Below are 115,343 nucleotides of genomic sequence, written 5' to 3'. Positions count from 1 at the left end.
CGCTCAGCCACCTCGGTCGACCCCGGCTCGCGCAGGACCTTAACCGCAAACCCGCGTTCGCTCAGGAATTTCTGGCTGAGAGTGAGGTGAGTCGATTTGCCGGAGCCATCGATCCCCTCGAATGTGATCAGTTTGCCGGTCGTTTTTTGCGTCATATCGTCAACCTGGGCGCCGTGGAAAAAAGAACCGGCGACCTTGGGTCGCCGGTTAAAGTAGAGGACTCAGTGAAGAAGTGGAAACTTATTTTTTCTTCTTCACGACTCTTTTTTTGCTGGTCGCCTGCTTGGTCTTGGTGGCAGCGGCAGGCTTGCGGGCGGCAGCACGCATCGGCTTTTCAGCCTTGCCGGACTGCTTCCAGCCATACTTGGCGATAAACTCCTCGGTCAGACGGCGAGCTTCCTCGTCCGTGTACTGGACCGGCGGAGATTTCTTGAAGTACGACGACGGCTCAATCAACGCACCCGAAAGGCCGTTATCCAGCGCCAGCTTGCAGCAACGGACCGCATCGATCACGACACCGGCGGAGTTCGGCGAATCCCAGACTTCCAGCTTCATCTCAACATTGAGCGGGACATTGCCGAAAGTCGTCCCTTCCATCCGGATATAGGCCCACTTACGGTCAGAGAGCCACTCGACATAGTCCGACGGTCCAATATGGATATTGGCCGGCGCCATTTCGTACGGCAACTGGCTGGTGACCGAATTGGTCTTGGAGATCTTCTTCGACTCGAGACGCGAACGCTCCAGCATGTTCAAGAAGTCGGTGTTACCGCCGACATTGAGCTGGCTGGTCCGTTCCAGACGGACACCGCGCTCGTAGAAGAGGCGGGTCATGATCCGGTGGACGATCGTCGCGCCAACCTGTGACTTGATATCGTCGCCGATGACCGGGAGACCTTTCTCACGGAAACGCTTCTGCCAATACGGCTCACGGGCGATAAAGACCGGAATGCAGTTCACCAGGCCACAGCCAGCCTCGAGGATCTGCTCGACATACCACTTGGTCGCTTCTTCCGAACCAACCGGCAGGTAGTTGATCACAACATCGGTCTTGGTGTCGCGAAGCAGCTTCACGATATCAACCGTGTCGCCAGGGGCCTTCTCAATGATCTGAGAAAGATAGTGCCCGAGACCGTCATGGGTCATGCCGCGCTGGACTTTGACACCGGTCTTCGGCACATTCGAAAACTTGTACGTGCAGTTCGGTTTGGTGAAAACTGCATCGGCCAGATCCTTGCCGACTTTGTTTTTGTCGATGTCGATCGCGGCGACGAATTCGATATCACGAATATGATAGCCGCCAAGATTGACATGCATCAGGCCGGGGACCTGATCGTCATCTTTCGCCTTCTTGTAGAACTCGACGCCCTGCACCAGCGAGGATGCACAGTTACCGACGCCGATGATCGCTACTCTCACTTTACCCATTGTATAGATTTCCCTTCCTGGAAATGTGAATAGACAGGTTATTATACCGGGCAATTTATCCCGCTATCGTCCCCAGTCAAACGGAAATGAAATCTTGACAATAAATATATAGTTATGGTATATAGAAGATGACTAAACGGTCATAATTATAGGGTGTGTCCATGCCGGTTAATTGATGAAAACCAGATCGCGCAATTAGCCAGACAGAAGGTAGTTAGCGAGACTTTCCGAAGGCTCCCGCCTGAAAAGAAGGAACTGATCTACCAGACGGCGATCCGCTTGTTCGGGCGGTATGGCTACGATGGTCTCCCCATCGACCGGCTTTGCACCGAGGCGGGGATCTCCAAAGGCTCGTTCTTCCAATACTTTCCGTCGAAAACGCATCTGCTCGAATTCGTCATCCTGGTCTTCGATGATTTCTTCGGCAAGTGGATCGGCGAGGTCCGCAAGCAAGAGAAAGCGGTGCTGGCGCGTGACCGTTTGTTGCATTTATTTCATGCGGTGGTGATGAATGCGAAACTTTTTCCCGCGGAAAAGATATTCTACCTGTTCGCCACTCACGCCGTGGCGCATGCGAGAGTCGAAATTGAGGGAGTTGATATTGAACGCCACGTCCACGAGTATGTGCAGGAGATCATCGAACGCGGGGAGGAGACGGGGGAGATACGCCGTGATGTTAAACCGGAACTGACCGGCTATCTGGTGGCGATCATTTTCGGCGCGATGGTCGGCCGCGAATACGCCGGCAAACGAATCTCCGCCCGCCCATCGGGTGAGTATCTGATCTCAGTGCTGTTTGACGGGATCAAGGCTTAGCGACCAACTCGCTCTGCATTGGGGCCGACAGGTGCGGTCCACTTTTTGGAAATTCAGATTGCGCCTGTCCTGTGTTTCGCCGTAATTGCAGCATCACGTACGGGAGTCTGATTCAGGGAGAGAACATCCAATGTTATTACCAGCCAAACAACGCATTGCGACGCTTGTATTGTTAGTATCGTTTGGTCTGACCGCCTGCGCAGTCAGTGCAGACGACACGGCCGGGGAATCCGGGACTAAGAAAGCGATGCGTCCTATGAGCACAGATCGTCCGGACAAAACGGAGTCACCGTTTACGGTGGATGCCGGCCATCTGCAGATAGAGTCTGATCTGGCCACCTTCTCCTGGACAGATATTGGCAACTGCCATCAGCGCGAGGGGGTGGTGCTCGGGATGAACTGCAAGATCGGACTGACTGACCGAATTGACCTGCAAGTTGTGATCCCAACATTTACGGGAGAGTCGGACTGGATCGACGGTGATACGACCTATGGAGGGAGATCGAAATTCCCGAGCCTTAGAGCATTCGGTTCAGTGATGATCCGCTGCAAGGTGAATATCCGCGACAACGACTCATCTGGGCCGGCCATTGCGCTGATGCCCTACTGTGAATTTGGGATCAAAGATCAGAACAGAAGTGACTATGCCGCAGGGATCATCCTGCCGATGGCTGTCTCACTCACCGAAACCTACTCCCTATCCAGCATGGTCGTGGTCGATGAGACCAAGGTGGCCGACCAAAAGACTCAGGCTATGCAACTGTCCGCCAGTCTGGGACACGATCTTTCTGCAAGCTGGGGCGGGTATGTGGAGCTTTTCTCGGAGTTCAGGCAAGGTATCAAACCAAGTGTCACTTTTGATACCGGACTCACACTCGGCGTGTCGTCGAATATGCAGTTTGATTTCGGCATCAATCTGGGGTTGACTGAAACAGCCGCTGACTACAACCCGTTCCTGGGGCTGAGTATTCGGATTTGATTCCTGCGCCCAACCGGGGGGGTATCTTATCTCAGTGCTGTTCGACGGGATAAACGTGTGAGGGGGGATTCAGGCTAACGGGGCTCACCACATTCTGTGCTTATTCATGAACGCATCATGCCGCGCAGGCGGGCATCCAGCATCATTGAATCATCTGCCAGATAAAATCAGAAATAGACGTACGGTTTCAGGTCTGTCCGACCGCTCATTCTTTCCCTGAGGTCTTCGCAAAAGGTTTCGGCATTGCTATCAAGCACTCCGTGTTCAAGCTCCCTGACCAGCAGAATCCCCGGAATCAAGGTCATTTCTTGCCGGACCATGTACCGTCGTGGCGGAGGTAGGTTGCTTGAGAATCGGTAAGCTTTAACTGAACTATGCGCGAAAACCTCCATAGCCTCGCACTGCTTGTCCATGGTTTCGCTTCCCAATAGTAAACCGCCCAACAAGATCATGCCGGCAAGGACAAACGAGAGTGCTGCGATGATCGTACCGGCGACCATAACGGTCGGTCTCAAGAATCGGAAGTTTGTAAGCATCTCTTTGTGCTTTGCCAAAATGTAGATCAAGACGGCAGGGGCCAGCAGTGTCTGGAGCAGGCAGAGGTCATTTGCCCATTGCACAGAAAACCGGATCACAGGGAACTGCCAGTTGAGGAGGATAAGAAGCTCACCCACGAGAATGAAGAGAAGTGTCCGTCCCGGTCGTTTCACGAGTCTCTCGATTTGCCCAAAATCGCTTTCAAGCCATTATATTCAAACAACCATATCCAAACGACAGATAATGCATAAAAGCATCATGCCGCGCAGGCGGGCATCCAGACAGTTTGCTTACATCCCCTTGAGCAGGCTGTCTGCGAGTTTACCCAGATAGCGAATAGGCTCATCTGAAGCTCGAAACAAAGTTCTGAGCGAATCTTGGGACAGCCCGACCATCTGAGTGAGCTTGACGATAGTGCTCTCACGACTCAGCCAAGTACAACTCACGCTGTCCCTTCTGGAAAGCAGATTGTCGTTCATGTCACTCCTTGTACTGGTTTGCCAGACCATCATCTGACTTAAACTTCCAGAACTATCCGGAACAAGTTTGATGAATGACCGTTGGCATGGCATATCATTCATCATAGCACACTCTTCAAGAGTAGCTACGAAGAACTCAGGTTGGAACTCAGGCCATACAAAGGTCAAGTGGTAGGTTGTCACCCCCCAGCCTCCAGCTCCATATCCGGTGGTCAATTCAGCCAGAACTCCATCACCAAATTTAAGTAGCCTGCCATTTCCTACGCTTCCCAGTGAATAGCAGCCGATCTCCTTGGGTTCAAGAGTCGAAACATCGTAACAACAGATCAGGGTTCTTGTGGTTCTATTGCCGAATCCGCGGTCGTCAAATGGGAAGGCGACCAAGGCAATGCGAAATCTGTCTAAAGAAAGCGTATCAAGCACCTTCAGTTTGTAGACCGAAGGGTTGATGTACGAGGTATCCATTGGGTTGATGTGGTCATGGAGAATCATCTGGTTGAGCTTTGACGATGTGAGACTGTCGATCATGGCCTGCGAATTGGCTGATGGGCTTGTAGCCAAAAAACCGAAAAGCGTTAGCAGAATGACTCGCATAATACGCACTCCCCAAAACTCTCTGGATTCCCGCCTGCGCGGAATGATGCGCTTGACAAAATCAAAGGCGGGAGTGGTAAATCCAGAACCCGCCTTGAGATTCAAAAACCCTACGTCCCCATCTCCCAGCTCGCCAGATATTTCTTCTGCTCCGGCGTCAGCCGATCGATCGATACTCCCATCGACTTCAGCTTCAGGCTCGCGATCAGATTATCCAGCTTCTCCGGGACCGCATAAACCCGCTTCTGCAGCTTGGCATGGTTCTGCACCACATATTCCGCCGCAATCGCCTGGTTGGCAAACGACATATCCATCACCATCGCCGGGTGCCCTTCGGCTGCCGCCAGATTGATCAGGCGGCCATCGGCGAGGATATAAACGCAGCGCTTGCCGATCACAAACTCCTCGACATGCGGGCGAACCATCCGGTGCGATTTCGCCGCTTTGGCGATCGCCTTCAGGTCGATCTCAACATTGAAATGGCCGGAATTGCAGATGATCGCACGGTCCTTCATCTTGAGCACATGCTCCAGCCGGATGACATTGATATCACCGGTCACCGTAATAAACAGATCACCCATCGAGGCAGCCTTGGCCATCGGCATCACCATGAAGCCATCCATCGCAGCTTCGATCCCCTTGACGGCATCGATCTCGGTGACGATCACATTCGCCCCAAGTCCCTTGGCGCGACTGGCGACACCCCGCCCGCACCATCCGTAACCGGCGATCACGACCGTTGAGCCGGCGATCAGCATATTAGTGGCACGAATGACGCCATCCAGGGTCGACTGCCCGGTGCCGTATCGATTGTCGAACAGATGTTTTGTTTTCGATTCATTCACCGCGATCACGGGGAAGAGGAGCGCGTTGTTCTGCTCCATCGCCTTGAGGCGGATGACGCCAGTGGTGGTCTCTTCCGTCCCCGCCCAGACCTTCGATGCGAGCGCTTTCTTTTCGGTATGAAGGACCGACACCAGATCGGCGCCGTCATCCATCGTGATATGCGGCTCGATCTCAAGCGCCTGATGAATATGCTTGTAGTAAGTTTTGTGATCTTCGCCGTTGATGGCGAAAGTCGCGATACCGTACTCCGCCACTAAAGCCGCAGCGGTATCATCCTGTGTGGAGAGCGGGTTCGAGGCACACAGCGTCAGATTGGCGCCGCCCGCTTTGAGCGTCCGCATCAGGTTGGCCGTCTCGGTCGTCACATGCAGACAGGCCGCAATATTGACTCCCTTGAGCGGTTTCTCTTTGGCGAAACGCTCGCGGATCAACTCAAGCACCGGCATCGAGCGGTCGGCCCACTCGATCTTTTGCTTCCCCTGAGTTGCTAACTTGATATTCTTGATATCCGATTTGATCATGGCTTAGGCATCCTTGGCGAGGGTTTTAGCGACATCGGTGCGCTCCCAGGTGAACTCTTTTTCATCGCGGCCAAAATGCCCGTAGGCCGCGGTTTTGCGGTAGATCGGTCGAAGCAGGTCGAGCGATTCGATAATGCCGCGCGGCGTCAGATCAAAATGCTTCCGCACCAGTTGCACCAATCGTTTCTCCGGTACTTTGGCGGTACCATCAGTGAAGATCATCAGTGAAACCGGCTGCGCCACGCCGATAGCGTACGCGAGCTGAATATTGCACTTGTCGGCCAAACCTGACGCGACAATGTTTTTCGCGATATACCGCGCCATGTAACATGCCGAACGGTCGACCTTTGTCGGGTCTTTGCCGGAGAATGCGCCGCCGCCATGCGCCGCCATGCCGCCGTAGGTATCCACAATGATCTTACGGCCGGTCATGCCGGTATCCGACTGCGGACCGCCGATCACGAACTTGCCGGTCGGGTTGACATAGTACTTGGTTTTGTTATCGAGCATGTTTTTCGGGATCACCGGCAGGACGACCTTTTCGATCATCTCATCCACCGCCTTCTTGGTGATCTTTTTGCCACTCTTGTCCAGAATGGAAACATCATGCTGCGAAGAGATCACGACGGTGTCGACGCGGGCAGGTTTGCCATCGACATACTCGATCGTCACCTGCGATTTGCCATCGGGACCCAGATAGGGGAGAACCTTCTTTTTACGGACATCCGCCAAACGCTTGGTCAGCTTATGTGCCAGCATGATCGGCATCGGCATCAGTTCTTTCGTTTCGTGGCAGGCATATCCCGCCATCAGACCCTGATCGCCGGCGCCGCCGGTATCAACACCCTGGGCGATATCGGGAGACTGCGAGCCGATCGCATTGAGAATGGCGCAGGTATTGTACGTGAATCCGTGGGATGGCTCGGTGTAGCCGATCTCACGTACCACTTCGCGCACCAGGCGATGAATATCGATATACGTCTTGGTGGTTATTTCGCCGCCGACAATGACCAATCCGACTGAGACAAAGGTCTCACAGGCGACGCGCCCTTTGGTGTCGGATCGAAGGACCTCATCCAGGACGCCATCCGAGATCTGGTCGGCTAGTTTGTCGGGATGTCCTTCCGTGACCGACTCAGACGTGAAGAGGAAATTTCCTCCTGCCATGATTACATACTCCTTATGGTGCTTCGTATACTCACTGCTCAGGTGAAGGCCGTTTCCGACGAATCACCTACATTGACGACCGAACTGACGCCATTCAGCGTCGCATTGCTCCCCACCAGCGAATCATGCAGGATCAGGTTGCGCACAATCGCTTTCGGGCCGATGATCGTATTTTTGATCACCGAATTTTCCACCACCGCATCATCCGAGATCGCAACGTACGGCCCGATCACCGAGGCTGTCACCCTGGCCGAGTCGGCGATAAAGACCGGCGGGATGATCGCACATCCATCTCGACTGACCGTGTTGTGCATCGACTTCAGGAAATGCTGGTTGGTCTCAAGGACCGTTTCCTTTTTGCCGCAGTCGTACCAGCCGGTGACCTCATAGGGGAGAAACTTCGTACCGCCTTTGATCATCCGCTCTAGGGCATCGGTGAATTGCACTTCCCCTTGCGTGGTCAGGCCGGAATCCGAGTTCTCCTTCAGGGCTTTGCGCAGGGTCTGTGATTCGTGGAAATAGTACAGCCCTATCACCGCGAGATTAGTATTGGGATGTTCCGGTTTTTCTTCGAGATGGCTGACCACGCCGTTAGCAACCTCGGCGATCCCGAACCGATGCGGGTCGGCCACCTGCCTCAGACCCAGCACATAGTCACCGGCGGCGATGAACTTCTTTAGGTCGGTTTCGACGATCGTATCTCCCAGGACCACCAACATAGGGCCATCGGCGAGTTGCTGGACCGCCAGATTAATGGCATGTCCGAGACCAAGCAAGCGTTCCTGCCAGACAAAGCGGGCTTTGAATGAGTAATTCGCCTGGATATATGCTTCGATCTCGGCTCCCAGGTAACCAACGACAAAAGCAACCTCTTCAGGTTGCAAGCGTGCGATCGGTTCCAGGACATGGTCGAGGATCGGCCGTCCGGCAACCGGCAGCAAAACCTTTGGGGTGGAGTGCGTGTGCGGACGTAATCTGCTACCGACTCCTGCTACCGGGACAATAACTTTCATCTATCAATCTCCCTGAAATCTGAGGCCAAAGTAGGGTATGGGTAACGGCAAGTAAAGCGCAAAGTGGCGTGGCCGCCGACTGGGTCAACCAGCTTTAACGACTCGAGATGACCGAACCTGGCAGGATATAGATCGGTTCGCCGGTGTCCCGCATCGGGACAAAGTGGGCGCTGTCGGCGGATTTTTCATAGATACCGATCGCCACCTGGCTGGGTGATTCCGGGAATGCGAATCGCCGATAGGCTGGCGCCAATTCGCCCGGTTTCCAGTTCTTGCTCGAAATGGTGGGACGGAAATCTAACGACAATTGCCGAAATCTCCCCGGCGAAACCGGGGCGGTTGTATCAGGGACCGCGATCCGCAAGGCGACCGTATATTCAGCCGTCAGGTTTTCCCGTGGTATGAAATAGAACTCTGCATGATACCAGCCATTTGGCTGGCGGCTGAGCTGGCTCGCCATCAGGTCGATTGGCGGTTCGGCAAAACTGGCCATCGGCTGCCCCGGTCCGCGAAACTTGAACCCAAGGGTTGCCAGGAAACATTTGTCGATCAATGGTAGCTGCTGCGGACCGACCACCTTCATGGCCGCCTCAGCGGCCCGACGGTCCAATATCCGTGGAACCAGAAACTCCTGCGCGAAATCTTGATGAATGGAATCATCCAGCAGGAAATAGCGGAGGATGCGGAGCTGGTCAGTTACAGAAACCGGAACGGCAGTCGGATCGAAACCGGGTGAAACGATCGAATCAGTAATCGCCTTTTCCCAGGTCGAAAACATGGCATTTCGATACTGCAGTCGTTCATCGAGCGGACGGGCGAATGCCGCCAGAATATAGAGTTTCCCTGCCTCACGATACCTGACAACACCAGAGTCGACCAGTTGGTCGGCCCGGTAGCGGAATTTGACCCCGAGTCTTTCGATCAACTGCTGCCACTGTGGATTGTCCAACAGTTCCGGGAATGAGGTGTATAGCTCGCCGAAATTGGTCGTGATCTCGTCGTATGTAGCAAGTTGGCCGGACTCCAACTGATCAAGCATCAGGCAGGCCCGCGCCGGGTATCCTTCCGGATTTGCTTTGGTATTGTAGACCGCTTTGGTAGGATCCTGCCCGCAACCGGCCAGGAGCATAAGCGACGCGATGAGTATGAGGAGTTTGGTCATCCGCATAGTTGCCGTAACATATAGAGTTGTGTTGGTTAGGGCCAGCGATAATTATACCGCGAACCGGGCGGTCCGCCTAGAAAATCTTTGAAAGTGAACCAATCCAGTCGCTATACAGGAAGTAAACCCGCCCGATCAGCAGCGATACACGCCCCATCACCGTGTAGCCAAAGCTCGCCCCGAATGAGATCATGATAAACCAGATCCCAACCCGAGCCGCCCCGCCCAACACACCACGATGTTCCTTCGAGAAATAGAAATAGAGGAGGGTGGTGGTAACGCCGATCACTACGATCGCCGCCAGCACATAGTTCACCTGCCCACCGCTCACCTGGTCCGCAATCGTCCCCCTGATCGCATATAGCACTTTGCCGTGCAGCTCTGCCATGATCGCTATGCCGGCAGTGGTTCCCATAACGAACGCCAGGCCAAACCGCGCCAGCCACGAAAATTTCGGCATCAAACGAGTGAACATCAGGATACCGAGGAACCCTGGGAAGATCAGCCACCACTCGCCCGAGGTCGACATCGGGATCCAGAGCTGCTGATACAAAATGGTATCCATGTATAGTGCGACATAATAGCCAGCCGATAGTCCGGCAAACAGATGCTCTGCGAACCGGTAGACCGGGTTATCCCGATACAGAAACGAAAAGATCGCCAGCGTGAAAAACGCCATGAGCCATATCTGGAATGCTTCCATGAAACTCATGCGCCCTCACCTTTCTTCGCACGGCGCATCATGAAATACCCCAGATTGCCAAAGATGATCATCGCGATCAGAAGAAAGTGAACCAAAGACTGGATCCCCATCCCAATCACCGCCAGCGAAGGCTTGCCCACCAACTGCTCATACTCGGCCGCCCCCTTCATTCCGCCGAGCAGACCGGAAAGCTGACCGGTCCCATAATACGAATATAGCTTGGGCGCCATCACCGAGGTCACTCCGGCAACGATCGTCTTGCCGTATTGAGCATTCACGATCGAGACCCATGTATCAATGATCCCGTTGTCGGCGACAACAAAGATCATCGCGATATCGTCGTAGCTTTTCACCTTTTGCATCAGCGGAAGTTCAGACAGGATGGTCCCCGAGTTGTCGGTCGGGTAGATCATTTCGATCGAGCTTCCCATCCCTTTGAGCACCGAAACGTAGTTGGCGCGATATCCCAGATTCACGAAATCCGTGCCGTACACTTTGCCGTATTGGGTCGCCATTTCGCGCGTTACGCGCTCGGCCAGCGATGGTCCCCCTAACGGAATCGTCGTTACGGTGACGATCTTGCAGTTTTTGCGGAAGAGATGATGCAGTGCCGTACGGGTCATCGGCTCCGTCTCGGCCAGCGCATTCGGCCAGAGATCAAATGTCAGCATCACGACCGATGAGTCCGGGATCGCTTCAACCGTGTCGTATAACTTTTGTGCTTCAGGCGTGGTGCTGATCTTGAACGATACCGGGAAGATCAGCGGGATGATCACCGCCAGCCAGACAAGCGAGTAGACCCATTGACGGGGGATAAGGGTGATGCGCTGCCAGAAACTCAACGCTTATCCTTTCCCCAGGTAAGTCCGCTCGATCCCGAGCAGAATACGGAGCGACATGGAGGCCGCGCCTAATGCCGCGCCAATGATGATCCCGCGCTGCACCGCCATGCTGACACCACCCATGACATAGGTATTGATCGCTTCAGGGAGTGAATCCGAGACCTGTCGCAGCAATGCTTCTCCCATCGGCACGCGCCAGAGCATAACCAGCGAGGCGGTCAGCAAGAGCAAAGTTGCCTCGGTACTGCGAGCGCGGAAAGCGCGATAAGCAGCCGATGCGATATAAAATGCCAGCACCGCAAACATCGTCTGGCTCATCGGCGTGAAGATGTAAATGAACTGGAAATCGTAAATTGAGCCTGCCCCGCGTCCATTCAATCCCACCAAACCGGCTGGCAACCAACTCGACGGGATCAATGCCGGCACCAGCATCGTGAAGACACCGATCACCGTGACCAGGTTGTATCCCCATCCGGCCTTACGTCGCATCACACTTTGCAGATTCAGTCGTGTGATGGAGATCGCACCCAGCAGGAAAGTGAACCCGCCGATGATCGAACTCCAGATCAGCAGATCTTCCGAGGCTCTGCCGATCAGGGTATGCTCGGTATCGAAGAAGAACGCGACCAGCATGATCATGCCGGCCACAAACGCTATAAGGATAGGGACTATTGTCTTCATTTCACTTCAAACAACGGAAGGACTTTGTCGGCCTGATCGAAAAAGACCATTGCGACGCCGATAATAATCGCGGCGATGATCAGCACTTTCATCAGGTCCTGGCCTTTGAGACCGCCCAGCAGGATCGGCTCGTGCGACAGGTAGGCCGAGGCTGCATACAGCTCTTCGCCCATCAACGTATAGTCGCAGGCGGCAATAAAGAACGGGATCTGCTCCGGCTGCGCCGTCCCGGCGATCTGGATCGACCCGGCGGCATTGCCGGTCTCCGCCAGAAGCAGCGATTCGGCGAAAAATGCTCCCATGAAGATATTTGCAGCCGGTCTATCGCGCATCATCATCCCGTTGACCGTCGCGGCAAACGCCATCTGATCACCGGCGACATATCGAACGGTATCTTTGTTGTATGCTTCCTGGCGTCCCGCCTGAATGTACGCTTGCTCGACTACTTCCTGGCCGGCCGCCAGCACCAACGGGTATCTGACCGGCACGATTAGCGGCGTCTCATACTGTGCGGTAACCGCAGCCACACGCCCCAAAATCGAGACTCCGGCAATCGTTTCAATCTCATCCAACTCCTGCAGCCCCGGAATGAATAACACCGGTTTCCCCATCTCAGTCGCGCGACCGACCGCCTCTTCTACCGCATCCAGTCCGGCGATCTTCCGGATAAAGAGCGGCTTGCCGGCCTTCGCCCAACGCGTGTAGAGCAAGATGATGACAGAGAATATCAGTACCACGACCAGCGCATTGATCCGCTCGGTCCGGAAGGATGAACCTGACGCAGCTTCTTCCTGGGCCAATACCGCAGTAGCCGTCAATGAAAGGGAGAAAAGTATAAAGATGATCCGAATCAGCGGTCGAAAGGTCACTCTTCGAACTCCGTATGTCTGCAGGTCAAATGCAAATTGGTGTACCTTCCTATAGACTCATCAACCATTATTTCTGTTCACTCAGATTTGAGGAATCAACAGCCCCGAGACCGCTGTTTGCAACTGACCCGGTTGGTTACCGGGTCTCATTTGTGCTGGAAATCTCAACGTCGACCTGGCATGCAGGCTCGACGTTACTTGCTCAACGCCTTCTTCAGGCTCTCGATCGCTTCTACCGGCGTCGGGTCGGTATCGTTCACCACCGCCAGATAGTAAGAGGCAAAGTCACCCAACTGGATCATACTGAACATCCGCTCCAGAGGAGTATCGCCGATCGAGCGAATTTCCAGTACATCCACGCCCTGCTTTTCGATCAACCCCTTCACGATATCCATCCGCTTCTGCACCTTGGGATGATCTCCCTGGTCGCGAATAAGCAGGACTTGCAGATTTTCGGTATGCGGGCCGATCGGGTCGGACCAGGCTACCAATTCGTTATGGTTGAATTCCGGGAAAACGTTATGGAAAGTCATGTTTTTGCCGTTTTCGCAGAACTGACCTTTCCAGCGGATCCCCACCACATCCATCAGGGTCGGACCGGTGTAGACGATCGCCATCTTGGCGAGCAGATGTTCGGCGATATTTTTCGCCATATTGGTTTCGGTCGGAGAATCTTCGATATACCGTTCGCGGAAGGTCTGCATCAGGCGGATCGCCCCGGCGATCTCTTTCGACAACCCCTTCACCATTCCCAATTTCTCGAACAGCATCAGGACCGGCACAAACGAAAAACCAAGCGCGGCCCGCGGCTGCATGCCGCCCGGGATCGTCATCAACGGGATCTCGTTGATCTTGGCGACTTCTTCCAGCATTCCGCCGGTTGTGATCGCCACGATCTGGGCTTTGCGATTCAGCGCATCATCCAGCGCTTCGAGCGTTTCTTCGGTATTGCCACTATAGGAAGAAGCGATCACCAGGGTTTCGTCATCGACGAACTCCGGCAGCTTATAATGACGGTTCACAAAGAAGGGGATCACCAGGCGGTCGGCCAGAAGCGTGCGGACCAGGTCACCGCCGATCGCGGAGCCTCCCATACCGATCACCACCACATTTCGGATTCCGGCGAAATCATTCGCCCGGATATTCCAGCCATCCGCCAGTTTCAGGGCATCGGCCATCTGCTCGGGGAAGTCGAATATCCGGTTGTACATATTCGACGGATCGACCGAGCGTATCGTATCTACATCATCAAGCAATGCCAAATCGCTCTTCCTGTATGCTAAACGTTCACTACTTTTCGAGTGCTTCCCGGAAAGATTCCAGGCGACGTGTGACGGCGGCGGCGGACGGACAGTTCATGACCGACTCCACCAGGTGGCGAGCCACCGCAGTGTCGATCTTACCGACCAACCGGCACAAATCATATATCTTGGCCGGGTTCATGGAGAGCTGCTCCACACCCAAACCGATGAAAAGCGGCAAGGCCAATTGGTCTCCCGCGATTTCGCCGCATATAGATACTGGTTTCCGGTGCTTTTTACAAGCCTCAACCGTCATTTTAATCAGTTGCAGCACAGAGGGGTGGTACGAATTGTACAGGTTGGCGACCCGGGCGTTGGCTCGGTCAGCGGACATCGTATATTGTGTCAAGTCGTTGGTACCAATAGATATAAAATCTACCTTGCGAGCCAGAAGGTCGGCGGTCAACGCCGCTGAAGGAACCTCCACCATTATACCAACCGGTATCTCGGGGTCAAACGGCACCCGCGCCCGCTTTAATTCGAGCATTACCTGCTGGATCAGCTTGCGTGCCCGTTCATATTCGGACAGGTCGGAGATCATCGGGAGCATCACTTTGAGATTTTTGCGCGCCGAGGCTCGCAACATCGCCCGGATCTGCGCCTTGAAGATGTCCGGCATCTCCAGCATGGAACGGATCCCGCGCCACCCGAGCGCCGGATTGTCCTCATGCCCGAATTCGCCATCCTCCTTCATCTTGTCCGAGCCGATATCGTAGGTCCGAAGGATCACTTTGCAGTGTGCGAATGTCTCTGCGATCTGCGCATAGACCTGATACTGCGTCTCTTCGTCCGGGTAATCCCCTTCGCGAAGATACAGGAACTCCGTGCGATAGAGCCCGACACAGATCTTCTTTTCGGCGAGAATCGCGTCAATCGGTCCCGGCAATTCCAGATTTGCCGCGATATGCATCGTGCGGCCATCCGCCGTTTTCGGCGGGATCGTCTCCAACTTCTTGATCTGGGTGATCAGTGCCGGACCCTGACGTTTCCGTAAACGCGTCGCCTCGGCGAAATCCTCTTCGTTCGGATTGATCACCACTATTCCGGTGGAGCCGTCGATGATAATCGGTGCGTCATTCGGGACCAGGTCGGAAATATCCTCGACAATCACCATCGGGATCATCAACGACCGGGCGATCAGTGCCATATGTGAGGTCCGCCCACCTTCGGCGGCGGCGAATCCGGCAGCTTTGCGGTCGCGGAATGTCAGCACCTGCCCTGGCGTAAAGACCTGTGAAACCAGAATGGTGTTGGCGGGAAATTCGATATCTTCATCGCTGGCGCCGGTCCCTAATTTGGAGAGGATCTTCCGCGCGACCGCATCGATCTCCATCGACATCTGGCGCATGTACGGATCATTCGCCTGGCGCAACGGGTGAGTTATCTTCTCGACCAACTGCTTGTAGACAAACCCGGCGCTCCGGCGTTTTGCGACGATCTCTTCTTTGACCTGCTGGATAAAATCGTAATCGGATGCGATCATCATCTGCGCATCGAAGATCTTGGCGATCGGTCCGGATGCTTTTTTGCTGGCGGCATCGCGGAGTTTCCGCACTTCGGCCATGGTGGCGGCGACCGCTTTATCGAGTGAGTCGATCTCCGCCTGACATCGACCGGCAGGGATGATCATCTCGGGAATGCGAATATCATCGGCAAGGATCACACGGGCATGGCCGATGGCGATCCCGGGGGAGGCCGGCACACCCTTAATTAGTTTTCGATTACTCTTCATAGGTCAATCACTTGCGGCTATAGTCTGATATAAGATAGGCAGGTAGGGAAATGATAGGCAAGCGGAATAACTGGGGGGAAGGTCGAGGGGGGAAACGACACACAGCACATCATCGCGAGCCTTGCCCGGCAAAGTAATGCCATCCTTGCGCGGCAGATGTCCCCGTCTGCCCGTCCTTCACTCATCAACATTGCCGAACTTTATTGAAACGTCATCGCGAGCCTTGCCCAGGCAGAACTCGGTCTTCACCACCGCAGAACTTTGAGAGTCCTGCCACGCCTCATTCCGCGCAGGCGGGAATCCATCTTCTCTTGGTCATCGCGAACCCTCACCCGCCTCATCCCAGCGCACGCTGGGATTCCAGACTTTTTCGTGGAGTCCAGCCCAGGTTCAGTCTCGGGGCATGCTTTCGCTGGAATGAGGCAGTAGTTGGAACTGATTGCTTCGTCGCTTCGCTTCTCGCAATGACTTTTTAACAGGGGTCGGGCAGACGAGGACGACTGCCGCGCAAGAAGTCTGGATGCCCTTCAGCGCGGCATGATACGGTGAGGCAATCGCGGATTGGGCGGTAATTGAATGGAGGGGGTTGCTTCGTCGACCGGAGGTGAACGGGCGGTTCAATGTCTAGTGAGTGGCCGGTCTCCTCGCAATGACGTGGTTAGCCTACTCTGATTCGCCGAAGCGGGACTCGATCACCGCAAGGATATCCGTCATCGCCTGCTCTTCATCCGGTCCATCCAACTCGATCAACAGATCCGACCCCATCTCAGCAGCCAGCATCATCACGCCAAGGATCGACTTACCGTTGACCCGCAGACCGTTCTTGGTGAAATGGACTTCGGACTGGAATTTGGAGGCAGTCGTCACCAGCAGTGCCGAGGGACGAGCGTGCAAGCCGAGCTTATTTACTATCTTTGCAGTTTGTGAGATCATACGGTTAGCTCAGATAACATGAACCTCTTACCGGAGAGTTCCTGTACCACCCCTTTTAATTCCAGCGCCAGCATATATTCAAGTACCTCGGAGATCGTCAGATTGGCCGTGCGGGAGAGAATATCGATCTGCACCGGCCCCTCGGCCAACAGCGCGATCATCTTCCGTTCCATATCGGTAAGGTCCAGCAATGACTGAAACCGCCTGGCAGAGACCTTTCCGGCAAGACGGGGAGATCGTCAAACAGATCCTGTATCCCGGTTAGCAATCGCGCCCCTTTTTTGATCAGACTATTGGTCCCCAATGAGGTCAGCGCATCCGGAAAACCCGGGACCGCAAACAGCTCGCGCCCCTGTTCGATTGCATGGTCCGCCGTGATCAGCGCGCCGGATTTGGCGCCCGCCTCGATCACGATGATCGCTTCGGACAGCCCGGAGATGATCCGATTCCGCTCGGGGAAAAATGCCTTGTCCGGACTGGTTCCCGGAAGATACTCCGAGTAGACCGCCCCTTGTTTGGCGATTCGCTCGGCCAACTTTTTGTTGGTCGGCGGATAAACGATATCCAGCGAGGTTCCCCAGACGGCGATCGTTTTTCCACCGGCATCCAGCGCACCAGAATGAGCGGCGGAATCGATCCCTTCGGCCATCCCGGAGACAACAGTGATTCCGGCTCGTGCCAGATCAGCGGCCAATTTGGCGGTGAAGAGTTTGCCGCGCTCCGATGGATGCCGTGTGCCGACTATGCCAACCAGTTTGTCATCTTCGTGGATCGGATCTCCCATGCGGAAGAGGATCGGGGGAGGATCGGGGATGCGCGACAATGCGACCGGGTATCCCAGGATATCAGGGAAGAGAACATCCCACCCAAGCTGAAAAATCCGCGCGGCTGTTGCGCGCGCAGTATTCGGATCGGCCTGCTGCTTGATAGCTGTCGCCAATCCATGCGAAAGGAACGGTACCGCCTCCAGATCATGCACCGAGGCGGCCAGCGCCGCCGAGGGTGACCCGAATTTCTGGATCAGTCGATTATAGCGACCTTTGCCGATACCCGGAACCTGCAGCAGGGTCAGCGAATCAGTCAGCCGTTCTGTTAATTCGTTCTTCGTCAAGTTTCCGCTCGATGGCTAATAAAAAATCGTCGGCCCCTTCACGGGAAACCGCCGACAGGAAAAGATAATCCTTCGGTAGCTTTTTGGAAAATGCTTTTACTTTGGCGGCGGTGGTCGTGTCGGTTTTGGTTATCACCGTCATCGACGGTCTCCCCGGCAATTCCGGATCAAAAGTCGCCAGTTCGTTCTCGAGCAACTCCCGTGTCTTGATAATATCTTCTTCGTTAATGTCAATCACATAGACCAGCAGGCGTGTCCGCTGGATATGCTTGAGAAACTGGATACCGAGTCCCTTCCCCTCGGAGGCACCCTCGATCAGCCCCGGGATATCCGCCATCACAAATGATTTGAACTCGCGGATCTTGACGATCCCCAAATTCGGCACCAGCGTGGTGAATGGATAATCCGCGATCTTCGGTCGTGCGGCAGAGAAGGCCGCCAGAATGGTCGACTTGCCTGCATTCGGCAAACCAACCAGGCCAACATCGGCCAGCAGTTTGAGCTCAAGCGCCAGCTTCCGGTGCTCGCCGGGCGCACCATCCTGCGCTTTGCGCGGTGCCTGATTAACCGCCGATTTGTAGTAGGCATTCCCATGTCCCCCTTTACCCCCTTTGGCGAGGACGACCTGCATTTCCGGGGTATCGAGGTCGGCGATCGTTTCGCCGGTATCGACATCCTTTATAATGGTGCCGACCGGGATGCGCAGAAGAATCGGGTCGCCGGACTTGCCGGTCTTGAGGCCACCGCCGCCGAATCGCCCCTTATCGGCTTTGTAAACCTTGCGATACCGGAAGTCCAGAAGGGTGGTCAAGTTGCTGTCGGCGACTGCGATAACATCGCCCCCCCAACCGCCATCGCCACCGTCCGGGCCACCTTTGGGAATATATTTCTCCTGCCGGAAGGCGATACAGCCATGCCCGCCATCTCCGGCAAACACTTCTATTTCAACATAATCGATGAACATTCGGGGGAATATCCCCCCAATCGGCCACCTTGTCAACCGCTCAATCTAGGCCGGTCTGATCGGTTGACTCCGGGGACTAAACCGCACATATTGGCCGGTCATGAAGACCGAGCAGCAGAATCCTGCACCAACTATCAATCAGCGCAAGCGACAGTGGTACGAAGAAACCTCACTGGTTCTTGGTAAGGTCTGTCACCGCATGGGGCTGACCCCCAATTTTCTGACCGGAGTGTCACTCGTGTGCGCTGCCGTCTCCGGGATCTTTTTCTGGAAAGACAGCATGGGGTGGGGGGTATTCTGGATGCTGATGGCATCGTTTGCCGATATGCTTGATGGCTCCACCGCACGGGCCGGCAACACCGGGACTGTCTTTGGCGGCATTCTTGACCATGTCTCCGATCGCTACGGCGAGTTTTTTATCCTGGCCGGTATCACCATGTCCGGCGCGGTACACCCGGGGTGGGGTCTGTTTGCGCTCTTTGGCATGTTGATCGCCAGCTACACCCGCGCCGCGGCTGAGTCTATCGGCAAACTGCAGAATTGCGCGGTCGGTATTATGGGGAGACTCGAAAAATTCATCCTGATCATTTTTGGCGCCATCATGGAGATATATTTCCCGACCGGGACCTGGCCCCGCGGCGGATGGCTTGAATTTGCGCTCATCATTGTCGGCGCAACCTCCACCATCACTTCGGTGCAGCGTCTGGTCTATGCCCGCAAAATGCTGGGCGATCGCCAGGAAGTCTAACCCCGACTCTCGGACATCTATTCAAAGAAAGTCTATATGATCACCGCAATCGGCAATCCTGTGTATGACTATATCAAAACTCCGCGTGTGGATACCAAAACCCGCATTCTTTCCGGATGCTCCACCAACGCCGCGCTGGTGCTGGCGAAACTCGGCAAAGAAGTGAAACTGATCGGTTCGGTCGGCGATGATCTCAAAGCGCAGTTCATGGCCGATATGCAGAAATATCATATCACGCCGGTGGTGACACCCTCCAAAGAGACCGGCGGCTTTTCGCTGATTTATTATGATGCCTTCGGCAATCGGACGCTCGATCTCCTGGGCAGGGCCGCGAATATCACCGCGATTGAACCATCGCTCTACAAAGATTCCGAGGCGATACTGATCGGGCCGATCCTCAAAGAGGTCTCGCTTGAGATGGTGGCGCAGATTCGGAAGAATTATCCGAAAGGGCTGTTCTTTTTGGATCCGCAGGGGTTGTTGCGGGATATCGATTCCCAACAGCGAATCACCCATGACAAACCGGAAGGGATCGAGGATGCCTTCGCGCTGTTTGATATCGTCAAGCCGAACGAGATGGAAGCAAAAGTACTGACCGGGATAGATTGCCGCGAAAATCCGTATGAGGCGGCCAAGATCCTCAAATCCTGGGGACCGAAGATCGTCATCGTCACGCTTGCGGAACTTGGTTCGGTGATCTACGACGGCAAGCAGTTCATTGATATTCCGCCGTATGAGATCGACCTGATCGATGCTACCGGGGCGGGGGATACCTACATGGCCGGGTTTACGTTCGAATATCTCAAGTCCAAAGGTGACCTGCGACGGGCCGGTTGTTTTGCGTCATCGACTTCGTCGATCATGATAGAGAATGTCGGGCCGGATTTTGCGATGACAGAGAACGAGATTCGACGCCGCCAGGAAACGCTACTGGCGATGGGGTCATTCCGCCCGCGAGTGGCGGTGAATATGGCCTGATCTGACCACGCTTACGTCAGCGGCTCTTGACAGGCCGTAGGCGATTTCGTTTATTTGGGGAGACCATGTAACGGGGAGTTTCTCATGTCAATCAGACAACTCGCGTCGATCGCCGCATTCGCGGTGTCATGTCTTTTGGTATCTGCATCCAGTATTTCTGCACAGGATTCCAAGCCATTCCGAGTGGATAGTTACATCCCGGAGAAGTTTACCGATTTGGAGTGGCGGGTGGCGGGTGAAGGAACTCATAGGTCAAATCACCAACGGCCGGAAACTGATCAGGATTACTACGACAATATTGATTCGGAAAGCGATTTGACGTATTTCAGGACTTCAAGTACGACCAGGTGGCGGCACTTTACCATTCCTCGCGAAGTCAGCTTTTCGGTAACGGGACAATTCAACTTCTCCACAAATTCAGGGTCAGAAATCAGGAAGTACAGTTACTACGCATATCCGGAGATGGAACGTCAGACTGTCGAATCAAAATCGAGAAGTTTCGACTTCCACTTCAGTCCAGGTACAGAAATCAGGCAGTACGTTAGCGGAAATACCTTCGCCTCGTTGGTAGGTTCAGTAACACTGAACTATTCACACGACCCACTCGATGAGAGCGATGCGATGACAATCGATACGTCAACAGACTTTGATCCTTACACTTGGCGAACTCAACATCGAAGGGTTATCAGGAATAGAGTAAGCAATAGTTCCAACAACAATATCGGTGGAGAAGGGGCAATAGGCATCGGCAGAATGTATAGCGGAGCCTTTGCCGCTACGAGTCTTTATATTATAGAAGAACTTCAGAATCAGGGAGTGTTGCGAAGAGAGCCCAGCTACGAAGAGATGACTCGCTTGACTGACACGGTCTATTACTATCGCCAGGCCCACGCAGTTGATGCCAGAATACATCGCCAGCGCGCTCTGGAGGGGATTGCCGACTTTTTGTTGGAGTCGGCACTTATTGACAGTCTGACTCCTAAAGTGGCATTTGCGTTGCAGGACATATGGGATTACTATGGCCAGGGGGCGTCGGGTTCCGTTTCGTTGGACAGAGCGGTGTACGGGTACTATTCTGGGAACGCCTTTGCCTACTCAGGAAGACAATTTGGTTATCGAGTGCGCCTTGGATTTGGTGGTCGATACGTGTACCGCAGCAGTCACAATTCGGAGTCCTACCAGACCTGGGATACAACTTCCTATTGGGGTAACGATACAATGACAGTGACCACTGACATTAGCAGTGGCGTCACTCATCGATACTATTACAACAGGTCTAAAGAAGTCAACCGGTACCTCTTTTTACTATTCGAATGCTCTAATCCCTTATCCCTAAATTGGCAATTTGATGGACAGCTACGAGTCATGTTGGGATTGGACCCATGGAGCGACTCTTACTCTTTGTACAAATACTACCCGCCGGCGAACGGGCCCGCAACTTACGAACTGCTTAGCCATGCCGATCTCAACTCTGTTTCTGTAAGAGCCGCATTTCAATATTCCTATGATTTGAGGACAGGTATTTCGATCGGCGCTGATCTGAGTTACTCCAAGATCGGTTGGGAGAAAGGCCGCGCAACCTCGACGGATGCGATGGTCATTTCTACCGGGAAGTACTCCGATGAGGAAACTGGAGTGCTCTTGTTGGCTGGCATTACGTATAGGGTTTCTATTCCGACGACTCTCCAGTTGAACATCTCGCATAATCGCAATTTCTCTACATCAGATTATTGGGTGGGGTATAGCGAATATCGGGATGACCGGCAGACTGATATACGGATAGGGGTCAATCACCAGATACTATAGGCAACGCGAGCACCAGTGGTGACCAAGCAAGAGATTGCCGGGCCACTTTTTCCTCATTGACCAGATTAGTCCACTATTGTATACTTTTTCCGTCCGGGCGGGAAGGTCTCTGAACCTCCATTTCATCTTCACCTCAACAGACACGAAGGAGGATCGTATGTCTGATAATTCCACTGCTACCGGATGGATGCCGGTCACCCGCCGAAAAATGCTCGGCCACCTCGCACTCGGCGCCGGAGTCGCGCTCTCCGGTCTGGGCTTCTCAAATCTCGCCGCTCAAACCAGAGAACGCGGCAAAGTTCTGCTCGACAAAATGCCGGCCATGCCCAAAGGGCTGGAGCATGCCGTCAATTTCCCGCTGATCGAGGCGCTGCTGGGGCGTCGCGCGCGACGGTTCGCTTTGGGAGACGAGATTCCCGATGGCGTGCTGGCGTACAAATCACAGCATGCGCCGATGCCGCTCTCCGATCTCGAACAGATGTTGGTATTGGCCGCCGCGACCGGCAACAACGGCTGGCACTACCTGCACTATCGTGCCAAGCGATACGCGCCGAAACTTTCGAACTATGCCTCCGCGGCCGGGGGAAGAACCTTTCCATCCGCCGCCGGCTTTCATACCACCGAGTTTTTCTTCACCGATGACAACGGCACCTATTTTCTGCCGACGCGCGATTCCGGCTCTCTGCTCAATACGAATGCAAATGGCGAGTATGATCTGGATGCCTGGCTCGCGGCGCACAAGTCACGTATCGTGAAGCTCGATGACAAGCGCATTAATCTCCCCGCCGAAGAACCGTATCTTGAGCCGCACAATACCTGGTGTGTGAATGTGCCGGGGAGTACGCTGATCATCCCGGTCGCCGATGTCGCGCAGCACTATCTGGCGGGGATCGCCTATCTCGCGCAGAACGGCAAATGTTTGATGGATGATATCAACGGTCGACCGATTCCCGGGATTGAGAAGTTCTCCGAATTGATAGACCTGAAAGCGGCCTATCCGGTGTCGTTTATGGAGCAGTTCTGTTTGGCTGAAACCTGCGCGGAACTGTCGACCTCCTGTTATGCCGGGATGCTGATGCTTCAGGCGCTCGGATTGGGCGGTTGGATGTTTGACGGTATTGATCCGTTCTCACTGTTGGGAGCCTCGGGCAATCCGGCAATCCCGGGACTTGGGTTCCGCTTCGACACCAATCCCAAATGGCCGGTCCCGAATTTCACCGGTCGAGCAGGAGTGTTCGAGGCCTACTGCCCGCCGCATTACCCGAATATGCGGGCGGCGGTCGATGCGCTCGTCCAGCGGAAGTATGGCGCAGGCGGGCCGTTTAATCCCCAGACACCGGGACCTTGGAAAGAGACCAGCAAAGTCCGTGGTGCTGCGGCCGAAATGAATGAGCTGTTCAAGGAATGTGTGGCGCATCAGGCGCAGTATATCTTTGACACGTTTGGTCGCTTCCCCGGGACAGTGCCCTCGGTCTACACGCTGACTTTCCTGCAGGCACACCATCTCGATTTGGATTTCTACGACAAAAACATGCAGGCGGGCGGCTACCTGCAGACCCATGCCGACCATATGAAAATGTGGCATAGTTAGCATGCGCAATGCACCGGCTCTCGGTTCTCACTTGCCGAGAGCCGTTGCTTTCTGTTGATTATCCGAATGACAGAGTTACTCAGCTACGAAGATTTCCTCAAAGTCGATATCCGGGTGGGGCGGATTGTCGAGGTCGCTGATTTTGAGCGGGCCAAGATCCCGGCTTACAAACTGAAGATCGACTTCGGTCCAGAGATCGGCATCAAACAGACCTCTGCGCGTTTCAAGACCGACTATACACCCGATCAACTGCTTGGACGGCAATGTCTGGCAGTGGTCAATTTTCCGCCAAAGAATATCGGCGGGTTCATGTCCGAAGTTTTGATGCTGGGAGTACCGCGTCCCGGCGGCGGGCTGGTGCTGGTCAGCCCGGTTGAGGATGCCGACCCCGGCGGCCGGCTGTACTAAGGCCAGCCTCCCTTCCAAGAAAAAATATAGTCACAACTCCACGTTTTGTCCGTATATTGTGGTGGAGGTGATTCCTATGACCTCAATTGATGCCATTATCAATCGTCAGCTCCTCAAGTGGGAGCTGGAACGTCGGCGGACATCCGAGGAGACCCATCCGCCGCACGCTGAGCCGCACCGTATTATCACGATCAGCCGTCAAACCGGATCACGAGGTTCCTTTCTCGCCACTCTGCTCGCCGAGCGACTCGGTTTTCAGCGACTGCATCGCGAAGTTATCGATGCGATCAGCAAAGAATCCGGTTACTACAAGCGGTTGCTCGAGGCACTCGATGAGCATACGCGCGGGCGACTGCAGATGGCGGTTGATGCTGCCTTTTCCGGCCAGATGGTCGATCACACCGACTACAACGAGTATCTGCACAAGGTAGTGCTGTCGCTGGCTGAGTTGGGTGGAGTGATCCTGATGGGGCGCGGCGGTAATCTGATCCTCGGGCCGCACAAGGGGCTGCATGTCCGGGTCGTCTGTCCGGACTCAACGCGCGTGGAGAATCTCTGTCGCTACAAAGAGATCTCTGCTCGTGAGGCGCATCTGCTAATGGAACGGACCGATCGGGACCGGAGCGCATTCATCCATCGGCTGTTTAACCAGGAGATTGATGACCCCATGCAGTATGACCTCGTGATCAATACCGGGATGCTGAGTCTGGAGAGTGCGGTCTCGATCGTGGAGACGGCGTTTCACGCCAAGATGGTCCTGCTCCGCGCACACGGCTGATAGTCAGCGAGTGGCGCGAATCAGCAGCATCAGCGGAAACATGGTGGGTGATTTCGGCGGATACCAACGGTCCTCTACCTGGCGCCATTCTTCGGTGACCTGGTAGTAGGAATAATCGTATTCCCCCATTTTTGTTATGGTCAATCCCGCATTGATAAGCGAGTTGATGATCTCTGCGGTAGTATGTTGCCACTCGGTGCTTGGATTGGATCGGCGGAACGATCGATCAGCATAATCCGGCTGATCAGCGAGCGTTTCTGATTCGGTCGAGAAGTAATTCAGCGAGGTTTCATACATCGCCAATGAACAGGGGTGATCATCGATCAGAAGAAAAACGCCGCCCGGCTTGACGAACTTCGCAACGACTTTCGCCCATGTCCCAATATCCGCCAACCAGCAGAGTGTTCCATACGACTGATAAACGATATCAAACTGCTCGTTCAAATGAGACGGCAGTTCCAGAATGTCGGACCGGATGAACCGCGCAGAGTCCAGCCCCGCACTTACCTTGAGTTCATTGGCTCGCAGAATCGATTGGTCGGCGATATCAACTCCGGTGACGTTTGCCCCTTTGCGTGCCCACGAGAGTGTATCAAGCCCGAATTGACACATCAGGTGGAGAAGGCTCCGGCCGGTTACATCTCCGAGTTCGTTTTGTTCAAGCTGTTTGAGGGTGGAGGCACCATCGAGGAATTCTTTCACACGGTATGACGGGTGGGCGACATGGACATCGACCAGCTCGTTCCACATCGCGCGGTTGCGTTCGTGTCCCTCGTGTGACATTACTTACGCGCTCCGATCAATCCTATTAATCCGATAAGCAGGAACAATGCGTTGATCCCCCAGACTGCGACCAATTCCGGGACTCGTTCATTGTGTCCGGCCGACTGGAGGATCTTGAACAGCACGAAGTACAACAGCGATATCCCCGCTCCGACCGAAAATGAAACGGCGATCCCCGAGCGCTGCGGATTGGCCGCGAATGGTACGCAGATCAGGATGATGATGACCGAGGTCAGCGGGAACGCATACTTGATCTTCAGATCGATCGACTCAGCCTGGTATGGGCCGCCCGTCCGCTTCTGCAGATCGATATAGTTCTTCAGCTCCTCAAGCCCCATATCCTCCGGCTTCACCAGTCGACTCTGGAAATCTGTCGGCTTATCCTTGATCTCCAGCACAGTCAGCGTGTCGAACTGGTGAAAGGTCTCTGTGGAGAGAGAATCAAAGTCGCGCACCTGCCCCTGGACCAGCAACCAGCGGTGGTCTTCGAAGCGGACCTTCTCCGCCGTGACAATTTGAGTCAGCCGGTGGTTGACGGTGGAATACATCTTGAAATCGCGGCCATCGCCGCGGTCGGTATCGAAAGTGGTGATGGTGTAAAACTTCCCGGGGCTGACCTGGCGGAAGACATTCCGCACTTTGGCCAATGCCGCTTTGGAGCGGCTTTCGATCGTGAATTCTTTCATCTCGATCCGCTGTTGATTGAGCGGCGGGAAAATGTACTCGCTGTAATAGAAGTGGCCGGCCGCCAGGATCATGGTGGCGACCAGATATGGCGCGATGATCCGGTAGAGCGATATTCCGGCCGCCTTCATGGCCAGGATCTCCCGCCGACGCGCCAGGACCGACACCGAGAAAAGCGACGCCAGCAGAATGAACATCGGCAGGAATGACTTCAGCACCCAGCCGCCGAAAAAGAGATAGTACTTGAGGATCGTCACCAGCGGGATCTGGTGGTCGATGAAATCACGAAGTTGCTCCACCATGTTGACCACGATAATCGTCAGGCCGATCGCCACAGTCACCACCAGGAGCGCCAACAGGTAATGGCGGAGGAGATAGAGATCAAGCTTTTTGATCATCCGCGATACACCCGCCGGAAGAATCCGAAGACCGGCTTTTCAGTCACAACGATATAGATCAGGTAGATGCCGATCAGAGTCAGAAGGATATTCGCGCTCCACATCGCCACGAAGGGAGAGACAATGCCTCGGTCGGCCAGATCTTCGCCCCCGATCAGGAAAGCCCAGTAGACGATGAAGAGCAGGATAGAGATGCTTATAGCTACTCCCATGCCGCCTTTGCGCGCCATGATCGCCAGCGGCGCGCCGATCAGCACAAACGCGAGCGAGGCCGACGGGATCGAATATTTTTTGTATATCTCGATCTGGAATTTCGCCACTGCCTTTTCGCGACTCTCGAGTTGCTGGATATTGCGTTCCAGTGTTCTCATTAACACCAGAGCCTCGGTTTGCACTGCCACACGGGCGGTTGAGTCAGTCATCAATGCTTTAGATGGCGCGGTCAAACTGTCGGAGAAGAGATAGGTGAATTTCTCTTTCAGGCTGTTGATCGAGCTGACGCGCAATGGCTCCATCTGCTGGAGGTTGTTTATCACCTGCTGTTTCATGGTGTCGATCGGCATCTCGCGATCGGTACGGTATTCGCTGTCGGTTCGTACCAGTTCCGAGCCCGTTCCGCCTATATTGATCACCTGATTCTCGAAATCGACTTTCCGGTAGTTGGCCGGATTCTCGAGATCCAGCGAATGGAGTTCTCCATTGTAGAGAGTGAACTGGAGATTCCTGCCGTTATCCATTGATTTGAGATAACCATATTCAGCGATGATCAGGCGTGGTTTGGTAGGGTTTTTCGTTTCGGTGATCCGAACCCCTTCGACCCGCGAAGTCGAGTGATCGATATGGTCGAGTTGCACCAGATACCCGGGAACATCAGTGACAAAAACACCCGACCTGAACACCAGGGTAGGGCGCATCGCCGATATATCCCCCCAGAGCATGCGCGCCCGTTTGTTGAGATCCGGAAGGACCGCATCGCTGAACCAGATCATTACGCCGGTCAGGAGCGATGCCGCAATAAGTAAGGGTATCAGGAGCTGGAGCAGGTTTATCCCGGATGATTTGATCGCGGTTACTTCAAAGTCGGAGGTCAGTCTGCCAAACGCCATCAGGGTGGCGACCAACACGGACATCGGGACCGACAGCGCCAGCATCCATGCCAGATTCAACCCGATCAATTCAAGTACCACCCAGATCGACAGATCCTTGTCAATCACCTGATCGACGATTTTGGGGACATATTCGATGATCAGCAGAAAGGTGATAATGAAAAGCGCGAAAAAGAATGGGGCGATATGCTCCTTGAGGATGTAGCGCTGTAATATCTTCATAAGGCTCTGGAAAATATACCAGTTATACCCGCCTGACAACTTTTATATTCCCCGCCCATCGAAGTTATTGGCGGAACCACCGGCATCGACTATTATTGCTGTTGTCAAAACCGGTATCCCGCAACCAGGGGTGAGTCAGATGGACAGCAAGAAAATCCGCGACTATGTCGTCAAAGACCAGATCATCGGCTACTTCGTCGTCCGCAAACGCGAGGTCAAAGAGTACCGCAAAGGGATCTATATCCAGCTTGAATTGGGTGACTCCACCGGGCGGATCATGGGGGTGATCTGGGAGCCCGACCAGTTCAGCCAAACCGACCTGGCCGAAGGAATGGTGGTCAAAGTCGGCGGGCTGGTGGGTGAGTACAACGGGAAATTGCAACTTCAGGTCAATCGGATCCGGCTGGCGTTGGATGACGAGTACCAGATCGACGAGATTCTCCCGCATTCGACTCAGAGCAATGAACAGCGTCTTGCCCGGATCATGGCGCTCACCGACAAGATCCAAAACAGCTATATCCGCCAGCTGGCGGACTCCTTCTGGAAAGATGAGCAGTTTCTCAACGATTACCTGAAGGCCGCTGCCGGAAAACTCTGGCACCATGCCTATGTAGGCGGGCTTTCTGAACATTCGGCCAATGTCGGCGAGCTGGCTTTGCGCGTCGCGGCGGGGTACGATTTCCTCAATAAAGACTATCTGATTTTCGGTGGGCTGTTTCACGATGCCGGCAAGATCCGCTCCTATTCGGCGGATATGAAGATCGACTTCACTGATGAGGGCCGGCTGATCGATCATATCTGTATTTGTGATGCCTGGGTGGCGATGCGGGCGGGGCAGATCGACGGTTTCCCCGAGAAGCTGCTGATAAAACTTCGCCATATGATCCTTTCGCACCAGGGGGAGAGGGATTACGGGTCGCCGGTGGTGCCGATGATGCCGGAATCGCTGGTGCTCTATTATTGTGACGAGATTGACAGCAAGATGGGGGCGATGGACCGGATCCGGCAAAAACAGAAGGGGCCGGGTTGGTCGGAGTTCGTGAAGATGCTTGACCGTTTCCTCTATTTCGAAACGGGCGCCGACGAGAAGGGGTGAGAGGGTTGGGTTAGGGGAGGACAGGTGGGGACAGGACAATTCGGTCTCGAAACGTCGTGGTGTAGTGGAAAAAGAAGTCGGACAAGCGGTTAATTAGTTTTGGGTTGGCGGGGATACCTGTTGCCTTTTTGGAATTCGCGTGTAAATTGGAGCGTCCTTCAGGGACGTTTTTGTTTCTGTATCGGAGAGATGGCCGAGTGGTTGAAGGCGCACGCCTGGAAAGCGTGTATAGGTAACTCCTATCCTGGGTTCGAATCCCAGTCTCTCCGCCAGTTTGGAAATGAAGTCTTTGGCGCCGGCTACACGGGCGCCCCAGCCGTTTTTCTCGGAAATCTCAAGCCATATTGAATTCAGTCGAGCCAGAAGCGGGCTTTTCTATAATCCTATGCAATACTTTATCTTCACCAAAAAAACTACCGGGAGTAAGGAGAGATAAGGAATGTCTATCGAATCTCATATTGAAGAACTCAATGAATTTGCCGCCAAAGAAAATCTAGAATTCGCCAAGATGTGATTATACAATACAAAAAAGGTCTACGATATTGAGCGGTAAAAGAGGTGAAAAGTTATGACAAAAGATCAAACAAAGTATGTAGATGGGTTTGTGCTTATCGTTCCAAAAGAAAAGGTACAAGAGTACACAAAAATGGCAAGCGAGGGCCGAGATATGTGGATGAAGCACGGCGCCCTCGAATATTACGAGTGCATGGGCGATGACCTTAATGCGCAAGAAATGGGCGGTATGAAGACGCTTACGTTTCCCGAGCTGGCCAAGGCAAACGCAGACGAAACCGTCTGGTTCTCATTTATTGTGTTTGAGTCCAAACAGCATCGAGACGAAGTGAACAAAAAAGTAATGGAAGAGATGAGTGAAAAGCATCAGGACGCCCAAGATTTTTCCATGCCGTTTGACATGGCTCGTCTCGCTTATGGCGGTTTTCAGGTCATTGTTGCTAAGTAAAAGAATGAGACAAGGCTTTTGACCCCGCGTGGACAGTTGAACCGATTCAACATAACGTCCTCGTTTTCGTCATGTCCATGTGGTTGTTGCTGCAGTACTCTTGATCAGGGGTAGAGACCTGTGGATACAAAAGTTCAATTCTGCCTTCTAACCTGTTTGCTGGGCATTACGATTCTCCTTTTCGTATCATGCGTGCCCGGTCTTTCTCTCTCTAAGAGCCAATCGTATGTCCCTGTAGATCTTGATGACTGCCTGGCGTACCTTGATACGACGCTGACCCCGACAGTGATAGATACCCTTCGGGCTTGGAAGGAAGAGGACTTGAGCCTGGCGCACCTTGGTCTAGGTTTGTGGCTGCGCAATGATTGGGGACTTTGGCATGGTTCGCGTTTAGCGAAATGGTTTAATGCCCAAGGAATTTTCCATCCAGATGATATGTCCGGCATCATTCTGACATCGTATTGGCGGCACCTTCACGATGTACCGATACAGCTGGATTCGCAGGTTGCTTCTTATGTTGCCTATTGGTATGATCACACGTTTCCCGACACTTTGGCCTGTCTCAAGTGCGGCAGGAAGATCAAAGGATGGTACATGTGCGGCCCAGGTGTAGACACGGATCACCCAGGCACTGTAACTCAGATTCTCTTTTGTTCGAAAAAGCACCCCTCGTTCTTCTCGCGTACTCACGGCCTCTATGCAATAGACGAGGACAGGCATCGTGGTCTGCTTGATACTTTCAACTTGAGATCAAAAGCCTTCTAAACGTTTAGATTGTGACCGATACCTTCACACCCGTTCAAATCACGCCTTGTGCTTTAAGCGAATCGAGGAATTTCTCTACAATGTCTACGAGCTTCTGACCGCGGTCATAGTACGAGGCGTACTGAGCATCGATAACCAAAATGTGGGGCGCCGACTCAAGTCGCGTGCTGTCGAGTCGCGAACGATAGGCGTCGGGAATACTATCGCGATCCTTGCTCGCCAGGTATTCATAGCCGACCTGAGTTTTCGGGTCGTATCCGTCGAGCGAGAGCACCAGTGAGTCCGGCTGATCGATCCGCAAGGTGATCGGCTGGTCCGTTTTCAGCTCAATCTGTCGCGCAGCGAAAAGGCTGGTTATGGCACTTCGAGCATCCTTCTCACCAATAAGACGAGGCGGGGGAGGTGGTCCCATGCAGGTGCAGGATTGCGTTACGATGGCAATTGCGGCCGTGATACCGCCAAATTGAAGGATTATCCGCGAGGGTGGGCACGTCTGAAAGTTACCGTCACGCGGATAGAGCGGGACTTCGTATCGCGTAATCTGCCTGATCTCAAGCATAGACGACCTCCTGTCAAATCACTCCCTGCGCTCGAAGAGAGGCGAGGAAATCGTTGACCACTTGTCGAAGATGCACTTCGGTGCTATTGTCCTGCGTATTCAAGCAGCCAGGCTGAGCATTGATGGTCAGTATATGCTGCGGACCTTCGAGATTCGATTTATCAATTGATTGCCTGACTTGCTCAGTAAACTCGTGCCGATCTTCGGACGTGATGTATTCAAACCCGATTCTCAATTGGTCATTGTAGCCGTCAGCGGTGACTATAGCTACATCGTCCGAGCCAAGCGGAATCGCTAATTGTTGATCAGGAGTGAGCGCAATATTCTGGCTCGCAAATGCCTTCACAATAGTTGCCCGGGCATCGACCTCGCTCAGCATGGGTGGTGCCGGCAATTTGCCTGCGATAGGGATACAGGATTCCAGCAAGGTTGCCAACGCTGCAATAGCGACCGCATTGCGGGCCAAACCTGAATATGATAGCGGTGGGACCTGGTAGCGGCCTGCAAATGGATACTTGGCGAGGTCATACCTGCGCAACGGCCTGATGCTAAGCATTTTCACCATTTCGACTCGCCATGCAGTCCTCTATGAATGATGAGATGGGGAAGGTCTTGTCGTAGAATTTCCGTTTGAACAGATCAACATTCTGCTTCCACAGGCGATTAGCTAATCGGTCAACGATCGGCATGAGCATTCGTTCGTGCTCGCAGATTATGGGCGGAATCTGGTTGATCTTTCCGGTAGCGTGCCAATTAACACAGCCGCAGTAGGTCGCGCATCGTCCATGCAACGCGCAACCGACGCAGGTGTCTGTATCCAACTGATTCTGCTGGATGAACCAATTTCGTTTGGTCTGATCGAAACCGTGCCTGACATCACCGATACTGTTGGGCCACTCAGCCTGATCATCCTGGCCCACGAACTGTACACAGGGATAGATTCTGCCGGACGCGGCGATGGCCACCTGTGAACGTGCAAGGTCGCACAGTTCACCCTTGGAGTACGGTTTCTGGGCCCAGGTCTGAATGCGGGCGTCGAACGGGCTGTAATAGATCTTCTTACCTGCGCGAAGGGAGTCATAGTAAAATTTGGCAAGTTCTTCGTACTGGCGCTTCAGAATTTTGATGTGTTCACTTTGCCAGTCGGCCGAATAGTCCAGGGTCTGAACAACGTAGCGAAAGCCCAGTCCGAACAGATGCCTGACGCCGTCGGCCAGATACTCAGCAGACTGCGGAGTGATGACTGAGACGGCGACCGTATATGGATTGAAATCGAGAATCGACTCAAGATCCCTGGCCACCTGCGCATATGAGCCGCCTGCATTTCCGTACGAGCGGTTGCAGTCATGTTGCTCCGGTGTGCCATCCAGACTGAGGGAGAAGTAGACTTGGTGATCACGGAGGAACTGGATGACCTCCGAGTCGATGAGGGTACCATTGGTGGCCATGCGGAAATCGAATCGTCCGGGAAAGAGTTCCTCACCGAAACGAACAGTTTCCTTCAGCAGGGCGAATTTCGTCAGTGGTTCGCCGCCGAAAAAGGTGACCGTACAGGATGAGTTGCTTTGGGCGGCGATGAATTCGAGCGATCTCTGAGCCGTCTCGGACGACATTGACCTGGCAACCTTTCTCCCGGCATAGCAGTATTTGCAGCGTAGATTACAGTCGTGAGTCAGGCATAACGCCACAGAAGTCAGGTGCATATCGGTTTCGGGTCCACTCATGCGGTTTATACAAATTCCCGGACAAATATATCTATTTTGGTGACCGTGCACAAACAGAACAATTCCGACAGCTTTCCAGCCCCAAGCCTTGATTCAGACTTGACGTACAGGAAAGGAAAGCTGATGTTGTATGTAGCGTACCGTCTGGTTGAAGGCGCGGGAGGCGCCGAACGAGACCAGACCATCTATCCGAACCGAACAATGCCAATCCTGCGATAGAGGCGATACCGTCGGTCAACTCGGCTGTCGGTCGTACCGTCCGTTGCACTGTCACCTCAACCGGGTGAGGAGATATGAAGTTTTCGTACTACTTCGACAAAACGCGTAACCTGATCGTGGTCGAAAAACAGGGGCCGGTCACGGTTGACGAAGATATCGAATCGATCGCCAAGATCCGTGCCGATGCCAACTATCGACCTGGCATGAATTCGATCATCGATCTCACCGGGGCTGTCTATGACTGGGGGATGAAAGATATCGACCGGTTCCGCATGCATGTGCACGAGATGGCCAAAGAGATGGGGCCGACCAAATGGGCGCTGGTCTCCAACAACGGCGTGACACTTTCCAATGCCAAGCTGTATGTCATGCTCCATGAGGTGCGCCCTTCCAACCTCAATCTGCGGCTGTTCACCGCCCGTTTCGACGCTATTAAATGGCTGGAAAGTGGCGACTGAGCCGACTGCATCGGGCTAACGAATCCGATTTCCGCGTGCGTTCTATCCCTTCGGCGCCTGGCCGCGAATTGCGGCACGGACTGTTCGGAGTAGTTCGCCGTACGGCTCCCCTTTTCCGATCATCGCGTATGGTCGCACCGGCAACTCCGCGAGGCGCGGCACCATCTCCTGAATCTCACCGGTCAGAATGATCACCGGCAACGAAGGGCGGATCTTCGTCATTCGAAGGTACGTTTCGATACCCCCCATTCCGGCCATCCGAATATCCAGCACCACCGCCGCGGTGGCGGTTTGTTCGTCCAATAGCTGGACAGCATGCTCCCCTGAGCGTGCGGTCACAGTGGAAAACTCATCGCAGAACAGCTCGTTCAGCGCTTCCAGAACCAAGGGGTCATCATCGACTAGCAAAACAACAGGTGAAATCCGTGAATTCATATCAATACGATCATCAACCAACGTCTCATTTAGGATTAATGTACGGTCCGACGGTATCCCAACCGACTTGACCATTGTCTCCCCTGGAAAGCAGATGCGCAGCGCAATCGGTAACTGCTTTCCCAGTTGCCGCAGTATATGCGACCCGGGTGAAAGCGTCAAGCGCGAAGCCTCGGATTCCATGAGCGAAACACTGGAACTTTCACTCTCAGATGAGATCGTCGCACCCTTATTCAACGCCTTGTGAAATCAGATTGTGTCAGGAATTGTCAGTGAGCAGATGCCTACTATGACCGGTAGTTTGTACTCTAATTTATTCGCTTACTTGAACTTTTGCGGCTAGCTGCTGTTTTGTAAGACATGCGAAACATATCGATTATTCTTGGGTCCACTCGCGAGGGGAGACAGGGGGAGAAGGTAGCCAAGTGGGTTCAGACCGTGGCCGCTTCCCACAACGATGCTTCTTATGATCTGCTCGACCTTCGCGATTGGCCGCTCCCGTTTTATAACCTCGCGGTATCGGCTGATGCAGCCAAGGGGGAGTACGGACTCGCAATGGCAAACCAATGGTCAGCCCGGATCGGGAAGTCCGATGGGTTTGTCATAGTGACACCAGAATACAATCATGGCTATCCGGCGGTGTTGAAAAACTCATTCGACTGGCTCTTCAGGGAATGGAATGACAAGCCGGTTGCTTTTGTCGGCTATTCCAATGGTCCGGTCTCCGGTGCGCGTTCAGTCGAACAACTTCGCCAGGTCGTGATCGCGTTGCAGATGATCCCGATCCGTCATGATCTACTCTTGCCCTTTGTGGGCAAGCAGTTCTCTGAGACTGGAGATATGGTTGATGAAAAATTCAGCCGGAGACTGGATGTCATGTTGACTCATCTCGTTGAATATGTGGAGCTGCTAGCCGCAAAACGGGCCTGATGGTTCGTTCGACGACTTGCAGCTGCGGAAGCAGATTTCCGGAAGGCAACTTGCCTTACGGCAACGGCTTGATTATCGCCTCAATCCTTCCTTCGAGTTGTCCGATAATAAACTATCGACTTATCGGAGGTACCCAACCTATCATGAACAGATCAAAAAACAGTAGAGCATGGTTCGCGGCCATTCTAGTTCTGCTTGTGATCGGCTGCAGCAACGCGGTTAAAACCCGCCACGACTACTATCCGTCGCACAAACTTCAGGAACGATGGACCGAGACGCGCGACTCCAGCGGCACATATATCCGCAACGGCGTCTGCGAACAATTCTATGAGTCAGGCGCTCGCTCGGTGCGGGGCGAATACCTGAATGGCGTCAAGACCGGCACCTGGGTCATCTGGTCTCCCGGCGGACAGATGCAGGAATCGATCGGCTACCTGAAGGGAGTCAGAAGCGGACTCTATACCCGCTATTTTCCGAATGGATATGTCGAGGAAGAGGGGAGTTTCCGACAGGATCTTCCATTCGGCAAATGGTCACGCTGGCACGATAACGGAAAGATCGCCCAACGGTGGAGTTATCGCGGTGGCAAAGAGAGTGGTGAGTGGAGACGTTGGCACCCGAATGGGAAGTTGGAGATCGAAGGGAATTATATTGAGGGGCGCAAAGAAGGGAAGTGGCTCACCTGGTATCCGGACGGAACTAAGCGGGAAGAGGTGCATTACCGGGACGGAATGCCGCATGGCCAGTATATTTCGTGGCATCCGACCGGCAAGCGCCAATTCGAAGGGGAGTATCATTATGGCGTCAAAGAAGGCGTCTGGATAAGTTATTCCGACACCGGGCTGGAGAAAAAGCAGGAGATGTTTCGTAAAGGCGAACTGATGCCCTTGGCGAACAACTGAACGTGTTGCCAGCAGGTAAGATATGACCCGGTCTCAATGGCCGGGTTTCTTTTTTGAGAATTTCCATTGCATAAATCGAGAGGTAAATCGTATCTAATTCATGAAGACGCGAACATATCAAGACTATCCGCTCTGTACAATAGTGGGAGAATGAGCAATGAAAGTTCTACTGATCTTCATCACCGGGCTCCTTACTCTGTTTATCTTTGGATGCAGTGATTCAAATGTCACGGCACCGTCATCAAATCCGCCAGCATCATCTCCAGACCTTCCGGCGAAGGCGAATCAGATGGTTGCGTTATATGGGGCGAGCGATGATGGTACGCTCCCGATCAGTATGGCGGTGACGGCTCGGCAGGAACTTGAGAGTTTCCTGGCTGATACCAGCTACGATGTCTACGCGGTGACCATGCTGTGGGGTTCATTCACGACTCCCGACAATGCACCCGGCATCACTGTCGACTGGAGCGGCTCCATGAAGGTGAACGGGGTCGGCGAGATGGGCGTGATCTCTGCGCTTGATTTCGAGGGCGGGATCGACTCGCTGCTTCCCGGCAACGATCCGATGACGATCGCCTGGCGCTCTTTCACCCAGAGTGATATTGATGGCATGGTGAGTTTTATTGCAATGAAGCGGGGGATATTCTACGTAACGGCGCCTACCTTGAAGGTCCAGACCGCTCCTGTTTCAGTAGAGGTAGTGGTTGATAACCTGACCCACTTCCAGGCATTTTATCCGACCGGGAATCTCTCCGGCATGGCGATCTTTGCGCGCAAGTTGAAAACGCTTCATTGTCCGCATGGTTCGTTCAACGGTCATTGGACTCGGGCCGATGAGACGCATATGAGCGGGACATTCGGCGGGATCTGGCGAGCGGAAGGCGCAAACACTTCGGCTACTCCGGAGATCGGCACGCTTGAGGGAAGTTTCTGGGTTGGCGACGCGCAGAATCTGTTTGCGGGTAACTGGCTCGATGCTTCCGGCACATTGGTTGGCCATCTCAAAGGGACCTGGTCCTACACTGACTATGCCATGTGTCCTGTTTGTGGCACGCGCTATGGTCAGTTCGAAGGGGAGATATTCGATCTTGCCGGGCATGTTGTCGGATCGCTCAAGGGCGGGTTTGGTGAAGTCACAATCGCCACGCCAACCCCTGCGCCATTGGCGCTATCCATGGTGGGCAATTTCAGGTTCCATTGTCCGAGCAGTAATGATACAGATATCGCGGATGATTGAGTTGGGAACTGCTTCCTATTCTGGCCCCTGGATATCCCGGGGGCTTTTTTTTGGTAAGCGGACCGTCTTCTGCACGTTGATCGATTCGTCAGCCGTGGACCAAGCAAGGACTTACAGAGGGATAAAATCGGTATACAACTCCCTGTTATCCGGTTACTTGACGGGGGAATGGTTGTTCATATTTCGTTCAGTCTTCCGCCTTGAGTAACTTTCTGTTATTCCGACAATCTACGTAACAGTTACGAAAAAAAGTTCAGGAGCCAATATGTCTCTTCTTATTGAAGTCATTGAATGGCTGGATCAATCCGGCGACGAGATGATCTACCGACTTCCGCAAGAGGGCTCAGCGGATTTCAAACTGGGAGCACAGTTGATCGTCCGCGACAGCCAGCAGGCGATTTTCTTCAAGGACGGCCATGCTGCGGATATGTTCTCCACCGGTCGGCATACCCTGACGACCATGAATATTCCGATCCTTACCCGATTGCTGGCATTCCCGTTCGGGTTTAATTCGCCGTTTCGGGCGGAAGTTTACTTTGTCAATCTGAAGGTGTTCACGAATCTGAAGTGGGGGACTCGCGACCCTGTTACGTTCCGCGACAACCAGCTCGGCCTGGTTCGTTTGCGCGGACATGGAACTTATACCTTCCGTATCGAGAAGCCATCGCTCTTCCTCAATTCGCTGGTGGGACGTCAGGCGAAATTCACGACTGAAGATATCCACGACTATCTGCGCGATGTCATTATCTCACGCCTCAATGACCTGCTCGGCGAACGTCTGAAAACTATCCTGGATCTTCCGGCGCAATACAGTGAACTGGCCAAGGAATTCGAAACGATCATCAAGATCGAATTTGAGAAGTATGGCTTGGCACTGGTTGATTTTTATATCTCGACCATCACGCCGCCGGACGAAGTAGCCAAGATGATCGACCAGCGATCCGGGATGGGCGCGGTCGGCGACCTTGATAAGTTCATGAAGTATGAGATCGCCAAGGGACTTGGCGCGCAGGGTGGCGCGGCCGCTTCGGGCGCTGGCATGATGATGGGAGCCGGGGTCGGTTTGATGACCCCTGGACTGTTCCAGAAATCCATGTCTCAAGAGCGAACCGAAGCGTACCAGGCATGTCATTCGTGTAAGCGCGAGGTACCATCGGATTCCAGCTTCTGCCCGAATTGCGGTACCCGGTTGAACAGCAAAACGACCTGCAAGTTCTGTTCGTCCGAACTGATGGTCGGCGCGAATTTCTGCGCCAACTGTGGAAAGCCAGTTGATGGTCAGTCCACGCCGAACGGGCAATAACGGTTTCACCATCGAGGTCGGCTGTCCCGGATGCGGAGCCGACCTTGCGCTGGAGAAGGATTTCCGCCTTCTCCTCTGTCAGCATTGTGGTTCTGTCCTCCGGATAAAGTTGCCCGGACTCCCGCCGGCATTCTTCGCTCGCCCCCGAAAAACCAATCAGGAAATTCGTTTTCTCCTGGATCGCTACTGCCGCGAACATGACCTGTCCATGCCCGGCTCGGCGGCTCTGCTTTCGCTTGTCTATTACCCATACTGGAAGATCGATGCCGTGACGCTCAAGGTGCGCACGTCGACTTACGAAGTATCACGTTCGCAGGATGAGGAATATGACAATGGAGAGGTGGAAGAGAAAGAGCTGACCACGGTCAATCTCGCCACGTTTTCTACGTCAGTTCCGGCAACCGAACATTTTGCCGCGATCCCCTTTTCGCTTGGACTCAGAACCGAATATCTCGGATTGGTTCCGTTCGCCCAGGAGAAGGTGGGCACTGATGTCCGCTGTCTGTCAGTGAACGAATCGCTCGCCAATGGAATCGAGCGAGTGATCAAAGGGACAGCCGGACTTGGGCAGTTTGACCGGGCGGACAATCGGAATAACTCGACTCTGCTGTTCCATCCCAAAGGGTCGATCATCTTTTTCCCCTATTATCTGGCGGACAGCTATCTGTCTCAGGGGACACGGCGGTTTGCAATCGATGCTGTCACCGGGCGGGTCGCCGGTACCGAGATGTTGGCGGATTCTCCTCAACCACCTGATGAGACGGCGGCGATCCAATTCGGCGCGATCGGGGTGGAGTTTCATCGGTGTACCAATTGCGGAGTGGATCTTCCAATGGGGCGCTCGTTGGTGAATGCCTGCCACAATTGCGAGCGGATCGAATTTTTGGATACGCACCCGCGCCTCAACACTGACCTATTGGTCGCGAGCGGGAAAACCGATCAATCAGCATTATTCTTCCCCTTCTGGATCATCCAGGCGACCACCGAAAGATCCGACAAGCAGATGCAGTTCGTTGTACCGGCATTCGAAATGCGCAATGCGGAGACAGTCTACCGCCTCAGTTCACGCATGACTACCGCAATTGAGAAAATCCCCTGCGAATTGATGAAAGATATGATCAGGCAGGAGATTCCGGTCAGTCGGTCGATCGAGGATGCAATTACTCTGCTTGAGATACTCTGGTATCGTCGAGCCGCCGAGCGCGATGTTCTCAAGAACAAAGCCTTTGAACCCTGCCAGCCGCAATCAATCCAGCTCGCCTTTCTTCCCTTTAGGGCCGAGCAGTACTTCTATGTCGATACCGTCCTCAATGCCGTGACCTTCGAGAAGGCCGGCGCCCTGGCTCCCGCCTGAGCAGATTAGCCGTTTGCATTCCCGATCGCATTTCTTCATATTTGCTCCAGAAACCATGGAGAGATCGACTGCATGCATATTCAATACCATATCAACGAGAGCATAGAACCGGCCGAAGTAGCGGATCTGTACGCCGATGCCGGCCTGAATCGACCGGTAACTGATCTTCCGCGGATCGCTCGTATGCTCGACAACGCCAACCTGATCGTCACCGCTCGCGATGGAGCTAAGCTGATCGGCATTTCTCGCTCGGTGACGGACTTCTCCTACTGCTGCTATCTGTCTGACCTGGCGGTCGCCCGATCGCACCAGAAACAGGGGATAGGGCAGGAGTTGATCCTCAGGACACAGCAATATCTCGGTGAAGAAGTTATGATCCTGCTGTTGGCGGCACCTCAGGCGCGCGAGTACTACCCGCATATCGGCTTCACCAAAAACGATGATGCCTGGTTTTTGCCGAGAAAGCGATGAGTCAGAAGACTACCCCTTACGATGGCCTTGCCTGGTTCTACGACCGCTACTGGGCCGAGCAGTTCATCAGTCGCGTCTATCCACAGATTGAGAAATGGTTGCTGGTTCAACTCCCTTCGAATGGCCGGTTACTTGATCTTTGCTGCGGGACCGGGCAGCTTGCCGCCAGGCTGACCGAAGCAGGGTATCGCGTGGTCGGGGTTGACAATTCGTCCGAGATGCTGGACTACGCCTATCGAAATGCAAAGCTGGCGATTTTCCAGCAAAGCGACGCAGAGAACTTCACTCTTCCGGAGAAAGTCCACGGCGCCGTGTCGGTGTTTGACAGTCTCAATCATCTGATGACTGAAGAGCGATTGCTGGCTGCCTTTGCATCCGTTTTTGCCTCTCTCGAAAAGGGAGGTCTGTTTTTCTTTGACCTCAATGTCGAGGAGGGGTTTGTCGAACGCTGGAAAGGGTCATGGTCGATCGTTGAATCAGACCATGTGCTGGTCTGTCGATCCAGCTACGACCAGTCGGCCAGACTGGGGAAGATGGAAGCAACCATGTTTCGCTTGATCGATGGAAACTGGCAGCGTCGGGACGAACTCTTTGAACAGACAGCCTTTATACCGGAGTCAGTCACGCAACTGCTTACTTCCGTTGGATTTGTTTTGCAGAAGACGGGCCCCTTGAGCGAATTCGGAATGACCGGTGGCGGGAAGCATATCTGGTTGGCTGAGAAACCAAGGTAGTCGAGAATTATCTTGCTAATTCCCCTGCTATTCTATTATTAGGCCAAGGTTTGCGGGCTATTGACGCGGTCTTTAACCAAACGTGCCTGGTCCGGCAAGTCAGATGGAAACACAACCTTCGCTATTTAGACGAATTAAGACTGCATTGATCGGTCGGGGACGAAATCTCCAGGACCGCTCGATTTACCATGCGTTAGCCCTGTCCGCATTCCTGGCATGGGTCGGACTTGGTGCTGATGGGCTTTCATCGGCTTGCTATGGTCCGGAAGAAGCATTCCTTGCTCTCGGTAGTCATACCTATCTCGGCCTATTAGTCGCGCTCGGGTCGGCGATCACCGTATTTGTTATTTCCGCCAGCTACATGCAGATCATCGAGCTCTTTCCCGGCGGCGGTGGTGGCTATCTCGTCGCCAGCAAAATGCTCAATCCCACCCTTGGGATGGTTTCCGGCTGCGCACTCCTGATCGATTATGTCCTTACGATCGCCCTTTCTGTAGCGGCTGGCTCTGATGCAATGTTCAGTTTCCTTCCGGTCGAATGGCATCCGTATAAACTCTTCTTTACCGTTTTCGGCGTCCTGTTGCTGATCGTGATGAATCTTCGCGGAGTCCGCGAATCAGTAGTGCCGCTTATTCCGATCATGCTCTCCTTTGTGTTGTTGCATGCTGTCGCGATCATTTATGCCTGGGGGAGTCACATCGACCAGCTCCCCGAGGTGGTGAGCAACACCGCTACCGATTTTTCCAAGGCCCAGTCGGAGATTGGCTTGATGGGGATCTTTCTCCTGTTGATGCGCTCGTATTCATTTGGCGCCGGTACGTATACCGGTATTGAGGCTGTCTCCAACGGTTTGCCGATCATCCGTGAACCGAAGGTGATCAACGGTCGACGAACCATGTGGTATATGTCGATCTCACTGGCGGCTATCGTCACCGGCCTGGTGATCGCATATCTCCTGCTCGACCTCAAACCTGCCGAAGGGAAGACCCTGAACGCGGTCCTTTTCGAGCGGATCTCCGAAGGATGGGGGAGTTTTGGACCGGTCTTCGTTTTTTCGATTCTCCTTTCCGAGGCGGCCTTGCTGTTTGTCGCGGCTCAGACCGGTTTCTTAGGCGGCCCACGCGTGCTTGCCAATATGTCCCTCGACCGCTGGTTCCCCACGCGATTCACTGTGCTGTCGGATCGACTGGTTACCCAAAACGGTATTCTGCTAATGGGTGGGCTGGCGATGGTACTGGTGGTTGCCACCGGTGGTTCGGTCAAATTCCTCGTCGTGCTCTATTCGATCACCGTGTTTATCACGTTTGTGCTGTCGCAGTTGGGGATGGTTCGCCACTGGTGGCAGGTGCGACGTGAAAACAAAGCCTGGCTCCGCAAGATCTCGATCAACGGGATCGGCCTGGTCATGTGTACGTTTATTCTGGTCTCGATGGCGATCCTCAAATTCAACGAGGGGGGATGGCTTACCATTTTGGTAACCGGCGTCCTGATCAGTATCGCATTTGCCGTCCGGCGACACTACCGGCGCACCGCCAATCAACTTAAGCGGCTCGATGAGCTGCTAGTGACGGCCATGCAGGTTTCCGAGCAACAAGCGACCACTCCGGTCCCGGAACTCCAGCCGCAGCCGAAGGGAAAAACGGCAGTGCTGTTGGTCAATGGATTCAACGGACTGGGGATCCATACACTCCTGAACGTGATCAGCCTGTTTGAAGGGGCGTTCAAGAACTATATCTTCCTGCAGATCGGTGTTGTGGATGTCGGCAATTTCAAGGGGACGGCCGAGGTTGAGAAGCTCAAGGAGCATATCGAGTCCGAGGGGAAACGCTATGTCGACTATTTGCAGCGGCACGGATTATATGCTGAGAGTCATACCGTGATCGGCGTTGATGTTCTGGAGGAGTTGGATAAGCAGGTCCCGCTGATAACTGACAGATTCCCTCGTTCGGTCTTTTTTGGCGGTCAGTTGGTGTTCCGCAAGGAGACCTTCTTTAATCGCTGGCTGCATAACCAGACGATCTTTTCGGTCCAGAAGCGACTGTATCATCAGGGCTTGCCGGTCGTGATCCTTCCGATCCGGGTCGACGGCTGATCTGGACTGCCTTGCGGTTCGGGCTGTCTCAGTGTATATTCCCCGGACAGCAATATGGACCGAACTACACCTACATCGACCGCCCTGTTCAGTCAGACTCAATGGCAGGAGTTGCTTCTGCCACTTGAGGTCCTGAAAAACTGCACGCAGTGTCCACGCAATTGCCAGGCAGACCGCTCCGGCAGTAAACTGGGGTTCTGCAACAGCGGGATGGAATTTTCGGTCGGTTCGATCTGTGCGCATCGGGGGGAAGAGCCGGTCATCTCCGGCAAAAATGGCATTTGCAACATCTTCTTCACCCGCTGCAATATGCAGTGCGTTTACTGCCAGAACTGGCAGATCAGCCGCCGCAACGCCACGATCGAAGAGACCAAGCTGGAGCTGGTCGACATCATTGCGCAGATCGAGACATTACTAGACTCCGGATGTAAGGCAGTCGGCTTTGTATCCCCGTCTCATTTCATTCCTCAGGTCAGAGTGATCATCAACGCGCTGGCAGCGCGAGGACGAACGCCGGTCTTCGTTTTTAATACCAGTAGTTTTGACAAGGCGGAGACTATCAGATCATTCGAGGAAACGATTCAGGTATATCTTCCCGATCTGAAGTATCTCGACAATCGCCTGGCCGGGGCTTATTCGGATACGCCGAATTATGTCGAACATGCCACCGCTTCGATCAAAGAGATGTACCGCCAGAAGGGGCCGAACATTTATACCGATGATGAGGGGGGGATCACCTTTGGCATGGTGATCCGTCATCTGGTCCTGCCGGGCCAGATCGAAAACAGCAAAGCGGTACTTCAGTGGATCGCGGAAGAACTTTCTCCTGACGTACATGTTTCTCTGATGTCGCAGTATCATCCGATCCCGGCGGTGGCGAATCATCCGCGCCTCGGACGAACGCTGCAACAGGAGGAGTACGAGCAGGTCCTGGACGAATTTGATCGTCTCGGATTTCACCGGGGATGGGTCCAGGAATTGGATAGTCCGATGAACTATCGGCCCGACTTCACCTTTGATCATCCTTTTGAACGTTGAAACGAGTGACCGGGAGACCGGCTGAACGGGAGTAGCAATGGAAAAGCAGATCACAGCAGCACTGAAGAAGATCGAATACGGCGTCTATATAGTCACGATGGGGGACGGCAACAACGGCAATGCATTTACCGCCAGTTGGATCTCGCAGGTCAGCTCCGAGCCGCCTATCATTGCGCTGGCCGTGCATAACAAACATCAGTCTTCGCGGCTGATCGATCAGCATGGCGGTTTTGTTGTCAATCTGATCGCCGAGAATAATAGCGAATTCGCCAAAGCCTACTATGGTCCGGCCGAGTCCGGGTACCAGAAACTGGCCCATGCCGATGTAGATACGTCCCCGGTCACCAAATCTCCGCTTCTCAAAGGGGCGCTGGGTTATCTGGACTGCGCGTTGGTTAATAAGGTGGCGGTCGGCAACCACACTATTTTCCTGGGAGAGGTGAAAGCTGCCGAACTGCATCAGGATAGCCCGATTTTGACCGCTTCAGGAAGTAAGCTCCGCTATCTCGGATAGCCTCAGAACGATCTGTTTGGCTGATAAAATCGACTGCTCCAACAGCCGATATTATCAGTAGCATGTCGTATACATTTCACAATCGCGATGTCGTCCTTGAGTTTTCCGGTAATACCGGTCTGGCGACCGTATTGGCTTCTTCCGGTCCTGACGCGCTGCACCGCGTTCAGGAGATATTCGGCCATATGCGGGAAGAGACGGTCCGTCCGGGATTGACCGGCGAATATCTGGTGCAGTTCAAAGTCGCTCTGAATTATCGCCTCCCCTTATTCCATTCCATAGAGCGGGCAGTTCGACGGATCAGAACTGCGCAGGCGTATGAGCAAGCGCGCTATCTTGACCGCTATATCATCGCTTCTTTGGTTCATTACGGAGGGAAGTCCGACTTCATGATCCGGGCGGAAATATCCGAGGAACTGGAGTCATTGCGCAAGGCGGCCGTGGTAGCCCGTGAGGTGGCTGGAATACTGCAGTTTGTTGATTGGGATATTGCTATCGCCAACTATCTGGAGCTGAATAGCAAGACCGGTCATAAGTCTCGGGTGGTCAGGACCAAACCAACTCGCTCGACCGGAAGCGGCCGTAAGGCGGTTGCTCGGCGCGAAGCTACCGCCAGCAAGCGACTTAGACGATTGGCCAAGCGCCCGGCCTGACGATCCCGTAAACCTCCTGCACGCGACGGGAGATTTTTTCTCTATTTACCGGTACTGTCATTAACTATCTATCGTACACTATCCAACTGGTTGTCGCCCTCGAGCGGCAGTAAGGGACTGGTCCTGGAAGGTTGGATCATACCTTATCGACGGATAGTATCAATTTGGACTGAACCCCGAAGAGGGAGAGACGATATGCTTCGAAGCGCAATAGCTGTGGCATCAGGATATGTGGCGATGCTGGTTTTGATCATGCTCTTCTTTCTGCTCATTGCCATCATATTCCCGGCCGCTTTTCCACAGCCGGATGCTTTTCCCAGCATACCCTGGGTTGTTGTCATCCAATTGTTCGGATTGGCTGCCGCGGTCGTTGGAGCTGGCGTAACGATCGTGATCTGCCGGGGGTCACGGGTAAAGCATATTCATGCGCTCGCCGCAGTAGTGCTGTTCATCGGACTGGTGACACTGGCCACCAATATTGACAAACAGCCGCTCTGGTATTTGATCCTGCAGATATTGGTTGGACTATTCGGGGTCTATGTGGGGGGCACTTCGCCAACAAGCGCTTCCCGGCGGAAGCTTCTCCGACTGAATGACCCGCCTAGCGGGCGGTGACCGCCGACGGCTTATTCGAAAGGGCCGCTCGTACACCTTCGGCGATCTCGACAGCCGTAAACGGCTTGGCGATCACCACAGAGATATGTGCACGCTCCAGGAATTGCGTATCCAGCCCCTTGCCAAATCCGGTCAGCATGGCGATCGGCATATCCTGATTGAATCCGCGGACTTTTTCGGCCAGTGTCAGGCCGCTCATTTTTGGCATGGCTTGATTGAAGATCGCCAGATCGAAGTGCTCCGATGCAGTGCGCAATCTCTCCAGTGCCTGTAGCGGCGAATTACTGCAAGCGACGCAATACCCCTGACGTTCCAGCATCTGCTTGGCAACTTCGGCAACCACCGAATCGTCATCGACGATCAGAATTCGTTCGCTTCCGCGGAGATTCGAAAAGGTCAGCCTGGTCTCCTCCTGGACGGCATCAACAGAGACCGGGAGGTAAATGGTAAAGGTAGATCCGACCAACGGCTGACTGGTGCAGGTGATCGTCCCGCCGTGCGAAACCACAATGCCATGCGAAACTGACAGGCCAAGCCCCGTACCTTCACCGGCATCCTTGGTCGTGAAAAACGGTTCGAAGATCCGTTCCTGGTTTTCCGGCGGGATACCGCATCCGGTATCCGTGACGGCGCAGGCGACATATTCACCTGAGGCAAGATGCGGCGCGGAGGATTCGTGCAGGCTCACCTGGCTCAAGCGGACGGTCAGTTGACCACCGCTGTCCTTCATCGCATGAAATGCATTGGTGCAGAGGTTCATCAGCACCTGATGGATCTGAGTCGGGTCGGCCAGCACTTTGCCGATCGATTGGTTCAACTCCGTCTGGATCTCAATGCTCGGCGGCAACGAGGCCTGGAGTAACTTGGCGGTCTCTTTGATGATATGCTTGAGGTCGATCACGATCTTTTGCTGGTCGGACCGTCGACTGAAACTGAGAATCTGTTTGACCAGGTCCTTGCCGCGATAGGCGGCCTTTTGTACCTGCTCGATATCTTCGCGAACCGGACTGCTGGCCGGGAGGTCCTCCAGCGCCAGATCGGTGTAGCCGCAGAGGGGGGTCAGGATATTATTGAAGTCATGGGCAATTCCGCCGGCCAGCGCACCGATCGATTCCATCTTCTGGGCCTGACGAAGTTGGGCTTCGAGGCGCGCACGTTCAACCTCAGCTTTGCGGTGGATAGTCAGATCGGCCAGCGAAATGATGATCTTCTCCCAATTGGACTCGAATCCCGGGGTCAGTGTAGCTGAGACCAGTAGAGAGAGCTTTTCTCCGGACATGGTCAGCAGTTCCGCATCGGTTTCATGTCGGGCGTCACCAGAATCAAAGCGGCAGAGAAGTTCGCGGGCCAATGAGTATAGCCCCTCACTCCTGACATTTCCGATGATACCCTTGAGCAATTCGCTGGAATTGGCTCTGAAGAGATTCGCCGCGGCCGGATTGACCTCTCGGATTATCACCGAAGCGGCCAGTTTGCGTTCGAAGTCAGGATGCTCGTTGAAGTAAGTGCGCAGATCAAATTGGTCATGGCGGCGCACTTGAAGGAGGCGCTGGCGGGCTTCGGAGAAGTCAGCTTCGATCAAAGGCACCGGGGAGTTCTCAAACAACCTGCGGAAGCGGGTTTCGCGTTCCTGCAGAATAGTCTGCACTTGCTTGATCGCGGCAAGCCGCCTTTTCACCAGCCACTGTACCAGCAGGGCAGTGATAGCAACGTAGAACCATCCCTTGTATGTTTGCAGCGTGGTCAAAGTCTCTGCGTCGGCCACCATACCCGCAAGTATGCGATCGGAGAAGAGGATCCAAAGGTAGCCCGACAGGGCATAGATCCCGGCAATTTTCCATGCAGATAGATTGGGGCGCACACTCGTTAACTTCATTTGATGTTGTGATCGAATTTGGATATGATCGCGGTCCAAGCCCCACAAACCTCCCAGGGCCCTCTGTTCAGAACTCATACAGTCTATCGGAAGAATCCGGGTTTACCTTAGGTTGAATTTGTCCGGATTAGGAGGTGGGCGGAAGGCAAAGAAGTCAGTGATTTTTGGATCGCCTGAGATGACTTGTTTTTGAGTGCGATCGCATGAGTCAGGACAAAGGCGCTCGACAAGAAATGACGCCTGCGCAGACCAAATTAGTCCGATTTGTCCCAGATCGAAAGACTGGCGTAGGGGGACTTGAGCGCATTGCCGTGGCCATCCTCTGTGTTGTCAATGTACCTAACGGCAACAGGTTGACTGGCTGTTGTACGGATTTTGTTTCGTTCCCACTCTGTGAATCAGCCAAGTCGCCGATAATCAGGCATTGAGGCGGTCCCGTCGAACAATCGGTGTGCGTTGCCAGTTATAGCGTTGACAGATATGAAAATTCGGCTACCTTTAGCGCAGAACAACCGTTTACCTCTCTTTTCGGGGAAACCATGACATTACGAATGAACTATCGTGCGGGGAGCAGTCTATCCTTTTTTGTCTTACTGGCCTTCCTGCTGTTGATCGAAGTCGGCGTGGCTGTCCCGCCATCACCTGAAGCGATCGCCAAGTGGAAATCCGAGGGGATATTCGAGCAGAAGATGGCGAATCTGCGGGCTTTCAAGGAAGCCGGCGGCTGTGCGCCATCGACGCCTTCGGTTCTCGAGCGTCTGCATCGGGTCAGACCGGCGGCGACTGATGCTGCTGCGGTTGATACGATCAAGGCAGTCGTGATCCTGGTCGATTTCTCGGACTGGGTCTGGGATGGTCAGTCGATCGCCGCTACACCGGCGGATTTCGATTCACTTCTTTTCTCCAATCGAGAGAACGATCCAATTCACAATCCTTCCGGCTCCATGACCGATTTCTATCTCGAGAACTCGTATGGAACAGTCTATATCGAGGGAGATATTTACGGCTGGTACCGGATGCCCAACACGTACGCGTTTTATGTCGGTGATAACGACGGATTAAGTATGGGGAGTATACTCGCTCGCGATGCCGTCTTGGCAGCGAATATAGATATCGATTTCAGTCAGTATGCCAGCGATGGCAATAATGTCGATGGCGTGGTGATCGTCCATCCCGGGGCAGGTGCGGAAAGCGGCGCTTACGGTATTTGGTCTCACAAGTCGAATATCTCCGGCTCTCCATTCCTCGATGGCGTACAACTTGGGCCGTACACGATCAATCCGGAAGAATCCGGCGGCGGACTGACCCCGATCGGCGTCTTCACTCACGAACATGGCCATGTACTTGGCCTCCCGGATCTCTATGACACGGATTACGATCCGGCGACGTCTGAAGGACTGGGCGGCTGGTCACTGATGGCGGGTGGTAGTTACAATGGCGGTAGCCGTTATCCTTCCTCGCTCGATGCCTGGTGCAAAAGAAAACTCGGCTTTGTGACCGTGGTAAATGTTGGTGCCAATCTTGATTCGGTTGCTTTCCCCGCGGTCGAGTACAACCCGGTGGTTTACCAGATCAAGGATTCCAATATCACCAATGGTCGGGAATATTGGCTGGTAGAGAATCGTCAGCCGTATGGCTTTGATGTCGCCCTGCCGGGGCACGGCCTTTGCATTTTCCATGTCGATGAGAATGTCTCCAGTAACAATAATTACCTTCGCTATATGGTGGCGCTTGAACAAGCCGATGGCCTGAACAGTCTGGCGCTGGGTGGAAGTGGCGGCGATGGCGCTGATCCTTTCCCCGGCAGCACCAACAAACGGGCATTCCATGACCAATCGGTCCCCAACTCACGTGGTAATGTCGGAAACAAGCTGACCGAAGTTGGCGTCTGGGATATCACCGACTCCGACTCGATCATGTACGCCGATCTGGATTACACCTTCTCACGACCGGTGATCACCTATACTGGCGCGGATTCGCTAGTTGTCTCGGACGTGAGCGGCGGCGATGGGGATGGCTTTGTCGAACCGGGCGAAACGATCGAGATCTCATGTCGCTTGAAGAACTCGATGCGGAATGGCTACAACTGGCGGATGGAAGTGTCGACCACCAATCCCGATGTCCAGTTTATAAACAATCACACTCTGCAATCATCGCAGTTGCTTCGTACGGTACCATCCGTCGTGACCGACAATCCGGTGACTTTTACGGTCAACTCCGGGGATCGTTCCGACGATCGCCGATTTCATATTGACGATCACGGTTGATTCGGTGAATGGAAGCGGCGACGAAGCGTATACCAAGCAATTTACTTTCCAGCAGTCGCTCGGTATGCCGAACATCCTGATCGTCGACGATGATGGTGGCGCGACGGCTGAAACAGAGCTGGCCCGGTCGTTTGACGGGTTGCGTCTGCCGCAGGCGGTCCATCACAAGACCTCCGGTTCTCCCTCCGGCGCCACGCTGGCGCAATTCGATTATGTTTTCTGGATGAGCGGTCAGAAGCCGACGGGAGCCCTGACGGCAGCCGATGTTACAGCGATGAAGTCGTATCTCGACGGTGGTGGACGACTGGTGGTGGCCAGCGCCACGGCGGCGGCTCAGTTGCATGTTCTCGATTCCGCCTTCATGCGCGATTATTTCAAGGTGCGCTTCCGGGATTCCGTCACGTATGCCAACTTCTTTTACGGAGTGCCGGGAAATCCGCTTTCTGAAAACACACGCTATGTATTCGCACCGGGGACACCCTCGGCAATGAAGCGCGTTACGCGGATCAACCCGACCGAAGATGGTCTGCTGGCCTTTGAAATGACCAACCTCTTTAACGGCACCCCGTATCTCGGGCATGCCGGTGTGATGTACAGCGGGAGCTACAAGTCGGTTTTCATGACGTTCCCGCTGGAAGCAGTCAGTTATACCGATACCGCCGGGGGATATGCCCACCGAGATACGCTGACTTCACGCTTGCTGCGATTCTTCGATGATTCCACTTTCACGGTCTCTGCGCCCGAAGTGACGAAACTTATCGCCATCGGCGAAACTCAGAACCATGTCCTGAATAACATTCCGACACTGGTCTGGAGCTACTTTGCGGCGGGAGTGAACACGCAGGATTCCGCGGAAATCGAGGTAGGTACTGATACCGACTGGATGTCCGCTGAGTTGTGGGACCCATCGATGCTGATCGGACAGGACACCACGATCCTTTATGGCGGGAGTTCGCTTAATGACGGAGCCACCTGCTATCTCCGGGTACGCACCCATAACGGCTTTGCGTGGTCCGACTGGTATCAGAGTTCAATCCGGCTCAATAGCGGTCCATCCATGCCGACTCTGAACAGCCCCGCCGATGGCAGCGTGCTCACCGGTTCGCCGGTCTTGTTGTCGGTTGGAGCCGTGGTGGACAACGAGAATGACCCGATCACGTATCAATTTGGCATTTTCTACGACAGCGCGCTGACCTCACAAGCGGCACTCGCCAATAGCGGGTCACCAACACTGGATGTCGGTCCGCAGAATTTGGCGGAGAATCTGCACTACTGGTGGCGGACCAGAAGTTACGACGGCTACGAGTATTCTGGATGGTCAGCGGAGCGTTCGTTCTGGCTCGACCAATACCAGTCTAGTCCGAGTGCCGCATCCGGGTTGTCGCCAAACGTACCGACGGGACTTCCGGTTTTCAACCTCAAGCCGACGCTCACCTGGTCGCCGGGGAATGATTTTGATCCGCTCGACACACTCAAGTACACGGTTGAGCTGGATGACAATGCGTCGTTCAGTTCACCATTGTCAGCGGTCGACCTGCTTGCCTCGCCGCATCAGTTCGCGGACTCACTCGCTTTTGGCACACGGTACTACTGGCGAGTGACCGTTCGGGATAGAGGAGGAAATACCTCCACTTCTATCACCGCCTCCTTCTGGACCTGGAAGTTGGGCGATGTAAACCATTCGCACTTAACAGATTTGACCGATCTCTCCACGATCATCAGTTTCCTGACCGGCGGCGGTGGAGTGATCTCTCCGACCATGGTTGGAGATATCACCGGCGATTGTCGTATCGACCTGACCGATCTATCGCTGATGATCGCATACCTGACAATATCGAGTGGAGTGGAGTTCAAGCCCGGCTGCTAACGGCCAATTACAGTTTCATTTTGACCCGGTCAGGTTGACCGGGTCTTTTTTTGGGTGTGGGTTGACACCTGTTTCTGGTTGACAGACTGAGGAAATTGGCTAAATTGTTAAGTGATACACCGATAACCACCTCGACTGAATTGAAGTCGCGGCATCATTGTTCTCACCTGGGGATCTACCCGATCAGGTAATCCATGTCAGAAGAGGATTCAGGTATGACATCGTTACGTGCGCTCACCATCCGATTAACCGCCACACTTTTCGGAATTGCTGCAGTTGCCTTGTTTGCCGGTTCGGCATCCGCCCAACTTTCAAAGGCCGATATCGATCGCCTCAAAGTTCAGGCACAACAGGAAGGCTGGACCTTTACCGTCACCGAAAACGAAGCCACGCAATATTCGATCGATCAGTTGTGCGGATTCAAGGTGCCGGATGTGATGCCTTCGGATGTTCGCTTTGACCCGATGTCGGCAGCGGGAGCGGCGGCTCTTCCAGCCGCATTTGACTGGAGAGTCGAGGCTGGTGGCCTTCCGCCGGTCCGAAATCAAGGGGGATGCGGAAGTTGCTGGGCCTTTGGCACGGTCGGTCCGCTCGAATGTAATATCAAGATCAAAGATGGTTTGGTGGTCAATCTCTCCGAGCAATATCTCGTCTCCTGCAATGCCAACGGCTACGGTTGTGCCGGCGGGTGGTGGGAGCACCGCATGCACTATAACGCGCCAGATCCGTGCAACGGTACCGGCGCGGTTCTGGAGACTGATTTCCCATATGTTGCGTCGGATGTTGCCTGTTCCTGTCCGCATCCGCATGCATATACGATCGACGGATGGGGATATATCGGCACTCCATATACGATGCCGTCTGTTACGCAACTCAAACAGGCACTAATGCAATACGGCCCGGTGTCGGTAGCGGTTAGTGTGAACGATGCATTTCAGGCCTACGGCGGCGGCGTCTTTAACGGCTGCGCCAATGGTTCGATCAATCATGCCGTCACGCTGGTTGGTTGGGATGACAATCAATCCGGTGGTATCTGGATCATCCGCAATTCCTGGGGGTCCAACTGGGGTGAGGGCGGCTATATGCGGATGCCTTACAATTGCTCCTACATTGGATACAACGCTACCTATATCAATTACCGCGGGACTGTCTGGTTCAGCGGAAACCAGACGCTGGCCCCAGCTCCTGCCGATGTGACATTCACTGCTGAGACGATGCTGGATGTAGTTAGCTGGAACTGGACATTTGGCGATGGCGCAACGTCCACAGTGCAGAACCCAACGCATACGTACACGGCGCCTGGGTGCTATGACGTGACGTGCAGCATTCAGACCTCGGGTGGTTCATTCTCGACGACTGAGCATGAGTGCGTGATGATCCATGCCGACACTTTTAGCACAACCACAGCTCAGGCGATCGCCGGACAAACAGTGTCTGTTGATGTTGCCCTGCGGAATTTTGTGCCGATAGCCGAAGCGATTCTTCCGATCTCCTGGTCGGGGACAGCCGGAATTGTCCTTGATTCGGCGACCACGACCGGCCTGCGAAGCGCGCAGTTGACGTTGCAGCAAGTTCACTATGACATGACGCGTGCAACCTATAAGATCACAGCGATCTCGCCTCAACCCGATATCGCCGTGGGGACGGGGTCAGTCCTGCGACTCTGGTTTACCGTACCGTCAAATGCTACAGGCGGATCAAATCCGATCACTGTTTCGGAATATGTTAACGGCACGAAGACCTATTCACCGGTGGTAACGACCACAAATGGCACCTACCAACCGGCTATTACCGGCGGCGCTGTCAGCATCTGCAAAGGTGGCGATGTAAACTCTGATGGAATCGGTCCGGACCTTTCCGACCTCTCCTTCATGATCCTCTATCTGACCACCGGTTCACCGCAATTGCCGTATCGTCCGGCGGCAAACGTGGATGGCGCCGGGGCGGTTGATCTTTCGGATCTTTCCCGACTGATCACCTTCCTGACCGCGTCAGGCGCACCGCTGAGTTGCGGGCAATAGCCGAAATTCAACATACAGGTACCCAACGGCCCGGATTCTCCGGGCCGTTTTTCATTCCAACAAATTGTCAGGCAGCGAGAAGAGTCTGAAACAAGGCCGGGAGATTCATTCCCTGTATAGATTCGAAAGGTCCATTCTTGCACAGGTTGCCCGGAAAATGGAAGGGGGCCCGGCAGCCCCATAATGAATCGCGAAATCACTCCGATATACTTGAATAGTCTATTTTGTCCCCGTTGGGTGGAAAGAAAAGGGAGCGGTGCAAATGAAACTGACATCGGTACGTGCGCGGATCCTCGTGATTCTCGGGGGGAGTTTGGTTGTCCTCTTCACAATTCTGGCTCTCATCAATGGTCACCTGCAAACTAAAGCAATGACGGAGCTCTACGATCAGAATGTTGCGGCGCTCAATTGGTCGCTCAATAATCATATCCAGGAGATCATGATCAACGGCGCCAATGAAAAACTGCAGCCGTTGACGGAAGAATCGGTCACGCGGGGGATCGCCACCGAAATGACCATAGTCAATGCCGAGCGGATGATCGCTCGAAGCTCCATTAAGGATCAAGTCGGGAAAACGTCCTCCGATCCGGCATGGGAGGTCGTCTTCGCTTCACTGGCTGATACCAATTTCACGATCACCAATGATCAGGGCGAAGAGTATAGAGTTTCCTACGAAGCATTTGCCAACCACGAAGCCTGTCAGACCTGTCACGACGGCAAGGCAGATCAGGCTCTGGGCGGGATCAAGACAGTCATCTCTCAGAAGACCATGACTGAGGCGTCCGGCTCAACCTACAGCACCAACTTCTGGCTGATGGCGCTGACAGCCCTGCTGTTGCTTGGTGGAATTGCCTTTGTCCTACAACGCTGGATCTTCACGCCGCTCTCAAGCGTCAAACAGAAACTGAATCGGGCGACCGAAGGTGATATCGAGCAACAGATCAAGGTGAACTCGGATGACGAGATCGGGACATTCCTCAAATCGATCCAGCAGTTGATAGACTATATCAGGACGTTCGCGGGTGCCTCGGCGCAGGTAGCTGAGGGGGACCTGCGGGTGGCGATCTCGCCGCGATCCGATCGCGATCAGCTTGGGTTCGCCTATCAGAAAATGATCGGGCGGCTGGAGTCTATTCTGGGGCAATTGCGGGCTATTGCCAACAAACTCTCGCAGGCTTCACATGAGATAACCGAGGCCTCGGCAGAGGTATCTGGGTCGGCGCGGAAGCAGGTTGATCGGGTCGGTCAGATGTCGGCCGCGATCGAGCAGATGGTCGCGACAATCAGCGAAACCAGTCGAAATACCGGTCAGGCGACAACTGTTTCAGAACAAGCCTCTCGGACTGCAACCGCTGGAGCCGAAGTAGTCGGGCGCACGATCATGGGGATGCAGCAGATCGCGTCCAAAGTGAGCGAGTCGGCCAAATCGATCGGCCAGCTCTCAGCCTCCGCTGGTGAGATCAGCCGGATAATCGAGGTGATCAGGGATATCGCCGATCAGACCAATCTGTTGGCGCTGAATGCCGCGATCGAAGCAGCGCGGGCAGGGGAGCAGGGGCGAGGATTTGCCGTAGTCGCCGACGAAGTGCGCAAGCTCGCGGAGAAGACCGGACAGGCCGCCACCCAGATCGTCGGGATGGTCAAGGAGATCCAGACGCAGACTTCTTCCGCTGTAGAGTCAATGGAGTCGAGTGTCGATCAGGTGCGAGTTGGCACTGAATTGGCCGACAAGGCCGGCGAGAGTCTGAATGGCATTGTCAAGCTGGTCGAGCAGGTCTCCGAGATGATCCGCCAGATCTCTACCGCAGCAGCGGAGCAGAATGTTGCGGCGGAAGAGATTTCCCGAAATGTCGACCAGTTTTCATCGTCAACTCGCGACACGGCCGCCGGCGCTGAGCAGTCGACCGAAACAGCCAAGGAATTGGGCCAGCAGGCTGAAGAGCTGGTGACGATCATTACCGGTTTCAAGTTGTAACAATCTGTTCTGCTGTTGAAAACTGAATGAGGGATGGCGCGTTGCCATCCCTTTCGCTCGTATCCGCTGTGCGCTGGCGCACATCTTACTTCTTCAGGCAAAAAACACCTGGCGCAGGAACTGCGATGGGTGTCATCTCACAGTCAATCAAGCGCCGGACCGGAAACTCATTGTCGCTCATCGGCCGTGATACACCTTGTTTGTTCGTTGACTTTCCGCTATTATATCGGCCCGGGCGAATGGTACGAAACGTTCGTTGAGATCGACTGTATTGTGGTGAGAGATTGAGCTTTCGAAATTTTCTGTTGCTGATGGTGGGGTGCGTTCTTTTCTGCTGTCTGTTTGGCCTTCCTGTGCAAGGGCAGACGGATAGTTCGCAATTCCTGTCAGGACGTCCAATTATCACAGCCAGCACTGCGTCTCCCGGATACTGCATTACCCCGCACAATATTGGCAAGTTGTTCGTTGGCGTGACCAATTTTGGAAGGCTTAGTTTTGGAAATGAGTCCTTCTATTTTGACTGTTTCACCGGTGCGAAGATCCCGGACTGCCAGTATCCCAAAGGAACCAATACCGTTTATCTGTACAAGGGGGGGATCTGGGTCGGCGGGATAATTGGCGAGGATACGCTGGTCTCCACGTCAGAGGATTACAACAACTGGTCGCGTGAATTTCATCCGGACATCTACCCCGACGGCCGAATCGAAAAGCGGTCCACGCTCGACCCGACCGCCCCCGAATTCGAGAACGCTGTTTCCGAACAGGACCTGGTATCCATCTATTACGATACACTGGTTTCGGGGAACGCCTATCCATCGACTGATGCTCTGGACAATCGGTCGCACCGGCCGCTCGGAATCGAAGTTCACCAGGAATCGTACGCCTGGTCGTACGGCTATGCCGACGACTTCATCCTGTTCAATTGCGTGGTGACGAATATCAGCGATCATCCGATCAGCCAGATGTATGTCGGGATCAACATGGATTCGGATGTTCACACGTTTGTCAAGGATGTCAATGCCGGGATGCCGGGAACGGCCAAGACTCCCACTAATGGCAGGGATGATGTGACCGGCTTCCTCAATTCATTCCCTGCTGAGTACTACTCGCAGTGTGAATTCATAGATACCATACAGATGGCATTCACCACTGACGCTAATGGTGATGGAAGCTGGACGACCGGGGTGTTTGCCGTGCCAAACGTCACCGGGGTTCGTTTTCTTCGACCGCCCACCAGCGGCGAGCAGTTATCGTTCAATTGGTGGGTTCCCAACTCGAATCCGGCCTATGATTTTGGCCCGCAACACAGATTGAACTACCGTCAGTTGGGCTCCGGCATTGGTCGACCGGTCGGCGACCGTAACAAATATTTCCTGATGAGTAACGGGGAGATCGATTATTCGCAGCCGTTCACGGCGAGGATATCAGTCAACGATCCGGACTGGGCGTACCCGAACCCCGAGATCGCGCTCCAGCTTTCCAAAGTTGGCGACGGGTTTTATCTGTTGTCACTGGGCCCGTATGACCTGGGACCGAACGAGTCGATCCAGATCCCCTGGGCTTTCATTGGTGGAGAGAGCCTGCATGTCGATCTCTGGAACGCTCACCTGAATCTTGGATTCGGTTACAAGCCGGATCGATATATGACAGGGCTCAATTTCGAACCGTTTGCCACCAATGCGGTCTGGGCCGCCAGGATCTATGATAATCCAGGTGTTGACTCGGATGGTGACGGTTACGCCGGCAAATTTCGCCTCTGTATTCTCGACTCGGCGTTGGTCGAAGGAGTCTGGAAATACACAGTCGTTGACACGAGTTATTATGAAGGAGATGGCGTACCCGACTGGCGGGCCGCTTCACCGCCTCCAGCTCCAAAAGTCTGGCTGAGCCAGGCGGTCAATGGGGTCCACGTGCGGTTCAATGGGTATCAGTCGGAGACGACGCGCGACTTTCTCTCCGGGCTGATCGATTTTGAGGGCTATCATGTGTATGTCGGGCGGGATGACCGTGAGGCCTCGCTGGCACTGTCGGCCTCGTACGATTTTGAGAATTACGATATTTACGCCTACAATCCGAAGATGAAACCGCGTCCCGGCTACGAGTTGGTTGGGATTCCGGCAACAGCCGAGGAGATTCGCTGCCGCTTCAGTGCCGCCGCCGATCCCTGCTCCGATACGTTGCTTCGACCGAGCGAGCACGATGTCACCAATCCGTATCAGAGCGCGCGCTATCTTGACTCCACAGTGTACTTTCAGCCACACGACAATAATGTGTATCGACTAGGGATTGACACGCCGATAAAGCGCCGATTCCCCAACGAACCGAAGCCAGATCTGACCGAGCCGATCACTCCCGAAATGTTAACCGAAGACGGCTACCTGAAATACTATGAATATGAGTGTCTGGTTGGTTCACTCTTGCCGACGGTTCCTTATTATGTGAATGTCACCGCATTTGATTTTGGCTCACCCAAAGCGGGACTTCAGCCGCTGGAAAGTTCCCGCGTACTTAATTTGCAATCGGCATACGCCGTCAGCTCGCCGGATCAACTCGGTGATGTGCTCCCGCCGGTATACATTTATCCGAATCCGTACCGCGTGGATGACGGGTACCGGGATGGTGGATGGGAAGGACGGGGCCATCCGGAGATGATCAATGACCGGGTGAGGGCGATCCACTTCGTTAATGTACCCGCCAAGTGTACGATCCGCATCCACACGCTCGATGGTGATCTAGTTCGCGAACTCCGCCACGATGTCGACCCATCCGACCCAAAAGCGCACCATGCAACCTGGGACATGATCAGCCGGAATGTCCAGATGATCGTTTCAGGATTGTATTATTGGTCGGTCGAAGATGAACAGGGGAAAACGCAGATCGGCACCCTGGTCGTGTTGATGTGACTTTTTCCGTTGCGGGAGCGGCGATTTCCCGCTTGACATCGATGGCACTTTCCTGCACTAGTAATCAGACAATGATCGCGGTTGGCAGGCATCTGAAGTTTCGCCCCACGGCGGTAGGAGGAGCGATCCTTCTGGTACTGTCGCTTGCTTTGATTCCGGGTCTCCGGGCCCAGTCCGATCCCACCGGTCAGCGCAACCCGATAATCGCTTCAGCCGCATCTCCTTCCTATTGCATCACGGCGCACGATCTAGGCAAATTGTATGTCGGACTGACCAATTTCGGCAGACTGAGTTACGGCAAAGAAGTGTTCTATTACGACTGCTTCACTGGCGGGAGGATCGGCGAATGCCAGTATCCCAAAGCCAGCACCAAGATCTATCTCTACAACGGCGGTCTCTGGGTTGGAGGGGTGGTCGGTCGAGATACGCTGGTCTCTACCTCGGTTGAGCAAAACACATTCTCCCGCGAGTTTCATCCGGATGCATATCCTTATGGACTATTCCAGCGGCGCTCAACCCTTGGGCCGACTGAAGAGATGCTTCGTGATGCCCGTTCCGAGCAGGATCTGATCACCACCTACCAGGACACGCTGACCTCGGGTAACGCCTACCCCTCGTTTGATCAGATCGAAGGACGGACGCATCAGCCATTGGGGATTGAAGTGCGCCAGGAAAGCTATATGTGGTCGTACGGGTATGCCGATGACCTGATCTTGTTTAACTTGAAGATCACCAATATCAGCAGTCAGGAGATCAATCAGTTGTATGCGGGGGTATTCATGGATCCCGACGTACATCGCTATGTGGTTGATTTCGGCGCTACACTTAATTTCACGCCTGCCAAAACCCAAACGGGTGGGCGTGACGATATTATCGGTTTCCTGAAATCATATCCGGTCTCCAACTACAATCAGTGCGAGTTCGAGGATACGGTCAATATTGCCTGGTCGGCAGACATGGATGGCGACTGGCTTTCCTCCAGCGGTCTGCAGGTTCCGCATGTGACAGGTATTCGATTCCTCAGACAGCCGCGCGATGATGAGCAGTTTTCCTTCAACTGGTGGGTCCCCAATGTCGGCACGGTGTTTGACTTTGGGCCGCAGTATCGAACCAATTACCGCAATCTCGGCACCGGATTCGGACAGCCGATCGGCGACCGAAACAGATATTTCCTGATGAGCAATGGAGAGGTTGATTATTCTCAAGTCCTGACCGGAAGGATCTCTGTAGCCGACCCGCTCTGGATGCCTCCCAGTTCTTCGAATGCACGTTCCATTTCACGAGGGGCTGATGGATGTTACCTGATGTCGCTGGGACCGTACAGTCTTGGACCGCGCGAGCAGGTTGATATTCCTTTCGCGTTTGTGGGAGGAGAGAGCCTGCATGTTGACTTCATCAACGCCTACTTGAATCTTCGCTTTGGCAATTATTATCCCGAGCGTTATCTGCAGGGTCTGAATATGGGTCCGTTTGCGACCAACGCCGCCTGGGCGGCGCGCATTTACGATAATCCGGGGATCGATACTGATGGTGATGGGTATTTTGGAAAACTGCGTGTCTGTGTATTGGACTCCAGTTTTGTCGATGGACACTGGGTTGCTACGGTGGTTGACTCGACGTACTACGAGGGGGATGGCGTACCGGATTGGCGTGCCGAATCTCCGCCGCCGCCGCCGGTGATCTGGATCGAACCGATCGTTGGTGGAGTCAAAGTCCGTTTTAATGGGTATCGATCGGAGATCTACAGGGACTTCCTGTCGGGATATGTTGATTTCGAGGGATATCATGTTTATATGGGGCGGGATGATCGCGAGGCGAGCCTTGCATTGGCCGCATCGTATGATTTCAACAATTTCGATGTCTTCGCCTACAACCCGCACAAAAAGCCGGCGCCAGGGTATGATCTGACCGGAGTGCCGGCGACTGTCGAGGAGATCCGGTGCCGGTTCAGTGATGCGGCCGATCCGTGCAATGATACACTGTTTCATCCGCAGGACTACGGTCCGACCAATCCTTATCGGGGAGCTCGCTTTATTGACTCGACTCTTTATTTCCTGCCGCACGATAACAATGTCTCTCGGTTTGGGATAGACACACCGATCAAAAAGCGATATCCGGATGCTGTCAAGCCGGATGCTGACCACCCGATCACTCCGGACATGATGACCGAAGATGGCTATCTGAAATATTACGAGTATGAGTGCGAGATCACCGGCCTGCTTCCGACAGTTCCATATTACTTCTCGGTGACGGCATTTGATTTTGGTTCGCCCAAAGTCGGTTTGCAGCCGCTGGAAAGCGCCAGACTGCTGGGACTTCAGTCGGCCTACCCGGCCAGTTCAGATGATCAACTCGATGGTATACTGCCGCCAGTCTATATCTATCCCAACCCCTATCGGGTCGATGGCGGCTACCGCGATGGTGGATGGGAAGGGAGAGGACATCCGGAGAAGATCAACGATCGAGTACGGGCGATTCATTTTGTGAATGTCCCGGCGAAATGCACGATCAGGATCCATACGCTTGATGGCGATCTGGTGCGAGAACTGCATCACGATGTCGATCCCTCGGATCCCAAGGCGAATCACGCCACCTGGGATATGATCAATCGCAATGTGCAGATGATCGTATCGGGACTTTATTACTGGTCGGTTGAAGACGAGAACGGCAAAGTGCAGATCGGTACACTGGTTGTACTGATGTAACGCCTGCGCCGATTAGTAACTCGTTTTCTCGAGCTTCACTTTCCCTCTAAATATCCAATAAATACTGACCGTATACGCCAGCACCATCGGCATTCCGATCAACGCAATGATCAACATGATCTTGAGCGTTTCGGCCGAGGATGCTGCATTGTAGATGGTCAGGCTGTTCTCCGGACTGGGAAATGAGTAGATCATGAACGGATACATTCCGATCCCGAACAACGCCAACAGCGCGGCCACTGCGATGGAGGAAGAAATGAAGGCGCGGAAATCGCGACCCAGATGGATCTCGCGCGGAATATTGGCGATCGCCAGTATGGTGAGCATCGGCACCAGGAAAAGCACCGGATTCTCCCGAATCGTATCGGTCATGTGCGGAATGTAGAGCAGGGTGAATAGAGTCGTGAACGCATAGCCGATAATGAAGAAGATGATACCGTTCCGTGTCCAGAGACGGGCGCGCGCCTGAAGTTCACCCTCGGTTTTCAGGACCACATAGATAGAACCGTGCATCATGAAGAGAGCGACAGTCGTGATGCCGACCAGGATCGGAAAGGGATGCAGCAGTCCTAGAAAAGTCCCCGCGTACTCGTGGCGGGCATCGAGTGGAATCCCCCAGGCGATATTGCCAAGCGCGATCCCGATAAGAAGAGAGGCCAGGATGCTGGCCACGGAGAAGCTAATATCCCATCCCTGACGCCAGAATTTTCCTTCTCGTTTGGAGCGAAATTCGATCGCCACTGCGCGGAAGATCAGGGCCACCAAAAGAAGCATGAAGGCGAGGTAAAATCCCGAAAAGGCTGTTGCATAGACCTCGGGGAACGCGGCAAACAGCGCGCCGCCGGCAGTCACCAACCAGACCTCGTTTCCATCCCAGACCGGACCGATTGCATTCAGCATAGTGCGACGTTCACTATCCCCTTTGGTGAACAGGTGCAGCGCGCCAACTCCCAGATCAAAGCCATCCAGAATCGCATAACCGGCAAAGAGAATGCCGATCAGCCCGAACCAGATCGTATTGAGATCGAACGTCATGCGCGGTGTCCTTCCGTGATCGAGTCATCATCCGGGCCGTGCTGGATCTTTTCGTTGAGCAGGTAGAGGAACAACGCGAACAGCAGCAAGTAGATCACACCAAAGAGAATGATCGAGGTCATGATCTCGCCCGGTTTGACTGTAGGGGAGAGCCCTTCGGAGGTCTTTAGTAGTCCATACACCACCCAGGGCTGACGGCCGACTTCGGCGCTGAACCATCCAAGTTGATTGGCGGCTTGTGGAAGCAGGACCGAACCAACAAGAGCATAGAGGTACCACCGCGCATTCCACAACTTTCTGCGCCAGAGGAGAAAAAGGCCGAGCCAGGAAAGGAGGATCAATAGCATCCCGATCCCGACCATCGCATGGTATGACTGAAAAACGAGATTGACCGGCGGACGTTCATCCTCGGGGAAGTGGTTGAGTCCGGTGACCGGATGATCGACATCACCATAGATCAGATAACTAAGCATGCCAGGAGCCTTGATCCCATACTTTACGATCTGTGACTCATCATCAACCCATCCGAACAACCAGAGATCAGCCGGGGCAGAAGCATCGTAGTGAGCTTCGAACGCCGCTAGCTTGGCTGGTTGATTCTCCGCCACGCCGACTGCGCTTGAATGACCGCTGACCAACTGCAGCAGAGAGGCGATTGCCGCAAAGACCAAACCGATCTTGAGGGAAATCTTCGCGAAGTCGATATGTCGATTTTTGAGGAGATACCATGCGGAGACGGAGAGGACGAAAAATCCGCCTGCCTGCCAGGCACCCATATAAACATGCCAGATGCGATCGACAAATGACGGATTAAAGACCATCGCCCAAAAATCGACGATCTCCGCACGCGTCCCCAACTCATGCTGGACGATGTGATGACCCGCCGGGGTCTGTTGCCAGGAATTAGCGACGACTATCCAGATGGCGCTGAAATGTGCACCGGCGGCGACCATGACGGTCGAAAGGAAGTGCATCCGTTTGGAGACCTTGTTCCAGCCAAATAACAAGAGGGCGAGAAAGCCGGATTCAAGGAAGAATGCGAAGATCCCTTCCGCGGCCAGCGCACTTCCAAAGACGTCCCCCACAAAACGTGAATATGTCGACCAGTTCGTGCCGAACTGGAATTCCATCACGATCCCGGTCGCGACGCCGAGGGCAAAGATCAGTCCGAATATCTTGACCCAGAAACGGGTCATCTGGTGATACAGTTCGCGTCCGGTCTTGAGATACATCCCCTCCATTACCACGAGGAGGAAACCGAGGCCGATGCTCAACACGGGGAAGAGATAGTGAAATCCGATAGTCAGTCCGAATTGCCAACGCGACAGAGTCAGTGCATCCATACTTCCATTCCTGAGGCACCCGCGGGGCGGGCGACATTCATGTGAAGAAATTCACTATCGAATTAACAGCTATTCGTGCTGAAAGGTTCAGTCGAATCGCACGGATATTGTGAAAGTTTAGAAATTAGCGCGATTAACTTGCTGACTCTGGGGCAGTGTGTGGCCGTTCGGACCTAGGCTCCGAGATATGCTTTTTTCACCTGCTCGTTCTCAAGCAAATGACTGGCGGTGTCGGACAGCACGATCGAGCCGGTTTCTAACACATAGGCTCGATTGGCTATCTGCAGTGATTTTCTGGCATTCTGTTCCACCAGCAGACAGGAGATGCCTCTTTGATTGATCTCTCGGATGATCTGGAAGACTTTCTCGACCATCACCGGGGAGAGTCCCATCGAGGGTTCATCAAACATCAGGAGTTCCGGCTCAGCCATCAGTCCGCGGGCGATCGCCAGCATCTGCTGTTCTCCGCCGGAGAGAGTACCGGCGGCCTGGGATGACCGCTCTTTGAGGATAGGGAACAGATCCTGCATGCGGGAGATGTTTTGGCGAATCCGCGGCTTGTCATCAATGGCGTATGCGCCCATCTCAAGATTCTCCAGGACCGAAAGCTTGTTGAAAACCTTGCGTCCTTCCGGAACCTGGATGATCTTTTTCCGGGTGATCTTATAGGCAGGAAGCCCACTGACGAGCTCGTCTTTGAAGCGGATCTCTCCGCGGTCAGGTTTGAGAACTCCGGAGATTGTATTGATGAGAGTGGTTTTGCCGGCGCCGTTGGCACCGATGATCGCCACGATCTCTCCCTTCTCAAGATTGAGAGAGACTCCCTTGAGGGCAGCAATTCGATCGTAGGAGAGATGAAGATCGGAAATATCTAACAGCATGCGTTGATCATACCAGGCACAAGGGTCGGTGACTCATGCGTGCAATAAGAGGTATTTGCGGTGTCGGGTCAATGGTCATTCAAACCAATGACCCGGAATCGCAACGGCTCTGTACCCTTACTTCTCCGAACTACTCACCAGTTTTTCGGCTTTGGCTTTTGCTTCGGGCCACTGCGCCACCACTGCAAATATCCCTCTCAGGTCGCCATCTTCGAATCCGACTGCCCGATCATCGGGATAGAGTTTAGTCAATTGCGCAACTACCGCCGGATCCATCTCTTCGGTTTTTCCGTGGCAGCTTTTGCACATGGCTTGCATATAGATCGGTTGGTAGTAGTTGTAGGTCCGACGTTTGAATTCAAACTTCCAGGTGGCCAGATACGTGAGTGCGGTATCGGCTGTCAATTGCTGGTAAAAGGCGGCGTCGGTCGAAACAGGGTAATTGTCGGGATTGCGCTGGCGCATGCTCAGTCTCCGGATCGACCAACCCTCGCCGGACATTTCCATCGCAAGGGCGGGGGCTTTCTTGCTGCATACCGCTATCGCAGAGGCAGCATCACCCTTGGCCATCGCATCCATCAACTCGGAGCGCAAACGGCGGGAAAACTGGTCGACCAGCTTTTCGGAGGCCGCCTTCACCAATATCTCATCCGGATTCGGCAAAGGGGTCGCAACCAACTTCTGAGTAGTATCCTGATCTTTGGGTTGAGCGACCGGCTCCGCCTTTTCGCCGTTGCATGCGAGAATTGCCAAAAGCAAGGCGGCCGGAACCAGAATGAGCAAAAAGTGGGAACTCTCAATGGTTACTCCTTTGTTTGGGGACTAAGAAATGCGATAGTGCATTTGGTTGCAATGGCGAAATTCGGGCAAATGTCCGGGATGTGGAAAAATCTTTCTAATCGGCTGCCGTTAAATGCCGAAAAGTCGTTTTGACTCCGGGACTCTCGGTTAAAAAACGGGTTGACATTCACTTCGTCTCGTCTATATTTGGCCGACTAAACTGTCACTGAAAGGGTTATAGTGACCCTTTTTATCGCTCCACCTGGTGAGAAGAAACCTTCCGGTTACGCTCAGATCGCATTGCTGGGAGCAGTCCCCGCAATTCTGGTCGCGGCCCCGTTGATCGGGTTCTTTGCCGGCAAGTGGGCTGACTCACGGTTCGAAACTGAACCGTACCTGACGATCGCGGGAGTTATTCTCGGATTTGTTGCCGCAGGTCGTGAAATTTATCACCTGGTTAAGAAAGCACAGGCACTGGAAGACAAGTCAGACGATGAGTGAGATGGGACTGGAGTTCATTGGAAGAACATTGCGTACCTTCGGGATAGTCCTCGTTGTCTTTCTCCCGTTTGGGTTTTATTATCTCGGCTTTTATCCATCCTTGGCCATTCTCTCGGGCGGAGTGTGGGGTATGATCAATCTCATGTTCATCAGCGCATTGGTGCAGTCAGCGATCCGGCCCGAGGGTGCCGATGTCGGGCGGACGGTCGGCTTTATGTTGATCAAGTTTCCTGCCCTGTATGTGGCGGGGTTTTTCCTGCTTAAGGTGCCGATGTTTACCGCCCTGCATCTGCTGATCGGCTTTACCGGAGTTATGGCGATCATGGTTCTCAAAGTGCTTGGCCGGCTTTTCCTTGGCCTCGACTCCACGAAGAAGAAAAATCTCCAGGGAGCTATCCTATAATGAAGAGTCTTGCACGCTTGACCGGATGGGGTATGACCCTCCTACCAACCCTGGTTCTGGCCACCGAAGAAGGTGGGCATGAAGAAGCCAAGGGGGGCGGGTCTTCGCATCTCCCGTCGGTCGTCAGCATGCTGACACATCACGAGGGATGGGCTTACCACTGGATCAATATCATTTACGCGGCGGTCATTTCGCTGATCCTCTCTATTATAGTCATCCGGGTTTATACCAAGCGCCAGATGATCCCCGGTAAGGGGCAGAATGCGCTCGAGATGGCAGTTGAAGGGATGTACAATTTCCTGTATTCCATTCTCGGCAAGGATGCCAAGCGATTCCTGCCGTTTTTGGGGACGCTCTTTTTCTATATCCTGTTTATGAATTTGATGGGGATAGTACCCGGCGGTCACTCGCCGTCGACTTCGATCAATATCACCGCCTCCCTGGCTATTCTGGTGTTTCTCTATTCGCAGTACACCGGGATCACGCGACTGGGAGTGGTCGGTTATCTGGACCATATGATCGGCCAGCCGCGCGAAGCGATAAGCTGGGCGATCGTTCCGCTCATATTCCCAATTCACCTGATCGGTGAACTGGCCAAGCCGTTCTCGCTGGCCCTTCGACTTTTCGGCAATATCACGGGCGAAGATATCCTGGTGGCGGCGTTTGTCGGGCTGGGGATCAGCATGATGGCGCTGTTCGGCCCGGGAGTGGCGCATGCCACGCCGATCGGCATACCGTTGAACATACCGTTCATTCTGTTGGGCTTATTGTTGTCGACCATTCAGGCGCTGGTGTTCACCCTGTTGTCGACCATTTATATATTGATGATGTTGCCGCACGAAGAGGCGGCGCATCACTAAGCAGACAAAGAACAGATAGACATACATATTCTGGAGGTTCATCATGGATTATCAGGCAATGTTAGCGTGGGCTCTGCCGATGGGCGTCGGCCTGGCGGCGGTTGGTTCCGGTCTTGGTCTCGGTCGTGCGGTCGGTTCCGCGATGGAAGCGATCGGTCGTCAGCCGGAAGCTTCCGGCAAGATCCAGACGGCCATGATCATCGGCGCCGCGCTCATCGAGGCGTTGACCATCTATGCGCTGGTCGTGTTCTTCATGCTGTCCGGTAAGATTGGCGCCTAAGAACGAGTGATGCAGGTGCGTCAAGCGCGCACCTGCCGGTCACGAGTAGAGGTGTCTGGCAACACGGAGAATCCATGAATTTAGAATGGCAACAGTTACTAACGCATGCGGTTGGCTTCCTGATCACTCTCTGGATCCTGAAGAAATTCGCCTGGGGTCCGTTGATGAATCTGATGGAAGAACGGCGCACGCGTATTATCGACGAGTTCAAGCAGATCGATCTCGAGAAGGCCAAGGTCGCCGAACAACAGGCCGCCTATGAAGCCAAGATGAAAGAGGTCGAAGCGGAACGTCGCTCCGAGATCGTCAAAGCGATCGAGGAAGGAAAGAAGGTCGCCGCCGATATCAAGGCGCAGGCTCAGCATGAGGTCAAGGAACTCCATACCAAGACCAAAGCTGATCTGGAGCGCGAGGTGGCCAAGGCACGCATCGAATTGCGTGACCAAATGGTGACCATCACCATGAACGCGGCGGAAAAAGTCATTCGCGAGAAGCTTGATGACAAAAAACATCGCGATCTGATCGACAAATATATCTCTGAAGTGGAGAAGGTCTAGCGATGCTGGCCCCCGAAGTCGCTCATAAATACGGCACGGCGCTGTTTTTGTCCGCCAAGGCGAAGGGTCTTCTCGACAAGGCCGACGAGCAGTTCCTGGCACTGAAGGAACTGCTGGCCAAAGACCGCTCGCTTCTGGATTTTCTGAACGCGCCGCAGGTCTCTGACGACAAAAAGATAGCCCTGATCCATACGGCATTTGACTCGAGGATGGAACGTCCGTTCGTGGAATTCCTTCTTGTTCTGATGGACAAGCACCGGATCAATTTCCTGCCGGATATCGTCGAGCAGTTTGACCGAATGGTCAAAGTCGAAAAAGGGGTCGCCAAAGTGACCGTGATAACGGCGGTGCCGCTCGATGCAAATGAGCGAACCAACCTGATGACGACCCTGGCGAAAAAGACCGGACTCAAGATCGAGCTGGATGCCCGGGTGGATACGTCGATCATCGGTGGCGTGATCATCATCATGCATGATAAGATCATCGATGGTTCGGTTCGTCACGGCCTCGGCCTGATAGAAGAGCAGTTGGAGAAGGTGAAAGTAGCGTAGCTGAGTAGCACTTGGTACGCTATTGAGATGCCCACCATAAATGGTGGGATACGGTCCTGTCCGTCCCAGACGGTGGGCCGCAGTGATACGAAGAAAAACGTGTTTTTATACAGGAGTCATTCATGCCTCTGAATCCCGAAGAAGTCTCGTCAATTATTCGAAAAGAGATCGAACGGTACGAGACGAAACTCGAAATGGAGTCGGTTGGTACCGTCCTCCAGGTCGGTGACGGGATCGCCCGAATCTGGGGTCTTGAAGATGTCCAGATGTCTGAGTTGATCCAGTTCCCCGGCGATGTGTACGGGCTGGTGCTCAACCTGGAAGCGGACAACGTTGGCGCCGCCATCTTCGGTTCGGACACCAAGATCAAAGAAGGTGATACGGTTCGCCGCACTGGTCGCGTTGCGTCGGTTCCGGTCGGCGATGCGCTGATCGGCCGCGTGGTCAATCCGCTTGGTCAGCCACTCGACGGCAAGGGCCCGATCGTCACCGACAAGATGCGCATTATTGAAGGGCGCGCACCGTCCGTGATCGAACGCCAGGGCGTAAAAGAACCGCTCCAGACCGGACTCAAGGCGATTGACTCGATGATCCCGATCGGTCGTGGCCAGCGCGAATTGATCATTGGCGATCGTCAGACCGGCAAAACCGCCGTCGCGATCGACACCATCATCAACCAGCGCGGTCAGAATGTCATCTGCGTTTATGTCGCGGTTGGCCAGAAGCAGTCGACTATCGCCCAGGTAGTGGAGATCCTGCGCAAGCATGGCGCGATGGAGTATACCATCGTCGTCAGCGCCACCGCCACCGACCCGGCGCCGCTTCAATATATCGCCCCCTACGCCGGTTGCGCGATGGGCGAAGAATTCATGTACAACGGCAAGCATGTGCTCTGCGTCTACGACGATCTTTCCAAGCAGGCGCAGGCGTATCGTCAGCTATCGCTTTTGCTCCGCCGCCCGCCGGGCCGCGAAGCATACCCCGGTGACATTTTCTACTGTCACTCCCGTTTGCTGGAACGGTCGGCCAAGCTCTCCGATGAACTGGGCGGCGGCTCATTGACCGCGCTCCCGATCATCGAAACGCAGGCCGGCGACGTTTCCGCCTACATTCCGACCAACGTGATCTCGATCACCGACGGCCAGATCTTCCTCGAGGCAGAACTGTTCTACTCGGGCGTTCGTCCGGCAATTAACGTCGGTATCTCCGTGTCGCGAGTCGGCGGTAATGCGCAGACCAAGATGATGAAGCAGGTGGCTGGTTCACTCAAGCTCGACCTTGCCCAGTTCCGCGAACTGGCGGCGTTCACGCAGTTCGGCTCCGATCTCGACGAAGGGACCCGCAAGCAGTTGAACCGTGGTGAAAAATGGTGGAGCTGCTGAAACAGGGTCAGTATGTCCCGATGCACGCGGCCAAGCAGGTGATGATCATCTGGGCAGGCGCACGCGGTCATTTGGACGATCTGTCAACCGCTGCCATTTTGAAGTTTGAATCAGAATTTTTCGCATTCTGTGATAAGAATTATCCGGATATCGAGCCGACCCTGACCAAGGAGAAGATCATCTCCGAGGCGACCGAGGCGAAATTGAAGGATGCCGTAACGAAATTTAAGGCGCAGTTCAAAGCGTAAGGATACGAGTCTGACGCATGGCAACATTACGCGCAGTTAAGAAACGTATCCGGACCGTCCGCTCGACGCGACGCATCACCAAAGCAATGGAGATGGTGGCGGCGGCGAAACTTCGACGCGCCCAGCAGCGGGTGGAGCAGGCGAAGCCGTATGCCCATAAGATGGATGAGATGCTGTCGCATCTTGCCGCCGGGGCGACGGGTGAGATCTCTCATCCCTATTTCGAGGAGCGACCGGTTAAGAAAACCACTCTGGTAGTCGTAACATCGGATCGTGGCCTGGCTGGTTCGTTTAATGCGAATGTTATCCGCAAGGCTGATCAGTGGCTTGGAAAGCACGAAGGCGATGTTGAGATCGTTACGATCGGCAAGCGCGGCAATGATTATTACAAGCGCCGTCGTTGGCCGATCCTGCAGTTCTTTGGCGACTGGGCCGGTGTCCTCAATTACGACAAAGCACGCCAGATCACCTCGCTTTTGACTGAACGATTTGTTGCCGGTCAGACCGACCGGATCGTCCTGATCTACACGCGCTTTTTGTCGATGGTCCGTTATCAGATCGTGACCGAACAGTATCTGCCGGTGTCGCGCCCGCAAGTGGACGACAGGACCGGCGGAAGCGAATATATCTTTGAACCGTCGCCAGAAGAGATCTATGCCGCACTGATGCCCGGCTATGCCACCACTAAAATGGTGACAACCCTGACCGAGTCATTTGCTTCCGAACATGGCAGCCGAATGATCGCCATGGGAGCGGCGACCAAAAATGCCGGCGAGATGATCAATTCGCTGACGCTCGATTACAACAAAGCACGGCAGGCGCAGATCACGAAGGAACTGCTCGAAGTAGTCTCCGGCGCCGAAGCGCTTAAAGGTTAGAGAATAGTTTTTGAACATACCTCTGGAGTGACCGAATGGCTGAGAATATCGGAAAGGTAGTTCAGGTGATTGGACCGACGGTCGACTGCGAGTTCCCCTCGGAGTCACTGCCGAACATCCTGAATGCCCTCAAAATCAAGAATGAAACGACCAAGGAAGAGTTGACGGTCGAAGTCGCGATCCATGTCGGCGATAATATCGTCCGGTGCGTCGCGCTCGCGTCGACCGATGGTCTGGTGCGCGGCATGAAGGTTGTCGATACCGGCGCGCCGATCTCGGTGCCGGTCGGTGAATCCTCGCTTGGACGTTTGTTCAATCTGCTTGGTGATCCGATCGATCACAAAACTCCGCTCCCGGCCAATACCAAACGTCTGCCGATCCATCGCATGGCGCCGGCTTTCGATGAACAGGTTACTTCGGTCGAGATGTTCGAAACCGGGATCAAGGTCATTGACCTGCTCGAACCGTACGCCAAAGGCGGCAAGGTTGGACTCTTCGGTGGCGCCGGTGTCGGCAAGACTGTCGTTATTCAGGAGCTGATCCATAACATCGCGACTGAACATGGCGGCTACTCCGTTTTCTGCGGCGTCGGTGAACGTACCCGCGAAGGAAACGACCTCTATCATGAAATGACCGATTCGGGCGTGCTTGCCAAGACCGCTCTGGTCTTTGGACAGATGAACGAGCCGCCGGGTGCCCGTCTCCGTGTGGCGTTGACCGGTCTGACTATGGCTGAGTATTTCCGTGACGAAGAAGGACAGGATGTTCTCCTGTTCATTGACAATATTTTCCGTTTCGTCCAGGCTGGTTCGGAAGTGTCCGCGCTTCTCGGCCGTATGCCGTCGGCGGTGGGTTATCAGCCGACACTCGGTACTGAAATGGGCGCGCTGCAGGAGCGTATTACCTCGACCAAATCCGGTTCGATCACTTCGGTGCAAGCGATTTACGTGCCGGCCGACGACTTGACCGATCCGGCCCCGGCCACCACCTTTGCGCACCTTGACGCCACCACCGTGTTGTCGCGTCAGATCGCCGAGTTGGGAATTTATCCGGCGGTCGATCCGCTCGACTCAACCTCGCGAATTCTCGATCCGCTTATCGTGGGACATGATCACTATCGTGTGGCTCGCGGCGTGCAGCGGATTCTCCAGCGCTACAAAGATCTCCAGGATATCATCGCCATTCTCGGTATCGATGAATTGTCCGAGGATGATAAACAGACCGTACAGCGGGCGCGCAAGATCCAGCGCTTCCTGTCGCAGCCGTTCTTTGTGGCCGAAGTCTTCACCGGCAAGGCTGGCAAATATGTTAAGGCGCAGGATACGATCCGCGGATTCGATGAACTGATCTCCGGCAAGCTCGATCATATCCCCGAGCAGTTCTTCTTTATGGTCGGTGGGATCGACGAAGTGCTGGAAAGCTACGAAAAGAGCAAGAAGTAAGCATGTTCCGTCTATCCATTGTCACACCGGAGCAGATCGAATACGAGGGAGACGTCAAAAGTCTGACGGCTCCCGGTTCGGATGGCTACCTTGGAGTGCTGTCGCATCATGCGCCGCTGATTACGGCGCTGAAACCGGGGAAGATCGAATTTCGGGATAATAACGATGCCGTTCATGTTCTGGCGGTCTCCAACGGATTTCTGGAGGTCTCCCACAACCGTGCGACCATTCTTGCCGATGCGATCGAGGACTGCAATCAGATCGATATCGAGCGAGCCCGTGCAGCATATGAGCGGAACAAGGCGCGCTTGATCTCCGCGGAGAAGGGGGAGACCGAGATCGATCTCCCGTCGATTCGTGCCGCGATGGAGCGTGCGACTAACCGGATTCGGATATACAAAGAGACCCACCGCTGAACCGGTTGGTGTATAAAAGGGAAGAGAGATGATTGGGCGCTTTCCGGCGCCCAATTCTGTTATGAGAGGATCGGCGAGGGGCCGAAAAAGAGCAGTCTCGGGCAAAATCCGAGGGCGAGCTCGGTCGAATAAGGCTAACCGCCTTAAAGGCAAAGAGTTGCCCTGTCCTTTTGGGCTTGACTTTCCCCCGCAAAGTCGATATTCTGTGAGACTATGATTGTAGATTTACGGGAATTCGAACGATTCCCTGCAACCACAATCCTGGAAGCATCGCCCAGCGAGATCGTTCCCTTCGGCGACGAAGTGGTTCAGGTCAATTGGGTTCAGGCCAAGTTGAGCCTGCAGAAGACCGAATTCGACATCTTCTGCACCGGGAGTGCGCGAGCCGAAGTCGTCTTGTATTGTGCACGGTGCGCCCGGGAGTTTGTTACTGAATTAGAAGGTGACTTCGACTTCATCATTCGCTCCGATGCGGTTCTTCCAGGGGAAGAGCGTGTGGACGCGGATGATGAGGAGTACGTATACTATCACGGCAATGACCTGCGGGTTGACGTGACCGATCAGGTCCGACAGGCCCTGGTCTTGGCAGTCGGACTGAAACCGCTCTGTCAGGAGGATTGTCGTGGACTTTGCCCGACCTGCGGGACCAATTGGAATGAAACGACGTGTGCCTGTTCGCACGAGGCGTCGGATTCCCGCTGGGAAGGGTTGCGGAAACTGCTGGGTAACAACAACTGAGAGATAGGAAGGAAGAGCCGTCATGCCTCTGCCAAAACGACGACATTCTCGCACCCGTGGGCGCAAGCGCCGGACCGGATGGAAGCTCGATGTCCCGAATGTGATCCCGTGCGAGCATTGTCACCAGGCGCGCTTGCCGCACCACATCTGTCCGCATTGCGGATATTATGATGGCGTGCAAGTTATCGCCGGACGCGACGTATAACTAACAGCCCCTCACTGAAACGTACGAGCAAGGGATTGTCTATTTGATGAGCACACGTGAGACTTGCACGGTCGCACTTGACGTTATGGGGGCCGATGGTGGCCCGCAGGCGATCATAGAGGGGGGGCTGGAAGCAGCTCGCCGCCTCGGCGACGCTATTCACGTTCTGTTTGTCGGTCGCCAGGAACAGATCAAGAAGATCCTTGACCATGTCCGGGATCTGCCGAAAAACGTCTCCGTTCATCATGCCGAGTCGGAAGTCACCATGTTGATGGCGGCGACCGACGGTGTCAAAATGCGGGATAGTTCCATTGCGGTCGGACTCCAGGCGCACAAGCGGGGCCTGGCGGACGCGTTCGTTTCACCCGGCAACACCGGCGCCGTTATGGCGACCTCATTGCTGACCCTCGGACGTATCGAAGGGGTCAGTCGACCGGCGATCACCGCCGTTTTCCCCAGCAGTTCCAGCCGTCCGTGTGTGGTACTTGATGTCGGCGCCAATGCCGAATGCAAACCGCACCACCTTGCCCAGTTTGCCGTCATGGGGTCGGTCTATTCATCGATTCTCTTCAATATCGAAGCGCCGCGAGTCGGGCTGATGTCGATCGGCGAAGAGCGTTCCAAGGGGAATGAACTGATCTTCGCGGCCCAGCAACAGTTGCTCAAGAGCGAGACGGTGAATTTCGTCGGGAATATCGAAGGGCGCGATGTGATGAATGGGACGGTCGATGTTGCGGTCACGGATGGCTTCACCGGCAATGTCCTGCTCAAGTTCGGCGAATCAGTGCAGCCATTTCTCATGAAGGCTGTCCGTCGCCAGATACAGACCAATATCTTTTCGCGGATAGGCGTCGTGTTGATGGCGCCATTTCTCCGCCGGATCAAGAATTCATTCGACTACGCAGAGGCGGGTGGCGCGCCGCTGCTGGGTGTCAACGGGATCGTCATAATTTGTCATGGATCGTCAAACGCCCGCGCGATATTCAACGCGGTTAAAATAGCATTTGAAATGCACGCCAAAAAGATCAAGCAGCGTATCCATGACGAGCTGATAACCAACCACTTCGGTAAAAACAATGGCTCAAAAGATAAGCGCGAAGATCACGGGAACGGGATCATTTACACCGCCTCGGCGGATGACCAACGCTGATCTCGAGAAGATAGTCGATACCTCCGATCAGTGGATCCTCGAACGTACCGGGATTCGCGAGCGACGTATTGCCGATGAAACCATCAGCTGCGCCGATATGGCCACCGAGGCCGCGCGTAACGCCATGGCTATGGCCAATTGCGCTCCGGAAGATGTCGAAATGATCATTGATGCGACAGTCACACCTGACTACACGCTGCCATCCAATGGTTGTCTTATTCAAGAAAAGCTCGGACTGGTCAATGCGGTCGCCTTTGATATCGTGGCCGCATGCACTGGATTCATCAACGGCCTGACTATCGCCCGAGGATTCATCGAATCCGGAATGCATAAAAAGATAGTGGTCATTGGCTCAGAGAAACTGTCATCTTTCACTAACTGGAATGACCGCACCACCTGTGTGTTGTTCGGTGACGCTGCCGGAGCAGTGGTCGTGGAGCCTTCCACCGATGGAACCGGTATCCTTGCCAGCTTCATGAAGTCCGACGGCCGGATGCGTGATTGGCTCTGCTCCAAAGTCGGAGGGAACAAGTTTCCATACACGCCCGACTTCGCTTTTGACGGCAGTGATAAGATATACATGAGCGGCACCGATGTTTTTAAAGTCGCGGTCAAAGAGATGGGACGGGCCGCGGTTAAGGTGATCGAGGATGCCGGGTATAAACCGGAAGATGTTTCGCTGTTCATTCCGCATCAGGCGAACATGCGGATCATTGAATCGTTGATGAAGCGACTCAATCTGAATCCGGAAAAAGTATTCATCAATATTGAGAAGTACGGCAACACGTCGTCGGCATCAGTGCCGCTGGCTCTGGATGAAGCGAACCGCTCCGGACGGATCAAGTCTGGCGACCTGGTATTGATGGTGGCATTTGGCGGCGGGATGATCTGGGGCTCGGCCCTGGTGAGGTGGTAAACAGCATGAGCAAAACTGCACTATTCTTTCCCGGCCAGGCCTCGCAATACGTGGGGATGGGGAAAGATCTATATGAGCATTCTGCCGATGTTCGACGGCTGTATGAGTTTGCCGCTGACCAACTGTCAGCCGATATTGCTCATCTCTCCTTTGAAGGTCCGGCGGAAGAACTGAAGAAGACCAAGTTCACCCAACCGGCGATCATGCTGCATTCATTGGCGGTGTTGACCGTCCTGCAGAATGAATTGCCGCAGTTTCATTTTGCGGCGGGACATTCACTCGGCGAATATGCCGCGTTGGCGGCGGCCGGAGTACTGCGCTTCACCGATGCTATCGCGGCGGTGGTCCGTCGGGCGGCATTAATGGAAGAAGCCTGTGTCAAGAATCCCGGCACAATGGCAGCGATCATGGGGCTGGATGATGCCGCGCTGGAAAAAGTCTGTGCCGATGCGTCGGATGCAGGCACAGTGGTCCCCGCGAACTACAATTCGAATAATCAGACAGTTATCTCCGGTCATATTGCCGCGGTACAGAAAGCATGCGAACTGGCCAAGGCGGCAGGCGCCAAGCGCGCGATCATGCTCGAGGTTGGCGGCGCATTCCACTCGCCTCTGATGGCCTCCGCTCGCGATGGATTGCAGGCGTATCTCGCTGATATGGTGATCCTCCCCTCACGGCAGAAAGTGGTGGCGAACGTAACTGCCCAGCCGGCCGCGACCGGCGATGAGATCAAAAAGCTGTTGGTGGAACAAGTGACCGCTCCTGTGCGTTGGGCTCAGACGATGAGTTACCTCGCCGGCCAAGGAGTGACCAGAGTGATCGAAGTTGGTCCCGGCAAAGTTTTGACCGGAATGGCCAAGCGCGAGATGCAGCTCGAGCAGACGCTCAATCTCGATACGTTAAACGATATCAAAGCGATCTCAACCGTCAGCGCCTAGAAGGGAATTGATGCTGGATTTTAGCAACAAGGTAGTTGTGATCACTGGTTCGGCGCGCGGCATCGGTCGTTCGCTGGCGGAAGCGTTCGCCAAACTCGGCGCCAATGTGGTTATCACCGACCTCGATCAGGCACTGTGCGAACAGGTGGCGAAAGAAATATCGCCAAACGCGATCGGCGTGAGAGCAAATGTGACCAAGTCGGATGATATCGACGCGCTTTTTCAGGCGACGCTCGACCGGTTTGGACGGGTCGACATTGTCGTGAATAACGCGGGGGTAACCCGTGATACGCTGATGATCCGGATGGATGAAAAGGACTGGGACATGGTCCTTGACATCAATCTGAAAGGGGCGTTTCTTGTCACCAAAGCGGTCGCGCGCATCATGATGAAACAGCGCTCCGGCCGTATCGTAAATATCAGTTCGATCGTCGGCATCTCCGGTAATGCCGGTCAGGCGAATTACTCGGCCTCCAAGGCTGGATTGATCGGTCTGACGAAATCGTCGGCGAAAGAACTCTGCACGCGGGGGATCACCGTTAACGCGGTTGCTCCCGGGTTCATTGAGACCGAAATGACTCACAATCTGCCTGCCGCCGCGCGACAGGCGTTTCTGGATAATGTGCTGATCCCGCGATCCGGCACTCCTGATGATGTAGCCGCCGCCGTCCTTTTCCTCGCCTCCGATAATGCATCATACATTACGGGGCAGGTACTGACGGTCGATGGCGGCTTGACCGTGTAATTTAAGAATTGGACAACCATAGTAAGGAGATCAGTCATGTCAGTGGAAGAAAGAGTCAAAGAGATCATCGTTGAGCAACTCGGCGTCGAAGCCGGACAGGTCACGGAAAGCGCCAAGTTCGTTGAGGACCTGGGTGCCGATTCTCTTGACACCGTCGAACTGGTCATGGCGCTCGAAGAGGAATTCTCTCTCGAGATCCCGGACGAGGATGCTGAGAAGATCACTTCGGTCGGCGATGCCATCACCTACATCAAGACCAACGCCAAGCCTGCCTGAGCAGGTTTGGTTGAACCTCATCGGAAGTAGAGAGCAATGAAAGTACGCGCTGTTGTCACTGGTCTGGGAGTTGTTTCTCCAATTGGCAATTCGATCGAAGAAGCCTGGGAGAATATGCTGGCCGGCAAGTCCGGCGTCGGACTGGTGACGCGTTTCGACACCGCCAATTACACCACGAAAATTGCCGGAGAAGTGAAGAATTTCGATCCGGCCGCTTTCATCGACAAGAAGGAACTCCGCCGCATGGATCTCGCCGAGCAGTATGCGCTGGTGGCGAGTGAACTGGCGATGCGGGATTCCGGACTCGACGTTGCGTCGATCGACCTGGAGCGCGCGGGAGTGGTGATCGGGTCGGGAATCGGCGGGATCACGACGTTTGAGCAGCAGCATTCGACCCTGGTGACCTCGGGTCCGGGTCGTGTGTCGCCGTTCTTCATTCCGATGATGATCATTGATATGTGCGCAGGCATGGTGTCGATGCGGTTTGGCTTCAAAGGCCCGAACTACGCGACCGTCTCTGCCTGCGCATCCTCGGCACACGCGATTGCCGATGCGTTCCGCATCGTGCAACGTGGCGAAGCGGATGTGATGATCGCAGGGGGAGCCGAAGCGACGATCACGCCGACCTCGATGGCCGGTTTCTGCCAGGCGCGGGCGATGTCGACCCGAAATGAAGAGCCGGAAAAGGCCTCGCGTCCGTTCGACAAAGGACGGGACGGTTTTGTCATGGGTGAAGGTTCGGCGCTTCTCGTCATTGAATCGCTCGAACACGCTCAGAAACGCGGAGCGCGCATCTACGGTGAGATCCTGGGAGCTGGGATGACCGCCGATGCATACCATATGACCGCACCTCACCCGGATGGCGAGGGGGCGGCCCGTGCGATGAAGCTCGCGATCCGCGATGCCGGGTTGAAACCCGAGCAGATCAACTACATCAATACGCACGGAACCGCGACCGACCTTGGCGATATCGCTGAAACGCGCGCGATCAAAACGGTACTGGGTGAACATGCACACAAAACGCCGTGCAACTCCACCAAGTCACTGGCGGGCCATCTGCTCGGTGCCGCAGGAGCGATCGAACTGGTCGCCTGCCTGAAGTCGATCGAGACCGGCTGGGTTCATCCAACGATCAATCTCGATGATCCTGATCCGGAGTGCGATCTTGATTATGTGCCGAATCAGAAACGGAAATGGGATGTCACCTACGCTGTCAGCAACTCATTCGGGTTTGGCGGCCATAACGTTTCTTTAGTCGCAGGAAAATTGAACGGTACTGTCTAAATGGGTTTGTGGGACAGAGTCAGTCGGTTCTTCAGAGCAACCGAAATTCCACCTGAGGACCCTCGGTTAGAGGGGGTTCAGCAGTTGTTGGGATACCAGTTCCGCGATAAACAATTGCTTTTGCTCGGCCTGACCCACCGCTCTTATGCCCGCTCCACCAATCACGATCAGCAATCCAATGAACGACTCGAATTCCTCGGCGACTCCGTCCTCGGCCTGATCATCTCGGACCAACTCTTCAAAGATAACCCCGGCGAATCCGAGGGGAATCTCACCAAGACCAAAGCGATGCTGGTCAACGAAACGACCCTTTGCCAACTGGGGAAAGAGATCGGCTTGAATAAGTTCATCCGCTTATCGGCGGAAGAAGACAGGGCCGGCGGACGAGAGCGCGCCTCGATCATCTCCGACGCCTTTGAAGCGGTGATCGGCGCGGTCTATCTGGATGGCGGCATTGATGCCGCACGCGATATCGTGCTCCGTTCCATCTACACGCGTCGCGAGAAGATCCTGACCGACACTTCTCAGCGGAATTATAAGGGGGATTTGCTCGAATTGATTCAGGCGAAAGGGGAAGGGGTACCGCGTTATGATGTCGTTTCTGAGGAGGGACCGGATCACGAGAAGACCTTCCATGTGATCGTTACGATCGGTGGACAAAAGGTAGGCGAAGGGGTGGGGTCCTCCAAAAAAGAGGCAGAGCAAAAAGCTGCCAGCCAGGCGCTCGAAACGCTGGAGAAGTAACCCGGCCGTGCCGGTAATCTGTTGGCTGTCTTCCCGTTATCTCAATTCAATTCCAGAGCAATCCCTTGACAATTCAATCTCTATTTCTGATATTGGCGGCTCATTCGTTATTGGCGAAAGGTTGAGAAGATGAATATCGTCGTTCTGGTCAAACAGGTTCCCGAGATCGCGCTGATCAAAGTTGATGAGGCGGCCAATCAAGTGGTGCTCCCGCAGGGACCCGGCATTGTGAATCCGTTTGATGAATATGCGCTCGAAGAAGGACTGAGAATAAAAGAAAAGCATGGCGGCACGTGCGTCGTGATAACCGTGGGCACCGATCGCGCTGAATCCGCCTTGCGTGACTGTCTCGCCCTGGGCGCCGATGATGCCTACCTTCTGGCGGATGACCTGTTTACGGGCTCCGACCAGCAGGCGATCGCCAAGATCCTCGCCGCCGGGTTGAAAAAGCTCGGTTCGTTTGATCTGATTCTTGCCGGGAAACAGGCGGTTGATTCTGATTCATCGCAGGTCCCCGCGGCAGTCGCTGCCAATCTTGATCTGCCCCAGGCGATGTTCGTGAAAAAGTTCGAAGCGGTTGCCGCAGATAAAGTCACGGTCTTCCGTACGACTGAAGAAGGATACGATGTCGTTGAACTGGCTCTTCCGGCGGTGGTGTCGGTGGTGAAAGAGATCAACGAACCGCGTCTTCCGTCGCTCAAAGGTAAGATGGCCGCCAAGAAGAAAACGATCATCAAGTGGTCGGCTGCAGAGCTCGGGCTTTCCGGCGACGGTATCGGCGCGAAGTCCGGTACGAAGACGGTCAAGGTGTCTCCACCTCCGCCGCGGGCGAAGGGCGAGATGATCACTGGCGCGACTCCGGAAGAGATCGCGGAGAATCTGTTCAAGAAGCTCAGAGAGAATCAGGTGATCTGAAGATAGAGAGCCCCGCTCATGCGGGGCTTTTTTCTGCGTATGAGAATTCGACGACTGACCAATTGCCCCGAGATCATCGCCGGGGACAACACCCGACTCCGGGAGCTGCTGCATCCGGACAAGGGGTACCCATTCGATGGTCGCTACTCTCTCGCCCATGCGACCGTCAAGCCGGGGGAGACGACCTTCAAACACCGCCTTGCCACCAGCGAGGTCTACTACATCCTGGCAGGCGAGGGGAGAATGGCGATCGACAGCGAATCCGCCGATGTTACCGTCGGTGATGCCATTGAGATCCCCCCGCACGCGACCCAGTCTATCACCAATATTGGCCATACCGACCTGGTTTTTCTCTGTATAGTCGACCCTGCCTGGCGGGCCGAGGATGAGGATATCCTCGAATAACCGTAGTTTTTCAATTTTGACTTCTCGTTGAGCATAGTCCTATATTTTCCCTATGGGACGAATCAGCACGCACAGTCGTTTTGGCGGGCCATTCCGGCACTGCCTGCTTGGCATACTTCTCCTGTTAGCAACCTCGGCCATGGCCGGGAATGAGGTCGACACGAGGATCGCACTATCTGATCTTCGCGTGCTCTATCTGTACGATGATCCGCAGTCGATCGACTGGGCCAGTCTGTATTACCTGAATGACTGGTATGGAGCGCGGATCGATCTGGTGACAGTTCGCCCCGGGGATATCTTCTTGGCCCGCCAGTCCGGCCTCGATGACCGACAGCTCTACTTGCATACCTACTCTCTGCCGGACTCTGGACAGTACGTAGATTCGATCCTTTTCGATCTGTCGGCCTATCGCTACCCAGACATCATATTGATCGGCGATCTCTCAGCCAACAAGCAGGCGGAGTCACTGGCGGTGCAACTGATCCAGGCGCCATACGACAGCGTGAGACTATTCAATATCAGCAAGATCTATCGTGAGGTTGATTCGCTCGGTCGGTCGATGGGGGTCAGTATCAATGCGCGAGAACTGGCCAACCGGTATCGGGACCGCATGGTGCAGGAGATACCGACACTCTATCCGGGATTTGATTTCAAGCAGTCTGGCAGTGAAGCGTTGCTGCATTATGAACTGCTGGCGAACCGTCTGGACGCCGGTGCGGCGAAAGGGGATTTTCTCTCCGGTCTTGGGACCAACCGATTGGGGAGTATCGTGGGCCGAAGACTGTCCGACGGAGCGATCAAAGAATCTCTGAGCAAACGGATCAAGACTTACTTTTCGATGATCAGTCTCTCCACCGGGTCGTACGGCAAAAAGCGGGCAGAGCATATGCTCACCGGCCTGCAGGAACTCCGCACTTTCCAGCAACAGGCCAAATCGGAAGCGCGTTTGCAGGAGACTGCTGGATTTGCTGAGTATCTTGATGATCAGGTCGGCAAATTGCAGGAATTGGCGTTAGATGAGATCGGATTGCGCTGGGAGGGGAGGATCGTCGTGCGTGAATCTCCCGATGGTCCGCGAGTGAAATTCATTGCCACGCTCGCCTCCGATGGTCCAACCGAGATCGAATTGAATGAACTTCGCTTCGAGCCCTATTGGGACAGCACGGTGGTGATTCTGGACGGTGAATCCAAGAAAGTCCAGCCGCACCAGACTTTCGTGCGGGAATATCTTGTGGAGGTTGACCGGGAGAAGCTGGAAGCGCAGCAGCCGGAGTCGCTCCTTTTCTCGGCCTCGCTGGCGTATGGGAAGATGCCGTTTGCGGTATCATCCTCGGTGCCGATCTGGGAGGCACCGGATCTGGATGTTTCTTTCCTTCCGTCGTTTTTGTTCATACCGCCGGTTCCGGCACTGAATGTCGACAAGGTAGTGGATTCACGCACGTGGAAAGCGCTGATCACCAAACCACCGCACTTCTATGGAGCGGTCAGACTGCAGCTCGAAACACCGCGCGGTATGTTTGCCGGCGCCTATTTGACGGAACGTCAGATGCTCAAGGGGGAGCTGTCTGAGGTCGTGCGGATCCCCTTCACTATCTCGAACCTGTTCGAATTGGGGACACAGTCGGTGACACTGTCGCTGCATGCCAATAACAAAGTGGTGGCTACTGATACCGCACACATCCGGATCGCTTCCTGCGAGATCGATGATAAGATCAAGATCGGATTCCTGCCGGACACTACCGGTCTGCTCGAGGATATTCTGCGGATGACCGGCGCCGGTTTCCAGCCCATCACCGATCGTTCGTTGGCGGCTTCCGATCTCGACATGTACAACGTGATCGTGGTCGGCTCGGGATCATCGCGAGATTATCCGTCATTGCGGAATATGCGGGACCGTCTGACAGACTTCGTGCGCCATGGCGGATCGTTGATAATCCTCGGTCAGCCGACCGACTGGCCCGAATCAGCGTTGCCGGTTGGATTTGTGCCGGCGAGCGAGAAGTTGAGTGGGCGGGATATTCTGAATCGGATCCCTGGCGCCAACATGTTGTCCAAACCGTACGCGATCTCCGACCGCGGGTTATTAGATCAACTGGAACGCAAGCAGATGCTTAGTGCGGCGGTGGTGACACCGGCTGAGAATATTTTCGTAACGCCATCAGGCGCCTCGCTTCTGTCGGTCTCCCGATTGGGGGATGGACAGGTGATCTACTGCGGCTTGCCGCTACTCGAAATGGTGGGTCAACTGAATATTGAAGCGATTCACTTATTGGCTAATATCCTGAACTATTAGGCCTCGGTTGTGTTATACGTATTTTACAGAAGGGTTTGACGACGTATATCTATGCCAGAGGCTCAGTTGCAATCCACACCATCCCGCTTCGCCGTTCTCGCAAAATATCTTAAGGGGTACCGGGGATACCTGTTCTTCGGCGCGATCGCTGTGCTGTTTGCCAACGGTCTGCTGCTGATCAACCCCTATGTTCTCAAGCTGATCTTTGACGCTCTGGAGAATGCTGAGCCGCAGGAGACGGTGCTTTGGTACGTTCTCCTGATGCTCGGACTCTCAACCGTGGCCGGCATTTTCCGCTTTTTTATGCGCCGCACGATCATCTGGATGTCCCGCAAACTGGAGTATGATCTTCGCGATGAACTCTTCAGTCATCTGCTGACGCTGTCGCCGGCATTTTACGACCGGAACCGGACCGGCGATATCATGGCCAAAATGACGAATGATCTCGAGGCGGTCCGAATGATGATCGGGCCGGGGATCATGCAGATCGCCAACTCGATCGTCACGATCGCGGTCGCGCTCAGTTTCATGATCTTCCTTTCCCCAAAATTGACCCTGTATGCGCTGATGCCTGCGGTACTTTTGCCATTCCTGGTCAACCGCCTGGGAAATCTGGTGCATAAGAAGTATTCCAAGATCCAGGAACACTTTTCGATTCTGACTGCCGCGGCTCAGGAGAACCTGGCGGGAATTCGCGTGGTCAAGGCGTACCGTCAGGAAGAAGCGGAAATTGAGCATTTTGGCAAGATCAGCCAGCAGTACGTGAAGCTGAATATGGATATGGCCAAGCTCTACGGGATCATGTTCCCGTTGCTGATCTTTGTCGCATCACTGTTGAATCTCGCTGTCCTCTATTTTGGCGGATTGGATGTGATAGAGGGTCGTATTCCTCTCGGGACAATCGTAGCGTTTTTCGCCTATCTCACCATGCTCTTTTGGCCGATCATGGCCGGCGGATGGGTGGTATCATTATATCAGCGCGGAACAGCCTCGCTCGACCGAATCAACGATGTCCTGAATACCAAATCCGTGGTCAAGAATGACCGCGAGCAGATGCATGTCGCCGAGATGAAGGGGGAGATTGAGTTCCGTAATCTGATCTTTGCCTATGACGGGTTGCCGATTCTTAATGGAATTTCGCTCAAGGTGAAGTCCGGCATGACGGTCGGTCTGGTCGGCTCGGTCGGCTCCGGCAAAACGACTCTGGTTTCGTTGTTGCCAAGACTCTACCCGGTGAAGCGCGGGATGTTGTTCATCGACGGGGTTGACCTGAACGATTGGGATCTCGCATCGCTGCGCAAGCAGATCGGATTTGCCACACAGGAGCCGTTCCTCTTCTCTGATTCGCTCCGGGATAATCTTCGGTTCGGCGACTCCGACGCCGCTGAGGAACGGGTTCGCGAGGTTGCCGAAGTTTCGGCCTTAACCAAAGATATTGAGCAGTTTCCTGAGGGATATAATACGGTCGTCGGCGAACGCGGCATCACTCTCTCAGGAGGGCAGAAGCAGCGGACGGCTATCGGCCGCGCCTTGTTGCCCGATCCGGCGGTGGTGGTACTCGATGATGCAACCTCCGCGGTCGATACCGAAACCGAGGACCAGATCAACGAACGGATGCATGCGGCACTTCGACACAGGACGACCTTCATCATCTCGCATCGAGTGTCCTCGGTCAAAGAGGCCGACCTCATCATTTATTTGGTGGATGGCAAGATCGCCGAGCAGGGGAACCATCACGAACTGATCGCACAGAACGGCCTGTATGCCGAATTGTATCGCGCCCAGTTGCTGGCCGAGGAGATAGAGAAACTGTGAGCCAGCCGAACGGAATACACGAAGAAGAGGCGCTGGGTAAGGCGTACGATGCCCGGTTGATGAAGCGATTGCTTCACTACCTCGCTCCATATAAGAAGTGGGTGGTGGTCGCGATCACGATGTTGCTGATTGGGTCGCTGGCGCAGATCTCGCTCGCATTCATAACACAACATGCGATCGATGACTATATCACGACCGGTATTGCCGACGGTTTCGGGCTGGTCATCCTGCTTTATTTCGGCGTGATGGCGCTGGCTCTGGTCGCCAGCTACGGCGAGACCTTTGTCACGATGTGGCTGGGGCAGAAGGTGCAGTATGATATCCGTATGGAGATCTTCCGCCACCTGCAGCGGCTCCACCTGGGATATTTCGACAGAAATCCGGTCGGACGATTGTTGACCCGCGTCACCAATGATGTCAATGTCCTGAACGAATTGTTCTCTTCGGGCGTGGTGACGATGATCGGCGATATCTTTACGCTGCTCTTTATTGTTTGCGCCCTGCTTTATTACAACTGGGAATTGGCGCTGATCACCTTTACGGTGCTACCGATCCTGATAGGCGCGACAGCGCTCTTCCGTTCACGGGTGCGGAATGTCTATCGCCAGGTGCGCACTGCACTCGCCCGATTGAACGCATTCGTGCAGGAGCATGTCACCGGCATCAAAATTGTCCAGTTGTTCAACCAGGAAGAACGGGTCGGGAAGAAGTTCGATTCGATCAACAAGGAACTTCAGACATACCATTTCCGGTCCGTGCTTTATTATGCGGTTTTCTTCCCGGCGGTAGAAATAATCGGTTCGCTGTCTCTTGCACTCTTGCTTTACTATGGCGGATTCCGCCTGCAGGACAGCACACTGACATTCGGTGAGCTGGTTGCGTTCATTTCGCTGGTACAGCGATTCTACCGCCCTATCGCGGACCTTGCGGAAAAGTACAACATCCTGCAATCCTCCATGGCGTCTTCGGAGCGGATATTCGCCCTCTTGGATACCGAACCGGCGATCATCGAGACATCGACGCCGAAGCATATCCAGACATTCAGTGGGAAGATAGAAATATCCAATGTCTGGTTTGCCTACCAGAAAGAGGATTGGGTTCTCAAGGATGTTAGTTTCACCGTCGAGCCGCGACAGAAGGTGGCAGTCGTGGGCGCGACCGGCGCAGGGAAGACCTCGCTCATCTCGCTCTTGTATCGGTTCTACGATTACCAGAAGGGGTCGATCAAGGTCGATGGAGTGGAGTTGCGTGATCTTCCCAGCGCGGAATTGCGCAGCCACCTGGCGCTCGTGTTGCAGGATGTCTTCCTGTTCAGCGGGGATTACGCCGGGAATATCCGTTTGCGCGACCGGAGCATTTCGGATGCGCGGGTAAAAGAGGCATTGGAGCGGGTCGGGTTTGGCCGCTTCATGGATGCACTGCCGAACGGACTTGCAACTGAGATTCGGGAGCGTGGCGCGACCCTGTCCACCGGACAAAAGCAGTTGCTGTCGTTCGCAAGAGCACTGGCTTTTGATCCGAAGATTTTGATTCTTGACGAAGCGACCAGTTCGGTGGATACTGAAACGGAACGATTGATCCAGCGGGCACTGGATGAATTAATGAAGGATAGAACCTCGATCGTGATAGCGCACCGTCTCTCGACTATCGAGAAGGCGGATAAGATAATCGTCCTGCACCATGGACAGGTCCGCGAGATAGGCGGACATGCGGAACTGATGCAACAGCGCGGCATCTATTATAAGCTATATCAGATGCAGTACAAAAAGCAGACCCTGGGGTCCGAGGCACAGGCAAATAGTGTCAGATAAGTTAAGTCGAGTCGGGCAGCGCGAGGCAGAGAGGCTGGTCGCTTTTGCGCGCGAGCTGGCGATCAAAGCTGGTGGCATACTTAAGACCGGTTTTCATCAGCGTATCAGTATCGAATTCAAAGGGCGAATCAACCCGGTCACGAATGTCGATCTGCAGTCGGAGCGACTGATCACGCGAACGATCGCCAAGAAGTTTCCGACTCATACCATCTTGACCGAAGAAGGGGCAAACAGCACCGGGAGCGCCGGAGTTCGCTGGGTGATCGACCCGTTGGATGGCACGGTCAATTTTGCGCATGGCTTTCCGGTCTATTGCGTATCGATCGGTATTGAGATCGACGGTCGCTTGGCAGGAGGGGCGGTCTTTGATCCGGAGCGAAATGAGCTGTTCTGGGCGGTGAGCGGCGGCGGGGCGTTTCTGAACAAAAAGCGGATACGAGTAACCAGCGAATCGCGACTGGAGCGATGTCTGATGGCGACTGGTTTTGCCTACGATATTGGGACGGCCAAGCGGAATAACCTTGGTCTGTTCGCCAGAGTGGCCAAAAAGGTGCAGGGGGTGCGGAGGCCCGGGTCGGCAGCGATCGATCTCTGCTGGCTGGCATCGGGAAGGCTCGACGGATTTTGGGAGCTGAAACTTGCGCCCTGGGACACTGCCGCCGCGAAAGTGGTGGTTGATGAGGCGGGCGGAAAAACGAGTCGCGTTGATGGATCCTCGCACTCGATCTTCTCGGAAGACTTATTGGCAACTAACGGCCGTATCCATCGTTCCATGATCGGTCTGCTCAGCGGCGGCAAATAGCGCGCAGTTGAGCGGAGAAGCTGCAACGACAATTTCATCTATACGGGAATAGAGATTATGAATTCGAACAATCTGGTCAGGTCGACCTCCGGGGTACGCGGGATAATCGGGGCAACGGATGGTCTGGAGCCAATGCTGATCGCGCAGTACGCGATGGCGTTTGGCACTTTGATGGGGAAGGGAAAGATCGTGTTGGGACGCGACAGTCGCGTGTCCGGCGACATGGTTTCGCATGCGGTGATATCCGGTCTGATCGCCACCGGGCTTGATGTGGTCGATATTGGGATCGTCCCGACGCCAACGGTTGAGATAGCGGTCACGGGATTGAAAGCGGCAGGCGGTATCTGCGTGACGGCATCGCACAATCCTTCCGACTGGAACGCACTCAAGTTTTTTAATAAGCAGGGTGAGTTCATCACTCCGGCGCAGTATGTCGAGCTGAATCGCATATTTGAGTCGAAGCAATTCGCGCTCAAGTCATATAGCAAATTGGGTAAAGTGTCGCACCAATCGACCTGGATCGACAAACATATCGCGGCCGTGCTGGCGCTGAAGACTGTCAACAAGCCGGGGATCAAAAAGCGGAAATTCAAAGTGGTGGTTGATGCCATCAATGGCGCCGGTTCCGAAGCACTCCCGCGACTGCTCGAAAAACTGGGCGTCAAAGTGATCCGGATCAACTGCAAAGGGGATGGAGATTTTGTCCATATGCCGGAGCCGATCCCGAAACATCTGACCGAACTGGCGAAGAAGGTCAAAGCTACCAAGGCTGATCTTGGAATGGCCTGCGACCCGGATGCCGACCGGCTGGTGCTGGTGGACGAAAATGGCAAGGCAATCAATGAAGAGCTGACGCTCACGATCGCGGTCCAGCAGGTACTTCGCTCGAAAAAGGGGAAGGTCGTCCTTAACCTGTCGACCTCAAAGACGACCGAGATGGTTGCTCGTAAGTTCGGCGCCGAGGTCTTTTACTCTAAGGTCGGCGAGGCGAATGTCGTAGAAATGATGCATCAGGTGAAGTCACTGATCGGCGGCGAAGGGAATGGCGGGGTGATCTATCCGGCCTGCCATGCCGGGCGGGATGCCTCAGTGGGCGCGGCCCTGGTATTGAGCTGTCTGGTGGAAGAAAAGTGCAGTCTGAGTGCTCTTGTGGAAACTTTCCCGCCGTATTATATTATAAAATCAAAAGCTCAACTTCCGGGCGATTTCTCGACCAGACTACAGCGATTTGAAGCGGAAGCAGAGAAGCTGCTGGGGCCGACGACGGTGGACCGTCGCGATGGTCTCCGGTTTGATTTCGACCGAGGATGGGTCCAATTGCGGACCTCAAACACTGAGCCGATTTACCGATTAATAGTGGAGACCAGCGACCGGAAGCTCAGCGAGTCGCTCACCGAGCAGGTAGTCGCGTTCTTCAAGTAACAGTAAGGCAGGAAACAGGTTATGTGCGGTATTGTAGGGTATGTTGGCAGCAAGCAGTGTCTTCCGATTTTGCTGTCCGGGCTCAAACGCCTGGAATATAGAGGGTACGATTCAGCCGGTATTGCCCTGATGACCGAGTCCGGGCTGATGGTCTCCAAAGCGGTCGGAAAGATCAAAATGCTCGAAGAAGCGGTGACCCATGCCGAACTTCAGCATATCAATTGTACCCGCGGCATTGCGCACACTCGATGGGCGACCCATGGCGAGCCGAACGAGCTTAACGCGCACCCCCATATCGATAATTTTGGCGAGTTTGCCCTGGTGCATAACGGCATTATCGAAAACTATCGCACCCTGAAAGAGTACCTCATTCGAAAAGGGGTAGTCGTCAAAACTGAGACGGATACTGAGATCCTGGTCCATATGATCCGGCAGAACTACCATGGTGATTTCACCGCGGCGGTTCGCGACGCTCTGGCGCGAGTCGAAGGAACGTACGGCATTGCCGTCATATCCTCGCTTCACCCGGATACGATCGTGGCGGCGCGAAACGGTTCACCACTGGTGTTGGGACATGGCGATGGCGAGAATTTCGTCGCCTCCGATGTTTCTGCCATGCTCGAACATACCAATCGCGTGGTTTACCTGCAGGATGGCGAGATCGCGACAGTGACGCCAAACAGCTACTCGATCACGACCATTCAGAATGTCCATATAACCCCGACTATCGAAGAGATCAGTTGGTCGCTCGACATGATCGAAAAAGAGGGGTACGATCATTTCATGCTCAAGGAGATCTATGAGCAGCCGGTCACCCTCCGGAATGCGATGCGCGGGCGCATCAATTTCGAGGAAGGAATCTCCCGGCTCAATGGTCTCAACCTGCAGTACGATGAACTTCGCCGGATCAAGCGCGTGGTGATCACCGCCTGCGGAACAAGCTGGCATTCTGCTTTGATCGGTGAGTACCTGATCGAGGAGATGGCGCGCATTCCTGTTGAAGTCGAGTACGCCTCGGAATTCCGTTACCGTTCGCCGATCATCGACGAACATACGATGTTGCTGGCAGTTAGTCAGTCGGGCGAGACGGCTGATACGCTCGCGGCGTTGCGCGAAGGGAAAAAGCATGGCGCGACTGCCCTGGGGATCGTGAATGTGGTCGGTTCAACGATCGCTCGCGAATCAGATGGCGGTGTTTATATTCACGCCGGGCCGGAGATCGGTGTTGCCTCGACCAAGGCGTTTACCTCGCAGTGTATGGTGCTTACCCTGATCGCCAATCTCTTGGGACGGATGCGTTCCATGTCGGTGGCGTCCGGTCAGGAACTGATGACCAACCTGCAGGAGATCCCGGATCAGATCGATCGGATCCTCAAGAATGCGCAGGCGGTGCATGATATCGCTCAGACCTATTATCGCAGCGACAATTTCCTCTATCTCGGCCGCGGAATCAACTTCCCAGTCGCTCTCGAAGGCGCGCTCAAGCTCAAGGAGATCTCATACATCCACGCCGAAGGCTACCCCGCCGCCGAAATGAAACATGGGCCGATCGCGCTGATCGATGAGAATATGCCGGTGGTCGTTATCGCTCTTAAAGACCCGGTTTATGACAAGGTGATGTCGAATATCGCCGAGATCAAAGCGCGCCGCGGTCGTGTGATCGCCGTGGCAACTGAAGGTGATCGAGAGATCGCCGACAAGGTTGATCATGTCCTTTTCGTACCGCAGACGCACCATATGCTGACACCGCTGTTGTCGGTCATTCCGTTGCAGTTATTGGCGTATCATATGGCGGTACTGCGTGGCTGCCCGGTCGACCAACCGCGCAACCTGGCGAAGTCTGTTACAGTCGAATAGTCGACTGCCCGATTTAATCGAAAGGCCGCCCAGACGGGCGGCCTTTTTTGTTTGGGAAAATCAACCGCTCAGGTGGCCGGATTCTTGCCCGCCCGGAAGAGACGAATCATATACCAGACGGTTGCCAAGGCAATGACGAAGCAAACGAGAAAGATCAGGAAAGGTGACCACTGCATCCGGATCGGGATGGCTGTGGGGTCAAGGGTACCTTCGAGTTTGACCAAACGAACGTAGTGGCGGCTTGTCACCATCAAAAGCAGGGAAGAGAAGATCAGGATCGCAGCACCGACGAACCGCTTCTTCATGAAGAAGTGAACTGCCGCCGCAGAGAGAATGATACCGATGGTCAGGACGATGATCCCCGGGGAGCGCATGAATTGACGGATATGTTCGCCAAGAGTGAAGATGTAGGCAGTTCCCACCAGTGCGGCCAGGATCCATCCAACCAGGAAGAACTTGCGTCCGACCGTGTATGCCTGCTGATTATTTCTGCCGATCCATCCGACGAAAAATCCGCCGACTGTGATCGCTCCAAGGATCATGTGGAGCCAACGAAGGGCATATTCCATGATACTGTTATTCCAGGACAGCCCCGACTGGTCTTCAGCATAAAGCGTCTTGATCATGTCCGGTCGTTCTGCTATTGAGAAGACAGAGCTGTAAACCAGGGAGATGTAAATCAGTCCCGCCAGGGCAATCAGCATTTTGCGCCCGGTGCAAGCATCCTTCTTCTCCGTCAGTGACGCTCCATAAAGGAAGTAGTAGCTTATCATCAGGACGACGGTGATCATCAGCCAGAACCATCCGCTGACAATTGATGCCGCGTAGACCTGCCGGTGATAGACCAGTTGCACGAACAGCAACGGAGCAACTCCCAACGTAACCGTTGCGGCGGTTGCCGTGGGGAAATACTTGATGAATGTCCGAACGGTCGGGTCCTCCCATCGATCAGTGAATTTCCCCCATAGGAGAACAATGATCCCGCCGACAAGGAAGTTCATGGCGGCGAAATGAAGAGTCAGTGTCAGGATATGCAACAGGGTCACCAGCCAGAGCGGTGCAGAAAGGAAATTATAGTCCGGGAGTTGCATTGGTCTCTCCTTTCCCGATCGTCTGGAAGAACTGGATGAGGGCAGCTCGGTCGGTGGAATCTGCCGTGAAAGGAGGCATTCCCTCTCCAAGATCGGCCGCCATGTCCAGCAAATTGTTGTAATCATCGACGGAGAGCCCGGTCAGCGAGACAGTTTTGTCGCTTGGTCCGCCAAACTGGTGGCAGATCCCGCAGCGGGAGTCAAACACTCTTCTGCCGAGCGCGACATCCGCAAGTCGATACTGCTCGCTCATGGGGCGTTGGTCTATTTGCGAATGAATATAGAGACCGAGTTTCTCCGACTCCTCTGTCGTACCCATCCAGCTCGGCATGTTTCCCTTGAGCAGGTCTGTACCCCTGACGACGGAGGCGATGAAGGCCGGGTCAGTGCCGTTGAATATTGGAGCCATCGGCTTGTAGCCATCGATCGTGTGACAAGTCCGACAGGCGCGATTGAAGAGGTCCAGACCATCATTCCCCGTTCGATACGCCATGTGAGGAAGAAGACCGTCCGCCTGATAATCCGATGCATGGGCTACTTCGAGGCCATGTGCGTACACATATCCGCTCACGACCCAGGGTTTGCGAATGGACTCGCGAAACCACTCAAACTCGCCAAACCCGAACAGTCCGATCAACATTGCCAGGATAGCAACGGCCAGATGATAAAAGCGCGTGAGGAATATGCCAAAGACGATCAGGATGGCGGCAAGAATACCAGCCAGCCAGTAGGAGGTTTCGATAGCTCTGATCGGTGTTGCCATCGTCTGCATGGCAGTCGCGATCAGATCTGCCGGAATGGCTTTCCAATACCAGTAGAAGGTGGGCGCCATGACGGCAAGTCCGACAACTCCCCAGGTTGCGTTGTAGCGTATCAGTTTCTGTTTGGATGCATCATTGGTCAATCGCGAAGCAACCAGCAGCGTGTACAATCCCGCAAGCAGAATGCAGACTCCGGTGCGGAAGAAGAGGGAAGGCCAGTAAGTGGCATTAAAGAACCCGTCCCACATCTCGCCGGTAGTGAGCCAATCGCCGGGTGTGAGCATAAAGGCGAGAATGCCATTGATCACCACCAAAGAGAGCCAGGCGGCAACGAAGTAGATCCAACCGAGGATCATATGATTTTTCGCGGACATCGTTTTCCAGCCATAATAGTAAAGAATGGCAGAAGCGATCTCGATGACGAAAAATGTCCACTCGATCGCCCATCCCCAGACGAAATTGTGTATCAACAACTCGGTCGCCGCGGGGTTGAGCAGGCCGATAATGAACCAAATGCCGACTCCGGACAGCGCACCGAACACCAGAGTCACTAACACAAAGAATTTGCTGAGCTTCTCAAGATAAAGCAGGCGAGCGGTGTCGTTGGCTTTGCGCGCCAGTCGTTCCGTGAGCACCAGATACAGACCGCCGCCGATGGCAAAGTGTGAGACGAAGACATGCAAAACTGAGATGATAGCCATCAGCCAGCCATAGCCAATGCCGACGTCCCAAAACGGGTAGTTCATAGACAACCTCCAGTATATTGGAAGACTCGATCAGTCTTCACGCATCAGGACTTTTTCGTTTTCGCCAGAGGCGGATCTCCGTCACGCAGGAGTAGCCGGCCCGAGCAAAGGCGGCCATTGAAGGAAGATTCTCTTCGTCGATCAGACCGGCCAGGACGATCGCCCCCTGGCTTTCGAGGAACTGCTCGGCGGCCTCGATCAACAATCCAGCGTAGCGTTTACCGCGGTGATCCGGGTCTATCGCCAGGCGGTTCAGCCAGCCGCGGCGACCATCCCAGTTCGCGATGATCACCCCAAGCAGACGGCCGTCGATCTCAAGGCCAAGAAACGCGCAGTAGGGGCGCGTCATTTCTTTTGCCAGCATGTCTTTTCGCTCGCGCCCGCCCGGTTTGTAGGGAAGGCCAGCATCGGACCAAACCCGCACGATCTCATCATAGTCGGCGATTGTCAGCCGACGGATCTCAGGCTCCATATTTCTCCTCCGACAAGGGAACCAAAACTGTTCGTAACTGGACAGATCCACAGTCGATTTTCTCACAGAATATATCGTCTCGCGACCGCCGCTTCCAAGACTCAACATGCGAGGGCGGTGCGGATGGGAGAAAAAAACAATTGAATAATGTCGCCAAAGAAGTGTACTTTGGGCTAGGAGGACTAACCTAAAGGAGCATGCGATGCAACAGCCGCAGCCGCCGGTTTACTACAAGAACCCAGGATTGGCCGCCGTGCTTTCATTCTTCTGGACCGGGCTCGGGCAGATCTACAACGGCCAGCTTGGGAAGGGGATTATCTTTATGCTGGCATACGGTGTGTCGATCATCCTGATGTTCCTGTTGATCGGCTTCATCACCACCCCGATTCTCTGGATCTATGGGATGTGGGATGCCTACAAATCAGCCGAAAAGATCAACTATTGGACCGCCCAACGTTACGGCGGACAGGGACCCGGATATAGTTGAGTCATGATTGACCGTGGCTCTAGCGCCGTTGGTCATGGGGTAATTCAGATTGTCCATTCATAGGAAGACTCTTGCCTGGGTTGTCTGCCCGGTATTAGCAGTCGTCATTCTTTATCTGGCGTTCAGCTATCTGACCGATCAGATGGTGACAGATGCCGAACGAAGTGCACCCCCCATAGGAAAATTGCAGATGGTTGACGGGGGACAGATGCACTATCTCCGACAGGGGAGCGGAGACCCGGTCGTGTTGATTCATGGTCTGGGCGGATTGCTCCAGGATTTCACCACGCCTATGTCCGACTCTCTCTCCGGAACTTGCGAGTTTATTGCGCTCGACCGTCCGGGATATGGATACAGCGAGTACGCTACCGACAGTCCGCTCACGATCGCGCTGCAAACTCGCATGATCCATGCATTGCTGGACAGTCTCGGCATAACGCGGCCGCTCATCGTTGGACATTCGTTAGGTGGCGCTATTTCTCTCAATTATGCGTTGACCTATCCGGAAGATTGCTGTGGGCTGATTCTGCTCGCGCCGGTGGCTTATCCGGTTACCCGCATGTCCGAGATCTTCGGCGACGCAATCACCTCCCCTTTGGTCGGTGAACTTACATTTACCAGCGTTGCCACGCCGGTTTCACGAATGCTGGCCTCGGAAACGGTGAAGCGAGCCTTTGCTCCCTGCGAGGTTCCGGCCAGTTATCTGGAGCCGCGCGTCGGTATGACCACCCGGCCAAGTCACCTGCGAGCCGCTTCGGAAGATCTGGCCCACCTCAATGATGCCCTGGAAAGTATGTCGATTGACTATGGAAAGATCAGGCTTCCGGTGACGGTAATTGTCGGTGACTCCGACCAAGTCCTCGTGCCGGAGGAGCAGTCAGTCCGACTGGCCGCTCAAATAGCCGATGCTGAGATAATCTTTCTGACGGGTTGCGGACATCAGGTCCAGCACGCATACCCGGGCACGGTGGCCGAGGCAATACGGCGCCAACTCGGCTTAAGCAGGTAGAGAAAGGCCCGCGCCAGCGGGGTTGACTTCCCCAGCCACTCCGGTATATTCCAGTCATGCTCCTGGCAATTGATATTGGCAATACCAACACGGTCGTGGGGGTCTATAAAGGACGTACCCTGAAAGACCATTTCCGGGTCGCGTCAAATCGCACCCTGACCACCGATGAAGCAGGTTTTTTCTGTACCGGTCTTTTGGAACGGATGAAAGTCGCCAATGAGGAGATCGATAAGGTAGTGATCGCTTCGGTCGTTCCACATTTGACGCCGGTTTTTGAGACGATGGCCAGGAAGTATTTCGGCTGTGTGCCGGTGGTGGTATCCTCACATATTCAGCTTTCCATCAAGATCGAAATAGACCATCCGGAGCAAGTAGGCGCCGACCGGATAGCGAATGCCGTTGCCGGGTTCTCCAAATTCGGTGGCCCGGTGATCATTGTCGATTTCGGGACAGCGACAACATTTGATGTCGTGAATGAATCCGGCGCGTATATCGGGGGAGTGATCATTCCGGGGCCGGAGACCTCGATGGCGGAGTTGGCCCGGCGCGCGGCGCGTCTGTTTGAAGTACGGATCGAGCCGCCGAATACTGTTGTCGGCAAGTCAACTGCCGGAGCACTCAAGTCCGGCCTGTTTTACGGAACGGTCGGGCAGGTTGATTTCATTATCGACAAGATAATCGAAGAGACCGGTTTCGAGCGGGCGACTATTCTGGCAACCGGCGGGTTGGCCAGCAATATGGAGAAATTCTCCCGACATATCCGGATGGTCGACCCGACCTTGACCCTTGAGGGGCTTCGCCTGATCGGCGACCTGAATTAAACATCATTCCACTGGAGCAATCTATGTCCGTCTCACGCGACGCACTCCGCTCTCACCTGATCACCATGCATGGCGCGGTTCGCCGGCTGGTAGAAGATATCACCGAGGAAGAATCGATTCATCAGGTCCCCGGCTATAACAACCATATCAAGTGGTTGACCGGGCATATTCTGACCACGACTGTCCTTTCGGGCAAACTGCTGGGCGGGCATATTTCGTTGCCCGAAGGGTGGCATGAGCTGTTCCGTCGTGGGGCGGCCCTGAATCCTGATCCGAGCGCCTTTCCGACGATCGAAGCGATCCGTGAGCGGCTGTTCGATTATCAGCGAATGGTAGTGGAGTTCCTTGATCTTCTTGATGAAGGGGAGCTTGCCAACGAGATCGAGATCGCACCCGGATGGCAGGATACACGCCTCGGAGCGGTGCTGTTTTTGAAAGCGCACGATTTCTACCATGCGGGGCAGATCGCGGTGATCCGACGGACATTGGGTAGAGAGCGGAGTTTTGGGTGAGCGATCCGCTCTCAATACGAGGTAGTCATTCCAGTCTGAACTCCACTTTATAGGTCACCCATGCGGCGATCGGCCTCCCGTTGCTTTTCGCAGGAATATACCGATTGCTGATTGCCGCTTCGACAACCGTCAGATTCATCGGACGAACAAAGCTTTCTTTGGTGACGGTAGCCATGCGGACTGAACCGTCAGCGTCAACTAGCGCGGCGACCTCAATTGTTGCTTCCAGGCCGTACCTTCGCGCAAGCTCATGATAGTTAATGGGGCTGGAGTAGGTCAGGACCGGGGGTGAGTAGCCTGAATCTGGTAAATGGTCCGTATCTATTGATGGTAGGCTATCAATGTTCAGTGCAGGCATCTGCGAGGGAATAAATAGACAGCGATGTGATATTTTAAGACTATCCTTCGGGTCATATCTGTCCGGGGCGACAAACTTCAGTTTTCGCAACATCCGCTCCGCCAATCCATATAATGATGAATCCGTATTTTGGTAGAATGGTCTGAGGGGAATGAGACCATGTGCAGTGTCATTGACAAGTTCTATCTCAATCCGAGAGCTTAGTTGCTGATTCAGTACCAATCCCAACTTTGGGATCGCGATTGCGCTAACAGATGGAACTGCCAGGAAGTGATCGATTCGGGTATATGCGAAAGGGACATCGACCCACATCGCGATCGGTTCTCCTCCGAACGTGGCCGGATTGAACTGCTGGACTCTCACGAAATGGACCGCGGCCGAATCGACAGTTGGACTTCCGCCAGACTTCACAATGCGATAGTCACGCGGTATCCCATTGGCGTCGATCAGTACTTTGATCGTACCAGTGTCCAAAATCTGTATCTGATGTTCGGCGTCGAGTATCTCGATGGTGATCGGTTTGGTGGAGGACGCAGGTGTGTCAAACGCAATGATGCTGTCAACGGTCGGCAGGCTGTCGCCCAAATAAGGATTATCGTAAGGATCGAAGTTGACTATATAGTGCATCCATTTAGAGGTCTTGCGTCGGCCTGTATTCGGAGGCGGCTGGAATCGGGCCTGTTTGACTGCTTTCACGGCCGCTGGTTCGAAGTCAAACCACTCCGGATGACAAGCGACGATCTCTGTTTGCTGTGGGACACCCTCCGGGCTCATTTTGATCTTGATCCAGACCCAGCCGCCAACCCGCTTCTGCAAAGCTTTGACGGGGTACAGCGGCCGGATACTGTCGAGTGGAACCGCTATGTAGGCAGAATCGATCTCTGAGTAAAGCCGATCCTGACCGACGAGACGGCCCGAACTGTAGAACGGGTCATATTGATTGGGGACATTGAGGCTGCTACTGCGGCGTTGGGCATGCACTCCGGACGGCCATACGACAGCCCCCACCGAGAAGCAACAGATGATTAGAAAGGAAAATATACGCCACATAGTTAGGTTATTCCCTCACTGCATTCAAGATAGTGAGTTGTTGGCCGCCAGTAAAGCAGAAGGTGGTGGCCCGAATCTCCAATCCCATGGGCCGTAATCTTCTTGACATAATAGAGCTTGAAGGCCATATTGAATTGGGATTTGGATATCCATTTAGTTTAACTCGCTGGTTGTCTGATCGTCAATTGGTCAGTCGCGCGTGACAACGCGATGACAGCTCGGATGATATTTCAAGGTTTTCAGCTTATTAGCACACTTCAGCAGAGAGAGATCCTATGAAGAGAATTCTGGTGCTGGTGTTGTTTTGGCTGGCGTCAGTCGGCCTATCTTCAATTCCCGTGATAGCCGGCCCGTCCACGGCGTCTCGATGGATGGATGTCGAAGGGTCCGATCTTCCGATGTTCTCGGCGGTTCAGCATGGCTCGGAGTTTTGGGTTGTGGTACGTGACGGAGATTTCGGTCAGATCATGAAATGGAGTGGGTTAACCCTTGAACCGGTCGGCCCCCTGCTTTTTCAGCCCGAGGATATGGATCTTATGAGCTACCACGGAGAGGTCTATTCCGGGGGACTCTATGTAAGAGATGAGGAGACAGGCGATTGGTGGGGCTGGAGGATATGGACTGGATCGGGTTGGGAATCCGCCATAGACACGACAATGTGGGATATCCATAGTTTGGGTGGGTATGCGGTCCTGCGGGACACACTCTATCTCGTTGGACTTTTCAGGACACGGCAGACGGCCGAAGACTTTTATCTGGCAAGAGTTGACGGAAACAATCTTATCGGGATTCCAACAGAATTGAGCGGCATTGCGGCGGATGCGGCCACATATCAGGACCAATTGTTCATCTCAGTTATTGGTTCCCATGGTTCGGTACAGGAAAACTTCCCGAGAGTCTATCGCTTTGACGGGACAACCTGTGCGCCAGTTTTGGGAGAGGACGGACAGACTCCGGTTGGCAACGCGCAAACAAACTCATCCGGAACCAATTTCCTTGAATATCAAGGGGAGCTGTACGTCTCCGGGCTCTTCAAACTAAGCGGCGCAACAGAGCTTACTTCAATAGCCAAATGGGACGGCAGTAATTGGACGGATATGAATCTCAATCTTCCCCGCGATCGGTGGGGCGGAATCGGGTCGATGGTTGAATTTCAGAATAAGATCATCTCCACTTACTGGGCCTCTGAGAGGGGTATCTGGCAGTTCTCCAATTCTACTTGGTCGAGAATTGGTGAACTCGAGGGCCAGGCGGCGCGACAAATATTGGTGAGAGATGGTCAACTCCTTGTAATCGGCGAATTCACGACTGTGGACAATACCGAGATCTCGTATGCGGCGACGCCGAACTACTGTTGCATCGGGACTCGAGGCAATGTGGACGGGGATGCCGCGGACCAAGTCGACTTAAGCGACCTCTCCTCGATGGTTTCTTTCCTTGTGGCGGGGGTGATGCCGCCAACGGACTGCTCTATTGAGTCTGATGTTGACGGTTCGCTGAATGTCGATCTGTCTGACCTCTCGATTCTCATTGCCTACCTGACACAGACCGAGAATCGGCCCGTACTATCGACATGCCCGTAATTCATTGACCATCGTACTAAGCAAATTGGTAAAACAAAAACGGCGCCGAAGGGCGCCGTTCTCTTTTTCTCGCTCCAAGACAAGAATCAGAATCTTCCGACAATACCTACATGCAGACGCAACATATCTGTCTTTGACTCGATCAGATCGTACGTCACATTACCGTCTTCGCGACGGATGGAACCTTCTTTAAGATACTGCGCTTCGCCACCAATGACATAGCGCAGGCCGGCATCCAGCAGAATCTGGAATGGCTTCTTTCCTTCGCGATTGCCGCCATCGTAGAGCTGAACCATCAGACCGCCACCCGCACCGTACGCAAAAACAGCGTCATCCTGATTGGTCGACTTGGCAACTTCGTCGCCATCGCTGGCATCGGAGATCTTGGTCTCAGTAAAGAGATAATTGAATCCAACCAGACCGTCGACATACGGACGGATCGGGCCGTTCGGCACCTGGCCACGGAAGATCAGGAAACCATCGACCATGTTATTGGAGGTCTCGACTTTGACCGTGACATCCGGAATAGTGGTTGAAAATGGCTCGCGGCGGGATTCATTCCCGTAGTTTTTTACGCCAAGTTCAACACCAATCGCAAACGGGGAACGGCTCGGGGAATAGAAGAACTGCGCTCCGGCACCGTATGCGTTACGGTCGAGCTGCTCTTTGAAATCACCCTGGGGGAAGCCGGCGTTGAAATGCAGCCCGCCCATGAAATTGGTCTGCGCCGATACACCAGCGCTCGATATGATAATTGCCAGAATTGCGAGTGTCAGACCTTTAATAAGAACGTTCCGTAGCATGATTCACCTCATCTCCTGTTAGCCTATTCGGCCCGGTTTTCCGATTAATACGGCCCAATTGTCAGTTTGTTGTCTTTTTTTCGTCAAATGGCCCAAAAATCAGAATTTCAAGCTGTCCTGTAACTCATTGTACTACCGCAATGTCCGTTTCCTTCCCGATTAGGCGAAAAAAATCACAAATTGGCTGAAACCATATTGACAGAAGCCGCGTTTAATCGTTATCCTTGACATTGTTAGCACTCGATTGACATGAGTGCTAACAATGATTTGGAAACGACACAACTAACGTAAACAGATTGGTTTAACTAATTAGAGGAGATTCAACCATGCAGATTCATCCGCTCGCTGACCGTGTAGTGGTCAGACCGTTTCAGGAGCAGGAAACCAAGCGCGGTGGTATCATTATCCCCGATACCGCGAAAGAGAAGCCGATGGAAGGCGAGATCATCGAAGTTGGCCCGGGTCGTACCTCCGACGAGGGAAAGCGTACGCCGCTCGAAGTGAAGAAGGGTGATCGCGTTTTGTATGGCAAGTACTCAGGGACCGAAGTGACGGTCAATGGTGAAGAGTATTTGATCATGCGCGAATCCGATATTTTCGCAGTCATTCAGAAGTCGTAACCGAGTCGGCAAACCTGTAAGGAGTTTAAGATATCATGGCAAAGCAGATAGAATACGATACTAATGCCCGCACCCGCCTGAAACAGGGCGTGGATAAGCTGGCTGATGCCGTCAAGGTGACCCTGGGTCCCCGCGGCCGTAATGTCGCGATCGAGAAAAAGTTCGGCTCCCCGACCATCACCAAAGACGGTGTGACCGTGGCGAAAGAGATCGAGCTGGAAGATCATTTTGAGAATATGGGCGCCCAGATGGTGCGTGAGGTTGCTTCGAAGACCTCCGATGTTGCCGGTGACGGTACGACCACCGCAACCCTGATCGCCCAGGCTATTTTCCGCGAGGGTCTCAAGTCGGTGACCGCCGGCTACAACCCGATGTCCATCAAGCGCGGTATTGATATCGCCGTCACCGCCGTGACCAACGAGATCAAGAAGATGTCCAAGCCGGTTTCCGGCCGTCAGGAGATCTCGAATGTCGGCACCATTTCCGCCAACAACGATCGCCATATCGGCGACTTGATCGCTGAAGCGATGGAAAAAGTCGGCAAAGATGGCGTCATTACGGTTGAAGAGTCCAAGTCCGCCGAGACCAAGCTCGAAGTGGTCGAGGGGATGCAGTTCGATCGCGGTTACGTGTCACCGTATTTCGTGACCGACCCCGATTCAATGGAAACCATCATGGAAGACGCGTTGATCCTGATCCACGACAAGAAGATCGCCTCCATGAAGGATCTTCTCCCGGTACTGGAGAAAGTTGCCCAGTCCGGCCGTCAGTTGCTGATCATCGCCGAAGATATCGAAGGCGAAGCGCTGGCAACGTTGGTTGTCAACAAGCTGCGTGGCACCCTGAAGGTCGCCGCCGTTAAGGCGCCGGGCTTTGGTGATCGCCGCAAAGCGATGCTCGAAGATATCGCTACCCTGACCGGTGGCCGCGTCATCTCCGAAGAACTCGGCTTTAAGCTCGAGAACGCCGTGATGACCGACCTTGGCCGCGCCAAGAAGATAACGATCGACAAGGATAACACCACGATCGTCGAGGGTAACGGCAAGAAGGAAGATATCAAGGCTCGTATCGGCCAGATCCGCAAGCAGATCGAAGATACCACTTCCGATTACGACCGCGAGAAACTGCAGGAACGTCTGGCCAAGCTGGCCGGCGGTGTGGCAGTCATCAATGTCGGCGCTGCGACCGAAACCGAAATGAAAGAGAAGAAGGCTCGTGTCGAGGACGCGCTCCACGCGACTCGCGCCGCTGTCGAAGAAGGTATCGTCCCGGGTGGCGGCGTGGCTCTGCTGCGCACTATCAAGGCGCTCGATTCCGTCAAGGCGACCGATGAAGAGATGGTTGGTGTGAAGATCATCCGTCGCGCTATCGAAGAGCCGCTTCGCCAGATCGCTATCAATGCCGGTGTTGAGGGCTCTGTGGTCCTGAACCGCGTCATGGCTGAAAAGGATGCGTTCGGTTACAATGCCGATACGGATTCGTTCGAAGACCTGATGAAGGCTGGCGTGATCGATCCGACCAAGGTGACTCGCACGGCGCTCGAAAACGCCGCGTCGATCGCCGGTCTCCTTCTGACGACCGAAGCTGTCATCGCTGACAAGCCGGAAGAGAAGAAGGGTGGCGGAATGCCGCAGATGCCGGGTGGCGGCATGGGCGACATGTACTAAGTCGAAAGACAGCGTACTGAATATAGAAACCCCCGGTTCGCAAGAGCCGGGGGTTTTTGTATGTCTAAAGAGAATCTTTTGTGAGAGAATCGGTCGGGGGGCGGAGTGTGAACCTATATACCGTGTCTGCACGACATCCATATCCGCGCAGTACCCCAAGGCTGTCAAAAGCGGGGGGGAACCAGAACATCCGGCTGAAACTGAGAAGTGTTGAGTCTCCCGTCATGAGATTCCAGGCACGGTCTTTCAGGGCAAAATAGACGCTTACATCGCGAAGTGTGTCAAACAACGGGAACGGATATATCTCGTTAAAGCCGGGACTCAGCCATCCCTGGTGTACTATATGCTTGCCGTCCCCATCGGCAATGAACGCGGCATACTGCTGGTCATCTCTGGAGTAATAGAAGCCTGTTACATCATCAATCGGCCCGAAGGTCGAAGAGTCAACAACCAGGAATTGTCGGCCAGATTTGTCATAGGCATTGAAGGCAACGTGTGAACCTTCCTGTGAGATCCAGACCTCGCCAATATCCGAATACTTGCCACTATATGGCAGACCATTGAACATCAACTGAACATCATATTGCTTTGGTCGCTTACCTTTCTTAGTGAGACTGTACCGTACGTATCCGTAGTTGTGCGCGGTACTGTCGAACCAAGAACCTCTGAGACTGTCGGCCGGTGGAATGATGAGGGTGTCAAGCATCCCCTTGATCATGCCGGAGTCATTTCGATACATGATCCCTAGCACTCCTGAACTGGAGTAGCTGGCGGAAACGACTTCCGGCAGGTCAAAGAGCAGAGCGCCGTTCTTATAAACCCTCGAAGGTGCCGACTTGGTCAATTTTGCGAGAAACACTACATCATTGGTGCGCGGCGCAATGCCGATTTGTGAGATTTCGGCGAACGGACCCCAGAAGTCTGCTCCATGGATGACCCACCTGAGCGAGTCAGCTTCCACTCCAACGTACGCGAATTGACAACTGTCGGAGAGTGCGCCTACCGGCAGTACTATCTTGTACGGGCGGCCAAGTACTCCATTGACTACGTAGGCCGACTTGTCACCCAATCGGATATCCACTGCCCAGTGTCTACCGTCACGACAAAGATAGGGAGGAAAGGTTCCGAAGTCTGAACCGTGTGCCACCTCCATGCCATCGAGAATGACGGCAGCTTCTTCATCATGTCTGGCGCGGAACATCCAATGGGCGCCATCGTCACTGAAGATTATACCGGAGAAGATCTGACCCAGATTGGGGATATAGTCATATGGTCCCATTACCAAGGTATCAATGACAGCATACATTTCCCGATCTTTGATCCCGACATATGCCAATTTATTCATGTATTTGTCCGCGATAGCCATCATGGTCGCATCCCATTCGCGGACGAGGCCATCCTGGTCAATGACGATCGTCTTTTTCTTTAGACCGATGGTCAGAAGAAATTTCGATCCATCAGAGGACGCAAAACCTTCGCGGATGTGCTCTCCTTCTTTGGCAACGTAGGCTGGCTCGAGCTCAAGATCAAAAGTGACGGGCGTAAGCTTCTTGTTCTTACCAACTGGCGCCGCCAAGACTAGGAATAGAAGAAGTGCGAAGATAGAGACAACGAGTGACCTGATGAACGCGCGCATCTGTTCAAATTAGTCTGCTAGTGTAGCTGGTGCAAGCCCAAATGACGCGAGCGTGTTCCTGGCCGACAGCAGTTAAAGCGAATCCGGATGTTAGTCCGGTGAATGCAGGTTTGGCGTGAGCAGAAGTAGATGCTGCCTTCATTGCCATCAATAGCCCAATGAGCCCGCCAAAGAAAAGCCCCCGATTCTCCATGAACCGGGGGCAAAAATCAATCGAATGTCTTTGCAACTAGTCCTTTACCTGCACATCCGCTTGCGACGTGTTGCCCATTTTGGCGCGAATCTCCGCAAGTTGCTTTTTCAACTGCGCCACCTCGTATTCAAGGCGCTTGGATGCGAACTCCTCGCCGGTCAAATCTTCGCCGGCGCCTGATTTGAATATCTCAGGCCCGTTGTCGTTGCTCTCGGGAGAAAAGGCGGTGACTGTCCCGTATGCGGTCGGGAAGAACATCAGTGTCAATACGGCATCATCGATAATGGTAATTCCGCCACCCGCAACGTGGTCGCCACGCAGATAGAATGTCGAGACGCCTGCCGGCACCGCGAAAGTCCCTTGCACGCAAAAAGGCGTGCCGTAGTTCCCAGAGGGCGCGTTGGTGGAGATAACGATACTCTGCTTTGGCTTCCCCGCTGAACTACCGCCGTTGACCTCAGTGACCCACACTGACCTCTGTGAAAACGATCCAGTTATGTGAGTGCAATCAAATGACCCGGAAGCCATTACAACAACGTACCCCGGGGTTGGCGCGATGATCGTCCGGAGCGCAACATTGGCGGCTCCGCCAGTTACATTTGCGGCTGCACCGGTGTTGCTGGCGATACCGGGTTCGTCCCCGATCTCAAGAGCGCTGATGGACGAGTTAGGCACGACTACCGCCGCGTCGCCGGTAGAACCAGCGTGCAAGATGATGTTTGGTGATCCATCGTCGTTGTTCAGCTCGAGCAGACCGCCGTCGGAAACGAGGCCCGACTGTGAGCCAAGTCGTGCGGTCTGGTCGTTTGAGCCATCTGAATCGAATAGCAGCACTTCGCCCCAGGTCCCGCCCCAGATGCGGGCTTGCTCCAGATTGTCACTGCCGTAAGTACTGATCTGTGAGGTGCCGGGCATGAGCGAGGCACGCGGGTTTCCCCCGGACGTGGTATTGATGGTCCCGCTGACTTCGCCGCCGGTGGCGCCATCGACAGTGCGCACCTGATACGCATAGGCGACACTCGTCAGCTTGGTTCGCGGAGTTTGCTCCGGGTCAGCGCCGACAGTGATGCCAAGGTATCGGCTCGTATCGGCAAAAATATTGAGCGGCAAGGCAGGCATGGGCGGCGCACCAATGTTTACGCTAAAGAGGCCATTGGTGACCGTCACCGGCTGCGGGCCGCTGGCGTAGAGCAGTGCGCCGAGCACGGCGGCATCGGAAATTTTGAATTCGATATTGTAGACGCCGCTAAGCGGTACGCCGCCGGCATCGGTGAGGCGCCCCTGATAACTCAAGGAACGGGGAACATCGGCCGTCGCAACCTGGGCAACAACCAACAAGAACAGAGCGATAACCGAGAGGGTGAGACGTGTGCGGAGCATAAGGTATCCTCTTCCTTTGTCTATAGTGATTGTGAAGTGTGGATGCCGCGCCAACGATAGAAAACTGCCAAGCCACGAGCGCGACTAAAGAAAAGGAACGTGGTTTCGGCCGGCCAGTTGATGCAGTGCGAAGCACCGATTGAACATTAACTAAATAGGTCCAGATTGTCAATTAAGATATTGTCGGCACGTGGGCCGAAAAGTGCCTGTGCCGTGGCCGTTATGCTCATCGCGGCTGCGAGGTCTGGCTGTGGGTAACTCGATTCGGTCCTTTTCCCTGGCATGGGCCCTCCCTGAATTACCTATTTCAAAATAGATAAAAGCCGTCTATATTGGAGTTCATGCACACGGAGATCATCCGTCCAGTCTGTCAACACCACGAGGGAAAACCATGGTGCCTGATTCAAAATCTGTCGAAGGCCATGTTGAACACCACTATGCGCATGGGGATACTCTTGCCCTGATCATTCAGGCCCTGAATGAACATGGTAAAGATCTGAATCAACTGACGCAGGAGGATCTTGCGCCCGTAGATGAATTCCATGTTCGAGGGAGGGAAGGGACTGTCGAACTGGCCGAACGAATCGAATGGACGCCGGGTATGAATTTACTCGATGTTGGCTGTGGAATAGGCGGATCTTCGAGATTCCTGGCAAACAGATACGGCGCCAAGGTCACTGGGATCGACTTGACGCATGAGTATGTCGAGGTGGCCACCAATCTCACAAAGATGGTTCGCATGGAAGAGGGGATCGATTATAAGCAGGGGAGTGCGCTGGCCTTGCCATTTGCGGAGAACTCGTTTGATGTCGTCTGGACGGAGCATGTACAGATGAATATCGAATCAAAACGCCAGTTCTATGGGGAGATTGCGCGTGTACTCAAGCCAGGGGGGAAATTCCTCTTCCATGACATCTTTCGACAGGGGGATGAGCCACCAGCCTACCCTATGCCCTGGGCCGATGACCCATCGATCAGTTTTCTCACCTCGCCGGAGTACGCGAGCGCAATCATCGAATCCAGCAGGCTGCGTATTGTCCAGTGGGAGGATACAACCCTGAAAGCTCTCGAGTGGTTTGAGCAACGCTCGGCCATGGCGAAACAGGCAAGTGGACCGTTGCTGACGCCGTTGATCCTGATGACCGGAGATGCCAGGCTGAAAATGGAGAATTTGCGGCACTGTCTGGGAGATAACCGGATCTGTACAATTCAGGGCGTGGCGGAAAAACTGCCTTTCGCTTAGTCTGCTTTTTGGGGGCGATCGGATATCAGCAATTCAGTTTGAAGTATTGCTTGTTCATGCAATGAACAGGCGTCCACAATACTCATGATACAAGGGTTGACTCACTCCATAACCGTCGGAAGTTTCCGAAAATCATCTCAACGACCCAGAGTGAAATGACGGAAGGAGTACCCAATGGCTTTTATCAACTGGAACGACAAACTTTCTGTCCAGGTAGCGGCGATGGATCAACAGCACCAGCAACTGGTCGGTTTGGTCAACAAGTTGCATGATGTAATGATGTCCGGGCGTACCCGCGATCATGTTGGCCCAATACTTACGGAATTGGTGTCCTATACCAAAAAGCATTTCGTAGCGGAAGAAGGGTTCATGCTGGCGATCAAGTATCCCGGCTATGATGCGCACAAGAAGCTTCACGATGACTTGACGAAAAAGGTGGTCGAGTTTCAGCAGCGTCTCGAAAAGGGAGAACTGGTGACTCCGAACACCCTGCTCAATTTCCTGCATCTCTGGCTGGTGAATCATATCCAGGAAGAGGACAGCGCCTACGGGAAATTCGCGACGAAGAATCAAAGTGCAGTCAAAGTCTGACCGGTACCGAGTACATTCAAACAGAAGAAAAGCCCCGCAGCGAGCGGGGCTTTTCTTTTTTTACGTCAGGGTCAAAACCGGGTAGCAGTCCAGCTTCGATAGACATGCCACCAGGGTTGTCTTTTAGCGTTTCACTATTCCGCCCAGGGATTGTCGATCATCTCCGACGGAACATAGGAACGCGGGAAGAGCAGGTCGTCGTTCAGGAATTCATCGTAGTCGGTGAGCAGACCGGAACCTTCGCTGTAGTTCGGGCCAAAGACCTGGTCTTTCATCCATGTTGAATCACAAACAGTCGCATCAACCGGTTGATACGGGCGATACTTCATGGCGAACTCAGTGTCTTTATTGCCACCGCCAAGGAAGCAGTAGCGGAATGACCAGTCCGTGCTTTCCGAGGTATAGCTCATCCGATAGCTGAAATCGGCGTTCGCCTGAGAGGTGATGATATATGCCCAGCAGAAGCGGTCGCCGTTGAGCCATTGATCGTTGATCGGATGCTGGCAGTATCCCTGGCCGCGGAAACTGAAGGTGGAATCACGCAGATCGAGACTGGAGTAGACCAGGCGAGTCTGAGTGTCGTCGCCGCTGGTACCTTCATCCCACTGGGCGATCGTCTGGAGCGTATCGTTCAACGTGAAGCCGATCTTGACGATCGAACCCGGCATCTCTGTCACGTCCACCGTGATAAGATAGTCGACATCGATCTCAGTCCCGATCACGCCCTGTGCTGAGGCGGGAACAGGAGTCGGACCGTCCAGGGCCGAAGCGACAGCCGTGAAGTGCATCATGATCTCGCCGTTCTCCATCTCCACCAGATGCGAGTCGACATAGCTGCCTAGGATGATCGCGCCGGTCTCATCGACCAGCAGGGTACTCGAGAGAATATCGTAGGAAAGCTTGAAGTCGTTTATGTTGGTGTACAGCGCTTCCGGTTCATGAGAACCAAATACGCCTTCCAGAAGCGGGAAATCGCCATACAACCAGGCGGAGTCGATGGTCGAGGGTGAACCGACAGGAGCAACGTATTCCGGAGGAGCAACCTGCTCGATGATCGCGGAAACATCGACCATCTGAATCGGATTCGCTTCAGCGGTCGGCTCGGTGGTTTTGTCCTTGCTGCAGGCCGAGATCAGGGCGGCAATGCAGATAAGCAAAATGACGACTTTCGAATTACGGGCGGTGAACATAGGTGTCCCCTCTTTCCAGGCTATGGGTGATGTAGTCCATATTATCGGGGGGAGGGGCGAATGATTGAGCGAACTGTCCACAACAGAATCGGAATTGTGCCCATGCTCAGTAAACTTGTGTGAGAATTGAGCAGATATGGTGTTAACCGGTGAATGCGAAACAACTACCCGTTTCATTGGCCGGGACACTTTTTGTTGACTGACGATCAGGCGGAGAGATAGCTTCTTTCAAGCTGGCTGACTGGCCGGCTGCGGCAATTCATGGCGACTTGCTGTTCCAAATCAGAGACAAACCAAAATGACAACATTTCTTATCCTGTTATGTATCGGGCTGGTGATTGCAGTGCCGATCACGCTGTTTGTGTTTGCCGGCAAGTTCCGTCTGCTGGAATGGCGGATGCGTCGAATAGAGGAGGAGTTGGCGCGACTTCGCTCGGGCTCGCCCTTACCGGTAAGTGATGCCCCGGTTGCACCACTTGGGCCAGTACAACAACCAATCAGTTCCGTAACGGCGTCACCGTTGCCACCTCCGCCTGTTATGCAGCGAGCGGCGGCCCCGCATCCTTCGATCCCGGAGAAGCCCAGAGCTCAGGTGGCACCATCACGGACCCAGCAGGAATGGGAGGAACTGGTTGGCGGGAAACTACTGAACCGGATCGGTGCATTGGCGCTGATCATCGGTGTCGGCTTCTTTCTTAAATACGCTTTCGACAATAACTGGATCTCCGAGACAATGCGAGTCCTGATGGGCGGCGCCCTAGGGTTCGGATTGCTGCTGCTCGGCAGGGTGGGGCACAAAAAAGGGTTGGCTGTTTTCTCGCAGGGGATACTGGGGGCAGGGATCGCCATACTGTATCTCTCGGTTTATGCATCCTTCAATTTTTATCATCTGGTCTCGCAACCGTTCGCCTTCGCATTGATGGCTGTTGTCACGGCCATCGCGTTCTGGCAGGGGATTCGGTACGATTCGCTGGCGATCGCCCTGCTTGGATGGACCGGTGGATTTCTGACTCCGTTTCTCCTGCAGTCTGACCATCCGAATGCGGTGGGGTTATTGTCATATCTGACCGCGCTGAATATGGGAGTACTGGCGATCGTTGCCTTTAAGCGAAATTGGACTCTCCTCCACGGGATGAGTCTGATTGCGACGTACCTGATCTATTTCACCTGGCACGATCAATATGGAGAAAGTCTCTCCTGGCCTATCACTGCGCTGTTTCTCTCACTCTGGCTTATCGCGTTTCTCGCGTCGGAATTGTTGGCACAAGTCAAGCAAGTCAAACAGATCGATCTGTTAAGAGGAGCATCGGCGGCCAATCTGATCTTCTACGCGCTAAGCATTCATATTCAAGCTGACTTGCGTGTACTCGATACAGAGTGCGGGATTATCACTCTTATAGTTGTGGCGCTTTACCTGGGAATTCATTTTGTCACGACCGGCCAGCGATTGAGCAGCGAGCAGTTTCGCGTTCAATATGCTATATCTGCCGTGGCGATGCTGGCCTTGTCGACTCTCGATTTCCTGGACGACTACTGGATGGTGATTGCGTGGTCGATTGAAGCACTGGTTGTTTTCTGGTGGGGGGTTCAGAAGCAATCGCGCCAGATCTGGGTCGCCGGGCTCTGCTTTCTTTTCGTCAGCGCGATAGGGCTGTTGCTCCAGGATAACACCATGCAGTGGCAGAATGCACTGGATTTCCGACTGCTTTTCCATGAGCGCGCATTGGCGATGGTAGTATTCGCGCTCTGTCTTGCCACCGGATCCTTGATCGCATCAAAGCAACTCAGATCTGATACCGACAAGGCGGTCGCGCCAGCGCTGACCATCGGGTGGACGGCAATCATCTTCCTGATGTTGACGGTTGAAACGACCGACTATCTTCGCCGCCAGGCTTTGTTGTCGACTGGAAGCGAGTCGATCACACCTGAGTATTTGCGGAGTTTGATCCTGGCGGCCATCTGGTCGCTCTATTCTCTTCCGTTGATCTGGTTCGGGATTCAGCGCAGGAGCGAAACTTATGCGATCATCGGGGTGATCTCGATTGCGGTCGCGACGCTGACCGCACTCGTTACGGGATTCAACTATTCGCCGATCACTGAATTTCACCTGTTCTTCAATATTAGGTTTGCCGTCTTCATACTGATTGTAGCTTCGTTGTTGATCTCCGGCCGACTGATGTCGCATTGGCGGGAACCGGTTGATCAGATGAAACATCTGGCGGCAGGGCTGTATCTGGGGGCGCTTGGTTTATTGCTCTTTCTGTTCACCGCTGAAACCTGGAATGGATTCGATCGGTTGCGGGAGATCGCATATCGGTCATCGACCGATCTGGACAAGCTAAGTCGATTGGTGGATCTTCAGCAACTGACCTTGTCGGGTGTTTGGCTGGTCTTTTCGATCGTGCTGATGGTGCTGGGGCTCTGGAAACGTACCCGGCTATTACGGATCGTGGCGATTGCGCTGTTCGGGATCACCATTCTCAAGATATTCATCTATGATCTGTCGTTTCTCGAGACGCTGTACCGTATCTTCTCGTTCATTGGGCTGGGAGTGATCCTGTTGGCAGTTTCGTATCTGTACCAGCGGTACAAGGGGATAATTCTCGACTTGCCGGGTGCGGGTCCCAAGGTTCCGGAGGGAATTGACAGCGGCCCGAAATAGCGTTTCCTTCGGGCATGCCAGACCACGAACAATTTGTAGCCATAGTCCGGTCCGAGTTTCCTGAGGACCGGCTGACATTTCAGAAGTCGATCCCGACATTTCATCCCGAATCCGCTGACGAAGCGGCTTCGTTCTTTCGATTGTTGAATCGGCACCATCGGAAGACCTTCATCACCAGTTTCGGCAACAATATCGACCCGGTCGGGGAGCGGTTTGCGGGAATGGTGACGGTCCGGACCGATCGGCTGAATCAACTGATTGAGGTTGCGCCGGAGGACTTTTATATCCGGGCCGGGGCAGGTTATCCGCTTCGCGAGATCAATCTCCATCAGGCCGAACGGGGGCTGTTTCTGCCGCACTCATCGTTACCCTATGTCGGGTCAGTGGGAGGGGCTATCGGGGTAAATCTGAGTGCGGATCATCACGGGCATGACCTTCCGATCAAACGATACCTGATCATGGCGACCATTGTCACCCCCCTGGGGGAGATCATACGTCCAGGGTCAGTCTGTTTTAAATCAGTTTCCGGACTGGATATCGTAAAGCTCTATGCCGGATCCTGGGGATTGTTGGGGTTGGTGGTTGACGCAACCTTCCGAGTCATGCCGGTAACGGCGGCCAGTGAGTTTGTCGGGCTGCGCCAGAAGGGGATCGATCGCGAACCGACCATCAGTGGATTGAAAGCCGACAATGACGCCACGGATGCGGTCTATTCTCGCAAGATCAAGGATAGATTTGACCCGAATCTGGTGCTTCCCGTTGTCTGATTTCCAAAGAGCGGTGAGGACAGGACTGAAGGGTGACGACAGGCGCCTCTAACCCGATGTCGGGCAATGGGGAACTTGGGGGTTACGGCAATGTTAGAAAATGCAGGGTGAGGGCTTGACGTTGGTGATAAGGGTTCGTATCATACAAGACTAAGTTACGAAGGGCCCTTAGCTCAGTCGGTTAGAGCAGCTGACTCATAATCAGCGGGTCGCAGGTTCGAGCCCTGCAGGGCCCATATGGCCCGCGAGGGTGATGAGGAAAAAAAGAGCGGGCAATTAGCTCAGCTGGTTAGAGCGTTCGGTTCACATCCGAGAGGTCACTGGTTCGAGTCCAGTATTGCCCAATTGATATGATGAAAAGAGTGTACGTGAAAAGCCGCGATCATGCCGGACCGCTGGGGATGAAACTCCAACACTCCGGCTCGCCCATAACGGAGCAGTTACCAACGCATTCCTGACTAGGTCAGCGAATGCGTTTTTTTACGCCGAAAGGCCAGGGTATGATGGACAGTGGAATGAAGGAGGTCTCGATGCAGAGCGATCTGGAGTTGCTTCTCAAACTTCAGGTGATCGACTACGATCTTGGCGAACTGGAGCGTTCTAAAGAGTACCTCCCGGACATGATGGAAAATCTGAATCGCGAGATCCGGGAGACCGCACAGAAGCTGACCGACGCCAAGCAGCGCTTCGAGGATGCCCAACTCAAGCAAAAGCAGTTGGAGCTGGAGGTGAAATCGAAAGAAACCGATCTCGCCCGTTACCAGCAGCAGATGATGACGATCAAAACGAACAAGGAGTACGACGCCCTGATCGCCGAGATCGACAATATCAAGGCGACAGTCTCCCAGCGCGAAACGGAACTGCTTGAGACGATCGAGGTGATCAGCACCGCCCAGAAGGAGATCGCCGCACTCGAAGAAAAGCAGGGGCAGGTACACGAAAACAACGCCAAGCAGTTGAGTATCCTGCAGGAGCGGATCGATTCTATCGGCGAGAAGATCTCGCAGAAGGTAACTTCGCGCCAGGATGTGATCAACCTGATCTCCCGTCCGACGTTGAGCACCTATGAGCGGGTACGTCGTGGCAAAGGCGGCCAGGCAGTGGTGATGGTGCGGAAGCGGGCCTGTGGCGCCTGTTACAAAGGGCTGACGCCGAAAAAGATCCAGGAGATCAAACGGGCCGATCGGATCTGTACCTGCGACAACTGCGGAAGCATGTTGTACTGGGATGATGGCGAGTCGCAGTAAAGCAAACGGAGCAAGCGATAGACGGTTGATGGAATAGGGATATGGCGAAAATCATCGAAAAACCAGCGTTGACCTTTGACGATGTACTACTGGTACCGGCGTTATCCCAGGTTTTGCCCAAGGATGTCAGTCTGGCCACCACTATCGCCAAAGGGATCACCCTGAATATCCCGTTGATCTCGGCGGCGATGGATACGGTCACGGAATCGAAGTTGGCGATCGCGATCGCACGCGAGGGGGGGATCGGCGTGATCCATAAGAACCTTACCGCCGAGCGCCAGGCGCTCGAGGTCGATAAGGTGAAGCGCTCAGAGTCAGGCATGATTTCCGATCCATATACACTCCGCCCGGACCAGACGGTCGCCGATGCATTGCGCGTGATGCGCCATTATTCGATCTCCGGCGTGCCGATCACCGAGCCGGACGGACGGTTGGTCGGGATCCTGACGAACCGGGACCTGCGGTTCCTCAAAGACCATGGCGTGAAGATCGCGGAAGTGATGACCAAGGAAGAAAAGCTGGTGACGGTGACCGAAGGGGTTGATTTCGTCACGACCGGCCATCACGAGAATGACAAACGTAAATTGAATGAATTGGCGATAGCGAAACTCCAGCAGCACAAGATCGAGAAGTTGCTGATCCGTGACAAGGACGGCCGCCTTCGCGGCATGATCACGGTAAAGGATATCTCAAAGGAAGAGCAGTTCCCCCTCGCGTGCAAAGACCA

107 protein-coding genes, 3 tRNA genes and 1 pseudogene (2 of these 111 cut by a window edge) are annotated in these 115,343 nt (G+C 54.2%); 73 read left to right on the top strand and 38 right to left on the bottom strand.

The annotated features are described in order from the left end of the window. Together tmk and IPH75_11990 are read right to left on the bottom strand one after the other, a co-directional pair. Positions 1-155, bottom strand: the 5' end (the start) of a protein-coding gene (gene tmk, locus IPH75_11995; GenBank protein ID MBK7142789.1) for a dTMP kinase. It extends 475 nt beyond the left edge of the window; the window shows 155 of its 630 coding nt (coding positions 1-155); its start codon is at positions 153-155; its stop codon lies beyond the left edge, outside the window. 85 nt (positions 156-240) lie between these two features. Beyond that, the gene (locus IPH75_11990; protein MBK7142788.1) at positions 241-1,428 is read right to left on the bottom strand and encodes an inositol-3-phosphate synthase; all 1,188 of its coding nucleotides are present in this window, start codon (positions 1,426-1,428) and stop codon (positions 241-243) included. A gap of 153 nt (positions 1,429-1,581) precedes the next feature. On the opposite strand from IPH75_11990, the gene IPH75_11985 reads away from it, so the two are divergent. Both IPH75_11985 and IPH75_11980 read left to right on the top strand, forming a co-directional pair. Next, complete coding sequence (locus IPH75_11985) at positions 1,582-2,244, top strand: TetR/AcrR family transcriptional regulator (GenBank protein ID MBK7142787.1); 663 nt, start codon at positions 1,582-1,584, stop codon at positions 2,242-2,244. A 256-nt stretch (positions 2,245-2,500) separates the two neighbouring features. Then, complete coding sequence (locus tag IPH75_11980; protein MBK7142786.1) at positions 2,501-3,223, top strand: transporter; 723 nt, start codon at positions 2,501-2,503, stop codon at positions 3,221-3,223. Positions 3,224-3,390: 167 nt separating this feature from the next. Here the strand turns inward: IPH75_11980 and IPH75_11975 are convergent, their stop codons facing one another. The 16 genes from IPH75_11975 to obgE all read right to left on the bottom strand — a co-directional run bounded on the left by IPH75_11975 (position 3,391) and on the right by obgE (position 18,678). Further along, a complete protein-coding gene (locus IPH75_11975; GenBank protein MBK7142785.1) occupies positions 3,391-3,933 on the bottom strand; it encodes a hypothetical protein in 543 nt (180 codons plus the stop codon). A gap of 117 nt (positions 3,934-4,050) precedes the next feature. Further along, complete coding sequence (locus tag IPH75_11970; GenBank protein ID MBK7142784.1) at positions 4,051-4,938, bottom strand: hypothetical protein; 888 nt, start codon at positions 4,936-4,938, stop codon at positions 4,051-4,053. 5 nt (positions 4,939-4,943) lie between these two features. Beyond that, positions 4,944-6,197: an adenosylhomocysteinase gene (locus IPH75_11965; GenBank protein ID MBK7142783.1), complete on the bottom strand. Its 1,254-nt coding sequence runs from the start codon at positions 6,195-6,197 to the stop codon at positions 4,944-4,946. Between the two features lie 6 nt (positions 6,198-6,203). Further along, the gene (locus tag IPH75_11960; GenBank protein ID MBK7142782.1) at positions 6,204-7,367 is read right to left on the bottom strand and encodes a methionine adenosyltransferase; all 1,164 of its coding nucleotides are present in this window, start codon (positions 7,365-7,367) and stop codon (positions 6,204-6,206) included. A 38-nt stretch (positions 7,368-7,405) separates the two neighbouring features. Then, positions 7,406-8,380, bottom strand: a complete 975-nt coding sequence (locus tag IPH75_11955) for an NTP transferase domain-containing protein (protein ID MBK7142781.1) — start codon at positions 8,378-8,380, stop codon at positions 7,406-7,408. A gap of 94 nt (positions 8,381-8,474) precedes the next feature. Further along, positions 8,475-9,548, bottom strand: coding sequence for a hypothetical protein (locus IPH75_11950; GenBank protein ID MBK7142780.1), 1,074 nt, complete (start codon positions 9,546-9,548; stop codon positions 8,475-8,477). A 70-nt stretch (positions 9,549-9,618) separates the two neighbouring features. After that, complete coding sequence (locus tag IPH75_11945; protein ID MBK7142779.1) at positions 9,619-10,254, bottom strand: hypothetical protein; 636 nt, start codon at positions 10,252-10,254, stop codon at positions 9,619-9,621. Further along, positions 10,251-11,087 (bottom strand): hypothetical protein, encoded by an 837-nt coding sequence (locus IPH75_11940; GenBank protein ID MBK7142778.1) that lies wholly within the window; start codon positions 11,085-11,087, stop codon positions 10,251-10,253. The genes IPH75_11945 and IPH75_11940 overlap by 4 nt, the downstream gene beginning before the upstream one ends. A gap of 3 nt (positions 11,088-11,090) precedes the next feature. Next, positions 11,091-11,768, bottom strand: coding sequence for a hypothetical protein (locus IPH75_11935; protein ID MBK7142777.1), 678 nt, complete (start codon positions 11,766-11,768; stop codon positions 11,091-11,093). Continuing rightward, complete coding sequence (locus IPH75_11930; GenBank protein MBK7142776.1) at positions 11,765-12,637, bottom strand: hypothetical protein; 873 nt, start codon at positions 12,635-12,637, stop codon at positions 11,765-11,767. The genes IPH75_11935 and IPH75_11930 overlap by 4 nt, the downstream gene beginning before the upstream one ends. Before the next feature lie 194 nt (positions 12,638-12,831). Continuing rightward, positions 12,832-13,899, bottom strand: a complete 1,068-nt coding sequence (locus IPH75_11925; protein MBK7142775.1) for a bifunctional phosphoglucose/phosphomannose isomerase — start codon at positions 13,897-13,899, stop codon at positions 12,832-12,834. Between the two features lie 28 nt (positions 13,900-13,927). Beyond that, positions 13,928-15,670: a phosphoenolpyruvate--protein phosphotransferase gene (ptsP, locus tag IPH75_11920; GenBank protein ID MBK7142774.1), complete on the bottom strand. Its 1,743-nt coding sequence runs from the start codon at positions 15,668-15,670 to the stop codon at positions 13,928-13,930. Between the two features lie 663 nt (positions 15,671-16,333). Continuing rightward, on the bottom strand, positions 16,334-16,603 hold the full coding sequence (locus IPH75_11915; GenBank protein MBK7142773.1) for an HPr family phosphocarrier protein: 270 nt from the start codon (positions 16,601-16,603) through the stop codon (positions 16,334-16,336). Next, entirely contained in the window at positions 16,600-16,776 is a 177-nt protein-coding gene (locus tag IPH75_11910; GenBank protein MBK7142772.1) for a hypothetical protein, read from the bottom strand. Before IPH75_11910 ends, IPH75_11915 begins: the two co-directional genes overlap by 4 nt. Further along, the gene (dprA, locus tag IPH75_11905) at positions 16,761-17,714 is read right to left on the bottom strand and encodes a DNA-protecting protein DprA (GenBank protein ID MBK7142771.1); all 954 of its coding nucleotides are present in this window, start codon (positions 17,712-17,714) and stop codon (positions 16,761-16,763) included. The genes IPH75_11910 and dprA overlap by 16 nt, the downstream gene beginning before the upstream one ends. Beyond that, positions 17,680-18,678 (bottom strand): GTPase ObgE, encoded by a 999-nt coding sequence (gene obgE / locus IPH75_11900; protein MBK7142770.1) that lies wholly within the window; start codon positions 18,676-18,678, stop codon positions 17,680-17,682. The genes dprA and obgE overlap by 35 nt, the downstream gene beginning before the upstream one ends. Before the next feature lie 100 nt (positions 18,679-18,778). Here obgE and IPH75_11895 point away from each other — a divergent pair, with 100 nt between their 5' ends. The 6 genes from IPH75_11895 to IPH75_11870 all read left to right on the top strand — a co-directional run bounded on the left by IPH75_11895 (position 18,779) and on the right by IPH75_11870 (position 24,987). Beyond that, entirely contained in the window at positions 18,779-19,426 is a 648-nt protein-coding gene (locus tag IPH75_11895; GenBank protein MBK7142769.1) for a CDP-alcohol phosphatidyltransferase family protein, read from the top strand. 36 nt (positions 19,427-19,462) lie between these two features. After that, positions 19,463-20,404, top strand: a complete 942-nt coding sequence (locus IPH75_11890; protein ID MBK7142768.1) for a bifunctional hydroxymethylpyrimidine kinase/phosphomethylpyrimidine kinase — start codon at positions 19,463-19,465, stop codon at positions 20,402-20,404. 84 nt (positions 20,405-20,488) lie between these two features. After that, positions 20,489-22,210: a hypothetical protein gene (locus IPH75_11885; protein MBK7142767.1), complete on the top strand. Its 1,722-nt coding sequence runs from the start codon at positions 20,489-20,491 to the stop codon at positions 22,208-22,210. Between the two features lie 313 nt (positions 22,211-22,523). Continuing rightward, complete coding sequence (locus tag IPH75_11880; protein ID MBK7142766.1) at positions 22,524-23,801, top strand: hypothetical protein; 1,278 nt, start codon at positions 22,524-22,526, stop codon at positions 23,799-23,801. Between the two features lie 66 nt (positions 23,802-23,867). Beyond that, positions 23,868-24,209, top strand: coding sequence for a tRNA-binding protein (locus IPH75_11875; protein ID MBK7142765.1), 342 nt, complete (start codon positions 23,868-23,870; stop codon positions 24,207-24,209). A gap of 76 nt (positions 24,210-24,285) precedes the next feature. Beyond that, entirely contained in the window at positions 24,286-24,987 is a 702-nt protein-coding gene (locus IPH75_11870; GenBank protein MBK7142764.1) for a cytidylate kinase-like family protein, read from the top strand. Positions 24,988-24,990: 3 nt separating this feature from the next. Here IPH75_11870 and IPH75_11865 read toward each other — a convergent pair whose 3' ends face one another. From IPH75_11865 to IPH75_11855, 3 genes are read right to left on the bottom strand one after another with little or no spacing between them, the layout of a single operon-like run. Next, complete coding sequence (locus tag IPH75_11865) at positions 24,991-25,770, bottom strand: class I SAM-dependent methyltransferase (protein MBK7142763.1); 780 nt, start codon at positions 25,768-25,770, stop codon at positions 24,991-24,993. Beyond that, on the bottom strand, positions 25,770-26,852 hold the full coding sequence (locus IPH75_11860) for an LptF/LptG family permease (GenBank protein ID MBK7142762.1): 1,083 nt from the start codon (positions 26,850-26,852) through the stop codon (positions 25,770-25,772). Before IPH75_11860 ends, IPH75_11865 begins: the two co-directional genes overlap by 1 nt. Next, complete coding sequence (locus IPH75_11855; protein ID MBK7142761.1) at positions 26,849-28,180, bottom strand: LptF/LptG family permease; 1,332 nt, start codon at positions 28,178-28,180, stop codon at positions 26,849-26,851. Before IPH75_11855 ends, IPH75_11860 begins: the two co-directional genes overlap by 4 nt. Before the next feature lie 139 nt (positions 28,181-28,319). Here IPH75_11855 and IPH75_11850 point away from each other — a divergent pair, with 139 nt between their 5' ends. The 4 genes from IPH75_11850 to IPH75_11835 all read left to right on the top strand — a co-directional run bounded on the left by IPH75_11850 (position 28,320) and on the right by IPH75_11835 (position 31,002). Continuing rightward, entirely contained in the window at positions 28,320-29,276 is a 957-nt protein-coding gene (locus tag IPH75_11850) for an HD domain-containing protein (GenBank protein ID MBK7142760.1), read from the top strand. A 183-nt stretch (positions 29,277-29,459) separates the two neighbouring features. Next, positions 29,460-29,548, top strand: a tRNA-Ser gene (locus IPH75_11845). Positions 29,549-29,844: 296 nt separating this feature from the next. Beyond that, positions 29,845-30,237 (top strand): DUF1428 domain-containing protein, encoded by a 393-nt coding sequence (locus tag IPH75_11840; protein ID MBK7142759.1) that lies wholly within the window; start codon positions 29,845-29,847, stop codon positions 30,235-30,237. A 120-nt stretch (positions 30,238-30,357) separates the two neighbouring features. Next, complete coding sequence (locus tag IPH75_11835; protein MBK7142758.1) at positions 30,358-31,002, top strand: hypothetical protein; 645 nt, start codon at positions 30,358-30,360, stop codon at positions 31,000-31,002. Positions 31,003-31,036: 34 nt separating this feature from the next. Here the strand turns inward: IPH75_11835 and IPH75_11830 are convergent, their stop codons facing one another. The 3 genes from IPH75_11830 to IPH75_11820 all read right to left on the bottom strand — a co-directional run bounded on the left by IPH75_11830 (position 31,037) and on the right by IPH75_11820 (position 33,285). Further along, positions 31,037-31,561: a hypothetical protein gene (locus tag IPH75_11830; GenBank protein MBK7142757.1), complete on the bottom strand. Its 525-nt coding sequence runs from the start codon at positions 31,559-31,561 to the stop codon at positions 31,037-31,039. Between the two features lie 13 nt (positions 31,562-31,574). Then, positions 31,575-32,027, bottom strand: a complete 453-nt coding sequence (locus IPH75_11825; GenBank protein MBK7142756.1) for a hypothetical protein — start codon at positions 32,025-32,027, stop codon at positions 31,575-31,577. Positions 32,028-32,109: 82 nt separating this feature from the next. Then, the gene (locus IPH75_11820) at positions 32,110-33,285 is read right to left on the bottom strand and encodes a radical SAM protein (GenBank protein MBK7142755.1); all 1,176 of its coding nucleotides are present in this window, start codon (positions 33,283-33,285) and stop codon (positions 32,110-32,112) included. A 293-nt stretch (positions 33,286-33,578) separates the two neighbouring features. On the opposite strand from IPH75_11820, the gene IPH75_11815 reads away from it, so the two are divergent. After that, on the top strand, positions 33,579-33,962 hold the full coding sequence (locus IPH75_11815; protein MBK7142754.1) for a hypothetical protein: 384 nt from the start codon (positions 33,579-33,581) through the stop codon (positions 33,960-33,962). Between the two features lie 42 nt (positions 33,963-34,004). Here the strand turns inward: IPH75_11815 and IPH75_11810 are convergent, their stop codons facing one another. Beyond that, a complete protein-coding gene (locus tag IPH75_11810) occupies positions 34,005-34,397 on the bottom strand; it encodes a response regulator (GenBank protein ID MBK7142753.1) in 393 nt (130 codons plus the stop codon). A 360-nt stretch (positions 34,398-34,757) separates the two neighbouring features. Here IPH75_11810 and IPH75_11805 point away from each other — a divergent pair, with 360 nt between their 5' ends. The 12 genes from IPH75_11805 to IPH75_11750 all read left to right on the top strand — a co-directional run bounded on the left by IPH75_11805 (position 34,758) and on the right by IPH75_11750 (position 46,240). Further along, entirely contained in the window at positions 34,758-35,327 is a 570-nt protein-coding gene (locus IPH75_11805; protein MBK7142752.1) for an NAD(P)H-dependent oxidoreductase, read from the top strand. A gap of 143 nt (positions 35,328-35,470) precedes the next feature. Next, complete coding sequence (locus IPH75_11800; protein ID MBK7142751.1) at positions 35,471-36,229, top strand: toxin-antitoxin system YwqK family antitoxin; 759 nt, start codon at positions 35,471-35,473, stop codon at positions 36,227-36,229. 157 nt (positions 36,230-36,386) lie between these two features. Beyond that, positions 36,387-37,466 carry a hypothetical protein gene (locus IPH75_11795; GenBank protein MBK7142750.1) on the top strand — a complete coding sequence of 360 codons (1,080 nt, stop codon included), beginning with the start codon at positions 36,387-36,389 and terminating at the stop codon, positions 37,464-37,466. Between the two features lie 265 nt (positions 37,467-37,731). After that, entirely contained in the window at positions 37,732-38,769 is a 1,038-nt protein-coding gene (locus IPH75_11790) for an SPFH domain-containing protein (GenBank protein MBK7142749.1), read from the top strand. Further along, the gene (locus IPH75_11785; GenBank protein ID MBK7142748.1) at positions 38,741-40,123 is read left to right on the top strand and encodes a hypothetical protein; all 1,383 of its coding nucleotides are present in this window, start codon (positions 38,741-38,743) and stop codon (positions 40,121-40,123) included. The genes IPH75_11790 and IPH75_11785 overlap by 29 nt, the downstream gene beginning before the upstream one ends. A gap of 72 nt (positions 40,124-40,195) precedes the next feature. Beyond that, a complete protein-coding gene (locus IPH75_11780) occupies positions 40,196-40,594 on the top strand; it encodes a GNAT family N-acetyltransferase (GenBank protein MBK7142747.1) in 399 nt (132 codons plus the stop codon). Next, positions 40,591-41,328, top strand: a complete 738-nt coding sequence (locus IPH75_11775) for a class I SAM-dependent methyltransferase (GenBank protein ID MBK7142746.1) — start codon at positions 40,591-40,593, stop codon at positions 41,326-41,328. The genes IPH75_11780 and IPH75_11775 overlap by 4 nt, the downstream gene beginning before the upstream one ends. 103 nt (positions 41,329-41,431) lie before the next feature. Then, complete coding sequence (locus IPH75_11770) at positions 41,432-43,420, top strand: APC family permease (GenBank protein ID MBK7142745.1); 1,989 nt, start codon at positions 41,432-41,434, stop codon at positions 43,418-43,420. Between the two features lie 54 nt (positions 43,421-43,474). Continuing rightward, a complete protein-coding gene (locus IPH75_11765) occupies positions 43,475-44,458 on the top strand; it encodes a radical SAM protein (GenBank protein ID MBK7142744.1) in 984 nt (327 codons plus the stop codon). Between the two features lie 37 nt (positions 44,459-44,495). After that, on the top strand, positions 44,496-44,972 hold the full coding sequence (locus IPH75_11760) for a flavin reductase family protein (GenBank protein ID MBK7142743.1): 477 nt from the start codon (positions 44,496-44,498) through the stop codon (positions 44,970-44,972). Positions 44,973-45,034: 62 nt separating this feature from the next. After that, positions 45,035-45,625 (top strand): hypothetical protein, encoded by a 591-nt coding sequence (locus tag IPH75_11755; GenBank protein ID MBK7142742.1) that lies wholly within the window; start codon positions 45,035-45,037, stop codon positions 45,623-45,625. Positions 45,626-45,820: 195 nt separating this feature from the next. Beyond that, entirely contained in the window at positions 45,821-46,240 is a 420-nt protein-coding gene (locus tag IPH75_11750) for a hypothetical protein (GenBank protein MBK7142741.1), read from the top strand. On the opposite strand, the gene IPH75_11745 is transcribed toward IPH75_11750, so the two are convergent. Next, complete coding sequence (locus IPH75_11745; GenBank protein ID MBK7142740.1) at positions 46,227-48,116, bottom strand: response regulator; 1,890 nt, start codon at positions 48,114-48,116, stop codon at positions 46,227-46,229. The genes IPH75_11750 and IPH75_11745 overlap by 14 nt on opposite strands. A 539-nt stretch (positions 48,117-48,655) precedes the next feature. Here IPH75_11745 and IPH75_11740 point away from each other — a divergent pair. From IPH75_11740 to IPH75_11715, 6 genes are all read left to right on the top strand, one after another. Continuing rightward, positions 48,656-50,383, top strand: coding sequence for a M6 family metalloprotease domain-containing protein (locus tag IPH75_11740; protein MBK7142739.1), 1,728 nt, complete (start codon positions 48,656-48,658; stop codon positions 50,381-50,383). Continuing rightward, positions 50,367-52,250: a hypothetical protein gene (locus IPH75_11735; GenBank protein MBK7142738.1), complete on the top strand. Its 1,884-nt coding sequence runs from the start codon at positions 50,367-50,369 to the stop codon at positions 52,248-52,250. The genes IPH75_11740 and IPH75_11735 overlap by 17 nt, the downstream gene beginning before the upstream one ends. A gap of 215 nt (positions 52,251-52,465) precedes the next feature. Continuing rightward, positions 52,466-54,271 (top strand): PKD domain-containing protein, encoded by a 1,806-nt coding sequence (locus IPH75_11730; GenBank protein ID MBK7142737.1) that lies wholly within the window; start codon positions 52,466-52,468, stop codon positions 54,269-54,271. A 262-nt stretch (positions 54,272-54,533) separates the two neighbouring features. Then, positions 54,534-56,246, top strand: coding sequence for a methyl-accepting chemotaxis protein (locus tag IPH75_11725; GenBank protein ID MBK7142736.1), 1,713 nt, complete (start codon positions 54,534-54,536; stop codon positions 56,244-56,246). Positions 56,247-56,530: 284 nt separating this feature from the next. Continuing rightward, entirely contained in the window at positions 56,531-59,149 is a 2,619-nt protein-coding gene (locus IPH75_11720) for a hypothetical protein (protein ID MBK7142735.1), read from the top strand. Positions 59,150-59,181: 32 nt separating this feature from the next. Further along, positions 59,182-61,854, top strand: coding sequence for a hypothetical protein (locus IPH75_11715; protein ID MBK7142734.1), 2,673 nt, complete (start codon positions 59,182-59,184; stop codon positions 61,852-61,854). Positions 61,855-61,866: 12 nt separating this feature from the next. Here IPH75_11715 and cydB read toward each other — a convergent pair whose 3' ends face one another. From cydB to IPH75_11695, 4 genes are all read right to left on the bottom strand, one after another. Further along, the gene (cydB, locus tag IPH75_11710) at positions 61,867-62,889 is read right to left on the bottom strand and encodes a cytochrome d ubiquinol oxidase subunit II (protein MBK7142733.1); all 1,023 of its coding nucleotides are present in this window, start codon (positions 62,887-62,889) and stop codon (positions 61,867-61,869) included. Further along, a complete protein-coding gene (locus IPH75_11705) occupies positions 62,886-64,232 on the bottom strand; it encodes a cytochrome ubiquinol oxidase subunit I (protein ID MBK7142732.1) in 1,347 nt (448 codons plus the stop codon). Before IPH75_11705 ends, cydB begins: the two co-directional genes overlap by 4 nt. Before the next feature lie 173 nt (positions 64,233-64,405). Next, positions 64,406-65,113, bottom strand: a complete 708-nt coding sequence (locus IPH75_11700) for an ABC transporter ATP-binding protein (protein ID MBK7142731.1) — start codon at positions 65,111-65,113, stop codon at positions 64,406-64,408. 117 nt (positions 65,114-65,230) lie between these two features. Then, positions 65,231-65,896 (bottom strand): DUF3365 domain-containing protein, encoded by a 666-nt coding sequence (locus tag IPH75_11695; GenBank protein MBK7142730.1) that lies wholly within the window; start codon positions 65,894-65,896, stop codon positions 65,231-65,233. 237 nt (positions 65,897-66,133) lie between these two features. On the opposite strand from IPH75_11695, the gene IPH75_11690 reads away from it, so the two are divergent. From IPH75_11690 to glmS, 27 genes and pseudogenes are all read left to right on the top strand, one after another. Further along, entirely contained in the window at positions 66,134-66,394 is a 261-nt protein-coding gene (locus IPH75_11690) for an AtpZ/AtpI family protein (protein ID MBK7142729.1), read from the top strand. Then, a complete protein-coding gene (locus IPH75_11685) occupies positions 66,387-66,797 on the top strand; it encodes a hypothetical protein (protein MBK7142728.1) in 411 nt (136 codons plus the stop codon). The genes IPH75_11690 and IPH75_11685 overlap by 8 nt, the downstream gene beginning before the upstream one ends. Beyond that, on the top strand, positions 66,797-67,657 hold the full coding sequence (gene atpB / locus IPH75_11680) for a F0F1 ATP synthase subunit A (protein MBK7142727.1): 861 nt from the start codon (positions 66,797-66,799) through the stop codon (positions 67,655-67,657). The genes IPH75_11685 and atpB overlap by 1 nt, the downstream gene beginning before the upstream one ends. A 43-nt stretch (positions 67,658-67,700) precedes the next feature. Continuing rightward, positions 67,701-67,937, top strand: a complete 237-nt coding sequence (gene atpE / locus IPH75_11675) for an ATP synthase F0 subunit C (protein MBK7142726.1) — start codon at positions 67,701-67,703, stop codon at positions 67,935-67,937. A 74-nt stretch (positions 67,938-68,011) separates the two neighbouring features. Further along, positions 68,012-68,494 carry a F0F1 ATP synthase subunit B gene (gene atpF, locus IPH75_11670; protein MBK7142725.1) on the top strand — a complete coding sequence of 161 codons (483 nt, stop codon included), beginning with the start codon at positions 68,012-68,014 and terminating at the stop codon, positions 68,492-68,494. A 2-nt stretch (positions 68,495-68,496) separates the two neighbouring features. Then, positions 68,497-69,045 (top strand): ATP synthase F1 subunit delta, encoded by a 549-nt coding sequence (gene atpH, locus IPH75_11665; protein MBK7142724.1) that lies wholly within the window; start codon positions 68,497-68,499, stop codon positions 69,043-69,045. Between the two features lie 122 nt (positions 69,046-69,167). Continuing rightward, positions 69,168-70,675 (top strand): annotated as a pseudogene (locus IPH75_11660) (F0F1 ATP synthase subunit alpha). A gap of 17 nt (positions 70,676-70,692) precedes the next feature. Then, complete coding sequence (atpG, locus tag IPH75_11655) at positions 70,693-71,553, top strand: ATP synthase F1 subunit gamma (GenBank protein ID MBK7142723.1); 861 nt, start codon at positions 70,693-70,695, stop codon at positions 71,551-71,553. Between the two features lie 35 nt (positions 71,554-71,588). Continuing rightward, complete coding sequence (gene atpD, locus IPH75_11650; protein MBK7142722.1) at positions 71,589-72,995, top strand: F0F1 ATP synthase subunit beta; 1,407 nt, start codon at positions 71,589-71,591, stop codon at positions 72,993-72,995. A gap of 2 nt (positions 72,996-72,997) precedes the next feature. Then, entirely contained in the window at positions 72,998-73,411 is a 414-nt protein-coding gene (gene atpC / locus IPH75_11645) for an ATP synthase F1 subunit epsilon (protein MBK7142721.1), read from the top strand. A 213-nt stretch (positions 73,412-73,624) separates the two neighbouring features. Then, complete coding sequence (locus IPH75_11640; protein ID MBK7142720.1) at positions 73,625-74,149, top strand: DUF177 domain-containing protein; 525 nt, start codon at positions 73,625-73,627, stop codon at positions 74,147-74,149. A gap of 22 nt (positions 74,150-74,171) precedes the next feature. Further along, the gene (rpmF, locus tag IPH75_11635) at positions 74,172-74,354 is read left to right on the top strand and encodes a 50S ribosomal protein L32 (protein MBK7142719.1); all 183 of its coding nucleotides are present in this window, start codon (positions 74,172-74,174) and stop codon (positions 74,352-74,354) included. A 46-nt stretch (positions 74,355-74,400) separates the two neighbouring features. After that, positions 74,401-75,504, top strand: a complete 1,104-nt coding sequence (gene plsX / locus IPH75_11630) for a phosphate acyltransferase PlsX (protein ID MBK7142718.1) — start codon at positions 74,401-74,403, stop codon at positions 75,502-75,504. Then, positions 75,443-76,420 (top strand): ketoacyl-ACP synthase III, encoded by a 978-nt coding sequence (locus IPH75_11625; protein MBK7142717.1) that lies wholly within the window; start codon positions 75,443-75,445, stop codon positions 76,418-76,420. The genes plsX and IPH75_11625 overlap by 62 nt, the downstream gene beginning before the upstream one ends. A 5-nt stretch (positions 76,421-76,425) precedes the next feature. Beyond that, the gene (gene fabD / locus IPH75_11620) at positions 76,426-77,358 is read left to right on the top strand and encodes an ACP S-malonyltransferase (GenBank protein ID MBK7142716.1); all 933 of its coding nucleotides are present in this window, start codon (positions 76,426-76,428) and stop codon (positions 77,356-77,358) included. A 10-nt stretch (positions 77,359-77,368) separates the two neighbouring features. Next, positions 77,369-78,103 (top strand): 3-oxoacyl-[acyl-carrier-protein] reductase, encoded by a 735-nt coding sequence (gene fabG / locus IPH75_11615; protein ID MBK7142715.1) that lies wholly within the window; start codon positions 77,369-77,371, stop codon positions 78,101-78,103. A gap of 36 nt (positions 78,104-78,139) precedes the next feature. After that, entirely contained in the window at positions 78,140-78,379 is a 240-nt protein-coding gene (acpP, locus tag IPH75_11610; protein ID MBK7142714.1) for an acyl carrier protein, read from the top strand. A 36-nt stretch (positions 78,380-78,415) separates the two neighbouring features. Then, on the top strand, positions 78,416-79,663 hold the full coding sequence (gene fabF, locus IPH75_11605; GenBank protein ID MBK7142713.1) for a beta-ketoacyl-ACP synthase II: 1,248 nt from the start codon (positions 78,416-78,418) through the stop codon (positions 79,661-79,663). 87 nt (positions 79,664-79,750) lie between these two features. Continuing rightward, on the top strand, positions 79,751-80,407 hold the full coding sequence (rnc, locus tag IPH75_11600) for a ribonuclease III (protein ID MBK7142712.1): 657 nt from the start codon (positions 79,751-79,753) through the stop codon (positions 80,405-80,407). A gap of 129 nt (positions 80,408-80,536) precedes the next feature. After that, the gene (locus tag IPH75_11595) at positions 80,537-81,322 is read left to right on the top strand and encodes an electron transfer flavoprotein subunit beta/FixA family protein (protein ID MBK7142711.1); all 786 of its coding nucleotides are present in this window, start codon (positions 80,537-80,539) and stop codon (positions 81,320-81,322) included. Between the two features lie 39 nt (positions 81,323-81,361). Next, positions 81,362-81,727: a cupin domain-containing protein gene (locus IPH75_11590; protein ID MBK7142710.1), complete on the top strand. Its 366-nt coding sequence runs from the start codon at positions 81,362-81,364 to the stop codon at positions 81,725-81,727. A gap of 52 nt (positions 81,728-81,779) precedes the next feature. Further along, entirely contained in the window at positions 81,780-84,020 is a 2,241-nt protein-coding gene (locus tag IPH75_11585; GenBank protein ID MBK7142709.1) for a hypothetical protein, read from the top strand. Between the two features lie 51 nt (positions 84,021-84,071). After that, positions 84,072-85,835 (top strand): ABC transporter ATP-binding protein, encoded by a 1,764-nt coding sequence (locus tag IPH75_11580; GenBank protein MBK7142708.1) that lies wholly within the window; start codon positions 84,072-84,074, stop codon positions 85,833-85,835. A gap of 59 nt (positions 85,836-85,894) precedes the next feature. Continuing rightward, positions 85,895-87,646: an ABC transporter ATP-binding protein gene (locus IPH75_11575; GenBank protein ID MBK7142707.1), complete on the top strand. Its 1,752-nt coding sequence runs from the start codon at positions 85,895-85,897 to the stop codon at positions 87,644-87,646. Beyond that, complete coding sequence (locus IPH75_11570; protein ID MBK7142706.1) at positions 87,636-88,448, top strand: inositol monophosphatase; 813 nt, start codon at positions 87,636-87,638, stop codon at positions 88,446-88,448. Before IPH75_11575 ends, IPH75_11570 begins: the two co-directional genes overlap by 11 nt. Positions 88,449-88,505: 57 nt before the next feature. Then, a complete protein-coding gene (gene glmM / locus IPH75_11565; GenBank protein ID MBK7142705.1) occupies positions 88,506-89,870 on the top strand; it encodes a phosphoglucosamine mutase in 1,365 nt (454 codons plus the stop codon). 21 nt (positions 89,871-89,891) lie between these two features. After that, on the top strand, positions 89,892-91,727 hold the full coding sequence (gene glmS / locus IPH75_11560) for a glutamine--fructose-6-phosphate transaminase (isomerizing) (protein ID MBK7142704.1): 1,836 nt from the start codon (positions 89,892-89,894) through the stop codon (positions 91,725-91,727). Positions 91,728-91,795: 68 nt separating this feature from the next. Here the strand turns inward: glmS and IPH75_11555 are convergent, their stop codons facing one another. From IPH75_11555 to IPH75_11545, 3 genes are read right to left on the bottom strand one after another with little or no spacing between them, the layout of a single operon-like run. Next, a complete protein-coding gene (locus IPH75_11555; GenBank protein ID MBK7142703.1) occupies positions 91,796-92,818 on the bottom strand; it encodes a hypothetical protein in 1,023 nt (340 codons plus the stop codon). Then, positions 92,799-94,325 (bottom strand): c-type cytochrome, encoded by a 1,527-nt coding sequence (locus IPH75_11550; protein MBK7142702.1) that lies wholly within the window; start codon positions 94,323-94,325, stop codon positions 92,799-92,801. The genes IPH75_11555 and IPH75_11550 overlap by 20 nt, the downstream gene beginning before the upstream one ends. Positions 94,326-94,362: 37 nt before the next feature. Next, positions 94,363-94,797, bottom strand: a complete 435-nt coding sequence (locus IPH75_11545) for a GNAT family N-acetyltransferase (GenBank protein ID MBK7142701.1) — start codon at positions 94,795-94,797, stop codon at positions 94,363-94,365. Positions 94,798-94,999: 202 nt separating this feature from the next. On the opposite strand from IPH75_11545, the gene IPH75_11540 reads away from it, so the two are divergent. From IPH75_11540 to IPH75_11525, 4 genes are read left to right on the top strand one after another with little or no spacing between them, the layout of a single operon-like run. Further along, a complete protein-coding gene (locus IPH75_11540) occupies positions 95,000-95,284 on the top strand; it encodes a hypothetical protein (GenBank protein MBK7142700.1) in 285 nt (94 codons plus the stop codon). Positions 95,285-95,333: 49 nt separating this feature from the next. Beyond that, positions 95,334-96,293 (top strand): alpha/beta hydrolase, encoded by a 960-nt coding sequence (locus tag IPH75_11535; GenBank protein MBK7142699.1) that lies wholly within the window; start codon positions 95,334-95,336, stop codon positions 96,291-96,293. A gap of 56 nt (positions 96,294-96,349) precedes the next feature. Beyond that, the gene (locus tag IPH75_11530; GenBank protein MBK7142698.1) at positions 96,350-97,114 is read left to right on the top strand and encodes a type III pantothenate kinase; all 765 of its coding nucleotides are present in this window, start codon (positions 96,350-96,352) and stop codon (positions 97,112-97,114) included. A 23-nt stretch (positions 97,115-97,137) separates the two neighbouring features. Continuing rightward, a complete protein-coding gene (locus IPH75_11525) occupies positions 97,138-97,626 on the top strand; it encodes a DinB family protein (protein ID MBK7142697.1) in 489 nt (162 codons plus the stop codon). 25 nt (positions 97,627-97,651) lie between these two features. Here the strand turns inward: IPH75_11525 and IPH75_11520 are convergent, their stop codons facing one another. Continuing rightward, on the bottom strand, positions 97,652-99,034 hold the full coding sequence (locus tag IPH75_11520) for a TonB family protein (GenBank protein ID MBK7142696.1): 1,383 nt from the start codon (positions 99,032-99,034) through the stop codon (positions 97,652-97,654). A gap of 275 nt (positions 99,035-99,309) precedes the next feature. Here IPH75_11520 and IPH75_11515 point away from each other — a divergent pair, with 275 nt between their 5' ends. Continuing rightward, positions 99,310-100,617: a hypothetical protein gene (locus IPH75_11515; GenBank protein ID MBK7142695.1), complete on the top strand. Its 1,308-nt coding sequence runs from the start codon at positions 99,310-99,312 to the stop codon at positions 100,615-100,617. 86 nt (positions 100,618-100,703) lie between these two features. Here the strand turns inward: IPH75_11515 and IPH75_11510 are convergent, their stop codons facing one another. After that, positions 100,704-101,420 (bottom strand): hypothetical protein, encoded by a 717-nt coding sequence (locus IPH75_11510; GenBank protein MBK7142694.1) that lies wholly within the window; start codon positions 101,418-101,420, stop codon positions 100,704-100,706. 326 nt (positions 101,421-101,746) lie between these two features. Between IPH75_11510 and groES the strand changes: the two genes are divergently transcribed. Then, on the top strand, positions 101,747-102,040 hold the full coding sequence (gene groES / locus IPH75_11505) for a co-chaperone GroES (GenBank protein ID MBK7142693.1): 294 nt from the start codon (positions 101,747-101,749) through the stop codon (positions 102,038-102,040). 35 nt (positions 102,041-102,075) lie between these two features. Next, positions 102,076-103,707 carry a chaperonin GroEL gene (groL, locus tag IPH75_11500; GenBank protein ID MBK7142692.1) on the top strand — a complete coding sequence of 544 codons (1,632 nt, stop codon included), beginning with the start codon at positions 102,076-102,078 and terminating at the stop codon, positions 103,705-103,707. A gap of 64 nt (positions 103,708-103,771) precedes the next feature. On the opposite strand, the gene IPH75_11495 is transcribed toward groL, so the two are convergent. After that, positions 103,772-105,283 carry a hypothetical protein gene (locus IPH75_11495; GenBank protein MBK7142691.1) on the bottom strand — a complete coding sequence of 504 codons (1,512 nt, stop codon included), beginning with the start codon at positions 105,281-105,283 and terminating at the stop codon, positions 103,772-103,774. A 289-nt stretch (positions 105,284-105,572) separates the two neighbouring features. Then, on the bottom strand, positions 105,573-106,916 hold the full coding sequence (locus IPH75_11490; protein MBK7142690.1) for a hypothetical protein: 1,344 nt from the start codon (positions 106,914-106,916) through the stop codon (positions 105,573-105,575). 391 nt (positions 106,917-107,307) lie between these two features. Here IPH75_11490 and IPH75_11485 point away from each other — a divergent pair, with 391 nt between their 5' ends. Beyond that, the gene (locus IPH75_11485) at positions 107,308-108,159 is read left to right on the top strand and encodes a class I SAM-dependent methyltransferase (protein MBK7142689.1); all 852 of its coding nucleotides are present in this window, start codon (positions 107,308-107,310) and stop codon (positions 108,157-108,159) included. A gap of 174 nt (positions 108,160-108,333) precedes the next feature. Beyond that, positions 108,334-108,750, top strand: a complete 417-nt coding sequence (locus IPH75_11480; protein MBK7142688.1) for a bacteriohemerythrin — start codon at positions 108,334-108,336, stop codon at positions 108,748-108,750. Positions 108,751-108,884: 134 nt separating this feature from the next. Here the strand turns inward: IPH75_11480 and IPH75_11475 are convergent, their stop codons facing one another. After that, positions 108,885-109,940 (bottom strand): hypothetical protein, encoded by a 1,056-nt coding sequence (locus IPH75_11475; GenBank protein ID MBK7142687.1) that lies wholly within the window; start codon positions 109,938-109,940, stop codon positions 108,885-108,887. 298 nt (positions 109,941-110,238) lie between these two features. Between IPH75_11475 and IPH75_11470 the strand changes: the two genes are divergently transcribed. The 6 genes from IPH75_11470 to guaB all read left to right on the top strand — a co-directional run. Next, on the top strand, positions 110,239-112,602 hold the full coding sequence (locus tag IPH75_11470; protein MBK7142686.1) for a DUF2339 domain-containing protein: 2,364 nt from the start codon (positions 110,239-110,241) through the stop codon (positions 112,600-112,602). 14 nt (positions 112,603-112,616) lie between these two features. Further along, positions 112,617-113,369, top strand: a complete 753-nt coding sequence (locus IPH75_11465; protein ID MBK7142685.1) for an FAD-binding oxidoreductase — start codon at positions 112,617-112,619, stop codon at positions 113,367-113,369. 162 nt (positions 113,370-113,531) lie between these two features. Continuing rightward, positions 113,532-113,605, top strand: a tRNA-Ile gene (locus IPH75_11460). Positions 113,606-113,639: 34 nt separating this feature from the next. Continuing rightward, positions 113,640-113,713, top strand: a tRNA-Val gene (locus IPH75_11455). 186 nt (positions 113,714-113,899) lie between these two features. Beyond that, a complete protein-coding gene (locus tag IPH75_11450; protein MBK7142684.1) occupies positions 113,900-114,616 on the top strand; it encodes a hypothetical protein in 717 nt (238 codons plus the stop codon). A gap of 41 nt (positions 114,617-114,657) precedes the next feature. Further along, positions 114,658-115,343, top strand: the beginning of a protein-coding gene (gene guaB / locus IPH75_11445; GenBank protein MBK7142683.1) for an IMP dehydrogenase. The gene runs 868 nt beyond the window's last position; 686 of the gene's 1,554 nt are visible here — the first part of the coding sequence; the start codon lies at positions 114,658-114,660; the stop codon falls past the right edge of the window.

The organism is bacterium, assembly GCA_016708025.1.
Lineage (GTDB): Bacteria > Zixibacteria > MSB-5A5 > GN15 > FEB-12 > FEB-12.
The sequence above is the reverse complement of the archived record's forward strand: the minus strand, read 5'-3'. Positions and strand labels throughout refer to the sequence as shown.

Excerpts from the sequence above, each read along its gene's own strand:
- IPH75_11990 (MBK7142788.1), bottom strand. The coding sequence starts at position 1,428 with ATGGGTAAAGTGAGAGTAGCGATCATCGGCGTCGGTAACTGTGCATCC.
- IPH75_11980 (MBK7142786.1), top strand. The coding sequence starts at position 2,501 with ATGAGCACAGATCGTCCGGACAAAACGGAGTCACCGTTTACGGTGGAT.
- IPH75_11960 (MBK7142782.1), bottom strand. The coding sequence starts at position 7,367 with ATGGCAGGAGGAAATTTCCTCTTCACGTCTGAGTCGGTCACGGAAGGA.
- IPH75_11955 (MBK7142781.1), bottom strand. The coding sequence starts at position 8,380 with ATGAAAGTTATTGTCCCGGTAGCAGGAGTCGGTAGCAGATTACGTCCG.
- IPH75_11950 (MBK7142780.1), bottom strand. The coding sequence starts at position 9,548 with ATGCGGATGACCAAACTCCTCATACTCATCGCGTCGCTTATGCTCCTG.
- IPH75_11945 (MBK7142779.1), bottom strand. The coding sequence starts at position 10,254 with ATGAGTTTCATGGAAGCATTCCAGATATGGCTCATGGCGTTTTTCACG.
- IPH75_11935 (MBK7142777.1), bottom strand. The coding sequence starts at position 11,768 with ATGAAGACAATAGTCCCTATCCTTATAGCGTTTGTGGCCGGCATGATC.
- ptsP (MBK7142774.1), bottom strand. The coding sequence starts at position 15,670 with ATGAAGAGTAATCGAAAACTAATTAAGGGTGTGCCGGCCTCCCCCGGG.
- IPH75_11915 (MBK7142773.1), bottom strand. The coding sequence starts at position 16,603 with ATGATCTCACAAACTGCAAAGATAGTAAATAAGCTCGGCTTGCACGCT.
- IPH75_11910 (MBK7142772.1), bottom strand. The coding sequence starts at position 16,776 with ATGGAACGGAAGATGATCGCGCTGTTGGCCGAGGGGCCGGTGCAGATC.
- obgE (MBK7142770.1), bottom strand. The coding sequence starts at position 18,678 with ATGTTCATCGATTATGTTGAAATAGAAGTGTTTGCCGGAGATGGCGGG.
- IPH75_11895 (MBK7142769.1), top strand. The coding sequence starts at position 18,779 with ATGAAGACCGAGCAGCAGAATCCTGCACCAACTATCAATCAGCGCAAG.
- IPH75_11890 (MBK7142768.1), top strand. The coding sequence starts at position 19,463 with ATGATCACCGCAATCGGCAATCCTGTGTATGACTATATCAAAACTCCG.
- IPH75_11885 (MBK7142767.1), top strand. The coding sequence starts at position 20,489 with ATGTCAATCAGACAACTCGCGTCGATCGCCGCATTCGCGGTGTCATGT.
- IPH75_11880 (MBK7142766.1), top strand. The coding sequence starts at position 22,524 with ATGCCGGCCATGCCCAAAGGGCTGGAGCATGCCGTCAATTTCCCGCTG.
- IPH75_11875 (MBK7142765.1), top strand. The coding sequence starts at position 23,868 with ATGACAGAGTTACTCAGCTACGAAGATTTCCTCAAAGTCGATATCCGG.
- IPH75_11870 (MBK7142764.1), top strand. The coding sequence starts at position 24,286 with ATGACCTCAATTGATGCCATTATCAATCGTCAGCTCCTCAAGTGGGAG.
- IPH75_11865 (MBK7142763.1), bottom strand. The coding sequence starts at position 25,770 with ATGTCACACGAGGGACACGAACGCAACCGCGCGATGTGGAACGAGCTG.
- IPH75_11860 (MBK7142762.1), bottom strand. The coding sequence starts at position 26,852 with ATGATCAAAAAGCTTGATCTCTATCTCCTCCGCCATTACCTGTTGGCG.
- IPH75_11855 (MBK7142761.1), bottom strand. The coding sequence starts at position 28,180 with ATGAAGATATTACAGCGCTACATCCTCAAGGAGCATATCGCCCCATTC.
- IPH75_11850 (MBK7142760.1), top strand. The coding sequence starts at position 28,320 with ATGGACAGCAAGAAAATCCGCGACTATGTCGTCAAAGACCAGATCATC.
- IPH75_11840 (MBK7142759.1), top strand. The coding sequence starts at position 29,845 with ATGACAAAAGATCAAACAAAGTATGTAGATGGGTTTGTGCTTATCGTT.
- IPH75_11830 (MBK7142757.1), bottom strand. The coding sequence starts at position 31,561 with ATGCTTGAGATCAGGCAGATTACGCGATACGAAGTCCCGCTCTATCCG.
- IPH75_11820 (MBK7142755.1), bottom strand. The coding sequence starts at position 33,285 with ATGAGTGGACCCGAAACCGATATGCACCTGACTTCTGTGGCGTTATGC.
- IPH75_11815 (MBK7142754.1), top strand. The coding sequence starts at position 33,579 with ATGAAGTTTTCGTACTACTTCGACAAAACGCGTAACCTGATCGTGGTC.
- IPH75_11810 (MBK7142753.1), bottom strand. The coding sequence starts at position 34,397 with ATGAATTCACGGATTTCACCTGTTGTTTTGCTAGTCGATGATGACCCC.
- IPH75_11805 (MBK7142752.1), top strand. The coding sequence starts at position 34,758 with ATGCGAAACATATCGATTATTCTTGGGTCCACTCGCGAGGGGAGACAG.
- IPH75_11800 (MBK7142751.1), top strand. The coding sequence starts at position 35,471 with ATGAACAGATCAAAAAACAGTAGAGCATGGTTCGCGGCCATTCTAGTT.
- IPH75_11795 (MBK7142750.1), top strand. The coding sequence starts at position 36,387 with ATGAAAGTTCTACTGATCTTCATCACCGGGCTCCTTACTCTGTTTATC.
- IPH75_11790 (MBK7142749.1), top strand. The coding sequence starts at position 37,732 with ATGTCTCTTCTTATTGAAGTCATTGAATGGCTGGATCAATCCGGCGAC.
- IPH75_11785 (MBK7142748.1), top strand. The coding sequence starts at position 38,741 with ATGGTCAGTCCACGCCGAACGGGCAATAACGGTTTCACCATCGAGGTC.
- IPH75_11780 (MBK7142747.1), top strand. The coding sequence starts at position 40,196 with ATGCATATTCAATACCATATCAACGAGAGCATAGAACCGGCCGAAGTA.
- IPH75_11775 (MBK7142746.1), top strand. The coding sequence starts at position 40,591 with ATGAGTCAGAAGACTACCCCTTACGATGGCCTTGCCTGGTTCTACGAC.
- IPH75_11770 (MBK7142745.1), top strand. The coding sequence starts at position 41,432 with ATGGAAACACAACCTTCGCTATTTAGACGAATTAAGACTGCATTGATC.
- IPH75_11765 (MBK7142744.1), top strand. The coding sequence starts at position 43,475 with ATGGACCGAACTACACCTACATCGACCGCCCTGTTCAGTCAGACTCAA.
- IPH75_11760 (MBK7142743.1), top strand. The coding sequence starts at position 44,496 with ATGGAAAAGCAGATCACAGCAGCACTGAAGAAGATCGAATACGGCGTC.
- IPH75_11755 (MBK7142742.1), top strand. The coding sequence starts at position 45,035 with ATGTCGTATACATTTCACAATCGCGATGTCGTCCTTGAGTTTTCCGGT.
- IPH75_11750 (MBK7142741.1), top strand. The coding sequence starts at position 45,821 with ATGCTTCGAAGCGCAATAGCTGTGGCATCAGGATATGTGGCGATGCTG.
- IPH75_11745 (MBK7142740.1), bottom strand. The coding sequence starts at position 48,116 with ATGAAGTTAACGAGTGTGCGCCCCAATCTATCTGCATGGAAAATTGCC.
- IPH75_11740 (MBK7142739.1), top strand. The coding sequence starts at position 48,656 with ATGACATTACGAATGAACTATCGTGCGGGGAGCAGTCTATCCTTTTTT.
- IPH75_11730 (MBK7142737.1), top strand. The coding sequence starts at position 52,466 with ATGACATCGTTACGTGCGCTCACCATCCGATTAACCGCCACACTTTTC.
- IPH75_11725 (MBK7142736.1), top strand. The coding sequence starts at position 54,534 with ATGAAACTGACATCGGTACGTGCGCGGATCCTCGTGATTCTCGGGGGG.
- cydB (MBK7142733.1), bottom strand. The coding sequence starts at position 62,889 with ATGACGTTCGATCTCAATACGATCTGGTTCGGGCTGATCGGCATTCTC.
- IPH75_11705 (MBK7142732.1), bottom strand. The coding sequence starts at position 64,232 with ATGGATGCACTGACTCTGTCGCGTTGGCAATTCGGACTGACTATCGGA.
- IPH75_11700 (MBK7142731.1), bottom strand. The coding sequence starts at position 65,113 with ATGCTGTTAGATATTTCCGATCTTCATCTCTCCTACGATCGAATTGCT.
- IPH75_11685 (MBK7142728.1), top strand. The coding sequence starts at position 66,387 with ATGAGTGAGATGGGACTGGAGTTCATTGGAAGAACATTGCGTACCTTC.
- atpB (MBK7142727.1), top strand. The coding sequence starts at position 66,797 with ATGAAGAGTCTTGCACGCTTGACCGGATGGGGTATGACCCTCCTACCA.
- atpE (MBK7142726.1), top strand. The coding sequence starts at position 67,701 with ATGGATTATCAGGCAATGTTAGCGTGGGCTCTGCCGATGGGCGTCGGC.
- atpF (MBK7142725.1), top strand. The coding sequence starts at position 68,012 with ATGAATTTAGAATGGCAACAGTTACTAACGCATGCGGTTGGCTTCCTG.
- atpH (MBK7142724.1), top strand. The coding sequence starts at position 68,497 with ATGCTGGCCCCCGAAGTCGCTCATAAATACGGCACGGCGCTGTTTTTG.
- atpG (MBK7142723.1), top strand. The coding sequence starts at position 70,693 with ATGGCAACATTACGCGCAGTTAAGAAACGTATCCGGACCGTCCGCTCG.
- atpD (MBK7142722.1), top strand. The coding sequence starts at position 71,589 with ATGGCTGAGAATATCGGAAAGGTAGTTCAGGTGATTGGACCGACGGTC.
- atpC (MBK7142721.1), top strand. The coding sequence starts at position 72,998 with ATGTTCCGTCTATCCATTGTCACACCGGAGCAGATCGAATACGAGGGA.
- IPH75_11640 (MBK7142720.1), top strand. The coding sequence starts at position 73,625 with ATGATTGTAGATTTACGGGAATTCGAACGATTCCCTGCAACCACAATC.
- rpmF (MBK7142719.1), top strand. The coding sequence starts at position 74,172 with ATGCCTCTGCCAAAACGACGACATTCTCGCACCCGTGGGCGCAAGCGC.
- plsX (MBK7142718.1), top strand. The coding sequence starts at position 74,401 with ATGAGCACACGTGAGACTTGCACGGTCGCACTTGACGTTATGGGGGCC.
- fabD (MBK7142716.1), top strand. The coding sequence starts at position 76,426 with ATGAGCAAAACTGCACTATTCTTTCCCGGCCAGGCCTCGCAATACGTG.
- fabG (MBK7142715.1), top strand. The coding sequence starts at position 77,369 with ATGCTGGATTTTAGCAACAAGGTAGTTGTGATCACTGGTTCGGCGCGC.
- acpP (MBK7142714.1), top strand. The coding sequence starts at position 78,140 with ATGTCAGTGGAAGAAAGAGTCAAAGAGATCATCGTTGAGCAACTCGGC.
- fabF (MBK7142713.1), top strand. The coding sequence starts at position 78,416 with ATGAAAGTACGCGCTGTTGTCACTGGTCTGGGAGTTGTTTCTCCAATT.
- IPH75_11595 (MBK7142711.1), top strand. The coding sequence starts at position 80,537 with ATGAATATCGTCGTTCTGGTCAAACAGGTTCCCGAGATCGCGCTGATC.
- IPH75_11590 (MBK7142710.1), top strand. The coding sequence starts at position 81,362 with ATGAGAATTCGACGACTGACCAATTGCCCCGAGATCATCGCCGGGGAC.
- IPH75_11585 (MBK7142709.1), top strand. The coding sequence starts at position 81,780 with ATGGGACGAATCAGCACGCACAGTCGTTTTGGCGGGCCATTCCGGCAC.
- IPH75_11580 (MBK7142708.1), top strand. The coding sequence starts at position 84,072 with ATGCCAGAGGCTCAGTTGCAATCCACACCATCCCGCTTCGCCGTTCTC.
- IPH75_11575 (MBK7142707.1), top strand. The coding sequence starts at position 85,895 with ATGAAGCGATTGCTTCACTACCTCGCTCCATATAAGAAGTGGGTGGTG.
- glmM (MBK7142705.1), top strand. The coding sequence starts at position 88,506 with ATGAATTCGAACAATCTGGTCAGGTCGACCTCCGGGGTACGCGGGATA.
- glmS (MBK7142704.1), top strand. The coding sequence starts at position 89,892 with ATGTGCGGTATTGTAGGGTATGTTGGCAGCAAGCAGTGTCTTCCGATT.
- IPH75_11555 (MBK7142703.1), bottom strand. The coding sequence starts at position 92,818 with ATGCAACTCCCGGACTATAATTTCCTTTCTGCACCGCTCTGGCTGGTG.
- IPH75_11550 (MBK7142702.1), bottom strand. The coding sequence starts at position 94,325 with ATGAACTACCCGTTTTGGGACGTCGGCATTGGCTATGGCTGGCTGATG.
- IPH75_11545 (MBK7142701.1), bottom strand. The coding sequence starts at position 94,797 with ATGGAGCCTGAGATCCGTCGGCTGACAATCGCCGACTATGATGAGATC.
- IPH75_11540 (MBK7142700.1), top strand. The coding sequence starts at position 95,000 with ATGCAACAGCCGCAGCCGCCGGTTTACTACAAGAACCCAGGATTGGCC.
- IPH75_11530 (MBK7142698.1), top strand. The coding sequence starts at position 96,350 with ATGCTCCTGGCAATTGATATTGGCAATACCAACACGGTCGTGGGGGTC.
- IPH75_11525 (MBK7142697.1), top strand. The coding sequence starts at position 97,138 with ATGTCCGTCTCACGCGACGCACTCCGCTCTCACCTGATCACCATGCAT.
- IPH75_11520 (MBK7142696.1), bottom strand. The coding sequence starts at position 99,034 with ATGTGGCGTATATTTTCCTTTCTAATCATCTGTTGCTTCTCGGTGGGG.
- IPH75_11515 (MBK7142695.1), top strand. The coding sequence starts at position 99,310 with ATGAAGAGAATTCTGGTGCTGGTGTTGTTTTGGCTGGCGTCAGTCGGC.
- IPH75_11510 (MBK7142694.1), bottom strand. The coding sequence starts at position 101,420 with ATGCTACGGAACGTTCTTATTAAAGGTCTGACACTCGCAATTCTGGCA.
- groES (MBK7142693.1), top strand. The coding sequence starts at position 101,747 with ATGCAGATTCATCCGCTCGCTGACCGTGTAGTGGTCAGACCGTTTCAG.
- groL (MBK7142692.1), top strand. The coding sequence starts at position 102,076 with ATGGCAAAGCAGATAGAATACGATACTAATGCCCGCACCCGCCTGAAA.
- IPH75_11490 (MBK7142690.1), bottom strand. The coding sequence starts at position 106,916 with ATGCTCCGCACACGTCTCACCCTCTCGGTTATCGCTCTGTTCTTGTTG.
- IPH75_11485 (MBK7142689.1), top strand. The coding sequence starts at position 107,308 with ATGGTGCCTGATTCAAAATCTGTCGAAGGCCATGTTGAACACCACTAT.
- IPH75_11480 (MBK7142688.1), top strand. The coding sequence starts at position 108,334 with ATGGCTTTTATCAACTGGAACGACAAACTTTCTGTCCAGGTAGCGGCG.
- IPH75_11475 (MBK7142687.1), bottom strand. The coding sequence starts at position 109,940 with ATGTTCACCGCCCGTAATTCGAAAGTCGTCATTTTGCTTATCTGCATT.
- IPH75_11470 (MBK7142686.1), top strand. The coding sequence starts at position 110,239 with ATGACAACATTTCTTATCCTGTTATGTATCGGGCTGGTGATTGCAGTG.
- IPH75_11465 (MBK7142685.1), top strand. The coding sequence starts at position 112,617 with ATGCCAGACCACGAACAATTTGTAGCCATAGTCCGGTCCGAGTTTCCT.
- IPH75_11450 (MBK7142684.1), top strand. The coding sequence starts at position 113,900 with ATGCAGAGCGATCTGGAGTTGCTTCTCAAACTTCAGGTGATCGACTAC.